Raw genomic sequence first — 114,200 nt, forward strand, 5'->3', positions numbered from 1 at the left:
CAATCTGAGCCAGGATCAAACTCTTCAGTTCAAACCTGTTACTGTTTTCGGGCTCTTTCGAACCCGGTCGCTCACTCAACGTACTGACGAAGTGTCTAACCATCTCTCGATGACCAAACCTTCCTTTCATTACTGTGTGAGACTTGATACTTTCGCTTTTCGCCAGACTCCGGAGTTAAACCCCGCAACCCGGCGCGCGTCGCGCATCAAGCGCCCACACTTATCGGCTGTTAGTTTTTAAAGATCATTCGCTCAGAAGCTCTGCTTTCTTCGCGTCCGTCATCAAACGGGAGGCGAATTATGCGATGCGGTCCGCACCCCGTCAACCCCTTCTCTGCAATTATTTTCGAAAAGTTCAGAAGTGCAAGAAAAAGCGGCAACAAGCCGCACTCTTCTCCGGTGAATAGAATAGTTAGTTATCCAATGAAAATATTTGTCACTGAATAGCTGCCTCGTCGTCGGCAGATCTTCTCGCCCTTCAGCCGATCAGTTCTTCCGGCGTCAGGTGCCGCGCGCCCCAGGCGGTAGCCAGTCTCTCGCAGCGGCCAAGCCGTATCGTGCCCTGCTCGAAGTCGACGAATACGATCTCGTCCGCGTGAGCAGGCCGTGCCGCCTCATCTGTTGTGCGTCCATCGGTGAGTATCCACACCCAGCGCTGCTGCGCGGGCTTGCGCCGCGCGCTGCGCTCGAGCAGTTGCGTGGCGCACTGAACGCCCGCTGCGAACGGCGTACCTCCACCACCGCCGACCGGCTCGAGCCATCGCTCGTTCCACCAGCGCGGCACGGCGGGACCGAAACGCAGATCCGCGCCCGCTCCACCGAAGCAGACCAGCGCAGCTTCCGCACGCATCGCGCTCGCGCGGTCGAACAGCGCAATCAGCAAACCCTTGGCAAGCGCGAGACGCTCTCCGGCCAGCATCGAGCCCGAACAGTCCAGCACGAAGCAATGCAGCACACCGCCGCGCGGTACATCACGCATGAAGCGCAGATCTTCGGCACTCAGCGCGCGCCGCCGTTGTTTCCCCATCGCGGCGAATGTCTGCGGCCATGCGATACGCCGGCTCGAATTACCACGCATCTCAAGACGCGCATCGCCACGCGAACGCAAGACCGCATCCGCCTTTTGCCGCCATCGAAAACCGCTGTCCAACTCAGCGGCGGCGCCCTTCCGATGGCTCAGCGTTTTTTTACGTTGAGCGGGATAACGCCTTTGACGTGCGTCGTCGCGGCCGGCTGCGGTGGCAGATAACCCCAATCGCCTTCGCCGCGAGCGGCGTCGTCTGGCGAAGGTGCAGACGAATACGAAGACGAAGACGAAGACGAAGACGAATGCGCAGTCGAGCCCCGCTGCGAATCACGCGAGGACTCCATTTCGCTATCCCGCGCACTACTCGCAGACGACGCTCCCCGCTCAAGCCGCCGATGCATCAGCACCGCATCCGCGACGCGCTCGACATGCTGCGGCGTCACCGCGTCCGCAAGCTCGAACGCCGCGAGCGCACGTGCCGCGCGAAGCATCACGAGATCGGCGCGCAAGCCATCCACGGCGGCGTCGATACACAACGCGCTGACCCGCGCGTGAACTGCATCGTCGAAAGAAAGCTGCGGCAGCGCCTCGCGCGCCGCATGAATCCGCTCGACGTACTGCGCCTGCTCTTGCGCATAAGCCGCACGAAAACCAGCAGCATCCAGATCGAACGCGAGCCGTGCCTTCACGATCTGCTCACGCACGCGCGGCTCGAAACAGTTTTGCAACTCCACCATCAGGCCAAAACGGTCGATCAATTGCGGCCGCAACTCGCCCTCTTCAGGATTCATCGTGCCGATCAGCACGAAGCTCGCCTCATGACTATGCGATACGCCATCGCGTTCGACAGTGTTCACGCCGCTCGCCGCCGCATCGAGCAACGCATCGACGAGCGCATCGGGCAGCAGGTTCACTTCGTCCACATACAGCACGCCGCGATGCGCTTTCGCGAGCAGCCCAGGCGAGAAGCGCACGGAGCCGTCGCGCAGCACCGTTTCGATATCGAGCGTGCCGATCAGACGATCCTCGCTTGCGCCGAGTGGCAGGTTCACGAGTTGCCCTTCCGGCAGCAACTCGGCGAGCGCACGCGCGGCCGTCGATTTCGCCGTGCCGCGCGGCCCGCTGACCAGCACGCCGCCGATGCCCGGATCGATCGCCGCGAGCAGCAATGCCTGCTGCAACGCGGGCTGTCCGATCAACGCGGCAAACGGAAACGCGGGCGTTTTCTGCGGCGCGCCGTCGCGTGCATCGTGCGTGGCTGCATTCATGATTGCATTCCTTCGATCTGCTGTTCGCTCGCGAGCAGATGCTGTTCGACCTGCGCGCGATAGTCGCCAGGCGTCTGCCACAAACCGCGCTGCATCGCTTCGAGCAGACGCTCGCAAATCGAATGCAGCGCATGCGGATTGTGCTGTTGCAAGAACTCGCGCGTGTCGCGATCGTTCAGATAAGCATCGGCGACGAGCGCATATTGATGATCCGCGACCACGCGCGCGGTCGCGTCATAGCCGTAGAGATAATCGACCGTGGCCGCGATTTCGGAAGCGCCCTTATAACCGTGGCGCTTCACACCGTCGATCCATTTAGGGTTGACCACGCGCGAGCGGATCACGCGCGCGATTTCCTCATGAAGCGTGCGAACGCGCGGCGCGGCCGGATTGCTGTGATCGGCGTGATAGACACTCGGCTGATTGCCCGCGAGATGCCGCACGGCCGCCACCATGCCGCCCTGAAACTGATAGTAGTCGTTGGAATCCAGCAGATCGTGTTCGCGGTTGTCCTGATTCTGCAAGACGACATCCATTGCAGCGAGGCGTGCGCCGAACGCATGACGCGCCTCTTCGCCCGCACTTTTCTGCGTGTACGCATAACCGCCCCACGCCTGATACGCGTTCGCGAGGTCCGCGTCGGTCTGCCATTGCTGCGAGTCGATCATGTCCTGCAAGCCCGCACCATACGCGCCGGGCCGCGCGCTGAACACGCGCCAGCCGGCGCGCTTGCGCGCTTCGGCGGCGTCCATGCCGCGCGCGATCAACGCATCGCGTTCACGCAGAACACGCGCGCGAATCGGATTGAGCTCCGCGGGTTCGTCGAGTTCGGCGACGGCCTGCACCGCCGCATCGAACAGGTGCATCACGTTGGCGAAAGCGTCGCGGAAAAAACCGGACACGCGCAACGTGACGTCGATACGCGGACGGTCGAACGCTTCGATCGGCATGATCTCGAAGTCGGTCACGCGATGGCTGCCCGGCGCCCACTTCGGCCGCACGCCGAGCAGCGCTAGCGCCTGCGCGATGTCGTCGCCGCCGGTACGCATGGTCGCGGTGCCCCATACGGAAAGACCGATCGCGCGCGGATAATCGCCGTGTTCCTGCAGATGCCGCTCGATCAATTGCTGAGCCGACTTGAGCCCGAGCGACCAGGCGGCTTGCGTGGGAACCGCGCGCGTGTCGACCGAATAGAAGTTGCGCCCTGTGGGAAGCACATCGGGCCGGCCACGCGATGGCGAACCGCTCGGCCCCGGCGGCACGAAACGCCCTTCGAGGCCGCGCTTCAGATGCAGCATTTCCTGGGGGCCGCATGCGTCGAGCCGCGGCAGCACGTCGTTGCGCAAACGTTCGAGTACGCGTGATGCTTGCGGCAGGCTGACTTCGGCGAAAGCGTTTGAAGCGTCGCCTTGCTCCTTGCACATTGCACGCAGCATGTCGGCTGCGAGCAGTTCGAGACGCTCGCGCGTATCGCCGCAATGCCGCCACGGCGCGTCGCTCACGCGTTGCAGAACATCGGGGCGCGGACCCGTCCATGCCGCCGACCAATCGACAGACAACGGATCGAAGAACCGATCGATGTTCAGATCGCGCGCCAACGCATCGATCAAACCTGCGTTGCGGCCTTGCCCATCACCGACGGGAAAGCGCCCCAGCGCGAGCAACGTATCGCGCCGTTGCACGCCGTGCGGCGATTGACCGAACGTGTGCAACCCATCGCGAATCTGCGCCTCTTTCAATTCGCAGAGCCACGCATCGACGCGGGTCAGCAGCACATCTTCATCGTCCTCGCCCTTCGGCGCCGACAGGCTCAGTTCTTCATGCAACCTGTGTTCTACGATGGTCGCGAGAATCGTGCGCCGCAACAGCTTCGAGCGGCGCGGATCGACCATCAATGCTTCATAGTATTCGTCGACCTGGCGCTCGAGATCCTGCAGCGGCCCATAGCTTTCCGCGCGCGTGAGCGGCGGCATCAGGTGATCGACGATCACCGCCTGCGCACGGCGTTTCGCCTGGCTGCCCTCGCCTGGATCGTTGACGATGAACGGATACAGATGCGGCATCGGCCCGAGAATCAGATCGGGCCAACAGGTATCGCTCAGCGCGACGCTCTTGCCCGGCAGCCATTCCAGGTTGCCATGCTTGCCGACATGCACGATTGCGTCGATGCCGAACTGATGACGCAGCCAGAAATAGAACGCCAGGTACGCATGCGGGGGCACCAGTTCGGCGTCGTGATAGCTCGCGTAATCGCCCTGATCACGTGAACGCGACGGCTGAATGCCGACGAACACATGACCGCAGCGCCAGCCCGAAATCATGAAACGGCCGCGCCGCACGGTCGGGTCCTGGTCCGGCGAGCCCCAGCGCGCATTCAGCGCATCGCGCGTCTGAGCAGGCAGCGCGTTGAAATACGCGAGGTAGTCGCCAAGCGCAAAGCTTTGCAAAGCGGGCCGCAGATCGCGCACGACGGGATCGTTCGTCACGCCTTCGGTCAGCTTCTTCAGCAGCGCGTCGCCGTTTTCTGGCACGTCGGCCACGCGATAACCTTCGTCGCGCAGCATCGACAGAATGCCGACCACCGACGCCGGCGTGTCGAGCCCGACGCCATTGCCGATGCGTCCCTCGCTCATCGGATAGTTAGCGAGAATCAGCGCGAGCTTCTTCTCGGCGTTATCGAGCGAACGCAGCCGGCACCAGCGGCGGCTCAGTTCAGCGAGAAAACGCACGCGTTCGAGATCCGGCTGATAGCGGACCACGTCGACTTCCGTATGCGGACAACGATAGGCGAGCCCCTTGAAACTGATCGCGCGCGTGATGATGCGGCCGTCCACTTCCGGCAGCGCGATATGCATCGCGATGTCGCGCGAATTGAGGCCCTGGTTGTCCTTCACCCAGTCGTCGCGATTGCCGCCGCTCAAAATCACTTGCAGCACCGGCGCATCGCCTGCGAGCGCGAGCGGTTCCGGATCGTCGATCGCAGACGCGGCGAACGCAGTGGTGTTGAGCACTAGCGCGGCATCATGTTGCGCGCACAACGACTGCACGACTTCCCGGCTCATCGCATCTTTCAGCGACGTGATCGCAATCGGCAGCGGGTTCATGCCTTCTGATTCGAGCGCGTCGATCAGCGCGTCGAACACCGCGGTATTGGCCGCCTGAAGATGCGCCTTGTAGAACAGAATCGCGGCAACGGGCGCGGCATGCTGCCAGCGCGCCTGCCAGTCGGCGATAGTCGGCGTATCGCATGCGGGATGGTAGAGCGACGCGGCAGGCAACGCGCGCGGCGGCGCCGGTTCGCGTCCCCATCGTAAAGCGCGATGCGCGATGCAGCGCAGGAACGCCTCGGCGTTCTGCGGCCCGCCTTCGCGCAGATAGCGCCACAGTTGATGGCAGAGATCGGCATCGGCGGTACTGCGTGCGAGCAGGTTCGGATCTTCCTGCAGATCGCCGGAGAACATCGCGAGCGTCTGCTGTTTGCGCTCCGCAAGCGCGACCACCTGCTCGATGCCGTATGGCCAGTACGCCTCGCCGCCAAGATGATCGACCACGACGACGCGCGCATGTTGCAACACGTCTTCGACGTAAAAGTCCACGGAGGCAGGCTGCCGCAGATACGTGACATTCGCGAGGCGCACGCTCGGGAAGCCGTCGCCGAGACGCGGAAACACGCTCGCGAGCAACGACAGCGTCGTATCCGCGGAACTCAGAATGACGATGTCCGCGGGCCGCTGATCAATGCGGATCACGCCTTGCGTATCGTCGACGAAACCGCCCGGCGTGGTGCGCAGCAGATGCATGTGTCTATACCTGCTTACGTCTGTTGCGCGGCGACAGCGGCTGCGACGCCGAGCGCCGCGTCGAACGCGCGTTGTAGCGCAGCCTGGTCGAGGTCTTCACCGATCAGCACGAAGCGGCTTTCGGCGCCTTCGCCTAGTTCTTCCAGTTCACCTTGCTGCCAGCGTCGATCGAAATAACTATCGAAGCGCCGGCCCACGCCTTGAACGACGAGCCGCATCGGCGCGCCCGGCAACGCCGCGAAACCCTTCACGCGATAAATCGTGTTGTTTTCCACGAGTCCTTGCAGCGCGGCGATCACCGCTTCACGCGACTGTGCCTTTGCATTCACGACCACCGAATCGAACTCATCGTGATGATGATTGGCGTCGTCGGCCGAACCGTGGTGATCGTGGCGCAAGTGAATGGTTTCCTCCGACGCCGCTTCAAGTCCGAACAACGCGTGCAGATCGAGTTCGCCTTTATGCGCGCGCACGATCTTCACCTGCGGCGGAATTTCGGCGCGAATCACGGCTTCGACCGCGTTCTGGCCTGCTTCGTCGAGCAGATCGGTCTTGTTCAGAATCACCAGATCCGCAGCCGACAACTGATCCTCGAACAATTCGTGCAGCGGCGACTCGTGGTCGAGATTCGGATCGGCCTTGCGTTGCGCGTCGACAGCAAGCGGGTTTTCGGCGAACTGACCGCTTGCCGCAGCGGGTCCATCGACCACCGTAATCACCGCATCCACAGTGAAACTGTTCTTGATCTGCGGCCAGTTGAACGCCTGCACAAGCGGCTTCGGCAACGCGAGCCCCGAGGTTTCGATCAGCACATGGTCGATCTGCTCGCGGCGCTCGACGAGCTTTTCCATCACTGGAAAGAACTCTTCCTGGACCGTGCAGCACAGGCAACCGTTCGCCAGTTCATACAATTGGCCTTCGGTCTCGACGCCGTTTTCATCGCAACCAATGCCGCAACCTTTGAGGATTTCGCCGTCTATGCCGAGCTCGCCGAACTCGTTGACGATCACCGCAATGCGCTTGCCGCCCGCATTCCGAAGAATGTGCCGCAGCAACGTCGTCTTGCCGCTGCCGAGAAAGCCCGTGACGATGGTGACGGGAATCTTGCGCATCTGAACTTGCATGGTGAGTCCATCCGTGAGAGTTGCATCTGCTGGCCGGCCGAATCACGCGCTTTGCGCATGACGTCGCATCGCAAAACGCGGGAACGCACGACGGCCTTGCCGCTACACCAGGGAAACGCAGAATACGGGTATGAGGTCATGAGCGCAGCGCCGCTTCCCCGCGGCGTTCGCCCTTCGTGTTCCGGCCGGTATCCGGGCTGGCGAAAGCGCCGCTTCCCCTTCCCGGACGAGTGATTTCTCGCCCAGTGGTGATATGCCGACGCGGCCTTGCGCGTGGACATCGAAGCCGGCTCCGCGGCGCCATGCAAACCGCCATGACGTCGCTTTTCGCTTACCGTTGCGGGGGCAGCACAGGTTGACCCGATCCATGCGAGGCGGGCGCCCTGTTTCCCGTTTAACTGCATGCGCACGAGCGCGCACACGAGCACCAGAAGTGCGTGCGAGTGTAGGCCGCGCGCCTTGCGCCGTCAAGAAAACGCAAGCCCGGCGCGCTTATCGGACGGGCTTGCCGTGTGCTATCGTATGCGCGCGTCTGGTGCCCGCACATGCGCTCGCGTGTGCAGTTAAACGGGAAACAGGCAGCGCGCTTGCGCTCAACCTGTGCTGTCCCCGCAACGGTAAGCGACCGGCGGCGCGATTATTTTTTGCGCCGCACATGCGTTTTCAGTGCCACTGTCCAGCACATTCGAACGAATGTGGGCGGGAAGGCAAAGCGCGTGAGGCCGCCAGCCCGGATACCGGCCAGACGCGGAGGCGGCCGTGCGTTCTCAACGTCACGCCGCCGGCCGCCGGAATCCGCGAGGGACGGATGTGAAGGCGCTCAAGCACGACTTAGGGAAGCGGTCTGCAATCCGCGTTTGCTGTCGTGCGCGAATGCACAGTTTCGAATGACTTCAATTTCCATCACATTGCGTGTATGTCGACGCTGCATGATTGCATGTGCGCCGACGCGGCGCATGCCGCGATGAAACGCGCATGGCTGATCGGCGCAGGCCCCGGCGACGTCGAACTGATGACGCTCAAGGCAACCCGCGCGCTCGCGCAAGCCGACGTGATACTCGTCGACGATCTGGTGAACCCCGACGTGCTGCAATTTGCGCGCGCCGATGCGTGCATCGTGTATGTCGGCAAGCGCGGCGGTCATCCGTCGACGCCGCAACACGGCATCGCCGAACAAATGCTCGCGCATCTGAACGAAGGGCGCAGCGTCGCGCGTTTGAAGGGCGGCGATCCCTTCGTGTTCGGCAGAGGCGGCGAAGAGCAACAGGCGCTGCATGCGGCGGGCGTCGACGTCGAAATCGTCAGCGGCATCACGGCCGGCATTGCGGCGCCGGCGGCCATCGGCATTCCGGTCACGCACCGCGATCATGCGCAAGGCGTCGTGTTCGTGACCGGCCACGGCGCAGGCACGAGCGAGCCGGATTGGGCCGCGCTCGCCGCCACGCGCATGACGCTCGTCATCTATATGGGCATGCGGCGGCTAAACGACATCGTCGGCGCGTTGCTGGCAGCGGGCATGTCGGCAGAGACGCCGTGTGCCGCGATCGAATCCGCAACGCGCCCCGAGCAGCGGCATGCGCTCGCGACACTCGGTGATTTCGCCGATGCCGTCGCGCGCGCGGGACTCGGCTCGCCCGCGATCGTGGTGATCGGCGGCGTGGCGTCGCTGGCGAAGGATGTCCGATGAAAACGCTTAGCGTGGGCATCGGTTGCCGCTTGCAGACGTCGGCGGAAGAAATCGAAAACGCTGTGCGCGCAGCGCTCGGCTCGCATTCATTCGAAGACATCGCGGCCGTCGCCTCGATCGAAACCAAAGCGCAAGAACCCGGCTTGCTCGCGTTCTGCTCGCGCCACGGGTTACCGCTGAAGCTGTTCACTCGCGAGCAGATTGCCGCGCTGCATGTCGCCGAGCCGTCGGCGGCGGCGCGCGAGCATCTCGGCGTCGACGGCGTCTGCGAACCGTGTGCGTTGCTCGGCGCGTCGATCCACGCTGCCACTCACACGCAGTATCTCGTCGCTCGCAAAACCGTTCACGCGGGCGTCACCGTGGCGATTGCATCGACCGAACACGCGCTGCCGCGCAGCGCCACCTTCACTGACCAGGACCTTCCATGAAGACCGATCCCGAATCGCATCAACGCATGACCGAACGCCGGCGCGAAGGCCACGAAAAGAAACAGGCCAACGCGACCGTCGAAAAGGGTCTGCTGATCGTCAACACCGGCACCGGCAAAGGCAAGACGACCGCTGCGTTCGGCATGGCCGTGCGCGTGCTCGGCCACGGCATGCGTCTTGGCGTCGTGCAGTTCATCAAGGGCGCGCTGCATACGTCGGAGCGCGACTTTCTCGGCGCCATCGCCAACTGCGATTTCGTCACGATGGGCGACGGCTACACCTGGAACACGCAGAACCGCGACGCCGACATCGCGACCGCGCGCAAGGGCTGGGACGAAGCGCGCCGGATGATCGAAAGCGGCGACTATCAGATGGTGATCCTCGACGAGCTGAACACCGTGCTCAAGTACGAGTACCTGCCGCTCGACGAAGTGCTGTCCGTGATCGCCGCGCGTCCAGAGATGCTGCATGTGGTCGTGACAGGCCGTCATGCGCCCGACGCGCTGATCGAAGCCGCCGACCTCGTCACCGAAATGCGCATCGTCAAGCATCCGTATCGCGAGCAAGGCGTGAAAGCGCAGCGCGGCGTGGAGTTCTGAACGTGTCCGCCTGCCCCGCGCTCTTCATCAGCGCGCCCGCGTCGGGCCAGGGCAAGACCACGATCACCGCGGGTCTTGCGCGCTACCATCGGCGGCTCGGGCGGCACGTGCGTGTCTTCAAGACCGGGCCCGACTTTCTCGATCCCATGATTCTCGCGCACTCGAGCGGCGCGCCGGTGTTGTCGCTCGATCTGTGGATGGTCGGTCAGGACGCGTGCCGCAGTCTGCTTGCCGAGGCGGCGGCCGAAGCCGATCTGATCCTGATCGAAGGCGTGATGGGTCTCTTCGACGGCACACCGAGCAGCGCCGATCTCGCGAGCGCTTTCGGCGTGCCCGTGCTCGCTGTCATTTCCGCGAAGGCGATGGCGCAGACCTTCGGCGCGGTCGCGTTCGGGCTTGCGAATTTCAGGCCGCACGTGCCGTTTCATGGCGTGCTCGCTAACCGCGTCGGCTCCGCGCGTCACGCGCAGATGCTGCAAGAAGCGTTGCCGTCGACGCTGCGCTGGTGCGGCCACCTCGCAGCAAGCGATGAAATCGAATTACCCGACCGTCACCTCGGCTTGCATCAAGCGGCCGAAATCGACGACCTCGACGCGCGCCTCGAACGCGCCGCCGATGCGCTCGCCGATACCGCGTTAGCCGATCTGCCGCCCGCCGTCGAATTCGGCGCGCCCACGCCGCCGGCGCTGCCGCCGCTTCTGCAAGGCAAGCAGATCGCCATTGCGCGCGACGCAGCGTTCTCGTTCATCTATCCGGCCAACGTCACGCTGCTGGAAGCACTCGGCGCGCGCGTGCAATACTTCTCGCCGCTCGCCGACGAGCCGTTGCCCGCGGGCACGGACGCTGTGTATCTGCCCGGCGGCTACCCCGAACTGCACGCGGCGGCGCTCGGCGGCAACACGCGCAGCGCCGCTGCGGTCCGCGCGCATGTGGCAAACGGCAAACCGCTCGTCGCCGAATGCGGCGGCATGCTGTATCTGCTCGATCGACTCACCGACGCGCAAGGCGTCAGCACGCCGATGCTCGGCCTGCTGCGCGGCCACGCGACGATGCAAACGCGCTTCACCGCGCTCGGCATGCAGCAGATCGACAGCGTGCATGGCGTGATGACCGGCCACACGTTTCACTACTCGAAGGTGAGCACGGCGTTAGTGCCGCTGCGCTCAGCCACGCGGCCTCAAGGCGATGCGCCCGGCGAGGCGCTGTATCGCGCCGGCTCCATCGTCGCGACTTATATGCATGCTTACTGGCCCTCCAACCCGGCTTTCGCGGCTGCTCTCTTCAATGGCCAAGCCTTTTAACGACGCCGACCGCGATGCGGTCTATCGCGCGATCCATGAGCGCCGCGACATGCGCCATTTCGTGCGCGATCCCGTCGATGCCGCTGTGTTGCAGCGTCTCCTCGACGCCGCGCATCACGCGCCGAGCGTGGGCTTCATGCAGCCGTGGCGGATCGCGCGCATCACCGATCCCGCGTTGCGCGCCGCGCTGCATGCAACCGTCGAAAGCGAACGGCTTGCCACCGCCGACGCGCTCGGCAAACGCCGCGAAGAGTTCATGAAGCTGAAAGTGGAAGGCATGCTGGAATGCGGCGAGCTGCTCGTGATGGCGCTGATGGACGGCCGCGAGCGGCACATTTTCGGCCGGCGCACGTTGCCGGAGATGGATCTCGCGTCAGTCGCGTGCGCGATCCAGAACATGTGGCTCGCCGCGCGCGCGGAAGGCCTCGGCATGGGCTGGGTGTCGCTCTTCGACGTCGATGCGGTACGCCGGCTTCTGCATATGCCCGAAGGCGCGCGGCCGGTCGCGATACTGTGTCTTGGGCACGTCGACCGGTTCTATAGCGAGCCGATGCTGCAGACCGAGCGTTGGGCGGATCGCATGCCGCTCGCCGATTGTGTGTTCGAAAACCGCTGGCCTGAGAACCTCTAAGCGCAGCAGCGGCGTTACTTTTTAAGCGGCTCGACGGACACGACATCCGGCACGCCGCGCGCTTTATCCATGCGCAATTGGACGCGCCAGTCGGACGGTGCGTCGAAGGGAAATTGAGCCAGCGCGCTCTTGATCAGCGACGGCGTCGCGCGCAGCGGATCGGCGTCGCGATCCGTGCTGGCCGCGCTCACTTTGTAGACCTCGCGTCCGCTCGCGCGCTCAAAAAAACGCAGCGTCAGCGTATGCCGATACGCACGTGCCCCGAATAGCGAGAACGGTGCGCCGCTGTGCCGGCCGCAATCGCCGGCCGTGCAGTCGCTGCGATCCACACCAATTTCGGCGGGACCCGTTTCGTATCCGACTGACAGCACGTAGTGCGCGGGACGGTCAGCGGTATCGGCAAAGCCCTGCTTCGCCAGTTCGTCTCGCAGTTGGGTTTCGATCTGCGCGTGGTCGCTCTGCGCACCCTGCGCGCCCTGCGTCGGCATGCGCGCGAAGCTATAGGTCCGCTCGCCTGGCAGTGCAGTTGCAGGCGTGGCGGTATGCACGTCGGCGTGCATGCCGGTGCAGCCGGCGAGAGTCGCCGCCGTGAGCAGCGCGCCGATAAGGATCGCATTCAGCCCTTTCACCGCTTTCACCGCTTTCACCGTTCTCTCCTCGCTTCGATATGTTGCGTGCTCACACGCCATGAAGAGGCCTTGCGGGCAACTCCGATTGTTCGTCGTCCAGTGCCGGCAGGCGGATCGTTACCGCCGTGCCGCGGCCAGGCGCGCTCACGACCTCGACATCGCCGCCGTGGCGGGTCACGACTGTCTTCACGAAGGCCATGCCGAGCCCCGCGCCGCCCACATCGGGCCGCTCGGTTTCATGGAATCGCCTGAAGCGCTCGAACAGACCGGCCTGCTGTTCCTCCGGAATGCCATAGCCCTCATCGCGGATCGTGCATGACACGCCGGCAGACTTCACATACGACAGCTCGCAGGCGATGCGCGTATCCGGCGGACTGTACTTGACCGCGTTGTTCAGGATGTTGACGAGCGCGCGCGTCATCAGCGAACGGTCCGCGCAGATCCAGTGGCCGTCGGCATCGTTGTCATGGTCACCGCCTGTCGCGCTGTCCGTTCCCGTATCGAGCGCGATGCGCTTCGCGTGCGCCTGCGGCCAGACTTCGTCGCTCGCGTCGATCATCAGCTCGGCGAGATTCACCGGCTCCAGCATGTAGGTTTGCGATTCGGCGCGCGCGAGTTGCACGAAGTCGTCGGCGAGTGTCAGCGCGCGTTGCGCATAACGTTCGATGCGCTCGAGCACGCCGCGCGCGAGCGCCGGCGTCTCGCGTGCGCGCTCCATTTCGACGAGCGCGAGAATCGATGCCTGCGGCGAACGCATGTCGTGCGACAGCAGCCGCAGCGCGTCTTCGCGTTGACGCTCGGCTGCGTGCAGCGCGGACACGTCGACGAGACCCGCGATCCAGCCGGTCGTCTCGCCCTGCGCGTTCGTGCAGTTTGCATAGCGCAGCAGATGATCGCGTTCGTCGGCGTCGCGCACCTCGACGCCCTGCGCCATCAGCGCGGCGAATTCGCTGCGCGCGGGATCGAGCAGCGCGGGCCAATGTGCGCGCGCGAAGAGCGTTTGGTCGGCGTCGGAGGCCGCGCCGCTGTCGATCGCTTTGACGAGCGTCAGCCCGCCGAGCACGGCCTGCATCGCGCGTCCTTCCGGCATGGGCGCGCCGAGCCGCGCGAAATGCGCCTTGGCGGCATGATTGGCGATCAGCACGATGCCGCGGACGTCGCTTACGAGGATCGGCTCGGGCACGCTGTTCAGGCTGTCCCACACGAAGCGCTTCATGTCCTGCACGCGTTGCGCGGCTTGCGCCATCAGCGCCATATGCTGTTCCAGCACGTCGCCGCCGAATTCGCGGCGGCGTTGCGGCGTCTGCGGAGTCTGCGGCAGCAAGTGCGGTTCGTCGGCGAGGCGCTGCAGTTCCGTGCGCAGATAGGCCATCGTCATTTCGAGGCGACGCCAGTTCCAGATCGGATAAACGACGACCACGCCGATGATCGCCGGCACCGGCGACAGCCACAGCCGCGCGCCGTATAGCAGCACGGCGCTGCCCGTCAGCGCGATTACGCACAGCGCGCCCGTGAGCAGCAACGAGCGGCGCGGCGACAACACGAGGAAACCGGCCAGCAACGCGGCAAGCGAGACCAGCGACACCGCGAACAGCAACCATCGCGCGGCCGGCAGGACCTGGCGACCGGTCAGCAGCGTATCCAGCACGTTCGCATGAATGTAGACGCCGGGCAGCGGCCCCAGCTCGCCGGACACCGGCGTCGCGAACCGGTCGTAGAGACCGGACGCGGTCACGCCGATTACGACGATGCGGCCACGTAGCTGATCCACGGGGACTTCACCCGCAAGCACGCTCGCGAAGCTCAGCTTCGTGTAGCGCTGCGCGTTGCGGCTGAATGGGATGAGGAAGCGGCCGTCGGTGGATGCGTCGGTGGATGCGTCTTGGTTTGCGTCGTTGCTTGCGTCGCCGCGCGCCGCGCTCGCCTGGTTCACCGGCTGCGGATTCAGCACAAACGCGCCCCGCTGCGCAGCCCTTGCGACCGTCACCATCAATTGCGGCCGGCGCGCGTCGGCGTCGCCTTCGAACTGGGCGACGCTGCGCACGATGCCGTCGCTGTCCACCTCGAGGTTGATATGCCCGAGGCCGGCCGCGGCGCGCGCAAGCGGCGCAACGGGCTCGACGACCACGCGCGGCGCGTCGCGCCCCGCATCTTCGAGCAGCACCGGCAGATAAGTCGGACTCAGCGCGATCGCGCGGGCAAGCGCGGCATCGTCGGCATTGGGTTCTGTGAAGAGCACGTCGTAGACGACGGCGGCCGGCTTCGCTCTCGCGATCTGCTCGAGCAGCTTTGCATGAACGCTGCGCGGCCACGGCCAGCGACCGAGTTGCGCGACACTTTCATTGTCGATTTCGAGGACGACGATATCGGGCCGCACCGGCTGCGCGCGCCAGCTCAGCAAGTGGTCGTACACCAGGTGATCGACGCTCGCGCTCATGCGTCCGAGCGAACAGAGCAGGATCACGATGAGGCCGAGACTGCCGATCGCCGCCCATTCGATCAGAAAACGCCGACCCGCGCGCCGTCCGAGACGGGCGCGCGGGTCGAGGCTCAGGCGCGTAGGTGTGTTCAGCAAGGCGTGCGCGTAGGATCTGTTGGGCGTGCGAGTCCGGGAGCGTATCGCATGCGGCTGCGTGAATCTACCAGCGAATCCGCCAACGTCAGCGCGCGAGCGTGAACGAGCGGACCGCGCTCGTCGTCTCGTAGAAGCGGCCGTTGTCGAACTGCTCGGCGACGATCGTCCAGTAATAGACGCCCGGCGGCAGATCGCTCACCACCAGTTGACCCTCCGTCAGATCGGCGCGATCGACGATCGGATGACGCAAGTCCGCTGTCGTCGCCATGATGAAGCGAAAGCGCGTTTCGCCCGACGCCGGCGCGCGGCTCACGAACCAGCGGAACTCGTACTCGTGACTGCCGGCGCGCGGCGCGGCGGACGCCGTCAGTCCGAACTGACGCCGCTCGAAGCCATACACCTGCGGCAAACCTTCGAGCCCGTTTGCGTCGATGGCGGCGATGCGCACGAAATACGTGCCGTCGGCGAGATCGCCAAAGTCCGCGTGCGGCGTGCTCACGCGCAGGTCGCGAATCAGGTCGAGCTGGTCGGCGTCGCGCGAAATCTGCACGCGATAGGCGGCGGCCTTGCGCGCCGTTTCAGCGGAGCCACCGGCGCCGGCCGGTATCAGATCGAACGCCACCGTCTTGCCGTCCTGCACGCGGGCCGGTTGGGCAAGCGCGGGCGCGGCGAGCAGTTCGACTGCTTCGCCTGGCGCGCCGCCGGCTCGCGTGACGCTGCCAAAGCGCGCCGCCAGCAGTTGCGCCGACGCCTGCAACGGCACGCCGGGTGCAGGCGCACGTGAGAGAGCCGAATCGGGATCGACGCCGACCGCGCCATCCAGCACTTCGACGGCGGTGGTTTGCGCGTCGCCGTCGTAAGCGACCCGGAAGTGGGTGCCGCGCACGCCCGCGACCACCGACGGCGAGCGGATCTGAAAGCGGTCGTCTTTCTTCGTCGCGTGCGTGACCTCGCTTTCGACACGCCCACGGCGCAGCTCGAGCTGCCGGTCGCCCGCGCCCGTCAGTGCGGTTCGCCGCAGCTTGCCGATGTCGAGCATGGCGTCGTCGGTCAACGTCACGTGCGAGCCGTCGGACAGTTCCAGCGTGACGAAGCCGTTGGTTCCGGTGCGGATGCGGTCGCCCTCGCCGAGCATCTCGCCCGCCGCAAGCGGCACATACGGCCCCTTGCCGAACGCATGTTCGGCGGGGCCGCTCGTCGCAATCACGCGCGCGGTTTCCGGGTGCTGTTTGAGTTTGTCGGCGGGCAGGCGCAGCGCGACGCCGGCGTGCATGCGACGCGGCGCGGGCACGTGGTTCAGGCGGCTTAACACCGCCCAGTCGCCGCCGTCGATCAGATAGCGGCTGGCGATTTCATAGAGCGTGTCGCCTTCGCGCGTCACATACGAAACATAGGCGGGCGGCGCGGCTTTTGCGCGCTGCCTGGGCGCGCGCGCAGACTGCGCGTGCGCGTCAGGCGGTGCGAAACAGGCAATCGCGAGCATGCCGGCTGCCGCGAGCCACGCGCTCGCGCGGCGGCTCGCCGACGCTGCACTGCCGCGCCCCGTCGCGGCAAGGTCGACGGCAAGATCGACGGCAAAGGTCACGCCTGCCCCGCTTCCCGACGGTCGGCCGCGGCCGGCGCGTCGCTCGCGGATTCGAGCCGTTCGAGCCGGTAGCCATAGCCGTAAATCGGCGTCAGACGGTAGCCGTGTTCGGGGCGCAGGCCGAGCTTGCTGCGCAGCATCGAGACGTGGGTGTCCATCGTGCGCGACGGGATGTCAGTCGCCTGTTTCCAGATGACGTCGAGAATATGCGCACGCGACAGCGGCCGGCTCAGATGCTGGAACAGCAGCAGCGCGAGCTCGAACTCCTTCTGCGTGACCGCGACCTTCGTACCGCGCACCACCACATGCTTCGCATGCAGGTCGAATTCGAACTCGCCGAACACTTCCTTCGCCGACGGCGGCTTCAGATGATAGGCGCGCCGCAGCAGCGAACCGACGCGCGCAAGCAGCACCGCGCCGGAGACCGGCTTGACGACGTAGTCGTCGGCGCCCGTATTCAGAATCGACGTGATGTCGCTTTCATGGCCGCGGCTCGTCATGAACAGAACGGGCAAGCGCTCCGACAGACTTTCCCGCACCCAGCGCAGGACATCTTCGCCGGACATGTCAGGCACGTTCCAGTCGAGCACCAGCAGATCGAAGGTCTGGCGCCGCAACTGCCGCACCAGTTCGCGACCCTGGCCATAGGCATGACAGACATGGCCCGCCGCCGACAGCGTTTGGCAAACTAGATCGGCCTGCGCCGAATCGTCATCCAGGACAGCAATTCTCATAAAACCCCGCAACGCGACTTACGTTTGTTCGTCATCTATAACTGGGGCCAGCGCACGAGCACCGTCAAATGGTGCCGCAAACCGGCGGATCGGCCGGGATGCCGGTGCTCGCTGGCACCGACGATCCGGCTTTCCACTCATTTCGAAGTTTCTTCCACTTTCTTTCAACTAATGGTCCTTCGCCTCGCGCCCCGTAAAGCTGTTGCCGCCCCGTCTCAAAATTTGTGCGCATTTTCTTTGATTTAGGAGCGGCGATTATCAAACCGGCGATAATCATAATCGAAAAAACGCGCGTTTATGCTCGCATCATTAAACGTCGCGGCAGCGGCGGCCTTTGCATTGCATCGCCCTTTCGAGCAACGCTTTGGCACCGCTTTGGTACCGTTTTGGGAGCCGCCTGCATGCCGCAAAATGCCGCCGAATGCCGCTCGGTGCGGGCTTGCGCGCCGCTCCGACGTTTTTTGTTTTTGCCTCTCAGGTGCTGCCGATTAGCGCTTCGCCCACTGGGCTCGCTATTGGATTAGTTGGTCTCTCTCGCGCGGTGCTGGCCCCGCCGCCTTGCTTTTCAAACCGCGGCCGGGAACAGAAAACAGCGCGGAAACAGCGATTTGACATTCGTGAGTCAGTATAGGAACTGTCTCAAAATAAATCGTTTAAGCTTTGTCAAATCCACCAGGCGTTGCGGGCGCCACCGCTTATGGCCGCTGTTGCACGCAATTAGCCCGCGTGCAACTCCACCACTCCGCGCGCCTCCCGGCTCAAACGACGCACCGCCTGAGGCGGCTGCCCGATCGTGCGCAGGAACGCGCGCCTCATTCGCTCGCGGTCCGTAAAGCCCACTTCGTCCGCGATCACATCCAGCGACAGGCGGCCCTTTTCCAGCATCAGCCGCGCCGCTTCGACGCGCAAATGCTCGACCGCTTTCGCAGGCGACTGCCCCGTCTCGGCGCTGAACGCGCGGCTGAACTGGCGCGGGCTGAGTCCCGCCACCTCGGCGAGTTCTTCGACGGTCAATGCGTTGCGCAGATTGGCGTTCGCGTGATCGATCGCCTTCTGGATCTTGTCGGACTTCGGGTCGAGGTCGAGCAAGGTCGAGAACTGCGACTGCCCGCCCGCGCGCCGGTGGTACACCACGAGCTTGCGCGCGACCGTGCGCGACACGTCCTGGCCGTGGTCCTTCTCGATCATCGCGAGCGCCATGTCGATGGTGGCCGTCATGCCCGCGGATGTCCAGATCGGCCCGTCGACGATAAAAATCTGATCTTCCTCGACGGCGATCTTCGGAAAGCGGCGCTGCAGATCGTTCGCGAACCGCCAATGCGTGGTGGCGCGCCGGCCGTCGAGCGCGCCCGCTTCGGCAAGCACGAACGCGCCTGTGCAGGGCGCTGCGATCCGCCGCGATGTTTCGAGCGAGCGTCTGACGAACGCGGTCAGCGCGGGCGACCGGAGGTCGATGTCGACGCCGGAGCCGAACATCACCGTATCGAACGTGGCGTCGCCGAAAGGCTGCGTCTCCACCCGAATCCCCGCCGACGACGGCACGAGCCCGCCCTTCTCCGACAAGAGCGTTATGTCGTACGCCGGCTCTTCAAGCACGCCGTTGGCCAGTTCGAACGCCGTGACGGCCGCAAACCCCATCAGATAGAAGTTCGGAAAAACCACAAAACCGATCGTGTGCATGCGCGGCTCCAGCCATGTCCTGAATTGATGGTATATACGACATTTGAGACGCGGTCAACGAAGGCTATGCTTGGCCTATGCATCGCGCCGGCCGTCCGGCGCAGACAGGACCGCATCGCCGCGCCAGGGCCGCGCGGCCGTGCATCGGAACGCAACAGGCTGGCTAAAAAGTAGAGAACCTTCACATGGACCGTCGATTACTGATACTCGCGCTCGGCATGTTCGCCATGGGCACCGACAACTTCGTGGTCGCCGGCATTCTCCCCGGCGTGGCGGCCTCGCTGCATACCTCGGTCGGCGCGGCCGGCCTGATGGTGACGTTTTATGCGCTGACCTACGCGATCGCCGCGCCGGTGATGGCGGCCGTCGCCGGCGCATGGCCGCGCAAGCCGCTGCTGGTCGGCGCGCTGAGCGTTTTCGTCGTCGGCAACGCGATCAGCGCGATGGCCACCGACCTGCACTGGGTGCTGTTCGCCCGCGCGCTCGCGGGCTTCGGCGCCGCGCTCTTTTCGCCTACTGCGTTGGGCGTCGCCTCCGCGCTCGCGTCGCCCGAAAAGCGCGGCCGCGCGCTCGCCACGGTGACGGCGGGCCTGACGGGCGCGACCGCGCTCGGTTCGCCCATCGGCACGTTTATCGGCGGATTCGGCACCTGGAGAACGACGCTGTGGTTCGTGACGCTGCTCGGTCTCGTCGCGATGATCGGCGTGTGGACGATGCTGCCCTCCGTCGCGCAGCCGCAGCCGATCAAATTGCGCGACCGGCTCGCGCCGGTCCGCGACACGCGCGTCGCGCTCACGCTGCTCACATCGCTGTTCGCGTTCGGCGGCTTCCTGATGGTCTACACCTACGCAGGCGTCGTGCTGAATCGCGTGACGCACGGCGACGAGCGCCTGCTCGCCGGCCTGTTCCTGGTGTGGGGCGTGGCGGCGACGGTGGGGAATCTGCTGGCCGGACGCCTCGTCGACAAGTTCGCGAGCCGCCACATTATCAACGCGATGCTGTGCATTGCCGCGATCAACTTCTGCGCGCTGCCGTGGACTTCGGCGCATGTCGCAAGCGCTGCCATCGCACTGATCGTCTGGGGTCTCTGCGGATGGGGGCTCATCGTTCCGCAGCAGCACCGGCTCGTGCAAGTCTCGCCGCAGGTCGCGCCGTTGCTGCTCGCGTTGAACAACACGGCCACGTATATCGGGCTCGCGTGTTCGGGCGTGCTCGGCGGCATCGTGCTGCAATCGACGGGCGGGCGTTATCTGAGCGTCGTGGCCGCCGCGCTGATTGCGCTCGCGTTGATCCTCGCCGAGGCGGCGTATCGGCGGATCGAACGGCCGCAAGCAGCGCATCGCGCGGCGCCCCGTCGCGAGACCGAGGCGGCGTGAGCCTGGCAACAGTGGTTCGTTTGCGTCGATAATCGCGATTTTCCGCTCATGCGGGATAGCCCGCGCGGATCGCTGCGCAATCGAATCGAGGAACGCATGGACCGCTTGACTGGCATGGCCGTGTTCGTCGCCGCCGTCGACGACGGCAGTTTCGCGGCGGCAGCGCGCCGCTTTGGCCTATCGGCTGCGATGGCCGGCAAGTACGTCAGCGCGATGGAAGCGCAATTGAACGCGCGGCTGCTTCAGCGCAGCACGCGCCGCTTGAGCCTGACGGATGTCGGCCACGCATATTACGAGCGATGCAAGCGGATTCTCGACGCTTATGACGAAGCCAACCGGGAAGCCAGCGACGCGCACGGCACCGCGCGCGGTGTGCTCAGAGTCGCCGCGCCGGTCACGTTCGGAGCGATGCACCTGGGCGAAGTGCTCGCGCGATACATGGAGCAATTCCCGCACGTCAACGTTGAAGTTGCGCTGTCGGACCGCTACGTCGATCTGCTGGAAAGCGGTGTCGACGTCGCCGTGCGGATCGGTCGCCTGCGTGACTCCGCGCTGATCGCGCGGCGGCTCGCGCCCTGCCGCATGGTGATCTGCGCGTCGCCGGACTATATCGCACGCAACGGCATGCCGCGCAGCCCCGACGACTTGCGGCAAGCGCCGCGGCTCACGTTCAGCGAAGCGGTGTCCGTCGGCGACTGGACGCTCTTCGACAGCGAACGACGCGCGCACGTAATCGACGGGCCCTGCCGGCTCGCCGCCAACAATACGCAGATGCTGCTTGCAGCCGCGCTCGCCGGTGCGGGCGTCGTCTACGGACCGACGTTCGTATTCGGCGAACAGATCGCATGCGGAAAGCTGGTCGAACTGCTGCCCGAGTATCAGGCGTCCGATCTCGCGATTCAGGCGGTCTATCCGAGCGCGCGCCATCTGCCGCTGAAGGTGCGCCACTTCCTCGACTACCTCGCGGCTGCTTTCGGCGACGAGCCGCCGTGGGATCGCTTCAGGCAAGCACGGGCGGCACGCGCGAATCCGCGCCGCTCGCTCGCTACGAAGCGCCCAGTTCGCCAACGAACTGCCGGATGATCGCCGCGAGCGCCGACGGCGCTTCGAGTGGCGACAGATGTCCGGTGCCCGCCAGCACTTGCAGACGCGAGCCGGCAATTCGCGGCAGCAACTCCGCGCGCAACGTGTCCACGCGATCGACCTGATCGAGTTCGCCGGCCACCACGAGCACGGGCACCTTGATCGAGCTGACCTCGTGCGTGATGTCCTCGAGCATCGCGGCGTTCGGCCAGGCTGCTCTCGCTTGCGGCGCACCACGCAGGCTGTCGGCAATCACCTGCTCGCGCAGCGCCGGCGTGAGTGGATTCGCGCTCAGCACGTTATCCAGCACCCATTCGATCGATTCACGCGAGTCGTACGCCGCCGCCATCACGGCGCGCTGCTCGTCGGGAAGCACCATCGGCGAAGGCGGCGACGGCGCGACGAGCACGACGCCCTGCAGTCCTTCGGGCCTGCGCGACGCGAGCAGTTGCGCGACCTTGCCGCCCATCGAGTGCCCGACGAGCACATAGCGCGAGAGCTTCAGTGCTTCGATGACATCGTTCGCATCGTTGGCCAGATCCGCGATCGTATAGCCTTGCTCCGGCGCCGCGGAATTGCCCCATCCGCGATGGTCGACGGCAATGCTCCTGTGCGCGCTCGACAGTTCGCCTGCAACCGCGTCCCACGTGCGCGACGATCCGCCCCAGTAGTGCAGAAACACGAGTGCCGGTTCGCCGCTGCCCCGCTCTCTGACATGAATCGTTGTTGCCCTCGTCCGGATATCCATAGCAATGCTTCTTGCCAATGCTCGTTGCGCGTAAGTGAACGGTGCGGGCTTGCCTGCAACCGTGGCCACATTGTGGATTTCGTCGAGCCATCCGATAAGCGCTGTTCTTCTTTATACGGTCGATCGCCGCGCGATCGGATCGGACGTGGAGCGAACGCCGGCGCAAGGCGTCGCGCGCAAAAAAACGGCATCGTCCCGCATGAGACGATGCCGCTCAAAAAACACCACACGCTCGCGGGGGCTACCACACGAGTGCTCAAAAAATAGCTGCTAAGAAAGTCTTCCTCAAGATGAAAGAAGTACTTTTGTAACGACGCAGGCGGTAGTTATTACGCACGCCGTAATAGCTGTGAGCCCGCAAGCAATGCTGCATGCGGCATCAAAAAACTTACGACCAAAGAGCCGCAAAACAGCGCGTTTTACACAAGCGATGATTTGTTACAGTCCGCTGTTGCGTATAACACCGCGGAAGACCGGCGGCCGTCACCCATACGTAAGCCCGCTGAAACCAACTGGCAGGCATGAGCGACGCGTCACATCAGACCGGCTGATCCATGCAGCGACGCGTGCCGTCGGCGCCGCGCACCGGCGCGATGTGTTCGAGCGTGACCTGTGCATGGCCCGCCGCGCGAACGCCGAGCGCTTCCGCGGCGGCATACGAAAGATCGATGATGCGACCGCGCGCGAACGGCCCGCGGTCGTTGATGCGCACCACCACCGAGCGCGGCCGGCCGTGCGCCGTCACACGCACGCAAGCGCCTAGCGGCAACGTGCGATGCGCCGCCGTCAACGCATGCATGTTGTAGCGTTCGCCGCTCGCGGTTCGGCGTCCGTCGAAGAGCTTGCCGTACCACGAAGCGAAGCCCGTTTGCTGAAAGCCCTTGCCGCAGGCGCAGGCCGGCACGATGGGCGAATCGTCGGCGCTGGACTGAGTGTCGGTGTCTGCATCGGCGTTCGCGTCTGCGTCCGCGTGCGGCTGCCGGTGCGCGTGCGGCTGCGGGGCCGACGCGAGCGGCACGCCGGCAGCGTCCGCACCGACGCCGTCGCTATGTTTCGAGCGCGATCCGCCCGCGCCTCGCAGCGTGTGAATGGCCGGGGCGTCGAAGCCCGACGGGCTTACGCCCGCGTCGGGTTGCGCGCAGCCAGCCAGCACGAGCGCGGCGCCTAACAATGCAAGCGCCGATGAAAGGCGGCCTGTCGAACAACTGCGGAAATCAGAGATCATGAGCGTTGTCGCGCGCGCCGCGCTGCGTGAACAGCGCCGCGCGTCGTGTGCGGTCTGGTGGGTTCGGGGAAACAAACGCCGGCTTAATGGCGCTTGGGAAGGTAGGCAAGCGGATCGACGGGTTTGCCGTCCTTGCGTACTTCGAAATGCACGGACGCATCGCCGGCGGCGTCCGCGGAAACTTCCGCAATGGCCTGCCCTTTCTTGACGGGTGCGCCTTCCTTGACGAGCAGCGCGCGGTTGTTGCCGTAAGCGGTCAACAAATGCGAGTCGTGCTTGACGATGATGAGCTGGCCATAACCGGCGATGCCGCCGCCCGCATAGACGACGCGGCCGCTCGCCGCGGCTTTGACCTGTTCGCCAGCGCGCGTGGCGATCGTCACGCCCTTGGTCTTGCCGGCCACGAACGGCTCGGTGACCGCGCCGCTAACGGGCCAGGCAAGCCGCGCTTTGGCGTCGGCGGCGGTGGTCAATGCGGCATCCGTGTGCTTGTCCGCTGTTGCGGCCGCGCGCTGATCCGTTGCGGCCGCAACGTTCTGCGTTGCCGCGGGCGGAGCGACGCGCAATATCTGCCCGGCGCGCAGCGAGCCATCCGCGGAAAGACGATTCCATTGCGCGATCGCCGACGCGTCGCGGCCGAAGTCGTGCGCAATGGCCGTCAGCGTATCGCCCGGATTCACGCGATAAAACCCCGCGGGCACGGTCGGCGGATTCAACGCGGCCGACGCATTGCCGGCCGTCCAGGCCGAGATCGGATCGTAGGACGAACTGACCGGCGCTTCGAGCAACGGCGTGCTCGGCGAAAGCAGCGAGCAGCCGCTCAGCGCGCCGGCCAATGACCATGCGAGCAGCTTCAGAACGCGCGGCGCTGCGCGTCGGGGCAAACAGATTTTCATTAACGGATGAGAAGAGATCGTGATCTTGCCGAGCGGCGTTTCAGCGCTCGCGTTTTTGTGTGTGCGCTAATGCAACCATGCAATCATGCAAATCGGCGTCGCGGCCGGATGGCGCTCTTCATGCCGATGTGAAGCGAATGCGGGCGAATGCGGCGATGCGGGCCGATGCGCTCGCTCCGGCCCGCTTCTTCGCAGACTCGCTAACCGACGGAAAAATTACGGCTTGGCAGGCGCTGCTTCGTCGGCTACGGGCGCGCTGTTGTCGTCGCCCTGTGCCGTCGATGCCGCATGCTTATGCGCGTGCTTGTGCGCGTGCTTGTGCTGCTTCTTCGCGTGATGATGCGCGGCTACCGGCTCGCCTTCGTGCGTTGCGGCCGAAGCTGCATGCATCGGAGCCGCTTGCGGCGCGGAAGCAGCTGCGGGCGCGGAGGCTTGCGCGAAAGCGGCGATCGAGAACAGACCAGCGACGGCGGCGGCGAGAAGTTGCTTGTTCATGACGGTGTTTTCCTTAACGTATGCGTTGACTGACCGATTAATGGTCGCGTGTTCAACGAGTGCGAAAAGAAACCGTTGACGGCATCAGGTCAAACTCAGCAATCCTTGACGATTTGTGACGCCTTTGAACAGTAGCGAGTCAGATGTGACGAGATTTGAATACGATGAAAACGCGGGCTTTAGAGCGGCACGGCGTTTTTGAAAGACGCGTGGTTGTGATCGACACGCACGGTCGTTGCGACCGCGCGCGTCACTTCGAGCCTTCCAGCTCGGGCATCGGCGCAAAGAGCGCGTCGAGGTCGTCGTCGGAGAATTTGGCGGCGCCCGCGGCGTCTTCGGAGAGAATGCTGTCGGCGAGGCCCGCCTTCTGCTCCTGTAATTCCACGATCTTTTCTTCGATGCTGCCTGCCGCGATCAGCTTGTAGACGAACACGGGCTTGTCCTGACCGAGCCGATGCGCGCGGTCGGTGGCCTGATTCTCGGCGGCCGGATTCCACCAGGGGTCGTAGTGAATCACCGTGTCGGCGGCGGTCAGATTCAGACCCACGCCGCCCGCCTTCAGGCTGATGAGGAACAACGGCACTTCGCCTTGCTGAAAACGCTGCACGGGCGTGACGCGGTCGGTCGTGTCGCCCGTCAGGATCACGTAGGGAATCGCGGCTTCGTCGAGCGCTTGCGCGATCAGCGACAACATGCCGGTGAACTGCGAGAACAGCAGAACGCGGCGGCCTTCGTCGATCAGTTCGGGCAGCATCGAGAGCAACAGATCGAGCTTGGCCGAACGCACCCCCTTCTCTGTTTTATCGGAAGCCCGTGCCGTATGAGCGCTCGAACCTTCGCTAACTTCGCCGACGTTCTGAGCAGTCCGCAGCGTGCGCACGAGACGCGGATCGCAACACACCTGCCGCAACTTCAGCAGCGCATCGAGCACGATGATGTGGCTGCGCGCGAGGCCCTGCGCGCTCACCGCGGCGCGCACCTTTTCCTGCATCGCCGTGCGCACGGTTTCGTAGAGATCGCGCTGCGCGCCTTCGAGATCGACGGAACATACAATCGTCGTCTTGGCCGGCAGTTCTTTCGCGACCTCGTCCTTGCGACGCCGCAGCATGAATGGCCGGATGCGGCGCGCGAGCAGCGAGCGGCGCACGCCGTCGTTATTCTTTTCGATCGGATTGCGCCAGCGGCGCGTGAAGTCCTTCTGGCTGCCGAGAAATCCGGGCAGCAGAAAATCGAACTGCGACCACAATTCGCCGAGGTGATTCTCGAGCGGCGTGCCGGTCAGACACAGACGATGGCGCGCGCTCAAACCACGGATCGCCTGCGCGGCCTTCGTCGTGGCGTTCTTCACGTACTGCGCTTCGTCGAGAATCAGCAGGTGATATTGATGTTCGGCGAGCACCTTCTGATCGCGCCACAACAACGCGTACGTCGTCAGAATCAGTTCGTGTTCGCTGATCTGCTCGAAGCGCTCCTTGCGCTGCGGGCCGTTGAGCACCAGCACTTTCAGCTCGGGTGCAAAGCGTCGCGCTTCCTCGCGCCAGTTGTGCACGAGTGTGGTCGGCACGACGATCAGCGCGGGCTTGTCGAGCCGTCCGGCCTCTTTCTCCGCGAGAATGTGCGCGAGCGTCTGCACGGTTTTGCCGAGGCCCATGTCGTCGGCGAGCACACCGGCAAGACCTTGCTCGCGCAGATACTGCATCCAGTTCAGGCCCTGCTGCTGATAAGCGCGCAATTGCGCGCGCAAGGCCGCGGGCACCGGCACCTCGCGCAAACGCGGACCGGCTTGCAGACGCTCGGCGAGCCGGCGGATCGAATCGTCGCCACGGAATTGCCAGCGGCCTGTGTCGCTCAACGCCTGCAGGCGGCCTGCGTCGACGGACGGCACGCGCAGCGGCGCACCATCGGCGAGCGACCCGCCGAGCGAATCGAACAGATCGACCAGCACACGCACCACCGGTTTGAGCCGGTCGGCGCGCAGCCGCAAGCGCTTATTCTCTTCGGTCTTGAGCTCGATCGGCTCGTCGTCGGCGATGGCTTCGAGCGCGCCGCCAAGCCAGCGCCGGTCGCGCCGGAACAGATCGGCGAGCAGCGGTTCGAGCCGCACGTTGCGCTCGCCGATGCGGATGCCCATTTCCAGATCGAACCACCCGTCGCCGGCCTGATGCGCGGTGCCGTCGATTGCATCGATCTCGATCACGTTGTAGCGGAACTCGGGCGCCATCGTCACACGCCAGCCCTTGCTGACGAGTTCGGGCACGGCGTCGTTGACGAACGCGGACCACGCTTCGGCATCGGGCAAGCCGAGCATCGTGTCGGGTAACAGACGCGACGCGAACACGCGGCTCGTGGGCACCTTCTGCAACCCGGTCTTGCGCAGTTCGAGCAGGCGCTTTTTCTCGGCGTCGTAGCGGCGGCGAATATGGATGACGTCGCCGCCCGGCATGGGCACGAGCGTGACGCTGCTGTCCACGTTGATGCTGACGCCGTCGTAGTCGAAGCTCACGCCGGCCAGTTCGACGGCCTGGCTTTTGGCGACGTTGCCCGCCTTGCCAGGCTTGCTGGTCTTTCCAGCGGACGGCAGCGCGTGGCTGTTCAGCGTAAGCACGGGCACGGGTTCGACATCGATCACGCGAATCGCCGATGTGTCGTGGGTAGGCGGCAACGGCAACTCGGGCGCGACTTCGCGCAGCACGGACGCGACGAGCGGCGCTTCGGCCAGCGAGATCGGCGGCATCGCGAGGTAGTCGGGCAATTGCTGGAACGGCAGCGACGAGCGCACGATGCCCGCCTCCCGCGCGTCGCCATCCACGTACCAGACGGGCTCGGTCGGCAGCACCATGCTCGCGCGCGGCTCGGTGCGCAGCACGGGACGCAGACGCTGGTCGGCGAGCGGTTCCCATTCGATGCGCCCCGGCCGGTCGGCGGCGCGCGCGAGCGGCGTCGGCGCGTCATCGCCGGGCGCGAGCTTGAAGTCGAAGAAGAGGCGCCCGGTGGCGATCAGCTTTTGCAGCATTTCCGCGCCGCTCGTGCCGCGCAGAATAAATTGCCCGAAGTCTTCGCGCGAACGGCCAAGCCACAGGCCGCGCAGAATCGACAGATCTTCGTCCGACACGAACCGGGGTTGCTTGAGCAGCGCCGACTCTACATTGCCCCACGTCTCGCCGACCTCGACGATGCGGCCATCCGCATCGCAGCGCGCGCGATACAGCACGACCTCGTGGCGCATGTGGAAGTCGGACCAGTTGAGCCGGTAGGCGAGCGTTTCGGTGCGGGCGGCAGCCGTTTTCTGAGCGGCGGCATCGGCGGCTTCGGCGCGCGCACGGAAGCGTTCGAGCCAGCTCACGAGCTCGGGGCGCACGCCCTGCGGCGGACCGAAGCGTTCCACCGACGCACGTTGCGTTACGAGCGGCGCGCTGTCGCTGCGCTCATCGTCGTCGACGCGAATGATGTGGTCCATCTCGTCGTGATACTCGAGCTCGGCAAGCAGCAGCGCGGCCACATGCTTGCAATTGCGGCCGACCGGACAACTGCAATCGCTCTGCGCCCACGGCGTGCCGCCGTCCGTGCGAAAGCGCACGCGGGTTCGGTAGGGCTCGGGCTGGCTGCCCTGCACGTCGCCCGTCAGTGTGGCTCCGTGCCATTGCATGTTGGTGACAGGGCCGACCGCGCGCGCCTTGGCGACGGTGTGATCACCGAGCCACTCTGCAATCCGTTCGCGATCAAAGAAAACTGACGACATCAGCGTGCATCCTCTTCAAGCCGGCGAAGGCAAGCGGCGCGATGGAATCGATTCGGCGGACGGTGCGTTGTCTACCGCCACGATTTTTCGAAGCGTTGCTTGCCAGTGATAACCGGCCATTTTACGCGTTGGCGGGATTCGGCTGTGCGAGGTGGCGCTCGTGGGGATGGGTTGTGGGTGGGGATTGTTAATGGCTCGCGATGCAAGCGGCAACGCGCGACGCGCACCAATTTGGACAGCGGCGCTTATTCGCCGAGTGGGTCGTCGCTGCCCAAGGCGCTGTCTATCTGGCGGCGCGCGTCGTCGAGCGCCGCGCCGATTGCGGCCGCGCCGCGAAAACGCGAGCGGCTCTGGCGCGGCGCGGTCCACTCGCCGTTGTCCGGTTGACCGCCGTCGTCACGTTGTATTCGCGTGGTCACCGTCGAGCCGCCTGCGGGATCGTCTTCCGCGAGAACGGTCACCGTGAAACCGCGATGAGTGTGCACTTCCTGCATCCGACTGCTCCTTCCGATCGGTGAGCTGAGCCAAGACTGGCCGCACTTCTCGAGCATTAAAGGTTGGACGGATTGCCCGGATCGACCTTGCCTTTCTCGATGTTGTCCGTCTGGTCGCCGAGCTCCTTGCGGTTATCGCCGGTCGTGATCTGCGCCTCGCCCTTCGCCTTGCGGCCCTCGTTTCCGGTGATCGAGCCAACGCCCTTGTTCACGAAGCCTTTGAGCTCTTCCTTGATTCCTTCACGCTGATCCTTGTTCATCTTCGTTCCTCCGGTAAAAAGTCCGCCTCTTAAAGCGGTTTGGGCCAGCGCGCAACCTGTGGAGGTTGTCTTGCGTTAGTCGCCATCGTTCGTCACCGGATGCGAGCAAACCCCGTACCCGCTTCCCGCAATGCGACACGGCAATCGGATCGATTGTGAAAATCTTTTGGAATAAGCACGCGGCGCCCGTGTTTGCCCCCATGTAGACCAAAGCCGAACCGATATCGACCGATAATCGAAATCACCCGAGCACCGATCCGGCTTGTCGTTATCACTGTCCCGCTGGCTAACTCATGGTCCAGCAAATTTTAATTTTATTTAGGAGTTCCTATCATGTCGAAACTGTTCGTTGCTCTTGCACTCGCCGCTGCCACGCTTGGCGCTCCCGTTCTCAGTTTTGCTCAGTCGAGCGCCCCGCTGACGCGCGCAGAAGTTCGGGCGGATCTTGTTCGCGTCGAGCAGGCGGGCTATAACCCGAGCCGAGGTGATGACGTCAACTACCCGGCTGATGTCCAGGCGGCAGAAGCCAGGATCGCCGCACAGAACGACGGGCAACTGACTACGCAAGCTGTCGGCGGTGTCGCGCAGCGTGGCACTTCCGCCGCGGGCACACGGCTTCAGACGGCGATGAGCTCCGGCTGCGTCGGCCCGGTTAGCTACTGCAATATCTACTCCGGCAGTTAAGTGGCCCTGCTCAGCGACTCCGTCGTGCATTGACACGCGATGTCGTTTAGCGTCGCCCGCTCTTCAAATCAAACCTTTTTCGTTGGAGTTTCAAAGTGAAGATTTTTCCTTTCGCAGTATCGACCTTGACCTTGGCCGCCAGTCTTTTGGGATCCGCTGGCGCAATGGCGCAAACCACGCAACCCGCTACGGCGCCGATCAAGAACATCGTTCTGGTTCATGGCGCGTGGGTCGACGGCTCGGGGTGGAAGCCGGTCTACGACATCCTCACCAAAGACGGTTATCACGTCACGATGGTGCAGGAGCCGCTGACGTCGCTCGACGACGACGTGGCCGCCGCGAAACGCGTCATCGATCTGCAGGATGGCCCCACCATTCTGGTCGCGCATAGCTACGGCGGCTCGGTTATCACCGAGGCGGGCGTCGATCCGAAAGTGGCCGGTCTGGTGTACGTTGCAGCGCATGCACCGGCAGTCGGCGAAGACGAAAGCGACCTCGGCAAGCAGATGCCCAGCTATACGTCGAAGCAGGCAGGCGCAATCAAAAAAACCGACGACGGCTACACCTATCTGAATCCCGCCGACTTCGCGAAGGATTTCGCGGCGGATCTGCCGCTGAAGGAAGCCGAGTTCGAATCACGCTCGCAGATCCTGACGGCCGCGAAAGTTTTCTCCGCGCCGATGAAAGTGGCCGCGTGGACCATGAAGCCGAGCTGGGGTATCGTCGCGGCCGACGACAAGATCATCAATCCGGATCTCGAACGCTTCTATTACCAGCGCGCGCATAGCCATACCACGGTGTTGGCGGGTGCAAGCCATTCGGTGTATGAGTCGCGCCCGAAGGAAGTGGCCGCGGTGATTGAAGACGCAGCAAAGCATGCGCAGCAGTAATGCATCTGGCGGCGCATGGATACGCTGCGCGTTATTCGACGCGCGCAGAAGTGGCTCGAACGCGATTCAGCTTTTGCATATGAATGGCACCTCGATGGTGCGGAGTCGACATCACAGCAAAAGCACGATCGCGTTCATCGCCAGAGAGGATAGACATGCCGCGCACCACGTTCGCATGACACGATGTTCTCTCTCGCGAAAGGGGCCACAGTCGCACCAAAATTCCGCATTGCTAAACGGTAGCGACTAACCTACGCTTCCTAACACTTCATGTAAGCGGAGGCTCGACGGCCATCCGTTTCTCTACTGAGGACCCGGCATGAACTGTGATCCAACCGATACGGCCGTGGTCTTCATCGACCCCCAGAACGACGTGTTGAGCCCGACGGGAAAGAATTGGGGTGCGGTGGGTGCGAGCGTCACGGAAAACAGAACCGTCGAAAACATGTTGAGGATCTTCAAGGCCGCAAAAGCCGCGAAGATCAATGTATTCATATCTCCGCATTACTTCTTTCCGACCGATCGCGCGTGGCAGTTCAACGGCCCGCTCGAAGCGGACGAATTCGCAACCGGTACGTTCGCGCGAGAAGGCGCTTTGAACCTCCAGGGATTCGAAGGCTCGGGCGCGGATTGGCTGGCTGAGTTCAAGCCTTACATTGATGACGGCCAGACCATCGTCGTGAGTCCGCACAAGGTCTTCGGTCCGCAAACTAATGACCTTGTACTGCAATTGCGCAAACGTCACATGAGCAAAGTCGTGCTCGGCGGCATGCTCGCCAACATGTGCGTGGAAGCGCATTTGCGCGACCTGCTCGAGCAGGGCTTTGAAGTGTCGGTCGTAGCCGATGCGACCGCGGGGCCACGTCATCCCGTCTGGGGTGATGGCTATAAAGCGGCCATGATCAACTATGCGTTTCTCGCGCACGCGGTGGTATCCACTGACGACGTCGTCGCCGCAATGACTTGATCCTGGTGTCGGCGTCCGAACTTCCTCGCTTCACATGCCTTTCTTGCAGCGTATTTCTGTAGCTCTCACACAGTGCTGAGCCGCGGCTCGACATCCTCGAGCAAAGAAGGTGATCGCGGACCGGCCATCCGAACAAGGAGCATCGCAATGGCCAGTCCAGCCTCGAGTACTTCGTCTGCTGCCGACCGCACCGGTCCTGCCGTTCCCGTCACCTATCATCGAATCGCGGTGGTGGATGGATTGAAGATCTTTTACCGACAGGCCGGACCGCTCGACGCTCCCGTTGTGCTGCTATTGCATGGTTTTCCAACCTCGTCGCATATGTTCAGGAACCTGATTCCTGCACTCGCCGACCGCTATCACGTGATTGCACCGGACTATCCCGGCTATGGTCAGAGCGACATGCCGGACCGTGCCGAATTCGCCTACACGTTCGACCGCTACGCTGAATTAGTGGACGGCCTGCTCGACCAACTCGGCGCGGATCGGTACACGATGTATGTCATGGACTATGGCGCGCCCGTCGGCTGGCGGCTTGCTCTGAAGCATCCGGATCGCGTGGCGGGTTTTATCGTCCAGAACGGAAACGCCTATGACGAGGGCCTCAAGGCATTCTGGGACCCCATCAAGGCGTATTGGGCCGACGGCTCGGACGCGAGCCGCAAAGCATTGCTGCCGCTGCTCACGCTCGAGACAACCATCTTTCAATATACCGATGGCGTGTCCGACCGCACGCGTGTTTCTCCGGACAACTGGGTCCATGACCAGGCGCTGCTCGATCGCCCCGGCAATAACGACATCCAGCTCGACCTGTTCTATGACTACCGGACCAATCTGCCTCTTTACCCGAAGGTGCAGGCGTATTTCCGTGAGTTCAAGCCGCCGATGCTGATCGTCTGGGGCAAGAACGACGCCATCTTTCCGGCGGACGGCGCGTATCCGTACAAAGAAGATTTGCCGCACGTCGAGACTCATCTGCTCGACACGGGTCATTTCGCGCTCGAAGACAAGGCTGACGAGATGGTGCCGCTGATACGCGACTTCCTCGCCCGAAAGATCGACTCAAGAACGTAATTGAGGCTTGCATGGCTCAACTGCTATCGGTGAATGTCGGGCTTCCGCGCGACATCGACTGGAATGGCCGCACTGTCCACACCGGGATCTGGAAGAACCCGGTGCCGGGTCGCTGTTGGGCCAGGCGGCTGAATCTCGATGGAGACGGCCAAGGCGATCTCGCTGGACACGGCGGTGAGCAGCGAGCCGTCTTCGTCTACCAGATCGAATCGTACCGTTACTGGCAGGAGCAGTTGAAACGATCCGATCTCGTCTACGGCCAGTTCGGCGAGAACTTCACGATCGAGGGAATGCCCGACTCAGCGGTGTGCATCGGCGACCGTTATCGGATCGGCAACGCACTGTTCGAAGTCAGTCAGCCTCGGGTCACCTGCTACCGCGTCGCGATTCGGATGAACGAGCCGCGGATGCCCGCTTTGCTGACATCCAGCGGACGGCCCGGCTTCTACTTGCGCGTCCTGCAAGAAGGCGAAGTCGGCGCAGGCGACGAGATCGTGAAGGTCGGAGAGGCAACGGAGCGGATGACAGTCGCAGAGGTCAACGCGCTCCTCTATTCGCCCGATCATCCGCGCGATCGGCTGGAGCGCGCATTGCGAATCGAGGCGCTTTCGCCGGGATGGCGCTCTTCGTTCGAGGCGTTACTGCAAAGCCGCATGAGCGGCGAGGCGAGCGGCAGCGCGGGCGGTAACGCGGGCCTCGCGCCCGCAGCGGCGACGCATCCGGCTCCGCCCGGGTTTCGACCGCTCACAGTGGCGGCCATCGAGCCGGAGTCCGCGGACGTCCTCTCTCTCACGTTGACGAGCGCGGACGGCCAGCCGCTCCGACCCGCTCTGCCCGGCCAGTATGTGGTGCTGCGTCTTCAAAGGACCGTCGACGGCCCGCCGCTTTTTCGCAGCTACTCGCTCTCGGGTGCTGCATCGACGGAACGCTATCGAATCAGCCCGAAGATCGAGCCGAATGGCGCGGCTGGAAACTATCTGAGGGAGCATGTGCGTGTTGGCGATGCGCTCGATGTCAGTTCGCCGCGCGGGAGCTTCACTCTGCAGGAAGGACTGCGGCCCGTTGTGCTCGTCAGCGCGGGAATCGGCGCGACGCCTCTTCTGGCAATGCTCCACGCGCTGTCGACGGCACGCTCGACGCGGCAGGTCTTGTGGATGCATGCCGCCCGCGACGCGCAGCACCATCCATTCGCCGCCGAAGCGCGCCGCCTGGTGCTGTCGCTGGCTCACGGCCGCAGTCACGTCCGTTACAGCAGGCCCGGCTTGGGCGACCGGATGGGCGAGGATTTCGACGCGACCGGTCGCCTGTCGCGAGCGGTCCTGGACGAGGTCGGCGTCCCGCGAGACGCGGACTTCTATCTCTGCGGACCGACTGTCTTCATGGCGGATATGAAAGAGGCACTCGCGGCCTTCGGCGTGCCGCCCGAATGGACTCACGTCGAAATCTTCAACGGCGGGGAGTCGATGACGCCTGGCATCGCCGGCGTACCCACGCGAGTTCCACATCTGCCTGAAGACGCTGTGAACACCGGTCCGCTGGTATCGTTCGCGCGCAGTGGCATCGCCGCGCACTGGAACGCGTCGGCCTATCAGAGCATTCTCGAACTCGCCGAGGCATGTGACGTGCCCGTCCGTTGGTCGTGCCGCAGCGGCGTCTGTCACAACTGCGAGAGCGGGTTGATCTCGGGGTCCGTCGCGTATGAGCCCAATCCGCTGGATTCACCTGCGGCAGGGAATGTGCTGATTTGCTGCGCGAGGCCGCATGGTGATGTGGTGATCGATATTTGAGTGGCGTGGGCGGTGGGTCGGCGCCGGGGGCGCCGTGTGGGCCAATCTGAGACGTTCGACATGGTGACCCGGATCGTCGACAATCCGCATGCTGGACGATCCAGAACGATTGAAAATAACGTATGAAAACCAACAAAAATTTCTTCTGTATGGCGCTATGCGTGTCTTTGCTTGCGGCCGCTACGTCTGCAGACGCCGGGTGGTATGAAATCAGAAACTATGTCGGCACGATTGGTAGCATACCGGTTCATATGTCGTTGCAGACCCACGATGACACAAACCAGAACGACTCTGCTCACTGGCGAGTCGATGGCAGTTATTACTACGATGCCCATCGCGTGCCCATTCCATTGCAAGGAAAACGCCAGTCGAACGGGCAGATGCAGTTATGCGAGGCAGTAGAGCCTGTTTCGTTTGGCGATTCGCCCAAGGTACCTTCCGCTTCCCCTACGCACCCTGCCCCTTGTCCCATTGCATTAAATATCAGCGATAGAGGAGCACAGGGAGAGTGGCGGGATGGTAAAAACGTTCTACCGATCACGCTCCAACAGGCTGGCACGCTTGACGACACCGGACTCGATAATCCCCGAGTAGTCGGCGTTGTCGAAATACCGATGTGGCATCACACGAAGGACCACCTGTTGCTGGGTGTGTATCAGTCGTCGACTGATTGTTCGTTGTCGATGGTTCGTTTGCGTCTCATCAATATCAAAAACGGGCAAATCGATAAAGACATGAAATTCGACTGCGGCGCGGGCATCGTCGCCACCTCAATCTATGCCAACGTCTATCGTGCAAAGAATCCCCATCACGCGACCGTCATATTTCAGGGCGGCTACCATGGAATGGGCGACGACCGGGATGTTGCGGTCGAGCCGTAAGCGTTTCGCAAACCAGTGATTGTCGCGCGTGCTGACGTTGCACTGCTAAGGTACCGTCGACGCGCCCACATAAATCCTCGACAATCAGGGCTCTCGTAGTCCCGATTGACATTGATTTATGAGGCTTAGTGTGCCCCTTCTTTCGACGGTGGGAAATCAGACAACGTCTTTGCGCAGCATCTGCTTGATACTCGTTTCGATGTTTTGCTTCGCCGTTGTTGACGCACTTGGCAAGTCCGTCGCGCTCCAGTATCCGGCGAATGAAGTGACATTCTTCCGGATGCTATTTGGGTTAGTCCCTGCTATCGCGGTGTGCTTGCGTGGTCGTCCCCTGACCGACAGACTGCGAAGCATGGACGTACGCGGACAGCTTGTCAGGTCGTTGACTTTGCTTGGCGCATCGGCGTGTTTCTTCGCTGCCTTGCCTTACGCTCCGTTGAGCGAGGCGGTCGCGATCGTCTATTCAGAAACATTATTGGTTATCGTGCTCGCTCCAATGTTGCTGCAGGAAAGATTGATGCGCCGGGACGCGCTTGCGGCACTAGTCGGGTTCGTGGGTGTTCTGTTCGTAGTTCGTCCCGATGGATCTCACTCAAGTTGGCTCGGGCCGGTGCTTCTTATCGTCTCTGCAATTTTCGGCGCGTTATCGATTATTCAGATCAAGCGAATCCGGCCGACCGACGACTCCGGGACGACTGTCCTGTTTTTCACGTTTGTCGGCACAGTTGTAATGGGCGCGTCACTGCCGTTTGCATGGCGTACGCCATCGATTGAAGCTTTGGGCTTGATGGCGTGGCTTGGCGCATTCGCCACAGCAGGCCAGCTCCTGATGACCATGGCATTCCGTCAGGCCGACGCCGCAGCCCTGGCTCCGTACAATTACACCAGCATCGTCTGGGCAGTGCTGTTCGGCTACGTCTTTTGGGGCGAGACCGTCAGCGCCGTCTCGCTGGCGGGAATCGCGATGATTGTCGGAAGTTCGATAGCCGTCGCGCTACGAGGGCGGCAGGCCGAGGGACCTTCTGTTTGACGGGGCATCAAGGAAGCAGCCCTACCCCTTATTGAACACGTTCACCACCCGCGACATGGATTTCGCTGCCAGCACGAGCAGAGCGCTGGTTGGACTGTAGTCGACGTTGTACATCAGGTCGATAAAGTAGAAGATGGATAGTGCGATGAGCGGGTGGTACATCGCGCGGCTTATCAGGCGTTTCATCGGCATCTCACGCTGTATCTTTTGCACCAACCGATAAGCCACTGTGCCTAAACCGATCTGCGCAAGTCTGGTGGCGCGCCAGGATTCCGGAACCGGTGGAAGGTTTGGCTGCGAACGACGGATGACCTTGAAATGTCACGTCCCATCCTGTGACGGACTTTGCCTCGCGCAGGCCGTTGCCGTCCTGCCCGTGCGTCGACATTTTTTGCCCGACCGTCCAGGTGTTGCCGACGCTTCGCCTGCCCGTTGCAGCGCGTCCAGGAAGATTGTCCGGTCCTACTGAAAAAGCGCGCCGTTTGTTGCACGCAGTTCATCCACAGGCGTCAGGCTGCGCTTGCCACGTTGCGGTGGATGTCCGTCAACGCCGTCCGTCAATCAAGGGGACCAGGATGCGCAAGCTGTTCTTCACGACAGGATCGCCTTTCGCTCGTGCCGTCCGTATCGTGCTTGTCGAGAAGGGACTCGATTTTGAGCGCGAGGAGACCTTCACGACACCCAGCGTCGAAGAGCGTGCGAAGGTCGCGCCGACGCTTCAGGTTCCTACGCTGGTCGACGGCAACCTGACGCTTTGGGATTCCGCTGTGATCATCGATTACCTCATGTCCACGTATCCAGGCGCGCCTGCGCCCCCAGGCATGGAGCCCCTGGCATCCGACTATGTGCGCGCGACGGAACGCTGGCACGACAAGCTCGTTCTCGCGACGTTACAGACGTTCGGCGTATCGACGACGATGGTGTCGCAGTTGCAGTGGTCCGGCGTCAGGCATGAAGAAAATGTTCACGCCGCGCGATGTGCGATGCGCAACCAGTATCTTCTCGACTGGTTCGAGACCCAGCTTGTCGGCGCTGACGGCGCTTTCGTCCCCGGTGTCATTTCGGCTCAGGACATCCTGCTCACCTGTGTTTGTCAGTTCATCGAAACGCGTCCGTTGCGATTGTCCTGGCGCTCCCCTGCCCGACCCAAGCTTGCGTCGTTGGTCGCTCGAATGGAAAGGCGACCTTCTGTGCGACAGGAAGCGGCACTCTGGTGGGAGCCGGGGGTGACATACGCGACTGCTGCCGAAGTGGAATGGGCAAAACATAAAACCATTCGTGACGGGCTGAGCTTCAGCGAATGGACGTCGCAGTCGGCAAGTTAAGGTTGCCGACAAACTGCCTGACGTCGTCCAGCACGGGTTGCTGGTCGCCCGCGAAGACCCAGTGATCCGCACCGTCGAGCCCGACGAAGCGCGCCTGCGCGATGTGGCTGGCGAGATGCCGGCCGGCGCCGATGCGAACTTGAGATCGTTCGCTATGAGAATCGGTCGCGACATCGGTTGGAGTTCGATCGGAATGGACTACGAAAAAGCAAACGGAAACCGTCGTCCGAATTCGTTGAACAGCCCTTGACCTCAAAACGAGTCGCGATCTAACCCATTCGAGATACCAGCACCGCCCTACGCTTCCTCGCGCGCCGGTACGCCCACAACCACCTCCACCCCCGCCGCCGCCAGCAATTGCCCAAGCGCCGACGCCGGCGCCTCATCAGTCACCAGCACGTCGACGCAATCCGCGCCGAACGCGTGCAGCAGCGCGCTATGGCCGAACTTCACGTGATCGGCGGCGACCACGCGGCGCTCGGCCTGCGCGAACGCCGCCAGCGAAAACGCGACGTCTGCCGGCAGTGCATCCATGAAATGCCCGCGCATGTCGATCGCCGTCACCGATACGATCGCGTAGCGCACGTGGAACTGGCGCAAGAAAGCCTGCACGCTGTCGCCGACCGCGGCGGCGTCGTCGGCCCGCACTTCGCCGCCCGCGATGAACACGCGGTTGCCGTTGTGCGGCGCGAGCAGCCGGGCCACTTCGATCGAGTTGGTGATGACCGTCAGCCGCGAACGCGCCCCTAAGGCCCGCGCGATGTGCACGCAGGTGCTGCCGCCGTCGAGAATCAGCGAATCGCCGTCGCTGACCAGTTCGGCGATGCGCGCGCCGATGGCCCGCTTGCCCGCGAGACTCGCCGCCATGCGCCGTTCGAACGGCGGCTCGTCGAGGCGCTCGGGCAGCATGATGCCGCCGTGAACCTTCAGCAGCAGACCCTGCTCGATCAACGGCTTGATATTGCGGCGGATGGTTTCGTCGGACACCTCGAATCGCGCGGCAAGTGCGGTGATCGTGCAGGTGCGCTGCTCGCGGACGAGCCGCAGGATTTCAGCCTGGCGTTGGGTCGAGAGCATGGAGTCGGGCGGATGAAGGGTGCGGTGAGTTTAGCAAAACGACGGGCTGATGTGGGATTTCCCACATATTTCCACATCGGGCGGCATAGCCCTTGGTCCACGGCGTGCGAGACGCCGGAGCGACGCCCGACGCCTACCGCAGCGTTCACAGCCGAATGTGCAAGCGGCTTCGCCGCAGCCTTCGCTGGATCTTTGCCAGCCCGCCGTCCCAACGCCCTTCCCAACGCCCTTCCCAGCCATGTTCCCAACCGACCTCGCAGCCGTCTTCGCTGCTGTCCCGTGCGGAAGATAACTCGCCCTCAGACTGATCCGAGCGCACGTCGATCGCTCACCTACCGCCAAAATACGTCCACCACATGACACCACCAACCACCACACAGCCTCACCTCTCACGTTGCATTCCGTGCACTTATACGGCAATCTACGCACACCAACGCCACCAATAACCACACATGTCCACACCCCTCCCCCAACAAACCCGCGTCGTCATCATCGGCGGCGGCATTATCGGCTGCTCGGTCGCCTACCACCTGACCAGGCTCGGCTGGACCGACGTCATCCTGCTCGAACAAGGCCAGCTCTCTTGCGGAACGACGTGGCACGCGGCCGGCCTCGTCGGCCAGTTGCGCGCGCAGGAAAGCATGACGAAGCTGATCCGCTATTCGACCGCGCTTTACGCCGAACTCGAAGCGGACACCGGTCTTGCCACCGGCTGGAAGCAATGCGGCTCGCTGTCGGTGGCCCGCACGGCCGAGCGGATGACGCAACTAAAGCGCACCGCCGCCGTGGCCCGCGCGTACGGCGTCGCCTGCGAGGTGGTCGGCGCGCGCGAAGCCGGCGACCTATGGCCGGTCATGCGCACCGACGACCTGCTCGGCGCCGTCTGGCTGCCGGGCGACGGCAAGGCCAACCCAACCGATCTCACGCAGGCGCTCGCCCGCGGCGCTCGCATGCGCGGCGCGCGCATCGTCGAAAACACCCGCGTCACGGCGATCCACACGCGCGACGCGCACGGCTCTCGCGAAGCAACCGGCGTCGCCTGGCGCAACAAGGACGGCCACGAAGGCTCGATTAGCGCGGACATCGTCGTGAATTGCGCGGGCCAGTGGGCCAAAGCCGTAGGCCGACTGTGCGGCGTCACCGTGCCGCTGCACTCGGCCGAGCACTACTACATCGTCACGGATCGCATCGAAGGCGTGCACCCGGATCTGCCGGTCATGCGCGATCCCGACGGCTTCATCTATTTCAAGGAGGAAGTGGGCGGCCTCGTGATGGGCGGTTTCGAGCCCGACGCCAAACCGTGGGGCATGAACGGCATTCCCGAGAACTTCGAATTCCAGCTTCTACCCGACGACTGGAATCAGTTCGAAATCCTGATGACTAACGCGCTGCAACGCGTGCCCGCGCTCGAAACCGCACAGGTCCGCCAGTTCTATAACGGACCCGAATCGTTCACGCCCGACAACAACTTCATGCTCGGCGAAGCACCTGAATTACGGCGCTTTTTCGTCGGCGCGGGCTTTAACTCGATGGGCATCGCTTCGGCGGGCGGCGCGGGCATGGCGTTGGCCGAATGGATCGTCGCGGGCGAGCCGACCATGGATTTGTGGCCCGTCGATATTCGCCGCTTCGCGCGCTTTAACGGCAACGACGCGTGGCTGCACGATCGCGTGAAGGAGACGCTCGGCCTGCACTACGCGATGCCGTGGCCGAATCGCGAACTGGACAGCGCGCGGCCGCTGCGCCGCTCGCCGCTGTACGCGCTGCTGCGCGAGGACGGCGCGTGCTTCGGCAGCAAGATGGGTTGGGAGCGCGCCAACTTTTTCGCGCCGACGCCCGGCGAAGCACGCGTCGACTACACCTTCGGCCAGCCGGACTGGCTGCGTGCGAGCGGCGCCGAACACCGCGCCTGCCGCGAAGGCGTGGCGCTTTTCGACATGACGTCGTTTTCGAAATTCCTGGTCAAAGGACGCGACGCGCAAAGCGTGCTGCAAAGCCTCGTCACGAACGACGTCGACGTACCGCCCGGCACGGCCGTCTATACCGGCATGCTCAACGAACGCGGCAATTACGAATCGGACTTCACGCTCACGCGCATCGCCGCGGACCAGTACCTGCTCGTCACCGGCACCGCGCAAACCACGCGCGACTTCGACATGATCGAGAGAGCGATTCCGCGCGACAAACATTGCGTGCTCGTCGACGTCACCAGCCAATATGCGGTGCTCGCCGTGATGGGCCCGCGCTCGCGCGAACTGCTGCAAAGCGTATCGAAAGCGGACTGGCGCAACGAAGCGTTCGCGTTCGGCCAAAGCCGCGAGGTCGACATCGGCTATGCGACGGTGCGCGCAACGCGCCTCACCTACGTCGGCGAACTGGGCTGGGAACTGTACGTGCCGGTCGAATTCGCCGTCGGCGTGTACGAGGCGTTGCGCGAAGCGGGCAAAGCGTTTGGCCTCGTGAATGCAGGCTACTACGCGATCGATTCGCTGCGGATCGAAAAAGGCTACCGCGCATGGGGCCGCGAACTCACGCCGGACACGAATCCGTTCGAAGCCGGCCTCGCGTTCGCGTGCAAGCTCGACAAGGACATTCCGTTCCGCGGCCGCGACGCCCTGCTGAAACTGCGCGACGAGCCGCTGCGCCGCCGCATGGTCGTGCTGAGCGCGGACGGCGCCGCGGATCGCATGCTATGGGGCGGCGAAGCGATTCTCCGCGACGGCAAGCCAGTCGGCTTCGTGAGCTCGGCGGCGTTCGGCCACACGCTCGGCTGCCCGGTGGCGATGGGCTACGTGAACAATCCCGATGGCGCAGCCGACGCCGCGTATCTGACGAGCGGCGCCTACGCAATCGACGTGGCCGGCGAATCGCTGCCGGCCACGCTTCACCTGAAGGCGCCGTACGACCCGCGCGGCGAACGCGTGCGCGCGTAGCCAGGCGTTTGTTCACGAGCCGCGCCGCTCCTCGGCGCGCGCCGCGGTTCAATTCATGCTGTCCGTCGACGCGCTTTCGCTTGCCATGCGGCTTGCCGCCGCTTCGGCGGCGAGCGCCAGCTTGTGCTGCTCGACCTGATGCGCGAACACGGGGCTGACATCCGGGTACGATGCGTCGGTCACGTAGTCGAGGCCGTTCTGTTGTGCCTCGATCAGTTCCTGGTAGACCTGGGCGCGCGTTTTTCCTTCCGCGAAAACATTCGACGATGCGGCAAGGACGACGACGGACAATGCGGCGAAAGCGATCTTCTTCATGATGAACTCCGGTGAGTTGTGTGCGGGTTTGCATCAGGGAGAACCACGCTTTGCCGGCTTTTATTCCTGGGCGCGGCGCAAGTAAAAAACATTTCCGCGCGACGGAATAAAGCGCGCCGCGAACCGGTTTGCCCGGGTCTGGACGACGCCTCGCTCACGCGGTAAAAGAACTTCTGAAAGACGCCGCGCGAGCGGAATAAACCGGCGTACAACCGTGTTTGCACCTCAACAGCCGAACCCCGGCCGGAGAACTTGCATCATGAAACCGACCGACGCCCCCGCCGATTCACCGCTTTCCGAAGCCGACGTTCAGGCCTACGCCGACGGCACGCTGTCGCCGGCGCGCGCCGCGTTTTTGCGCGACTATCTGGGCCGCGATCCGGCGGAAGCCCGCCGCGTCGCCTTTTACGGCTCGCTGAACGAGCAGATTCAGCGCTCGTTTCAGACCGCCGACGAACCCGCGTCCACGGCGTTCAAAGCCCGGCGCGGCGCGCGCGGCCGCTGGCGCAACGTTGCCGGCAAGCCGCGTGTGCGCAAGGCGGTCAGAGCGCTGGTCGCCGTCGTCATCGCGTGTGCGGCGGTGAGCGGCTGGTTTGCGGCGACTCAGGTGACGCAGCAGGCGCTCAACAATGCCGCCGTGATGGCGCTGGCGGAAACGGTGGCCGCTCCTTATCCGGCGGCATCGCCGACTCGCCGGGAGCCGTCCGCGCCCGACCTCGAGGCAATCGGGCTGCGGCTCGTCGATGAGCGCGTGCTGTCGCTCGGCCTGTTGCAGCGCGCCACCGCATTCGTCTACCTAAACGGCGACAACCAGCCGGTGATCCTGCTGTCGACGCTCGCCCTGCTCGCGCCTGCGCAGCCGCAGTGGTCCGCGCGCCGCATCGGCGATGTGCGTCTGTTGACGTGGACCGCGCAGCGGCAACGCTTCGTGGTCGCGGGCGACGCGCGCACGCACGGCCTGATGCGCGCCGCCGACGTCATGACGATGCCATGAGCGCCCACGCAGTCGTACACGCGCGATGACTCGCCGCATCGACGGGAATAGAATCCGCTCACGCGTGTTCGCCCTACAACTGCCCTACAACACGAGCGACGCTCCGACGCAGCGCCGCGCTTCCTGCCCACGAGAGGCCCCATGACCGGGATCAAGAATGGATGTCCGTGACGAGTTGATGGAACACGTGCCGCGCCTGCGGCGCTACGCGCGGGCGCTGATCAACAATCGCGACCTCGCGGACGATCTGGTGCAGGACACGCTGGAACGCGCGCTCGGCCGCACCGGCATGTTCCAGCCCGGCACCGACCTGCGTGCGTGGCTCTTCACGATCATGCACAACGTGTTCGCCAATCAGGCCCGCAAGGCATCGTCGCGCGCGGTCCATGTGGCGGTCGACGACGAAAGCGTCCACGAAGCCGAGTTCGCCGTGCCGGCGCCTCAGACGCGCTCGCTGGAAATGCGCGATCTCGACTACGCGTTGCAGCGTCTGCCGGTCGACCAGCGCGAAGTGGTGCTGCTCGTCGGCCTCGAGGAAATGAGCTATGCCGACGTCGCGCTCGCGCTTAACGTGCCCATCGGCACGGTCATGTCGCGGCTTTCGCGCGGACGCGAACGGCTTCGTGCATTGATGGCGGGCAGCCAGCCCGGTGCGAAATTACAGGTGGTGCGATGAGCGACCAACATACCCCGATCACTGAAGAAGAGCTGCATGCTTACGTGGACGGCACGCTGTCCGACGAACGGCGCGCCGACGTCGAGCGCGCGCTCGAACAGAATCCCGAACTGGCTGCGCGCATCAGCGATTATTTTTCGCTGAACAGCCTGTTCCACGATCGCTACGACCGCGTGTTGAACGAACCCGTGCCGAAGCGCTTGCAGCCGGCCGCGCCGCCGCATTCGCGCCGCTCGCGCATCGCCGCCAACTGGCCGCAATTCGCGGGGATGGCGGCGGCGCTGGTGATGGGCGTCGGCATCGGCGTCGGCACGCATATGGGGCAGGACGCGATGCAGTCGGTGGCGGGCTTCTCCGTGGGTTCGTCGACGGGTTCTTCCAATACGCGCCCGGTGAGCGCGGACCGAGCCGAGGTCTTCGCCCGCCAGGCCGCGGTTGCGCACGTCGTGTATATGCCGGAGGTCGACCGCCCTACCGACATGAGCGCCGATCACGAGCAGGATTTCGTGCAGTGGCTCGCGAACCGTCTCGGCACCAACGTCCATCCGCCGATGCTCGCGAAGCAAGGCTTCTCGCTCTCCGGCGGGCGCCTGCTGCCCGGCCCGGACGGCCAGATGGCCCAGTTCATGTATCGCGGACCGAAGGGCGAACGGGTGACGCTGTGCATCTCGCGCCGCCAGGTGAATGCGAACACCACGGCGTTCAAGCTGTACCAGGACGGACCCGTCAACGTGTTCTACTGGGTCGACGGCGACTTCGGCTATGCGGTGTCAGGCGGCATCGACCGCAAGCAGTTGCTGCAGCTCTCGCATGACGTGTACGCGCAATTGACCGGCGCGACGCAGACGGATTGATGCGCCTGCGCTGGTGAACCACCGCGCACGTCAGCGCGCGGCCGACTTCACCAGTTCGCGCGGCGTCACGCCGAGCAGCCGCCCAATCCAGTGCGCCATGTGGCTCTGGTGCGAGAAGCCGGCCTCCAGTGCAATCTGGCTCGCGGAGAGCCGGCCTTGCAGCAGCATCGTTCGCGCGCGTTCGACGCGCCGCTGCACCACGTACTGATGCACCGGCACGCCGAGCGTCGCGCGAAACAGCACCTTGAAATGCGGCACGCTCAGATCCGCCTGCGCCGCGAGTTCGCTCAGCGTGAGACGGCGGTCGAGATGCGCTTCGATGAAGTCCGTCACGCGCGCCGCTGTTCTCGGAGCGAGCGTGCGCTCCTTGCCGTCGAGCGACGGCGCCCCGCCGATCAGCCGCACCACCATCGCCGTGCACAGGCTTTCGGCGTATAGCGGATCGGACGCGTCGTCGGCTTCCAGTTCGGCGCGCAACGCCCACGCGAGATGCTGGAAGCGCGCATCGCGCATCTGGAATTGCGGGCGAATCTGCGCGTCGCTTGCCTTGACTGCCAGTTGCTCCGCTGTCTTGCGCGCGAACTCCTCGCCGATCCAGACGCTGAAAATCGTGCAGGCCGATTCGTCGCTCCATTGGCCGTCAAGTCCCGCGGGAATCACGTCGGCGTCGCCGTGCGCCTGAATGCGCGAGTGCGGCTTCTCGTTGCAAAGACAATGCGCTCTGACCGGCCCGCCCACATGCACGCCGACCCGATGATGCTTGAGCGCCGGTATCCGGTGCAAACCCGCCGACACGTTGACCAGCTCCGCGCCGAAGCCTTGCCAGCCGAGCGTTTTGCTCGAGCGCAGCGCGATGCGGGAGCCGCTGTGCGCGGGCGGAATCTGAGTCGGGACAGGTATGACGGCGTTCATCGTTTGTCTCGCGGATGGCAGTCGATCTGCGGGCATTGTGCCGGGTTTTTCGCGGCTTCGCTCGGTGTGCGGCTATCGTCAAACGACCATCCGAAGCTGTTCATTTGCATCCGCGCATGCGCGTTTTTTGCGGCACGCGTCCTTATGATCGGGCCATGACGATCCAATAAGGAGCCTTACGTGTTCGTGATTTTTGGAGCAGGCGGCAAGGTGGGCAACGCAAGCGCGGCTGCGTTGCGGCGCGCGGGCTGCGACGTGCGTGCCGTGGTCCACAACGCCGCGCAGGCCGCGCCGCTCATCGAGCTGGGTTGTGAGGTGGCGATCGCCGATCTGCACGATCCTGCGTCCGTGGCTCGCGCCATCGACGGCGCGCACGCGGTGCAGATGCTGTGTCCGGTGCCGCGCGATCACGACGATCCGGCGAGCGCGATGCACCGCATGATCGACGCCAGTGTCGACGCGTTGCGCGCGAATCCGCCGCAACATGTGCTCGCGCTTTCGGATTACGGCGCCGAGCACGCGAGCGGGACGGGCATCACCACGCTGTTCCACTACCTGGAGACGCGGCTCGGCACGCTCGACACTCGCCTGACGTTTCTGCGCGCCGCCGAACATATGCACAACTGGGCGCGCGTGCTGCCGGTCGCGTTGGCGAAGGGCGTGCTGCCGAGCCTGCATCATCCGCTGGACAAGCGCTTTCCTACCGTGGCCGCGCAGGATGTCGGCGCGCTGGCGGCTCAACTGCTGATGGACGGCAAGCCGCCACGGCATTCGCCGCGCGTGGTGAGCATCGAAAGCGAACAGCGGGTGAGCGTGATCGACGTCGCGCGCACGATTGCCGATGTGGCCGGCCGCGCAGTCACCGCCCACGCGGTGCCGCGCGAGCAATGGGCCGCGATGCTCGCCGGAGCCGGTCTCGGCGACGGACACGCGCGCCTGATCGTCGATCTCTACGACGCGCATAACGCCGGCCGCATCGACGTGCAAGTCGGCGTCGGCGAACGGCGTTTCGGTCCGACGACGCTGACGCAGGCGTTAGCGGCAATCGTGCCGCGCGACGCAGCGCTTAGCGCCTGACGGGAGGATCGATATGTCGACCTGTGTTCTACGGCATGCAACGAGCAAGCGACGCGTGAATACGAGCCGCCTGCTCGCCGTCGCGTTGGCGCTGGCGGGGCTGATCGGCTGGCGCGCGGTTCGCGATCTCCTTGCCGCGATTCCCGATAGCAACGACGACTTCGGCTTGTTTTAGCGCCGAAGCAATGACCTTAGCCCGCGAACGACTGTCCGCACCGCGCGGGCGCTTGCGCATTGCATCGCGCCGCGACACCACGCCCCACGTCTTAAAACTCGCGCAACCATCGGCACTGGATTAAACTTTGGCGGCTCGTTCGGCCGCCGCGCTCAAAGTTTGGTTCACCGAACGACTTATCGGCTAAATCTTTCTCCCCTATTGCCGTTAACGAGGTGAAAGGTTCTTAAGTTTGCGTCGGGTGCATGGAAGTCATAAATTCAAGACGGTGGGCGCCGCGGGGCCGGAACAGGTGGATCGCCGCAGCCGCGGCACTCGGTGCCGCCGCGATCATCAGAGCGATCCTGCATCCGCTGCTCGGGCCGTTCATGCCCGGCACTGCTTTTCTGATCGCCGCGGTGCTCGTCGAGTACTACTGCGGCCTCGCGCCCGCGTTATGCGTGATGCTGCTCGGGCTTTGCCTTGCCGATTATCTTTTCGTGCCGCCGTATGGCCACATCGACGTGATCGACGCGTCGGATCTGCATCTGCTGATCTCGTACCCTCTGCTCACGATTCTCATCATCAGCCTCGTTGAACGTTTGCGGCGCGCGCAGTATCGCGCCGAACTGCTTGCGGCCGTCGCGCAGTCGCGCTACGAAATGCTGCTGCGCCATGACAACGAGCGGCTGCTTGCCCGCCGGGCTACCGATGAAATGCACCGCATGCTGCGTCATATCGCGCAGTACAACCGCTCGCTGATTCTCATCAAGGCGCTCGATCCGGCCAACAGCTTGCCGCCTGGCAGCTTCGTGGCCGCGGCCGCCACGGCAACACCCAATGCCCTCGTCGACGACGCATCGTTGCACGCGGGCATCGCCTATTGCGCGAAGCATACGCAGGTGCACGAGGAGGATCTCGCACACGTGCGCGTCCATCTGACGCCGGGCCATCACCGTATGCGTTTTCTCTCCGGCGCCCGCGACGACTGGCGGCCGGTCGAATGCGTGTGCGATCGCTTCACCACGTCGTCCGGTGAATTCCTGGTTTTGCGCGCGGATGACTGACATGAACGCCACGCCATTTTCAGGCATCGACGGCAGCGATCACGCGGTCCTGCTGCTGCATGGTCTGTCGAGCTCGCCGCTCGAGTTGCGCTTTCTCGCCCGGCTGCTTGCCGACGAAGGCTTTGCCACGCATACGCCGGAATTGCCCGGCTACAGCGCAGGCACCGGACATCAGCCGATGGAGCAATGGATCAGCGCAGCCGTCGCGGAGTTCGACCGGCTCGCCGCACGGCATCGGCACGTCTCGATCTGCGGTCTTTCGATGGGCGCGACGCTCGCGGCCGCGGTTGCGCACGAGCGGCCCGCTGCCCGCGCGTTGCTGCTGCTGTCGATCACGCTCAACTACGACGGCTGGGCGATTCCCTGGTATCGCTTTTTGCTCGACTACGTGTATTACACGCCGCTGCGCTCGCGTTATCGCTATCGTGAGCAGGAACCCTACGGGCTGCGCAACGAGGCGTTGCGCTCGAAGATCGCGCGCGCGATGCAGAAGAACGACATCAGCGAAGTCGGACCGGCGTTCATCGGCTTGCCGGCGCTGCACGAGGCCGGCCGCCTGGCGGGCTCGGTAAAGAAGAAGCTCAAGGGCATCGGCACCGATTGCCTGATTATTCACGCCATCGACGACGAAACCTCGAGCCCGCATAACGCGCGATTCGTCGGGACCACCATCGGCGCGTCATTCTTGCGAACCATCTGGCTCGACGACTCCTATCACATGATCACGTCCGACAACGAACGCGAAGTCGTGGCGCGCGAATGCGCACTCTTCCTGCGCGAAAGCGTGGCCGCCACCGTGTCGAGCCATAACCCGGCGCCCGTGGTTTCTCGCGCGCTTGCACGCCGCCTGCGGCAACTGGCGACTGTGGCGAGGAAAGCATGAAGCGCACATTCGTGCTCAAGGCGGCAGTGTGCGGCTTTGCAGTGGCAACTTGTGCCGGCGCGGCTCACGCCGACGAACAGCAAGCAGCAAGCGACTGGAAAATATCGGTCGGGCCGGGCTTGTATGTGTTTCCAAAGTACCCAGGCTCTTCGCAGATCCAGGTGCTGCCGTTTCCCGTTCAGGACATTTCATGGAAGGACCGTGTGTTCTCCCAAGGTCCGGATGTGCTGGGCGTCAATGCGCTCGCGGGCGAGAACTATCATGCCGGGGCCTCGCTGAGTTTCGATTTCCAGTCGCGAAAGAGCTCCGACGATGCGCGGCTCAAAGGCTTGCCCGATGTGCACGTCGGACCGAAGCTGCGGCTTTTTGCAGACTATACGTGGTGGGCTTTCACGGGCTCGGCGGCGGTCTACAGGGACATCGCCGGAACCGGGCAAGGCCTGACCGCGATGGCGGACCTCTTCGTATCGGCGCCGCTCGGCAAACTGCTGCTGTCCGCAGGGCCTGGCGTGACATGGGCGAACGCGACATACACGCAGACCTTCTTCGGCGTGAATGCGCAGGAAAGCGCCGCGTCGGGCCTGCCTCAATATGCGACGCATTCGGGCTTGCGCGACGTGCACTTCAACGTCAACGCGCTTTATAAATTCGACGCGCACTGGTCGGCCAACGTCGCGGCTGTCGTCGGGCGTCTGCAAAAGTCGGCCGCCGGCAGTCCGATCACCGAGCGGCGTCTCGATCTGAACGGCATGGCTTCGGTGTTGTATCGGTTCTAGCGCACCGTTCGCTAGTGTTGTTCGACCTGCCAGCGCAGCACAGGATGCGTTGCGCCCGCAGGCATCGTCCACGCGCCGTTGCTGCCGAAGTCCCAACCGGCGAAGCTCGCCGGATCGCTCATCTGCGCGGTCGTCAGTCCGTTCGAGGGCGGCAGATTACCGCCGCTCGTCGCCACGCCCGTCGTCTCGGCGTTCCAGTACACGTTGCTGCCAAGCCCCGAGCAATAGGCGCAGACGCCGCCTACCTGGCGCAAGCTGTACGCCGAGACCTTGCCGGTTGCGAACGACTCCGTGACCGTGCCGCTGTTGATATTCACGAGTCCTCCGGACGAGCCGCGCGACTCGTTGGCCGACACATTGCCGGTCGCATACGACTGCGTGATGGTTCCTGTGTTGTTGAACACGAGGCCGCCGCCACCCGAATCGGCGACGACATCGGCACTGCTGCCCGAACGCGCGATGGTTCCCAAGTTATCGCCGACCAGTCCGCCGATCGACGCGCCTGCACCATTGGTCGGCGCCGAGATTCCGCCGGAGGTGAACGTATTGACGATCAGGCCGTGGTTACTGCCGGCCAGAATCCCGATGGACCTGAACGACGGCGCGTAGATATGCGAGTTCGCGTTGATGTTCACGTCGCGCACCACGGCGTTTGCGGCGATATCGCTGAACACCGCATCCGAGTCGGGCGAGATGTTCAACACCGTGTGCCACATGCCGTCGAACTGCCCGGAAAACGACGTATGGTCCGCGAAGCCGAGCGTCTTGAACGCATAGCCGTTTGCGTCGATGTCCTTGCCTAGCGCGTAGTTGCCGGCCATGTCGTTGGCTATGTTCTGCAGATCCTGCGCCGAATTGACGAGCTTATAGCCGGTGGCCTGCGTGAGCAGGCCGCTGTACTCGGGCGCGCGCCAGGCGCTATTGCTCAGCACGACGCCGGGCGTATAGCTGCCGGTCATGTCGTAAAGCGCGTTGACGGTGCCGGTACTCGAGGACCAGTCGATCATGCCGTTATTGGCGACGCTGCCGCCGTTGTCGATGCCGCCCGCGTCCGCACGCAGCGTGAGTGCGCCGCTGCCCTGGTTGCCGAGCGTCGCGCCCGAGGCGATCGAAACACTATGCGCCGCGTTGAGCGCGAGCGATGCGCCGCCGGTCCATTGAATGCTCTGCGCGACGTCGATATCGCCGCTCTGGCCCGCCGCGCCTGTCGTCGTCATGTTGATCGACGTGCCCGCGCTGAGGCTGCGGGCAAAGGCGCGCGACGCGCCGTCATCGAACGTGTATGCGGGCAGCGTAACGTTCCATTGCCCTGCGGTGACTTTCGCGAGATCGCCCCAGAAGGTCAGCAGTCCCGTCGTGGTATCGACGATGCCGCCGGTTCCGTCGGCGCGCTGCGCGCCGACGTTGCCCGCGAGAATCACCTGGCCCGCGGTGCCCGCCACCAGCCACACATGTCCGTCGCGCGTCGCGGTGCCGGTTGCGCGCACTGCATCGTTGTGGCCGGCGAGCGCATAGATGTTGCCGTCCACGGCTTGCAGGTTCACCTGCGCGGCTTCGATTGCGCCGGTATTGACGATCGCGCCGCCGCTTGCGGTCTGCACGAACATCTGCTGCCCGCTCGACGAATCCTGCAGCAGCACCTTGCTGCCCACAGCGATTTCAGCCGTGCCCTGCGGCGCGCTGATCGTGCCATAGTTGTCGACTTCCTTCGCGGCGATGAGCAGCACATCGCCGTTCGTCGAGCCGATGTGGCCGAGGTTGACCACACGCTGATCCGACTGCCCGGAGAACGTCAGCGCTCCGCCGTTCATGAACGACGCGTTGTCGGTGTCGAGTGTCGAAGCAACGAAGCGGCCGCCCGTCGTGACCACGCCTTGCGCCCCGACCACGACGCCTTGCGGATTGATCAGATAGACGCTGCCGGTCGCGTTGAGCTTGCCGAGAATCGACGATGGCGATCCGCCTGTCACACGGTTTAGCGTCGCACCGGAACCGTTGTTGAAGACGACCGTGTTGTTGCCGCCGATCGAAAAGCTGTTCCAGTTGACGACGCCTCGCGTCGAACCCGGTTGCGTGACGGTCAGCGTATTGCCGGCGCTGGCAATCGAACCGCTGCCGCTCACATAGGCTCCGCCTTGCGGCAAGGTGCCTTGCGCAAGCACCGGGGCCGCGCACGACATGCCGATGAACAACGCGAAGACAGAGACCGGGATAGAGATAGAGACGGGGACGGCGGGCAGGTTGCCCGAGGCGCGCGGCGGGCGCATGGAGAACATATCGCGTGACATACTTTCCCCTCTTTTATACAAGCGGAATGGCATGCCACTCTGCCGGGGCCTTTGCCTCTGTTTTCAGGGCGTGGCCAATGCAGCATAGGCCATAAATTGTGCTCTTAACTAACAGGAACTCTCAGCGTTTTGTGCCTTGATGCCTGCGTTTTGTGCCGACTCCGAATCCGTCGACCGCGTGCACACGCACCGCGGCCCCTGCACGGTTCGTTCGCTCACTGCACAACACACTCGAAAGAAGCAGCCTGATTCACGTCGCCGCCCTGATAACGCGGCCATTTCGGATAATCGCATAGCGGCCGCGTGCGACCGGGAACGCCGGCGGTGTCGGTAGTCACTTGCTCGACCGGAGCCTTGCCTCTTTCGACCCATTGCTGAAGCGCCGACAGCGAATCCCAAGTGGCGTTAAACGTACTGCTTGCCGCGTGGCCCATCCCCGGAATCTCATAGAAGCGCACGAACGACTCGACCTGGCGAACGCCGAATTGCGCTTGCAGCCGCCGATAATATTGCTCCGTTGCACGCGTGCTGACCAGTACATCGGATAATCCATGAACGAGCAGCAGCTTCCCGCCACGTTCCTTGAACGCAGCAATGTCGGTGCTTGCGTCGAGTTGCGAACTGAGTTCGCTGATACGGTTCGCCCATACGCCCGGTTGCTCCGGATCGACCGATAGCGAATTGAAGTTCGGGTCGCGCGTGACCGAGTACTTGATCCACTGATCGGTCAGCACGCTGATATACGGTGCCGTCAAAGGCATCGGATTGGCCGGCTGTGATGTACCGAACGCGAGGAACGTAACCACAGGCTCGACGGGAGAACTGCGCGTGACGATGCCGAGGTCGGCGCCCCATACGTTGTAGCCAGGATATTGAGTCTCGCCGCTCGCGAGCCGGAAGCGAAAGTGGGTGGACGTATTGATTGTTTTCAACGCTTCGATTTGTGCGTCCGACAGGCAATTGTCGCCGGTGTCCACGCCTTTCGCGCAGCGCAACGGAGCACCGTTGAGCGTGGCAATAGACGGATCGAATCGCGCGTTGCATTGCTGCTGATCGCTGATCAGGCCGTCGGCGACGCCGTCGAGCGCGTCGCATGCCTCAATCGCCGCGTCGTACAGTGCCTGCCGTTTGCCGACGGAAAGATAAGCGCCCGGTTTCGCCAGTGCGCGGTTCATGCGTTGACCGCCGAGTAGCGCCGCTGCGTCGTCCCATGCCGGATACCATGCAATCGCACCGTCCCAATCCGACGGCCAGCGCTGGATCGCCGTGACAGCTTCGCGCCCGCCCGTCGAGCCGCCTGCGAAATAGGCCTTGCGTGGCAAATGCGCATAGCGGGCCTTGATGATCGCGAGCGCTGCGTCGTGCGTTTTCTTTAATGCGTCGCCGCCGAAATTCCTGACCGCCTCGTCGTTCAGGCCAAAACGTCCATCTTGCGAGGCGAGCGCGTTCGCCTGATGGCCCGAGTCGCTTGCGAACGTCGCATAGCCGCGGCCAAGCGGTACGGTTTGGTCGACCGGGCCATTGGGCACGTTGCCCGCCACATTCGGAATCGTGCCGTCAAAACCACCGCCGCCGAACATCACGACTTTGTCGTTCCATTGCGCGGGCAACGCGACCTTGAATTGAATGTCGGGCGCGGATCGGTCGAGTGGCGAGATCTTGCCGGTGACCTCGCAGTATTCCGCTAGAGCGGTTGCTCCGCTTCCGCTCGCTGCGACTGGCTTTGCGGCGGTGACGGCCGCTCCCGAGGTCGGCAAGCCTATTTCCGAAGCCGGCACGATAAAGCCTTGCAATCGCTCGCACGCGGCCACGTGACCGGCGGGCAGAGTCGCAGCTATGCCGGATGCGGGAATCGCCGATGTAATCAAAAGCGCGGCAACGAGCGCGGCAGGGAGCGCGACGGCGCGCGCGACTTTCAAATTGCGAAGGTGAACTCGAATCATGATGTCTCCGTTATGACCGACTTTTTCGCAACGCAAATGCCGCGCGCTGCTTGCACGTTGTGCCGCTACAGCGTCATGCCGCCAGACGCTTCGATAACAGCGCCGTTGATATAACTCGCTTCGTCGCTCGCGAGAAAGGCGTAGATGTTGGCGATTTCTTCGGGCTTGCCCAGGCGCCGCAACGGGACCTGGTTTCTCATCTTCTCGAGTACTTCGCCGGGTACGGTCGCCAGAATCGGCGTGTCGATAAAGCCCGGCGCGACAGCGTTCACGCGGATGCCTTTAGGGCCGAGTTCACGGCTCCATGTTTTCGTGAATCCGATGACGCCGAACTTGGACGCCGCGTAGTTCGTCTGCCCGTAATTGCCGTAGATTCCGACGACCGAACTCGCATTGAGAATCACGCCGGCCTGCTGGCCGATCATGCAGTCGAGCACGGCTTGAGTGGCGTGAAAAACGCCGCGCAGGTTGACATCCATGACGTCTTCGAATTGCTCGACCGTCATGTTTTGCAGGCGCGCATCACGCGTAATACCCGCGTTATTCACCAGCACGTCGATGCGCTTGAAGCGCTCCTGCACGCTGGCCGCCATATCCCGAACGGCCTCACGATCGGCCACGTTGACGGTGAAGCCCACCGCTTGCGCGCCCGCCTCACGGCACGCGCCGACCACCGATGTCACCGCATTGGCATTCACGTCGCATACCGCGACGCTCGCGCCCTCGCGTGCGAATTTGAGTGCCGTCGCCGCGCCGATTCCCTGGCCCGCGCCTGTGACGATTGCAACCTTACCGTTGAGTCTCATTGGATCTGCGTCCCTGGGTAGTGAGTTGTTTTGATGTCGGTATGCCGTCAAAGATATTCGACGTTGCCATCCACGCTGATGGCTTGCCCGGTGATGTTGTAGCCCGCCGGCGATGCGAGGAATAGCGCCATCGCGGCAATGTCGTCGACGGTCACCATTCGGCGCAGTGAGATCTTTTTCAGGTACTGCTCTTTCATTTCGTCGAACGACACGCCCGTCGACTCGGCTCGCGCGGCGATCACCCTGTCCATTCGCTCGCCTTGCACGACGCCTGGCAAAATGGCGTTCACGCGAATGTTCTCGGGCCCAAGCTCGATTGCCAGCGACTTCACCAGTCCGACAATCGCCCATTTGGTCGCGGCGTATGGCGTGCGAAACGCGTACCCGAGCCGCCCCGCCACCGACGACATTGCAATGATCGCCGGGCAATCCGATGTCTCTTTCAGCAGCGGTACGGCCTTATGCAGGAAGTAGTACTGGCTGTTGAGATTCGTCGAAATGGTTCGTTCCCAGTCGTGCGGTTGAATGGATTCGACGTCGCCCGTCGGACCCGCGATGCCCGCATTGTTGATCAGAACGTCGAGTCCGCCGAGCCTCGCGCGCGCGTCGTCGATAATCTGGTCGACCTGCTCGCGATTTGCCACATCCGCGACGCCGGTGTAGAGCTTTGGGTTCCTCTCTTCGGCTTTTTCTACCGCCGACGCATCGACATCACAGATATAGACCTGTGCGTCTGCTTGAACAAATGCATCGGCAATGGCTGCTCCAATTCCCGCGGCTGCGCCGGAAATAAGTACGCGCAGACCGGGCCTCGGTTTGAGAAGCTCGAAAGTATTCATGTGTCGCACCGACAAAATAAAATCGAATAGGGAATAAAGCTGTTTCCGGGCTTATACGCTTTCATGGCGATGCCGGCATTCAGCTTTTGGATGTGTTGAGTTGCGCGCCATTGGCCGTCGCCGGGATCGGACGATCCGCAGCCCGGATGGCTTTCGCAAGGAGCGGCACGAGACACAGGCCGAGCACCGATGCGACCACCACGACGTTAAAGCCCGAGTCGCTTCTGCCGGTTATCGTCTCGGCGAGCCCGAAAAGATAAGGTCCGACAAAGCCGCCCAACAAGCCGATCGTATTGATGAAAGCAAGTCCGGCCGCAGCCTGCACGCCTTGCAATCGCTTCATCGCCACGGCCCAATACGAAGGCAGAATGCCGCCCGCGAAAAAGCCGGTGATGCCAAGCAGCGTGATTTGTGCCGCCTGATTTTTCGTCGCGATAAATGCGCACGCGGTGATAACCACGCCCGCAGTCAGCACACCCAGGAAGCCGCAGTCATTGCTTATCCGGCGGTGAATGCGCGGCAGTGTGAGCACGCCGAGCAGAAAGCCAATGCCGACACTACTCGACAGTAAGCCGACGAGAAGCGGCGACTTAACATGCATCTGTCCGACAATCGACGGAGTGAAAAAGTACAGGCCCACGAACGCTACCTGATTCAGAAAGTAAATCAGTGCAATGAGTACCGTGGTCGGACGCTTCAGTGCGGCGATCCAGTGCGCCGACGTCAGTTCGGCGTGACCGTGCGTGTCGATGACCGCGTTATCCTCGAGCGCCTGCGCTTCTTCTGGCGTTAGCCACTTCACCTCGCTGGGCCGGTTCGGCAGCTTGAAAAAGAGGATGATGCCGACCACGATGGTGGGCAGACCTTCCAGCAGAAACATCCACTGCCATCCGTGCAGACCGCCGATTCCGCCCAGTTGCATCAGCCCCGCACCGAGCGGATTGCCGATAATGAGCGCAATGGAAGGAGCGGTATAAATCCAGCCCACGGCGACCGCCCGGTCTTTAGGCGCGAACCACAGCGTCACCATGTACATCAAGGCCGGAAAAAGCCCTGCTTCCGCGACCCCAAGCAATACCCGCAGAACGTAGAAGGACAGCTCGCCTTGCACAAACATCATCGCCGTGGATAACGCTCCCCAGGTGACGGCAATACGCGCAATCCAGGCCCGCGGACCGACGCGGTGCGCCGCCAGATTACTGGGCACTTCGAGAAGCGCATAACCGATAAAGAAGATGCCGGCACCCAGCCCGTAGGCCGCCGCACTAATGCCGAGATCGGCCGCGAGTGCGCTCTTGGCCAGCGCAACATTCGTGCGGTCGATAAACGACATGAAGTAGATCGCGCACATTAACGGAAGGAGCCTCGCCATCGCCTTGCGAGTCGCTCGCCAGTGCGTGTCGCCGAGGCGGGGGTCAACAGTAGCTGCAGTCATGATGTCTCCGGAAATTGTCCTGCCTGTTTTTTCTTGTGTTGCGCGCCGGGCGATTGCCAACCGGCGCTGCAGGATAAAAAGTACTTCGGCTTGCGAGCCTTTTGCGCGCAATGCCATCTGCTTGATGCTCAATGCTTAATGCGAGACGCTTTCGCGCCCTTTCAATCCGAGCATCGCGCGGGCATCGGCCGGCGTCGCGATTTCGAAAGAAAGCTCTTCGAGAATTCTGCGAATCTTGCGGACCTGCTCGGCATTCGAATGTGCTTTCACGCCACGCGACAAGTAGACGCTGTCTTCGAGACCGACGCGAACGTTGCCGCCCATGATGGCGCCCATCGTCACGAGCGACATTTGATGACGGCCGGCGCCAAGAATAGAAAACTGATAGTTTTCACGTCCGAATAGACGGTCGGCAGTCGAACGCATCAATGCAAGGTTCTCTGGATCAGGACCGATGCCGCCGAGAATGCCGAACACGGATTGAATAAAGAACGGCGGCTTGATGAGCCCGATGTCGATGAAGTACGCGAGGTTATACAAGTGCCCGACGTCGTAGCATTCGAATTCGAAACGCGTGCCGTAGTCATGAAACTCGGTGAGGATGTTCCTGATATCGCGGAACGTGTTCCGGAAGATCATGTCCTCCATGCCTTCGACGTATTCCTTCTCCCAATCGAATCGCCAGGAAGATATTCTGGCCGCGACCGGATGCAGCGAGAAGTTCATCGAGCCCATGTTCAGCGAGCACATCTCGGGTTTGGCGACGCGTGCGTAGGCCAAACGCTCGTCGAGCGTCATGCGCGTGCTGCCGCCAGTGGAGATGTTGATGACCGCGTCGGTCTGCGCGGCAATCGCGGGCACGAACTGGCGGAACACTTCGGGCGCAGGCGTTGGCCGTCCGTCTTGCGGATTGCGTGCATGCAGATGAAGAATCGCCGCGCCGGCCTCGGCGGCCTCGAGTGCTTGAGTCTTGATGTCATCGGGCGTGAGCGGCAGATATTCCGACATCGACGGTACATGCGCCGAGCCTGTCACTGCGCACGTAATGATGACTTTACTGGTCGAATTTCCCATTTCAATACCTATCGTGTTGCGGCTGATGCAGAGTGCTCGGAAGCCGGGGCGAATGCGGCCTCTGACGCAATGACGCGCGTCAGGCCGATTGCCACGAGCGCCAAAGGCGCGAGATCACGGGGATGGTGGATTTGCATGCTTGTCTCCAACAGCTTTGCGAGTCGCACAACTGCAATGCGGACCCGTCTCTTGTCCCATTGATAGTAGTGAGATACGATTCAGTATGTAAGGTCAATTTCGGACAAGCTGATGTCCCACGAGGACATCCACGGGAGGCACGGTGTCGGCGAAATTTCCGCTGTTGAACGAGCGCATCTACGCGCCGTACAAGATCGCGGCGCTGGTGGAAGTACTCGCGGAGCAAGGCATTGCCCCCGAACAGAGCCTCAAGGGAAGCGGCGTCGAGCCCGACCAGATCTACGACGCGTCGGTCATGACCTCGGTGCGGCAATACGCGATGGTATGCAGAAATGCCGTCAGTCTTTCATCCGACCCAAGTACTCCTTTCAAAACGGGAGCACGTCTTCATCTCGCCGCCTATGGCATGTACGGCTATGCGCTGATGTCGTGCCTTTCGTTGCGCGACTACTTCCGGCTAGGCGTCAAGTACCATCGGCTCGCCACGCCGACTATCACGATCGAGTGGACCGAAAACCCCGATACTTCGGTGTGGACTTTTCCTGACGCCTTTTCTTCGAATTTGCCGCACGACGTCCAGCAGTTTCTTCTCGAACAGCAGTACACGCAGCACGTCACGCATCTTCAGGACGTCGCGGGAAGAAGCTGCCCGCCGGTACTTGCGCGCTTCTCTTATCCCGCGCCCGAGCATGCCGCGATATACCGCGAGTACCTGGGTTGCCCGTGCGAGTTCGACGCCGACGAATGCCAGTTGATCTACGACAGTGCCATACTCGAAGTTAAGCCGCACCTTGCACATCGTCATTCGGCAGCACTCTTGCAGGAGACCTGCGACAGACTGATCGGGCAAGCGAAAACATCATCGGGTGCATCCGGCGAGGTGTATCAGCTTTTAATGCGCAAGCCCGGTGTATTTCCCAGCATGGAAACCGTGGCCGAAGCACTCAAAATGACGAGCCGAACGTTGAGGCGCCGACTCGAATCGGAAGGCACGTCGTTCGTCGCGATTGTCGATGACGTCCGCGGCTCGCTCGCCACCGAGTACCTTAAAACGACCAAGCTCAGCACCGACGATGTCGCGATGCTGGTCGGCTTTAGCGACACGGCCAACTTCCGCAGAGCATTGAAGCGCTGGACCGGCAAGGGACCTGGCGAGATTCGCGACGAGTCATGAGTCGCCTGGTGGCTGTTTTTATAGTGGCTTTGTAGTTCTTTTCAAAGGTTTCATTCTGTCTTCTCTTCGACTTTCGGCTTCTGCGGCAATTGCACCGCCGATTCCCATCGCATCGAACGACATGCGGAGCACGGCTCGGTCGGCCGGTTCTCGGTATCGACGGTCGCGCCGCAGCTCCAGCACGCAAAGTAGCCGTCGGCGCCGATCGCATCGAGAAGCGAGCACTCCATGTCCGGCCGAACCGTCAAGCCGGGGCGTTCGTGCTTTCTCCACACGAGGCTAATAGAACCGGACGACTCCAGATAAACGCGGCGCAACTGTCCCAGATGCGCGACGTTTGCAGCACGAAGTTCCGACGCGAGCATTTCGCGGGACACCTCGCTGGTCTTGAGTTCGTCGAGAAGAATTCTGCCGTCCTTTACGAGCATGGTCACGTCGCCTTCCTGCGCTACCTGAAATTTGCGCCACCGCTGGCCGGCTCTCGAACTCATGCGCTGAAGCGCGACGACGGTAAACAGCACGATAGCCGCCGGCAAAATGCCTTGCGAAGAAACCTGAATAGGAACGCCAATCGCGGCGCCCAGCATGAGAATCACCGCGAGTTCAGTAATGCTCAACTGCGCGGCAACACGCTTGCCCATCATGCGCATTGCCACTAACAGCAGCACATAGACAATCGCCGCGCGAACCACCACTTCCAATAAGAACGCCCAAGGTCCGTCGCCAATCAGGATTCGCTGAACGAGCTGCATCAGACCTCCACTTCCCTGACTGCACATGTCCATTCAGTCGAGCCGCAGTTCTCGCATCGCGAATTGTCTGTGTGTTCCTTTTCAATCGTGTTGCCGCAATGACGACATGCCGACCAGCCTGGCAAGTGGCCTTCTTCCTGCAGTTCCTTGTCGATTGCCGGCAGCACGGAAAGGCCCGGCTTCGACGGTCTGGCGGGAATGAACGAGAAAGAACCGGAGGGCTCCATATAGAGCCGGCTAATCTGTCCAAGGTGTTGCCAGCCCTTGATCCGCATTGCTTCGAATACTTTTTCGCGCGGCATCGCGGCACGCGCCAACTCGTCCATTTCGAGCCGGCCTTCGCTGACGAGCAGCGTGACGTCGGTTGAAATAAGCGTTTCGAGCCGCCGGTGTGTGGTGCCGAGCCGGGCAATGAGACGCTGCAATACGATTGCGACGAGTGCAATCACCAGCGGCGGCAGCATCCCCCGGTTCGACGCCTGCAACGGCACGCCGATGGCCGCCGCGAGTGTGACCACAATCGAAATCTCGAACAATGTGTATTGAGCCGCCACGCGGCGCCCGAGCAGACGCATTGCGATGACGAGCAGTACATAGGTCACGCCGGTTCGCAGAAGTACTTCAAGCAGGAACAGCGATGAGGTGTTCCCGAAAAGGAAGCGGTGCCAATCCGTGAGGCTGAAGGGATGGTTTTCCACGACGGTATGCGCAGTAGTGGCCTGGTTGGACACGTAGCGCATGGCGCATGCCTGAAGACCGCGCTAGGCAATTCAGGCACTTTCCATCTGCGAGAGCGCCGCTTCGGCCACTCGTCGCCCATTGTTCCAGTGCTCGTCGATGGCGGTCTTGCCGAACTGCGAGTCCTTGAAATGCGCTTCACATTGCGAGCGCTCGTAATCCACCGGCACGATGCGTACATTGTCCGGCTGCGCAAGCGCCGCTGCATTGATCAGTTGCGGGTCGCTCTGCCGCTTTTCGCCGTCGATGCACTCGAGCGCGTACGCAAGCAAAGACTTCAAACGCTGTGATTCCTCACGCGTTTCGTTGAAGAACGCCGCTCTGCTTGCGTGCTGGATGTTCTTGAGGCGAATGTCCACATCGACGAGATTGTCCGCAAGCGGGCCGTCGCAACTCCATAAGTCGGCGCGCAAAATGGTGGTGCTCACACCAGGCGGTGCGATCGCCAGCAGATGGCGCACGGGCGCGCCGGTCACGAGCGAACCATCCCAGTACCAGGCGCCGTCTATTTCGACGGCTGGAAACCACGGCGGCAGCGCGCCCGACGCCATGATCATGGCGCCATTGAGTCCGTCGTCGTGATTGACGAAGTAGCGTGCCGCGCCCGTCGCCACGTTCGCAGCCACCACACTGACCTGGACGGGGCTGCGATTGAGCAGTTCGAAGTCGCATAGGTTCGACAGCGTGCGGACGAGTGGTCGTGTGTCGAATACGCTCGCATCGCCCGGATTGCCTGTGCCTGCGACCCACGGAATATCCACGCGCCGCACGAAGAACCCCGGCAACCCGAATTGCAGCGCGTACGTTTGGTCGGCTTCGGCGAGCATGCGTCTCACCGTTCGATGTTCGAGCGCGCCGCGCGGCGGCCATAGTTGCAACGCATGCTCGCGCAGCGCGGAGCCGGGCACCGACACGCTATCCCAGAAGGTTTTGAGCCGCTCTATCCTGCGCGACGGCTCGTTGCCGAAATACAGCGCCGCATTGATGGCGCCAATCGACGACCCGCTGCAGGCGTCGATTTCAACACCCGCATCGTGCAACGCTTCGAGCACGCCGGCCTGGAATGCGCCAAATGCGCCGCCGCCTTGCAATGCAAGTGCAATCCGGTGAGCAGGCTTTTTATGTGCAATCGTCGATGGCGGCATGCGGCTCCTCGTCTTCTCCGCACGCAAAGCGGATCAGGATAAAGAAAGCATGCAGCGCCGCAACGCGCGTTCCTGCCGCTCGCGCCGGACTGCGGCCGCAACAGTACCGCGCGCGCAAGATCGAGCCAAGCGCCGTTCAGTGCTGACCCGCGTTCAGCACCATCCAGATTTGCCGGGCCTCTGGCCCCGCAAGAATTCGCGCAAAGACCGCGCGACATCGGCTGCACGTGTAGTGCTCTTCGCGGCGCGCCTCTTCCACTGAACCGACGCCGTTGAGCGTCAGGTCCGGGTGCGGAGGCTCAGCCGCCGGTTTGCCGTACAGTTCCGCGCATTGCGCGCAAGGTTGAATCCAAAGGTCCATGTGTCGGTTGCCAGTACTTTTTCTATTCGAGGCAAGCGCTTAGTCCTCAAACGGATTGCCGCTGCTTTTCGCCTCAGTACTGAGATTGTATTCCGCACGCACCGCCTTGAGGACCGCTTCCACGTCGCGCTCGAACCCGACCGCATTGCCGAAGTGAGTCATGTTCCAGTTGCAGCCCGTCTTGTCGGGGTCCTGCAATTGCGGCCGCGGCACGCGAATCTTCACGCCGTCCTCGACGATTTCCTGCAACCGATGGATTCGCCGGCTGACCTCCTGCTGAAGCTGCGAGGCATTGAGCGTCTTGCGTATCATCCAGGTCCCCTTCCGTTTATTCGCGCCAGTCTAGCGCAACCGACGCGCGCCGCGACGTGGCGCCGGAATGGAAAGCTGGACCTGTTGAGTGTTGGTATCGGACGAGTAAAACGACGTGCCCTGTCGGGGCGGACCCAACATCGACTTGCCGTTACGCTCCCGCCCTTCCCATGGAATGCCCGCCCACTCTGGCTCGGCGGGCGGTGAGCATAAGCGCATCGTTGTCGGCACAGTAGTTGCAAATGTTAGCCGCATCACCAGGAGACAGTCATGATGCGGCTCTTTGCAAACTCGTTCCGAACGAACGCGGCCTATAAAAACGGAATCGTCGTGATCGGCGCATGCGCGGTCATCGCAATCTGCGTAACCGGACTTGCGGCACTTACGGGCATGCTGCCGGAATCGGAATCGGTCGCCGTCACCGTGACTGCCATGCCGTTGGTGGACCTGCAGACTGCGCTGTCGCGCGACATCGTCAGCCCATGACCTAACGCGCGGCCGTGACGCCGCCCGGCTCCGCGTAGTCTTCGGCGTCGATGTCGTAGCCCGACGGCTCCCAGCGGATCACCAGCAGCACGAGCAACGAAGTCAGCGGCGCGATGGCGATCAACCAGAAGACCTTCGTGCCAAACGCGGCAGCCAGCACCGGAAAAAGAAACAGCGAGACCGTCGACGCCGAACGCACCAGCGTCTGGTTAAAACCGACGCCGATTCCCCGCAGCGAGGTCGGATAGCTCAGCGATGCATAAGTCATCGAATGCGAGCCGGGTCCGAAACCTTGTCCGAACAGATAGCCGCCGAGCAGAAGAATCGCGACCACCACGAGCGCACCGCTGCCCGGTTTGCCGATCAGCGCGAGTCCGATCAGCGACGCGAATTGCAGCGCGTGCCCGAGCACAGTCATTTTCCACGCGCCGACGGTCGGTGCGGTGCGCACGCCGATCAGCCCGCCCACGAATGCAAATGCGAGATTCAGCGCGAGCGCCGCGACGATCGTCGTGAGCGGCCCCTGCTGGAAGAAACTCGTGATGATCACCGGCAAGCCGAAGATGATCGCGTTATAGCCGAATGACGAAGCACTGCCGATCACCGCGGCAAGAATCGTGCGGCGACGGTAAGTGGCGTTGAACAGAACCCCGTAGTTGCGCCACGATGCCGCGCGCGGCGCCTTCTGCGGCGTCGCGCTTCGTTCGACTACTGTGTCGATGCCGTAAGAGCGCTTCAGGATGCGCGCGGCCTCTTCGAGATCGCCCTGATTCGCGGTCCAAACAGGCGACTCGCTGATATAACGGCTACGCACGAGAATGATCGCGATGGCCGGCACCGCGCCGAATGCGAGCGTCAAACGCCATAGCCAGCCGAGTTGATGCTCCGGCAAAATCGCGTACAAGCCGAGAATCAGCAGATAGCAGGTGCTCGTGGCCGCGTACCATGCGGGGCACCACGCAGCGACGCTCGCCGCCTTGTTGCCCTTGCCCGCCACCCGCGAGAACTCGGCGAGAAACGCCATCGCCACCGGCAAATCGAGCCCCACGCCGAAGCCCATCAAAAAGCGCGCGCCGCCGAGCACCCACGCATTCGGCGCGAGGCCGGCCGCGATCGCCGCGACCACGAAGAACAGCATGTCGGCCATGAACACGCGATAACGGCCGATGCGATCGGTCAGATACCCGCCGAACAGCGCGCCGAGAATCGCGCCGAACGTGATGGCCGACGAGACGAATCCCACCTGAACCGGCGACAACGAAAACTGGCGCGCGATGTCCTTGATCCCGTAAGCGAGCGAGGTCAGATCGTAAGCATCGAGAAAGACACCGCCCAGTGCAATCGCAATCACGATCCGCGCATTACTGCCTTTCGCGGCGCCTGCGCTGACGATGCGTGACACGTCCTGCGCATTGCGAATGACGGTGGGACGCGCCGCGTTGCCGGCAGACGTTTGCGGATCGGCTTCGGTGGAGGGAAAAGCAACAGTGGACATGATCTAGCGTTCGCATGAATGGCTGAAGCGTCGCATGGTAGCCATGCAATCCATACGGGCAAAACGACGAATTTAACTATGCAAATCGGGAATTGCGTACTTGCATGCCGCGCGTGCGCATGACGGCATTCAGTCAGGCGATTCGAACTACTGCAGATTTTCTTATCAGCAATGATTGGTTGGATTCGACGGCACGCGAATCTAACGTGTAGTGCCAGGTCTCTGCCCGCCAGAGCATTCGCACTTCTTTTCCCTTCCATCGACCGGTATTGCCGCATGCGCTATTTCCGTCTGCTGAAATCTTTCTTCGCCGTGGCGACGTTGTCGCTCGCCGCGGTTCACGCCTATGCCGACAAGCCGGCGGTGATTCGCATCGGCGTCGCGCAACAGGGTAATGGCGATCCGCCTACGTTTGGTGGATCGCCCGCGGCCACCGTGCAATTGCAGCAGTCGCTCGAAAAAGAATTTGCCGCCGACGGCATCAAAGTCGAATGGCTGTTCTTCAAGGGAGCCGGCCCCGCCGTCAACGAAGCGATCGCCAACAACGCGCTCGACTTCGCCTATCAGGGCGATTTGCCCTCGGTACTCGGCCGCGCCAACGGTTTGAAGACGCGCCTGCTGCTCGCCTCGGGCGTCCGCGTCGGCATCAAGATCGCTGTGCCGACGGATTCGGACATTCGTTCGATCAAAGACCTGAAAGGCCGGCGCGTGTCGATCCTTCGCGGCACGAATCTGCAGCTCGTCGCGGACAACGCGCTCGCCGCCAATCAGCTCGATGAGCGCGATCTTCGCGTGATCAATCTCGATTCCGCGAGTTCGCTCGCGGCGCTGGCATCCAAGGGGATCGACGCGTCGGTCAACGATTACCACCTGTACAAGCTGCGCGACCAGGGCCTCGCGAAGATCGTCTACGAATCGCAGAACGATGGACCGCAATTCACGCGTCAGGCGCATCTGCTCGTGCTCGACGACTTCGATCGCGCGCATCCCGATGTCGTGCAACGGGTCGTCAACGTGCTCGTCAAAGGCGCGCAATGGTCGTCCGATGAAGCGAACCGCGATGCGCTCTTCAAGCTGTGGTCCAAGAGCGGCGTGCCGTATGCGTCATGGCAGGCGGAGTTCGCGAATCAAACACTCAAAGACCGCAACTCGCCGTTGATCGATCCGTTCATCGTCGCGCGCTACAAGGCCGTCGCGGCCGATGCGCTGAAACTCAAGCTGATCCGTCAGCCCGTCGAGGTCGATAACTGGTTCGAGACCAAGTATCTCGACAACGCATTGCGCACGCAGAAACTCGACCATTACTGGACGCGCTACGACGCCGCCGGCAAGCCGCTCGGCTAACACGGGAGCGATCACGATGAGCGAAACCGCACTTGATGCCGGCAACGAACGCTTCGGCAACGACGCAGCGGCGCGCGAGTTGCCCGCGGCGTCGCCACGTCGCAATGCGCGGCTGCGCGCGCTTGCCTGGCGCCTCGCGCCCTGGGTGTTGCCCGCCGTGCTGCTCGCCTTATGGGCGACGGGTTGCGAGCGCGGCTGGATCGCACCGCAGATCTTGCCGCCGCCCGAGCGCGTGTTCGACACCTTCGTCGAACTGGCGAGAAGCGGCGATCTCGCAAGCAATACGTTGATCAGTCTGCAACGTGTGCTGGTCGGCTTCGCTGCGGGCACGCTGCTCGGCTTCGCGCTCGGCGCGGCGCTCGGTCTGTCCCGCACTTTCGAAGCGTATGTGCTGCCGACCTTCAATGCGCTCGTGCAGATTCCGGTGCTCGGGTGGCTGCCGTTTCTGCTGCTGCTCGTCGGCGTCGGCGAGCCGCTCAAATACATTCTGATCGCGCATGCCGCGCTCGTTCCGGTGACGTTGAGCACGCTGCAAGGGTTTCGCCAGACGCCCGCATCGCTCGATGAAGTCGCGCGTGTCTTTGCGTACAAGCGCTGGCAACGGATCGTCTATCTGGTCGTGCCCGCCGCCGTGCCCACGCTCGCGACAGGCGTACGGCTCGCGTTCACCAAAGCCTGGCTCGCACTGGTGGTGGTCGAACTGGTCGCGTCTTCGGAAGGGCTCGGCTATCTGATCGTCTACGGCCGGCAACTGTTTCAACTCGATCTGGTGATGGCGTCGGTCGTCGTAGTCGGCGCTATCGGTTACGCAATGAATCGTTCGCTCGACGCACTCGAAGCGCGCTTGCGGCGCGGTCAGCCGTCGGCGTTTCGCGAGTAATGACGAGTAGTGACGACCCATTGCCGGGCCGCATCGCGTCGCATCGCCCATGAGGTATTCACGATGAGTCTTGCTGTCTTTAAACGGTCCGCCGAAGCATCGAAGCAGTCGACGAAGACGTTGTCGTGCGACTGCGGCGACAACGTGCCCGCCGCCTTCGCACGCGCCGCGCGACCACGCAAGCCACTGATCGCACGCGTCGACTGGCGCGGCGCCGTCTTGCCGATTGCAGCCATTGCAATCTGGTGGGCGATCTCCGAAGCGCACGTCGTCAAGAGCGGGTTGCTCGTCAGCCCCGCGCAGGTGCTGGCCACCGCCTGGCAGCAAATCGTCAGCGGCGCGCTGTTCAAGGCGCTTTCCGCGTCGCTCGCGCGTGAAGCAAGCGGCTTCGTGATCGGCACGCTAGGCGGCCTGCTGCTCGGCAGCGCGCTCGGCTTCTCGCGGCTCGCCACGCGCATGATCGGCCCGAGCTTCGACACGTTCAAGCAGATTTCGCTGTTCGCGTGGATTCCGTTGATTTCCGTGTGGTTCGGTCTCGGCGATGCAGCGAAGGTCGTATTCCTCTCGCTCGCTGCGTTGCTGCCCGTCGCCGCGCATACGTGTGACGGCATTCATGCGGTGCCGCGCGCGTACATCGAAGTCGCGCGCGCTTTTCGCTATTCGCGCTGGCAACTGATCCGCGCAGTCATTCTGCCGGCCGCGCTGCCGTCGATTTTCACGGGCCTCTATCTCGCGCTGATCTATTCGTGGCTCGCGACGCTGGGTGCGGAATATCTGCTGGTGGCAGGCAGCGGAATCGGCAATACGCTGATCGACGGCAGCGAGCAGTTCCGCATGGATCTGGTGCTGTTCGGCGTGGTCGTGGTCGGCGTGACCGGCTGGGCGCTGAACGCATTGGCGCGCGCGGTCGAACGGGCGATGTTTGCGCGCCGTTCGCAGGCGGCCGCCCGATGAACACGCCACACATTGCATTGCACACCGAGGTCCGCACATGACGTCTTCCACGCTGTCCGACAGCATCGACATTCTTCACGTCAGCAAGCGCTATGCGCGGCAAGACGGTACGCCGCTCGCGGTGCTCGACGACATCAGCCTGCGGGTACGCCCCGGCGAATTCGTCAGCGTGCTCGGATCGAGCGGTTGCGGTAAATCGACGTTGCTGCGGTTGATCGCGGGACTCGATACCGATTACAACGGCGAGATTGTCGTCGCCGGAGACAAGGTGCGCGACACGTCGCTCGAGCGCGGCATCGTGTTTCAGGATCATCGACTGTTTCCGTGGCTCACGGCGTCGCAAAACGTTCTGGCCGCGTTGCGCAATGCGCCGCTATCGGCGAAACAGAAGCGCGATGCGGTCGCGCAGCACATCGCGCTCGTCGGCCTGAACGGTTTCGAGCATGCGTATCCGCATCAGTTGTCGGGCGGCATGGCGCAGCGTGTGGCGATCGCGCGCGGCCTCGTGAACCGGCCACGCGTGCTTCTGCTCGACGAACCGTTCAGTGCGCTCGACGCGCTCACGCGCGGCCGTTTGCAAGACGAGTTGCAACGCATCTGGGAACACGAAGGCATCACGATGATTCTCGTCACGCACGACGTGGACGAAGCGCTTTATCTCGGCGATCGGGTCGTCACGATGGCGCCGCGGCCGGGCCGGATCAAACGGATCGTGGATGTCGCGCTGCCTCGTCCGCGCGATCGCAACGATCCCCGCTTCATTCGTTTGCGCGAGGAAGTGCTGGCCGATTTCGCCGGGCACGAGGACGATACGCCGCACGGCGGCACGCGCATTCCCGTAGCCAATCCGCCGATCACCGAATGGCGGCTCGCGTGGTGACACTCGCGGCATTCCCACACCTGGATCATTCACGGAGATCACGATGAGCGGTGAAAATCGCCACAAGCGGCAAATCAAACTGGGCGCTTTCCTGATGGAGACGGGCCACCATATCGCCGCATGGCGGCATCCGGATGCGCACGCGGGCGGCGGCCTCGACTTCGCGCACTATGCGGAACTCGCACGGATCGCCGAGCGCGCGAAATTCGACGCGGTGTTTTTCGCCGACAGCGTGAGCGTGCGCGACACGAATCTGCCCTCGCTATCGCGCACCGCGCGCGCCGATCATTTCGAACCGTTGACGTTGCTCTCCGCGCTTTCGGTCGTGACGAAAAACATCGGCCTGATCGCCACGGTCTCCACCACGTTTAACGAGCCGTATAACGTCGCCCGCAAATTCGCGTCGCTCGATCATCTGAGCGGCGGGCGCTCGGGCTGGAACCTCGTCACATCGAGCACCGAATCGGAGGCGCTCAATTTCAGTTTCGAGCGCCATCCGGACCACGCGGTCCGCTATGAGCGCGCGCGCGAGTTCTACGACGTGGTGGCCGCCCTGTGGGATAGCTGGGAAGACGACGCGTTTACCCGCGACAAGGACAGCGGCGTCTATTTCGACCCCGACAAACTGCACGTGCTCGGTCACACAGGCAAGCACTTCAAGGTGCGTGGACCGTTGAACGTCGCGCGTTCGCCACAAGGATGGCCGGTCGTCGTGCAGGCCGGCGCATCGGAAGCCGGGCGCGAGCTCGCCGCGCAAACCGCCGAGGTGATCTTCGTCGCGCATCAGACGCTCGAGGAAGCGCAGTCGTTCTATCGCGACATCAAAGGCCGCCTCGCGAAGTATGGCCGCGCGCCGGATCATCTGAAGATCATGCCGGGCATTTTTCCGATCGTCGGCCGCACGCAGGAAGAGGCCGACGCGAAATTTGCCGCGCTGCAAGACCTGATTCATCCGACCGTCGGGCTATCGCTGTTGTCGAACATGTCGGGCGGCGTGGACCTGTCGCAGTATCCCGTCGACGGCCCCCTGCCCGAGCTGCCCGAAACGAACGGCGGCAAGAGCCGTCAACGACTGCTGTTCGATCTAGCGCGGCGCGAGAATCTGACGATCCGCGATCTCTATCTGCGCATTGCCGGCGCACGCGGACACCAGCAGGTGGTCGGCACGCCGCAAAGCATCGCGGATCAGTTGCAGCAGTGGTTCGAGGAAGAAGGCGCCGACGGCTTCAACATCATGTCGCCGTGGTTGCCGGGCGGCCTGACGGAGTTCGCCGAACACGTCGTGCCGGAACTGCAACGGCGTGGACTTTTCCGCACCGAATACGAGGGGCGCACGCTGCGCGAGAACCTCGGACTGCCGCGGCCTGCAAACCGCTATACCAACCTCACAAAACAGGTGCCCGCGGTCGCGGGATATTGACGCAACCCTGTTCTCTTTTCCAGGAGCCTCGCATGAGCGCAGCCGCATTGCAGGACACGCAGTCGATTCAGGTGAACCCGCTTTCCGCGCACATCGGCGCGGAAATTCATGGTGTCGATCTCACGCAAAAACTCGATGCGCGGCAAGTCGCGGAGATTCGCGCGGCGCTTCTTAGATGGCGCGTCGTGTTCTTTCGCGAGCAGTTTCTAACGCACGAGCAGCACATCGCTTTCTCGGCGCAGTTCGGCGAGCTGACGGTGGGGCATCCCGTGTTCGGCCACGTCGACGGTCATGCGGAAATCTACTCGATCTCGAAGTATCGCCAGGCAACGCGTTTCGAAGGACAAACGCTGCTGCGTCCGTGGACTGGCTGGCATACGGATGTGACGGCCGCCGTCAATCCGCCGTGGGCGTCGATCCTGCGCGGCGTGACGATTCCGCCGTATGGCGGCGACACGCAGTGGACCAATCTGGTCGCCGCCTATCAGAAGCTCTCCGCGCCGTTGCGCGCGTTCGTCGACGGTCTGCGCGGCCTTCACCGCTTTGCGCCGCCCGCCGGCGCAAGCGGAACGGAAGCATTCGTCAAAGCCGTCGAGCAACGCATTCTCGTGACCGAGCATCCGCTCGTCAGAGTGCATCCGGAAACCGGCGAGCGTGCGCTCTATGTGAGCCCGAGCTTCCTGAAGTCGATCGTCGGCGTGACGCCGCGCGAGAGCCAGGCGCTGCTCGAACTGCTCTGGGAACATGTGACGCGGCCGGAGTTCACCGTGCGCTTCAAATGGGAAGCAGGCAGCGTCGCCTTCTGGGACAACCGCGCGACGGCTCACCTCGCGCCCACCGATATTTTCGATCTCGAGTTCGACCGGCAGTTGTACCGCACGACGCTGGTCGGCGACGTGCCGGTCGGGCCGGACGGTACGCCTTCGGTGGCGATTGAAGGCTCGCCGGTGAGCGCTGCGGCCGCGGTCGCGTTGAACTGAGTGCGATGCAAGGCGACGCGAGTCGCTCAGAGGTCGCGCGTGCGCGGAATCACAACCGCCTGGCCGTGCAGTTTGCCTTGCTCATCGAGCAGTTGCCACAGCGTGGCTTCCTCGATCATGAAGCGCCGGCCTGACTGCGTCACGCGCACGCCCTTGTAGCCCGCTTCATAACCGAGCCGCTCCACGCGTGCAAGGAACTGCTGCCGCTCCTCGCGATTCGGGGCTTCTGCCGAGAGCCGGGACGGCAGCCGGGTGATTTCGTCCCAGCTATATTCGAAGCGGCGCTGCGCCGCCTTGTTGCCATAGATAAACACCGGGTCGGGATCGGTGTTGTGCGCAAGCACGGCGAACGGTGCGTGCTCGTAAAGCCATTCGGCGGCGTCGGCGGCAGACATGGGCTGCGGCACCAGCGGGACGCCGAGCAAGCGGGTGTAACTATCGCTGAGAAGCTGGTAGAAAGCGGGATCGCGGTGGAGTGGAGTCATCCAGGGCATCTTTACGGAGATCGGGGTCTCTGGGCAATGAAAGGCGTCTACGATACAGCATGCCCGTCACGTGCGTCATGCCGGCGAGCGCCCCGCTCGGCAATTGAAACTCGTCATCAAGCCCACACCATCAGTGCACGCATGCGGTGCGATTCCGGCATGCGCCGGTGCGCGCAATCACCGGAACGGGGCGAAAACGCACTGTGACATCGCCAGATACGGCGATTTCCGCGTGGCACGCTTCTCGCTCTTAAAGGCTCGCAAGGAGCCGGCGCCTCATCCGGTTCAACACAATCTGGAAATGGACGGCTAGGGTTCCGGCCTGCTTCATGCAGGCGCTGGTCCGAGAGCTGTCGACCTCAGGCGAGGTTACACGGCGGGACAAAAGCCCGGGAGAGAACGCGATGTTTTGCGCTGCTCCCTGCCGTCGCTAACCGTCCCTTTCGAGGTCAACCTCATGCGCAAGCTCGTACGCTTTCTCGGCATCGCCGCCGTCTCCCTCGCCGCTTTCGCTTCCACCTCCGCCTCCGCCGCGGGCCGCACCGACTTCAAGGTTTGCTGGACCATCTACGCCGGCTGGATGCCGTGGGGCCAGGCGAAGACTCAGGGCATCGTCTCCAAATGGGCCAAGAAGTACGGCATCAATGTCGATGTCGTGCAACTGAACGACTACGTCGAATCCATCAACCAGTACACCGCCGGCAAGTTCGACGGCTGCGCGATGACCAACATGGACGCGCTGACCATTCCGGCCTCGGGCGGCGTGGACTCGACGGCGCTGATCGTCAGCGACTACTCGAACGGCAACGATGGCGTGCTCATCAAGGGCAAGGGCAAGCAGATCGCCGACCTGAAGGGCAAGCAGATCAACCTCGTGCAGTTCTCCGTCTCGCACTACCTGCTGGCGCGCGCACTCGAAAGCGCGCATATGAGCGAGCGCGACCTCAAGGTGGTGAACACGTCCGACGCCGACATCTCCGGCGCATTCGCAACGCCTGCCGTGCAGAACACGGTGACGTGGAACCCGATGCTCGCGGACCTGAAGGCGCAGCCGAACGTCACCGAAGTCTTCGACTCGAGCAAGATCCCCGGCGAAATCATGGACATGATGGTCGTCAACACGAAGACGCTGCACGACAACCCCGCACTCGGCAAAGCGCTGACAGGCGCATGGTTTGAAATGGTCGCGCTGATGCACGCGAACAACGCCGACAGCAGCGCCGCGCTCACCGCAATGGCCAAGGCATCGGGCACCGACCTCGCGGGCTTCAAGGGTCAACTGTCCACCACCGCCCTCTTCTACACGCCGAAAGCCGCACTCGATTTTGTCACCAGCCCCGAGATGCCGAAGATCATGACGCGCGTCGCCAGATTTTCGTTCGATCATGGCCTGCTCGGCCAGGATGCGAAAAGCGCGGACGTGGTCGGCATGGCGTTCGATAAAGGCGTCGTGATCGGCAACAAGAGCAACGTGAAGCTGCGCTTCGATCCGACCTACGTCGAAATGGCCGCGGCCGGCAAGCTGTAAGCGAGACATTCACGCATTCGACAAGGCGGCCATTCATGCGACTCATCAATCGACATCCCAGCCGAAGCGGCGGCCTCATGCTGCTGGTGATGCCGTTCATCGTGCTGATTGCGGTGTATTTCACGGGGTCGTCGATGCGGCTTGCAGTCAATCCCGACGACAAGCTGCTGCCGGCCGCGACGCAGATGAGCGAAGCCATCAAGCAAGCCGCTTTCACCGAAGACAAACGCACGGGCGAGTACCTGCTGTGGGCCGACACGGTTTCGAGCTTGCGGCGGCTCGGTATCGGCCTCCTGGTGAGTGCCGCGATTGCGCTGGCAGCCGCCATCGCGACCGGCTCGTTTCCGCTCGTCAGCGCGACGTTTTCGCCGTTCATCACGGTCGTTTCGATGATCCCGCCGCTCGCCGTGCTGCCGATTCTCTTCATCGTGTTCGGGCTCGACGAGTTGTCGAAGGTGGTGCTGATCGTGATCGGCATTACGCCGATGATCATTCGCGATCTGCATTCGCGCGCCCGCGAAATTCCGGCCGAATTGTGGGTCAAGGCGCAGACGCTGGGCGCCAATAGCTGGACGTTGATTCTGCGTCTCGTGCTGCCGCAGTTGCTGCCGCGTCTGCTGGTGGCGATCCGTCTGTCGCTCGGCGCCGCGTGGCTCTTTCTGATCGCGGCGGAAGCGATCGCGTCGACCGACGGCCTCGGCTACCGCATTTTCCTCGTGCGCCGCTACCTCGCGATGGACCTGATCCTGCCTTACGTCGCGTGGATCACGCTGCTCGCGTGGCTGATCGACGAGTGCCTGCGCCGCGTGACGCAGTGGTCGTTTCCCTGGTTCGGAGGCGCACGATGATCGAAGTCCGCAACGTGTGGAAGGAATACGGCGATCAGGTCGTGCTCGAACGCTTGAACCTGCGTATCGAAGCGGGCGAGTTCTGTTCGCTGGTCGGCGCTTCGGGCTGCGGCAAGTCGACGTTTCTGCGGCTTCTGCTCGGCCAGGAGCGCGCGACGCGCGGCGACATTCTGCTCGACGGTCAACCGTTGCCCGCAGAGCCCGACGCGCATCGCGGCGTGGTATTTCAGCGCTATTCGGTATTCGATCACCTCACGGTGCTTCGCAACGTGATGCTTGGGCTCGAGCTGCCGCGCGCGACATTCACCGGCCGGCTGTTCGGCGCGCAACGGCGTGCCGCGCGTGACGAGGCCGCGACAATGCTCGACCGCGTCGGCCTCGGCGCGGCGTTGGACAAGTATCCGCAGCAACTGTCGGGCGGCATGCAGCAGCGCCTCGCGATTGCGCAGGCGCTGATGATGAAGCCGCGCGTGTTGCTGCTCGATGAACCGTTCGGCGCGCTCGATCCCGGCATCCGCAAGGACATGCACGACTTGCTGCTGAGCCTGTGGCGCGAATCGAAGCTAACGGTCTTCATGGTCACGCACGACCTGAAGGAAGGCTTCACGCTCGGCAGCCGCGTGCTGGTATTCGACAAGGTTCGCGTCGATCCTCAGGCGCCCGGCGCCTATGGCGCGCGCATCACCTACAACATTCCGCTCGACCACAGCCGCGATTCGGCCTCGTCCCTCCATATGGCTCAGGCCGTGGTGGAAGGCGCATCGCGTGTCGAAGCGGTCTCAGCCTGACAGGAATCTCAACACATGGATCTGCTACTCGAAGAAACCGTCCCCGGCGGCGGGCATGCATCGCTGATCGTCAAGCGCGGCCAGTCGTTGCGCGTGACCGATCTGCGCGGCGGCGCGAACGTCAGCGTGCTCATGTTCAATGCAACGGAGAAGAGCGAACGGCTCAACCTGCCCGATACGCTGAAGTGCCAGCACACGGCGAAGCTCACGGCCGGCCATTGCCTGTACTCCGATATGGGCCGCGTGCTCGCCGCCATCGTGGCGGATACGTGCGGCTGGCACGACAGCATCGGCGGCGTATCGAATGCGGACGAAGTGCAGGAACGCTACGGTGTGGGCCGCTATCAGGAACGACGCAATGTGTTCTATCGAAACGGCGCCGACAACCTGCTCGTCGAAATGGGCAAGTGGGGACTCGGCATTCAGGACCTGCTGATGACGCTCAATCTGTTCAGCCGCGTCGACGTGACGGATGCGGGCGCGCTCGACTTCGTAGCGGGCAATTCGAAGGCCGGCGACTACGTCGATCTTTACGCGCCGATGAACACGCTCGTCGTGCTCACCGCGATCCAGCATCCGCTCGACCCGAATCCGGAATACGCGCCGAAGCCGGTCAAGCTCGAGTTGAGCCGCGCCGAGCCAGGCGTTGCCGAAATCTGCCGAACCGCCTGCGAGGAAAACGTGCGCGGCTTCATCAATACCGATCGTTTCTTTCTTTGAGCGGAGCGCGACACCATGACAACGACGCTGACCGTCAGCGATAAACGCCCCGAACACGCGGTCTTTCGCGAGACGCTCGCGGCCGGCGAGCCGTGGCTTCACGAACTCAAAGCCGGGCAGACGCTGCGCATTCTCGATCTGGAAGGCAATCAGGCCGTCGATACGCTGTTCTACAGCCTCGCCGATCCGCGCGAGCGCTTCGATCCGCAACGCACGCTGCGTCGTCAGAAAAGCCTTTATCTGACGACCGGCACCGTGCTGTATTCGAACCTCGGCAATCCGCTGCTGACGATCGTCGCCGATACGTGCGGCCGTCACGACACGCTCGGCGGAGCGTGCGCACAGGAAAGCAACACCGTGCGTTACGCGCTCGAAAAGCGCTACATGCATAGCTGCCGCGATAACTACCTGCGCGCGTGCGCGCACGACGGACGTTTGTCGAAGCAGGACATCGGCGCGAACATCAACTTCTTCATGAACGTTCCGGTGACGTCCGAAGGCGGCCTCACATTCGAGGACGGCATTTCGGCGCCAGGCAAGTACGTCGAATTGCGCGCGGAAATGGACGTGATCGTGCTGATCTCCAACTGCCCGCAGTTGAACAATCCGTGCAACGCCTACAACCCGACTCCCGCGGAGCTGCTGATATGGAACTGACGCGTGTTCGCCACTGGCTTTACTACGTCATGCTGGTTCGCTCGGGACGATGCTGTCGCTGCACGCGCGAGCAACTGACTCGAGCGGATCGATAAAGCCTCTTTGAAGCCGGTCTCTGCCGCGGACGACCGCGGCATGCATTCCCACGTGGCGGGACGGCCCGCCCACGAATCAAGCTCCCTTCATGTTCGAGAAAATCCTGATCGCGAATCGCGGCGCGATTGCGTGCCGCATCCTTAGAACGCTGCGCGAACTTCAAGTAACGGGTGTCGCGGTTTATGCCGAAGCGGATCGCGCGAGCCGTCATGTGAGCGAGGCGCCTATTGCGCATGGTCTCGGCGACGGACCAGCAGCGGCGACCTACCTCGATGTGCAAAAGATTCTCGAGATCGCTCGCCGCGAGAACGTTCAGGCGATTCATCCGGGCTATGGTTTCCTGTCGGAGAACGCGAGCTTCGGCGAAGCGTGCGAAGCGGCGGGCATTGCGTTTATCGGACCGACGCCCGCGCAATTGCGGGCATTCGGTCTCAAGCACACGGCTCGCGCGATCGCGGCGGAACAAGGCGTGCCGATGCTCGAAGGCACGGGCCTGCTCGACGATCTTCCGGCGGCGCTCGATGCAGCGGCATCGATCGGCTATCCGGTGATGCTGAAAAGCACGGCGGGCGGCGGCGGTATCGGCATGCGGGTGTGCTGGAACGTCGACGAACTGAGCGCGCATTTCGACGTGGTCAAACGGCTCGGCCAGAACAATTTCAGCGACGCCGGCGTGTTCCTCGAAAAGTATATCGAGCGGGCGCGGCATCTCGAAGTGCAGGTCTTCGGCGACGGGCACGGCGATGCGATTGCGCTCGGCGTGCGCGATTGCTCGGTGCAGCGGCGCAACCAGAAAGTACTCGAGGAAACGCCTGCACCGTGTTTGCCGGAGGGCATGCCGGCCGCACTCTGCGATGCCGCCGTGAAGCTCGCTAAAGCGGTGAGTTATCGCTCGGCCGGCACCGTCGAATTCGTCTACGACAGCTCCGCGCAGCGCTTCTACTTTCTCGAAGTAAACACGCGCCTGCAAGTCGAGCATGGCGTGACCGAACAGGTCTGGGGCGTCGATCTCGTACGCTGGATGATCGAACTCGCTGCGGGCACGCTCGCGCCGCTGCAAGAACTCGCAGCGGGATTGAAGCCGCAAGGACACGCTATTCAGGCGCGTCTTTATGCGGAGGACCCAGGCCGCGATTTCAAGCCGAGCCCCGGCTTATTGACCGACGTCGCGTTTCCAACCGCCGACGGTCACGCGCTGCGTATCGACACATGGATAGAAGCGGGTTGCGAAGTACCACCCTACTTCGATCCGATGCTGGCGAAGCTGATCGCGTGGTCGCCGACGCGCGACGAGGCACGACGCGCGCTCGGTCAGGCATTGCAGAACACGCGCATCTATGGCGTCGAAACGAATCGCGACTATCTCCGGCAGATTCTCGACGATCAGCCGTTTGCGTCGGGCGAACCTTGGACGCGCTGCCTCGAAGGCCTTCACTATCGCGCGACCACCGTCGAGGTGGTGAGCGGCGGCACGCAGACGACTGTGCAGGATCATCCGGGACGTCTTGGCTATTGGGCAGTCGGCATTCCGCCTTCGGGTCCGATGGATGACCGCGCGCTGCGGCTCGGCAACCGGCTGCTCGGCAATGCGGCCGACGCAGCCGCGCTCGAAATCACCATGAGCGGCCCGACGTTGCGTTTCAACACGGATGCCGTCGTGGCGGTGACGGGCGCGCATCTGTCCGTATCGCTCGACGACATCGAGCAGCCGTTGAACACGACGCTGTTTGTTCGCGCCGGTTCGACGCTCGCGCTCGGCACGATCCGCGGCGCCGGCGCGCGTGCGTATCTGTGCGTGCGTGGCGGCTTCGATGTCGCGATGTATCTCGGCAGCCGCAGCACGTTCACGCTCGGCCAGTTCGGCGGACATGGCGGGCGAGCGTTGCGGGCGGGCGACGTGCTGCATCTTCACGCGTTGCGCGACGACAGTGCGGGCGTCGCGCTTGCCAACGTTCCGAAGCTGGAAACCGTGCGGACGCTGCGCGTGATTTATGGTCCGCATGGCGCGCCGGAGTATTTCACGCCGCGTTATATGGAACGGTTCTTCGACACCGAATGGGAAATTCATTTCAATTCGAGCCGTACCGGCGTGCGTCTGATCGGACCGAAGCCCGAGTGGGCGCGCGAGGACGGCGGCGAGGCCGGGCTGCATCCGTCGAACATTCACGATAATCCGTATGCGGTGGGCGCCGTCGATTTCACCGGCGACATGCCCGTGATTCTCGGGCCCGATGGTCCGAGTCTGGGCGGCTTCGTTTGTCCGGTGACGATCATCGAGGCGGACTTGTGGCAAATCGGCCAGTTGAAAGCCGGTGACAAAGTGCGCTTCGTACCCGTTCGAATCGATGAAGCGCGCGAGGCGGCACAACAACGTCTGCGCGAATTGCAAACGCTCGAATTCGATGCGAAGCCGGTTGCTATCGCGAACGCAGCACCGCTCGTATCGCCGGTCGTTCTCGATACCGGCGCGGATCGCGAACGGCTTGTCGCGCGAGTGTCCGGCGACACGCATCTGCTGCTCGAAATCGGTCCGGCGGAACTCGACCTCGTATTGCGCTTTCGCGGTCACGCGTTGATGCAGTCACTCGAAGCGATGGCATTGCCCGGCGTGATCGATCTGACGCCCGGCATCCGCTCAATGCAGATTCACTATCAGCCTGAACGCTTGCCGTTGCAGCAGTTGCTCGCGATCGTCGAGCGTGCATGGCAGCATGTTCTGTTGCAGAAGGACTTGCGCGCGCCGTCACGCATCGTGCATCTTCCGCTGTCCTGGGACGATCCCGCATGCCGGCTTGCCATCGACAAATACATGACGACGGTGCGCAAGGACGCGCCCTGGTGTCCGAGCAATCTGGAGTTTATCCGCCGCATCAACGACCTGGATTCGATCGACGCCGTGAAGCAGATCGTGTTCGACGCGAGCTATCTTGTGATGGGACTCGGCGATGTCTATCTCGGCGCGCCGGTCGCGACGCCGCTCGATCCGCGTCATCGGCTGGTGACGACGAAGTACAACCCGGCGCGTACGTGGACGGCCGAGAACTCGGTGGGCATCGGCGGCGCTTATCTGTGCGTCTATGGCATGGAAGGGCCTGGCGGCTATCAGTTCGTCGGCCGCACGTTGCAGATGTGGAATCGCTATCGCGACGTTGCCGATTTCGCGGGGCGCCCGTATCTGCTGCGCTTTTTCGATCAGATCCGTTTCTACGAAGTCACTGCCGACGAATTGCAGCGTATCCGCGCGGACTTTCCGCTGGGGCGTTATCCGCTGAAGATCGAAGAGACTGAACTGTCGCTGGCGGATTATCAAACGTTTCTCACGCGCGAATCGGCCGGCATCGAGCAATTCCGCGTGCGTCAGCAAGCGGCGTTTCAGGCCGAGCGCGAGCGGTGGCGCGAAGCGGGATCGGCGGAGGAAAGTTTCGAGCCGCCTGTCGCTGACGACGCGGAACTCGCGCCGCTCAAAGACGGCGACATCGCCGTGGACAGCGAGATCGCGGGCAGTCTCTGGCAAGTGCGCGTGAATTCCGGCGATACGGTTGAGGCCGGCGACGTGCTGCTCGTCATCGAGTCGATGAAGATGGAGATCTCCGTGTGCGCGCCGTGTGCGGGCACTGTCGGCGAGATTTATGTGGCGCCTGGCTCCGCGGTGCGGGCGGGGCAACGCGTCGCGGTGATCGAACGCCTTTGAACCTTCCTGGGAAATCATCCATGACTTCATTCGATTTGCGCCTCTCCACGCTGCGCGCCGCTTACCTTAACGGGACGATGACGCCGCGCAAGCTGATCGGCGAACTGCTGGCGAAAGCGGCTGCACTGAATCCCGAGTTTCATTTGTTCATCCACCTTCTGAGCGAGGCGGAAATTGCGCCGTATCTGGAATGGCTCGACACTCAGGATGTCGAATCATTGCCGCTCTACGGCATTCCGTTCGCGATCAAGGACAACATCGACCTGGCCGGTATTCCGACTACCGCAGCGTGCCCTGCTTTCTCCTATACGCCCGCCGAGTCGGCGACGCTCGTCGCGCAGTTGATCGCGCTCGGCGCCGTGCCGCTCGGCAAGACCAATCTCGACCAGTTCGCTACCGGCCTGAACGGCACGCGTTCGCCGTACGGCAAGTGCCGCAACAGCGTGCATCCCGAGTATCCGTCGGGTGGATCGAGCGCGGGGTCGGCGCTGGCCGTCGCGCTCGGCGTCGCGAGCTTCGCGCTCGGCACCGATACCGCCGGCTCGGGCCGCGTGCCGGCGGGCCTGAACAATCTCGTCGGACTCAAGGCGACCAAGGGTCTGCTATCGACAGCCGGCGTCGTGCCGGCTTGCCGCACGCTCGATTGCGTGACCTACTTCACGGCGACCGCGCGCGAAGCCAGCGAACTGCTCGCGCTCACCGCGCACGCCGATCCTCGCGACGCATACAGCCGCAGAAATCCGCAATGGAACGACGCGCGCGCGTTCGGCAAACTGACCACGTTCCGCTTCGGCGTGCCGTCGAAGCTCGAATTCGCGGGCTGCGCCGAAAGCCCGGCGTTGTTCGCGAAGGCCCGCGCGATGCTCGAAGCGGCTGGTGGCGAAGCCGTCGAAATCGACTTCGCGCCGTTCGTCGAAGCAGCGAATCTGCTGTATCAAGGGCCGTGGGTCGCCGAGCGCTACACCGTCGCGGGAGAATTGATCGAAGCCAATGAAGACGCCGTGTTGCCTGTGATTCGCGACGTACTCGCGAAAGCGCCCGGTGCCACCGCGGTCGAGCTTTTTCGCGCGCAATATCGTCTGCAAGCGCTGAAGGTCACGTGCGACGCCGCGCTTGAATCCGTGGACTTCGTTCTCACGCCGACCTATCCGCGTCCCGTTACGTTAGCGGAACTGGAGCGCGACCCGATCGGACCGAACTCGCTGCTCGGCTACTACACGAACTTCATGAATCTGCTCGACTATGCAGCGGTGGCGACGCCGACCGCATTCATGAAAAATGGCTTGCCGTGGGGCGTGACCGTGTTCGGTCGGGCGTTCACGGATCAGTATCTGTTGAGCGTGGCGGACACGTTGCAGCGAATGAGCGGAGTCGAATGCGTGGGAGGCAATGCGCCCGACGCCAGCAACGGGCGAGCAGCAGCCAACGACCGCATACGCGTCGCGGTATGCGGCGCTCACATGCAGGGCCTGCCGCTCAATCGCGATCTGCTTCGTCGTGGCGCGCGCCTGGTGGAAGCGACGCAAACCGCTCCGCACTACCGCTTATCCGCACTGGCCGCCACGCCGGACGGCACGAGGCGGCCCGGCATGTGGCGAGTGCCCGATGGAGGCGCCGCGATCGCCGTCGAAGTATGGGAGATGCAGAGCCTGGAACTGGGCTCGTTCATCGCAACCATCCCGTCGCCGCTTGGGCTCGGCAAAGTCGAACTCGCGGACGGCACATGGGTGACAGGCTTTGTGTGCGAGCCTTATGGCGTGGAGTCCGCGGTCGACATCAGCGAGTTCGGCGGCTGGCGAGCGTGGCTTGCCAGCGAGCGCAAATGATGCGCTTAAAGCACGCCCCGCGACGCCAGATTGCGATACAGCGCGCGCACCCCGAAAGTCCACGGCGCGACCTCGGTACTCAGGCGCACGGTGTTGATTAGCGCACCGAGTTCCGGCGTCGAGATGGTCACCTTGTCGCCAAGGTGATGCGTGAAGCCGCCGCCTTTCGTGTCGCGGTCCTTGATAGGCGAAAACATCGTGCCGAGGAACAGCATGAAACCATCGGGATACTGGTGATGGCGTCCCCACGTCTGCGCGACGAGATCCTCGGGGTCGCGACTGATCTCGCTCATGTGGCTCACGCCCTCGAGGACAAAGCCATCGTCCGACCCTTCCACGCGCAGCGCAACGCTTGTCGCGCGGATCGAGTCGAGATCGAACGATTCGTCGAACAGACGCACGAAAGGACCGATCGAACAGGACGCGTTGTTGTCCTTGCATTTGCCCAGCAGCAGCGCCGAGCGGCCTTCAATGTCGCGCAGATTGACGTCGTTGCCTAAGGTCGCGCCGACAATTTCTCCGCGGCTGTTGACCGCAAGAACGATCTCCGGCTCCGGGTTGTTCCAGTTCGACGCAGCCAGCAATCCGACGTCTGCGCCGAAACCTACTGCGGACATCGGCTGCGATTTCGAAAATACTTCGGCATCCGGACCAATTCCGACTTCCATGTACTGGGACCATGCGCCGCGTCGTTCGAGTTCCGCCTTGAGCTTCATCGCTGCTTCCGAACCCGGCTTGATTTTCGACAAGTCGGTTCCGATGGTCGCGGCGATGGTTTGCCGCACTTCTTGCGCTTTGCTGGCGTCTCCGCCCGCCTGCTCTTCAATCACGCGCTCGATGAGGCTCACCGCGAACGTGACGCCGCATGCCTTGATGGCCTGCACGTCATTGGGCGCAAGCAGTCGCGGTGCGTGTTCCTGCACAGCGCCCAGGTTTGCTTCCACCAGCGTCTGAACAGAGCCGAGCGCTTCGCCCGCAACTGTCCGCGCAAACTGAACGACGTCTTCACGGTCGAACAGATCGGCCGTGGTCGGCGCGCTCGCGGTTATATCCAGCACTTCGCCGTTGCGGACCACGACGACCGACGGCCCTTCATACGTCGCGGTTTTGCGCCAGACGCGGCCGACAAGCAGCGCCCGCTCGACATCGTGCGGCAGATAGTTAGTAGCGAATCGTGAAGTCATGGTAGCGATTGTCTCCGTGTATGTTGGCAGATCATGTCGGCGCAACGTATCGCCGATTGAAGTCAGTGCCGATAGTTTAGTGGGAGTGCCGCGGGTTGCCGCGCTCTTCGATGACTTTCAGATAGAGCGTCGCGGGCTCAAGGCATCCGCCCGTGGACAACTGGCCGACGGTTTGCCGATATAGCTCTTGCCACGGGGTCTGCGCCGGCGGAATCGAGATGCTGACTGTCTCGCGGCGGCGTGCAAGCTCTTCGTCATCGACCAGCACGTTCACCGAACGCGCGTTCAGGTCGACACGCACGCGGTCGCCTGTTTGCAGCAGAGAGAGTCCGCCGCCCACGGCCGCCTCGGGCGACATGTTGAGGATCGAAGGACTTGCCGAGGTTCCGCTTTGCCGGCCGTCGCCCATCGTCGGAAGAGAGGTTATGCCCTGGCGCACGAGCGCAGCGGGAGGCGCCATGTTGACGACCTCGGCGCTGCCCGGATAACCCACGGTGCCCGCGCCGCGGATAACGAGAATGCAGTGCTGGTCGATCTCGAGCGACGGGTCGTTGATGCGCGCGTGGTAATCCTCGGGTCCCTCGAACACGATTGCCCTTGCTTCGAAGGCGTTTTCCGCACCGGGCTCGCTCAGATAGGTATTGCGGAAAGCATCGCCGACGACCGACATCTTCATGATCGCGCTGTCGAAGAAGTTGCCCGACAGCACGATAAAACCAGCGCCATGCTTGAGCGGCTCGTCCGTGCTCTTGATGACCTCGCGGTCCGGTTCGGCTGCACGGTCGGCGATAGCACCAACGAACTCGCCCGACACGGTCAAGCACTCACGATGCACGAGGCCAGCGCGGTCCAACTCGCGAAGCACTGCCGGAACGCCGCCCGCGCGATGGAAGCTCTCGCCGAGATACTCGCCCGCGGGCATGCAATTGACGATGAGCGGCACGTTTTCGCCGACGCGCTGCCAGTCGTCCAGACTCAGTTCGATACCCATATGACGGGCAATCGCGATCAGGTGCGGCGGACAATTACTCGACGCGCCCAGCGCCGACGCCACGACAATCGCGTTCTCGAATGCGGCCTTCGTCATGATCTTCGACGGCCGTACGTCCTCCCGCACGAGGTCGACGATACGCTTGCCGGTCGCATACGCCATCTGCCCTCGCTCCCTGTACGCTGCCGGGATGCTCGCGCAGCCAGGCAGCGACATGCCGAGCGCCTCGGCGAGACTGTTCATCGACAACGCCGTGCCCATCGTATTGCAATGACCAATGGACGGCGACGAGGCGGTGGTCAGTTCCATGAAGCCTTCGTAGTCGATCTCGCCCGCCGCGAGCAGATTGCGCGCGTGCCAGATGACCGTTCCCGACCCGACCCGTTTGCCGTGATGCCAGCCGTCGAGCATCGGGCCGCCCGACAACACGATGGCCGGCATATCGACCGTTGCGGCCGCCATCAGGCAAGCCGGCGTGGTCTTGTCGCAGCCCGTCGTCAGCACGACGCCATCCAGCGGGAAGCCGTGCAGGATTTCCACCAGACCGAGGTACGCGAGATTGCGGTCGAGCGCCGCCGTGGGACGGCGGCTCTGTTCCGCGAGCGGGTGAACCGGAAACTCCATCGGAATGCCGCCGGCGTCCCGAATGCCCGCCTTCGTGCGCGCCGCGAGTTCGATGTGGTGACGATTGCACGGCGCGAGATCGCTGCCTGTCTGCGCAATACCGATGATCGGCCGGCCCGACTGCAACTCCTCGCGCGTGAGGCCATAGTTCATGAAGCGCTCAACGTAAAGCGCGGTCATGTCCGCATTGGCGGGGTCGTCGAACCATTCCTGGCTGCGCAACCGCCTTGAATTGAGTTGAGTCATCGCTTGTACTCCTCGTTCGATGTCTTGACGATATGGTAGCCACTATCGCCGTGATTGCCGCTTGCCTCTAGCTTCGTCGCGATATTTTTCGCAGGCGTTGTTATCGGTAACATTTTTGGATGTTATCACGCTGCGCGGACGTCGTGCAGCAGAAAAGGCTACGCGCTTTCGCGTGCAATGACGGTGTAATCGATGGTTAATTTGCGGCGCTGCGGCACCGCTTGTGCGGTGACCGAACCGAGCGACGACAGCAGTAGCTTGCCGGTGCGTGAGCCGATGCCATAGGCGTCGACGGAGACCGTGGTAATGGTCGGATGACAGCAGACGGCAACTTCGAAATTGCCGAAGCCCGCCACGGCAATGTCCGTGGGAACGCTGAGGCCGCGGCGGTGGCATTGCATGATGGCGCCGAACGCCGACATGTCGCTCACGCACATGACGGCGTCGGTGTCGGGCCACTGTTCGAGAAGCGCGTCGAGCGCCGGACCGCCGTGGCTCATCGTGATAGGCGATTCGCCGAAGCGGATCACGCGAGGCTCGCCGAGACCTTGCGCTTTCATCTCCTGCTGATAGCCCTTCAGGCGCTCGAGACCGCGTCGATCGAGGTCGCTGGCGCCGGCCAGAAAACCTATCTTCCGGTAACCACGCTCCTTCAGATATCGGACCATCTCGCGCGCTGCGCGGGCGTTCGAAAAGCCCACTGCCATATCGATCGGATTGGCCGGCAAGTCCCACATTTCGACGACGGGTATGCGCGAGCGCTCGAGCAGTTGCCGTGTGCCTTCAGTGTGCTGCGAACCCGTCAGCGCGATGCAGCGAGGCTGGTATCGGAGCATCGAGCGAACCAGCCGCTCTTCGCGAACGAGGTCGTAGTCGGTGTCGCCTATCAGGAGTTGCAAGCCGTGTGGTTCGAGTGTGGCCGATAGTCCGCGCACCGTATCCGAGAAGTTGGAACTCGCCAGAGACGGCACCAGTACCGCGACAAACTCCGACCTGCCGGACGATAGCGCGCCTGCCGCGGCGTCGGCCACGTAGCCGAGTTTGTCGATTGCCTGCTGCACGCGCTCGCGGGTTGCCGGCGCGACGCTGTGCCCGGCGAGTACGCGCGACACCGTCATCTTCGAAACGCCCGCGATGCGCGCAACGTCGGACATGCGAGGCGGACTCGCTTGCGGGTCGCTGACGACACGGTCGTTGATGCGGGTAGTGCCCATCGGTCTCGGGGTTGAGTTGCCTGAATGTTGTTCGAATGTTGCCTGAATGCGCGAGTCGGCGGAATACGGCAGCACCGGCTGGCAGCGACTGAGCATGATACGACACTCGGTACAGGGCGCCTAAGTAGATTCCCCTGGCTTGCCGTTTTGGGCCGCATCGTGCTACCTTCGTTACCGATAACATTTTCGCCGCCGGCAACGTTTTGCCCCGATATGTTATCGGTAACATAAATTGCCACATGCGGCGAGCATGCATGAGCGGCACGACGTATCGGTGCATGACAACGAGATGCCGAAAGCGGTCTCCGCTTTAACGGGACCGTTCGAGACACACCAAAAAGGAGACAGTCCCATGCCAACCCTCACTCAGGCGGCAGCCGCGCCGGCGGTAGCCAACGAGGTCGAAGAACAGTTGTATCGCAAGGTCTTGAAGCGCATCCTGCCGTTGCTGCTTCTATGCTATGTCGTCGCGTATCTGGACCGTGTCAATGTCGGATTCGCGAAGCTGCAGATGCTCGACTCGCTCGGCTTCAGCGACGGCGTGTATGCCGTGGGCGCCAGCATTTTCTTCTGGGGCTATTTCTTCTTTGAAATGCCCAGCAATCTTCTTCTGCATCGCTACGGCGCGCGTTTCTGGATTGCACGCATCATGGTGACATGGGGCATCGTCTCCTCGTCACTCGCATTCATCTCCCCGCTTTCGCACTTTTTCCATGTCGAGACTTCGACGATGTTTTACACGCTCCGGTTTCTGCTCGGAGTATGCGAGGCCGGGTTCTTTCCCGGCATCATCCTGTATATGAATTACTGGTTTCCCGCCAGGCGCCAAAGCGTGGCGATGTCTGGGTTCCTGATTGCCATTCCGGTCAGCCTGACGCTCGGCGGCATCGTCTCCGGCTGGTTGATGGAAAACACGCACGGTCTGCTCGGCATGGGAGGCTGGCAATGGATGCTTCTGCTCGAAGGCATTCCTTCTATTCTGGTCGCGTTCGTCGTGCTTTTCCGTATGGGCGACGGAATTCAATCGGCGACCTGGCTGACACAGTCCGAGAAGGCTTTGCTTCAAAGAAATCTCGAACAGGAAAGTGCTAAAAAGACCCACAGCGTTGGCGCTGCGCTGAAAAGCCCGCGCGTCTGGTTGCTGACGTTCATTCTTCTCACGTTCAATACCGGCTTTTACGGGTTGGCCTTCTGGCTGCCTTCTATCATCAAGGCTTCCGGTGTAAAGAGTACTTTGAACATTGGCCTGCTGACCGCCATTCCCTACCTTAGCGCCGTCGTGGCAATGCTTTGGAACGCATCGCACTCGCGCAAGACCGGGGAGCGCAGATTGCATGCGGCTATTCCTGCGTTCATCGGTGGCGTCGGTCTGATTTTGAGTGCGCTGTTTGCGAACAATGTTCCGGTGTCGATTGTGTTTCTGACGATTTCGACCTGCGCGATTCTCGGCCTGATGCCGATTTACTGGACCTTCCCAGGACAGATTCTTTCGGGCACCGCCGCTGCTGCGGGCATTGCGCTCATCAATTCGGTCGGCAACCTGTCCGGATTCACGGGCTCGATGATTACGAGCATCGCTAAAGATCTGACCGGCAATATCAACAATGGTACGTACGCGCTTGGTGCATGCCTGCTTGTCAGCTGCGTGCTTATTTTGTCGATTCCGAAGAGCATGCTGAACAAGGACCCGGTTCAAGACGCATGAGCGAATCGTCGCTGGCGCGATCGGGAGTCACATCTTGGTCACACCTATCTCAGACCGGAGTGAAGACGATCGCGCCATCGTTCTCGACTTGCGTGAAGGTGCGCAGGAATCGATAAGGTTGCCCGCCAATCAGCAGGTCGTTCCGGCCAGACTGCGTCGCTTCCAGTATCGAGCTCACCGCGGCGTTGCTGATTGAGCCGGAACGGGTCCATTCGTCGGCGGGCGCGCTCGCGTCGCCGATGTATAAGGCGCTCGAGTCGGAGCCCCGTCGCACGACGATGAAGCTGACGCCTTTGCTCAGCGCGAGTTCGAGGTATTCGCCAAGCGCCGCGAGCGCCTCAGGGCTCGATGATGGGGTCTCCGACTGATACGTGGTCATAATGCCGCCCGAGTTAGTTCGACTCAATGTCCCATGCTACCAGCAGCAGAGTGACAGATGGAATCAACCGCTTGCGAACCGCGTCGGGCGCGAGAGGATCGCACTTGATTTGATGCTATCTCGACGGGCGTCCCACGCGTCCTTTGAGTGATTTTGCCGCAGCACGCGCGTGTCGCTCGACGTCCACGTCCCACGGCGCCGGCGACGGAAAAACTTCTTGCAAGAAAGCGATAAACGCCTTCACCGCGGGATTGCTCCGGCGACTCTCGGGCCATATCGCGTGAAGCTGAAACCGGTCGTAAGCGTACTCGAACAGCACGGGAACGAGTTCGCCACGTCTGACGTACGGGGCCGCGATATAGGTGGCCGAAATGCCGATGCCGGCACCGGCTGCGAGCGCCGTGGCGATGGCATCGCTCAAGTCCATCGTCAGCCCTGACGGCGGCGACAACTCCAATAGCTTGTCTCCCATCCAGAACGGCCAGACGGCTGGCTGCCCCGTCGATTGATAGCGGAAGTTCACGCAATCGTGGCTCTGCAGGTCGCTCGGGTGCCGGGGTGTGCCGCGCGCCTTCAAATAATCCGGCGACGCAAACGCGCATATCCGATGCGGCGCGAGCCGACGTGCAATCAGTCTCGTGTCGCCCGGATCGCCGACGCGAACCGCAACATCGATCCCCTCCTCGATCAGATCGACAATCCGGTCGCTCAGTCGAACGTCGACGTTCACCTTCGGAAAGCGCTTGCGAAATTGCGGCAACGCGGCAGCAAGAATGTGCACGCCAACGGGAAGCGACGTCGCCACCTTGAGCGTGCCGGCCGGCTCGGCGCGAGCCGCGGCCACAGCCTGCTCGATGTCTTCCGCTTCGCGCAGCAGGCGTTGCGTCCTTTCGAGCAGATCGCGGCCCTCAGGCGTCAGCGTCAACGAGCGCGTTGTCCGGCTGAACAGCTTGAGCCCGAAGTGCTGCTCGAGCCGTTGCACGCTTTTGCTGATCGCGGACGGCGAAACCGCGAGCGAACGTGCGGCAGCCGTATAGCTGCCGAGCGACGCGGCGCGCGCGAACGCCATGAGCCCGGTGAGTCGTTCGATTTGTTCCATGGTGGCACTATTAAAGCGATGTCCGGCCCAATTATCAAGCTGCACGTCGTCAATTAACCTTCTTTCCAACGACGCCAACGGGCGTTCATCCCTGGAGAAGAAAATGACTAACGCAGTGCAGGCAGGCAACGCGGCGCAACTCGCGGACAAGACGGTGCTGGTTTTCGGCGGCACTTCGGGTATCGGGCTCGAGGCCGCGATTCAGGCCAAGCAGGCAGGCGCGCAGGTCATCGTTGTGGGCCGCAACGCGGTTGCCGCCGAACAGGCGGCGAAAGACCACGGTTTCGCGGGATGGCGCGCTGCGGATGTCACCGACGCCGATTCGCTCCAACGCGCCGTGAAGGACATACCTCGCGTCGACCATCTGGTGCTGCTGGCCGGCACATTCGTCGCGGGCAAGGTGCGCGACGCCGAGGTGGCCTATCTGCGTCAGGCGTTCGAGGAGCGTATCTGGGCCGCGGTTCATGTGATTCGCGCATTGGGCGATCGCCTGAGCAAGGACGGCTCGATCACGCTGATCTCCGGCAGCCTCGCGGATCGTCCGAACGCTTATGGGACTGCGGTACTCGGCGCGGCGTCGGCGGCAATGGAGGCGCTCGCTCGCGGTCTTGCCCTCGAGTTGGCGCCGGTTCGCGTCAATGCGCTGTCACCGGGACCGATCGACACACCCATCTTTCACAAGGCGCTGGGCGAGGCCCGCGACGGCTTTGTGGAAGGACTCAAGCAGACTCTGCCGCTGCACCGCTTGGGCACTGCCGCCGAGGCGGGTGCAGGCGTGGTGTTCCTGATGACCAATGGCTTCATGAACGGCGTCACGCTGAATCTGGATGGCGGCGCCCGGCTGGTTTGAATCAAGAAAGCCTGCGGAGCGGTGGCTCGCGCGCTATAAGGAACCCGGGAGCATGAGCGCAACGCATCACGCGCCCGCTCGCAACCTCGCCCGCCCGCGCGGCGCGGCATTGCGCGACGGCGGCACGACTTCCGCCAGCAATTCGTCGTGCAAGCCGCGCAACACCTCGACGAACGCCGACGCGAGCCGCTCCCGCGGCCGATGCGGCGGAAACAGCAAATAGGTCTGAAAACGCGTAGCCGGCACAAACGGCCGGATCGCAATATCAGGTCCGGCATAGTCCCGCGCGACGATAGGATGCGCGAGCGTCACGCCCATGCCATGACGGACCATCTCGCAGCACATCGCGGTGTACTGCGCCTCGATGGCGAGCACGCGCTGCACGCCCGCGCGCAGAAACACCTCGTCCATCAAGGCTCGCGTGCCGTCGCCGTGGCACAGCGATATGAACGACTCGCCCTCCAGGTCCTCCGGCTTGATGCTGCGCTTCGCAGCGAGCCGATGCGCCGCCGGCATCACGCAGACGGCCGCCACGTCCGATAGCTGCTCGACCTCGCAGTCCGACGCCTCGCTTACATAGACCGCCACGCCGAGATCGCAGAACTGCGATGCCGTCCAATGATTGACCGTCGCCGACGTATTGACGTGGAGCGACACCGTCACATCGGGAAACAGCTCGACGAAACGTTTGATCGCATGCGGCACGAGCGTCATGCCCGCCGACGGCATCGCCGCGATCCGCAAACGCCCGCTGCCGAGATTGCGAATCTGCGCGGCCGCATTCGCCAGTCCCTGCAAGCCCACGAAAGCGCGTTCGACCTCGCGGAAAAAAGCCTCGCCCTCGCTAGTGGGAATCAGGCGCACGCCGCTGCGCTGAAATAGCTGCAGGCCCGTATCGCGCTCCAGTTGCGCAATCAGACGGCTCACGTTCGGTTGCGACGTGAAGAGCGCCTTGGCTGCGGCGGTCATCGACCCCGACACCATCACCGCGCGAAACGCCTCGATGTGCTTGAGATTCATGCGTATTTCCCCCAGGAGACGGTCTGCCTATCCATATCATCCATGTATGGATAGGTATTTTATTCGTATTGGACGACATAGCCAGCCGGCGCGACACTGCATTTCAGCGACGGGCAGCGAAGCCCGCCCCACACATACCGGAACTGGAGATCGTCGTCATGAAAAGAGCGTTGCATCGCCGTCTGTCCGCCCCCGCCCTTGCGGCCGTTTCGCTCGCCGTCAGCCTCGCCGCGCCGCTCATCGCGCAGGCCGAGACCACGCTGTATGTCGCCAACGTCGGCGGGTCGAACGAACAGCTCTATCGGCAGAAAATCATTCCGCCGTTCGAGAAGGCGCACAACGTGAAGATTGTGTACGTCGCGGGCAATTCCAGCGACACGCTCGCGAAGCTCCAGGCGCAGAAGGGTCATCAGCAGATCAACGTCGCCGTGATGGACGACGGCCCGATGTACCAGGCGATGCAGCTCAACCTGTGCGCGAAGCTCGACGACGCGCCCGTGATGAAGGACGTCTACCCGCTCGCGAAGCTGGGGCCGTCGGCGATCGGCGTCGGCATGGTGGCGACGGGCATCGGCTATAACGAGGAAGCCTTCAAGAAGGCCGGCTTGCCGCCGCCCGACTCGTGGAAGTCGCTTACCGACAGCCACATCAAGGGCAAGCTCGGCGTGCCGCCGATCACCAACACGTACGGCCTGCACACGCTCGTGATGCTCGCGCGCCTCTCGGGCGGCGGCGAGAAAAATATCGACCCCGGCTTCACCGCGATGACGAAGCAGGTCGCGCCCAACGTGCTGTCCTGGGCGCCGACGCCTGGCGAGATGGACGGCCAGATGCAATCCGGCGACGTGATCCTCGCGCCGTACGGCAGCGGCCGCGCGGTCGCGTTGCAGAACACCGGCTTTCCGCTGAAATTCATCTACCCGAAAGAAGGCGCGGTCGCGTTGCAGGTGGCCGCGTGCGTGGTCGCTGAAAACGCGCAGCCGCAGTTGTCGCAGCAATTCGTGCAGTACCTGTTGACGCCGGAAGTGCAGGTGTTGCAGGCGCAAGGCATCGGACTCGGCCCGGTCAACAAGACCGTGAAGCTGACGCCCGAGATTGCTGCACGCGTGCCCTACGGTCCCGATCAGATCTCGAAGCTGACCGCGATGGACTGGACCACGATCAACCAGCATCGCACGGAATGGACGGAGCGCTGGAACCGTTCGGTCGAGCGCTGAACATCTTCGGCACTGGCAGATTCCTCGCGCGGCGCGCGATCTGATGAAGGAGCGAGGCGCATGGCCTTTCTGACTCTGCAAGGCATTTCGAAACGCTACGGCGATTTCACGGCGATCGAGCACATCGATCTGGACGTCGAACGCGGCGAGCTGCTTGCGCTGCTCGGCCCGTCCGGCTGCGGCAAGACGACGACGCTGCAGATGGTCGCCGGTTTCGTCTCGCCGACCACAGGCCGCATTCTGCTCGATGGCCGCGACATCACGAACGAGCGCCCGGAGAAGCGCGGCATCGGCGTAGTGTTTCAAAGCTACGCGCTGTTTCCGCATATGACGGTGGCGGGCAACGTCGGCTTCGGGCTCGAGATGCGCAAGGTCAGGCGCAAGGAACGCGAAGAGCGCGTTGCCGAAGCGCTGTCTCTCGTGCGGCTGAAAGGTCTTGGGCATCGCTATCCGAAGGAACTGTCGGGCGGCCAGCGTCAGCGCGTGGCGATTGCGCGCGCCATCGCGATGGAACCCGAACTGCTGCTGCTCGATGAGCCGATGTCGAACCTCGACGCCAAGCTGCGCGAGGAGATGCACATCGAACTGCGCGCGATCCAGAAGCGTCTCGGCATCACGACGATTCTCGTCACGCACGATCAGGTCGAGGCGATGACGATGAGCGATCGCATCGCGATGATGCATCGCGGTGTGATCGCGCAACTGAGCACGCCGTACGACGCGTATGAGCGCCCCGCTACGCCGTTCACATCGACGTTTCTCGGCCGCACCAACGCATTGGCCGGCGAAGTGTTGCGGCGCAATCCGCGTTGCGCCGAAGTGGATGTCGCGGGCACGACGCTGCATGTTCCGCACGAAGGCCGGCACGTCGACGGCGCCGTGCATGTCTATATCCGCCCCGAAAAAGTCCATCTCGCCAACGGCGATGCACGCGTGCGCGGCCGTATCGCGACGCGTGTTTTCGTCGGCAATCAATGGCTGCTCGAAGTCGAGACGGAGCTCGGCAAGCTGCGCGTCGCGCAACCGAATCACGGCGCGCCGCCGCCCGAGGAAGGCGACGAAGTCGGCCTCGCATGGACCGACGACGACCTGCGCGTACTGACGCAAGACCGGCCGGAGGGCGCTCATGGCCACGCTTGACGACGACCGCCCAGGCGCCGCGCCGTGGCTGCTGTCGGGGCCGGCGCTGCTGCTTTTCATCGGTCTCTTACTGGTGCCGCTGCTGCTCACGCTGATGTTGTCGTTCCGCGTGTTCAGCGACACGGCCGGCGTCACGTCCGCTTATACGCTCACGAATTACTGGGAGGTCGTCAGCGATCCGTACTACGGCACGATCTTCCTGCGCACCGCCGGTCTCGCCTTCGCCGTCACGCTTCTTTCGATCGTGCTCGGCGTGCCGGAAACCATCGTGCTCGCGCGGATGAAGCGTCCGTGGCAATCGCTGTGTCTGCTGGTCGTGCTCGGGCCTCTGCTTATTTCGGTGGTGGTGCGCACGCTCGGCTGGCAGATTCTGCTTGGCAACAACGGTGTGCTCAACAACGCGTTGCAGTCGCTGCATATCACCGACGAACCTATCCGCCTCGTCTTCACGATGACCGGCATGATCATCGCACTCACGCATGTACTGGTGCCGTTCATGGTGATGTCCGTGTGGGCGACGATGCAAAAGCTCGACCCGCAAATCGAATGGGCCGGACGTTCGCTCGGCGGCTCGCCGTTCGCGGTGTTTCGCCGCGTGGTGCTGCCGCAGATCATGCCGGGCGTGCTGTCGGGTTCGATCATCGTGTTCGCGCTGTCGGCGTCGGCGTTCGCCACGCCCGCGCTGATCGGCGGGCGGCGCCTCAAAGTGGTCGCGACCGCCGCCTACGACGAGTTCCTCGGCACGCTGAACTGGCCGCTCGGCGCGAGTATCGCCGTGTTGCTGCTGATTGCCAACGTGGCGATCGTGATGGGCTGCAGCCGCCTCGCCGAGCGCCGCTTCCGGCATATCTTCGACTGAGCGAAGGAGAGCGATCATGAAACAGAACGGCATTCTCGGGCTCGTCTACAACGCGTTCTTCCTCACCTTCATTCTCGCGCCGCTCGTCGTCGTGATGCTCGTCGCGTTCACCGACAAGGGCTTTATTTCGATGCCCTTCGATGGCGCGTCGCTGCGCTGGTTCCGCGCGATCATCGAGAACGGCGACATCGTCTCGGCGTTCTGGCTGTCGGTGCGGCTCGCGTTTGCCGCGGCGACCATCGGCGTGCTGCTCGCGGTGCCCGCGGCGCTCGCCATCGCGCGTTATCGCTTTACGGGCCGCGCCGCGCTGACCAGCTTCTTCCTCTCGCCGATGATGATTCCGGCCGTCGTGCTCGGCATCGCGTTCCTGCGTTTTCTGTCGCTGCTGCATCTGTCGGGCTCGTTCTGGTCTCTCGTTTGTGCGCACGTGGTCATCGTGCTGCCGTATGCGCTGCGTCTCGCGCTGTCGTCGGCGGTCGGGCTCGATCGCGATGCGCAACGCGCCGCGCTGTCGTGTGGCGCGAGCCGCTTCACCGCATTTCGCCGCGTCGTGCTGCCGATGATCCGCACGGGCGTCGCGGGCGGCTGGGTGCTGTCGTTCATCCAAAGCTTCGACGAACTGACGATGACCATCTTCGTCGCGACGCCCGGCACGACCACGCTGCCCGTCGCCATGTACAACCAGATCGCGCAGACGATCGATCCGCTCGTCGCTTCGGTGTCGGCGGTGCTGATTGTCGGCACGGTCCTGCTGATGGTCCTGCTCGACCGCATGGTCGGACTCGACCGCATTCTGATCGGAGAAGCTCGATGACATTGACAAGCACCGCCGCGAGTGCCGATAAGCTCGCGGACGTGGTAGTCGTAGGCGGCGGCCTCGTCGGTTCGGCCGTCGCTTACGGGCTCGCCCGCGAAGGCGCGCGCGTCACCGTGCTCGACGAGGACGACGGCGGCTTTCGCGCGTCGCGCGGCAATTTCGGCCTCGTCTGGATTCAGGGCAAGGGTTACGGCCTGTCGCCCTACGCACGCTGGTCGCGCAGTTCAGCGACGCGCTGGCCGCAACTCGCGCAAGCGCTGCAACAGGAGAGCGGCATCGACGTCGCGTTGAAGCAGCCAGGCGGCTTTCACTTCTGCTTTAACGACGACGAACTCGCCGAGCGCGAAAAACGTCTGTCGACGCTGCGAGCCGAGCTAGGCGATTACCCATATCAGATGCTCGATGCCGCCGAAGTCCGCGCGCGCATTCCGCAAGTCGGGCCCGCGGTGATCGGCGCAAGCTACACGCCGATGGACGGCCACGTGAACCCGCTCAAGCTGCTGCGCGCGCTGCACACGGCGATGCAGGCGCGCGGCGTGAAGCTCGTCTCGGGCGAGCGCGCGGCGCGCATCGAAGCTCAAGGACACGGCTTTGTCGTGCATGGAAAACGCGGCACGTATCGCGCTGCTAAGGTCGTGCTCGCCGCAGGACTCGGCAATCGCACGCTCGCGCCGTTCGTGGGACTTCATGCACCGGTTGCGCCGAATCGCGGGCAAGTGCTGGTGAGCGAGCGCGTCGCGCCGTTTCTCCACTATCCGACGCTCAACGTGCGCCAGACCGACGAAGGCAGCGTGCAGTTCGGCGATTCGATGGAAGAAGTCGGCTTCGACGATTTCACCACGACGCATGTGCTGGCCGACATCGCCCGGCGCGGCGTGCGCGCTTTTCCGATGCTGCAACACGTGCGGCTCGTGCGCATGTGGGCGGCGCTGCGCGTCTATAGCCCTGACGGCTTTCCGATCTACGACCAGTCCGAAGCGCATCCGGGCGCGTTCGTCGTTACGTGCCATAGCGGCGTGACGCTCGCGGCCGCGCATGCGTTGCGCGTCGCGCCGTGGATCATGGGCGCGGCCATGCCCGACGAGTTGCCCACCTTCTCCGCGCAACGCTTCGAGCACGCGAGAGAACTGATTTCCGCACACTGAATCCGACATGACTACTCAATCGACTCACACACCGCCTCACACGCTCTTCAAGGTGCTGCCCGGCGCTGAAGGCGCGGCCGTCACCAACGTCGCCATCTGGTTCAACGATCAGCCGCTTACCGTGCCCGGTGGTCGTTCAGTGGCCGCGGCCCTGCTCGCGGCGGGCGTATCGCGTTTTCGCGCGACGCCGGTTTCGGGCGCACCGCGCGCGCCGTTCTGCATGATGGGCGCGTGCTTCGATTGCCTCGTCGAGATCGACGGCGTGCCGAGCCGCCAGGCCTGCATGGTCGAAGTCAAGGCGGGCATGCGTATCCGCTCGCAGGAAGGCGCGCGCGATCTGCCGCCCGTGAGCTTCGCCGACGCACCGATGGAGAACGCACATGGCCGCTGATTTCGCTTCCGAGTTCGCTTCCGAGTTCGCTTCCGAAGCCGTCGACGTCGTCGTGGTCGGCGCCGGTCCTGCCGGCATGAGCGCGGCCACGCGCGCGGCGCGCGCCGGGCTCAAGACTGTGTTGATCGACGAGCAGGACGCCGTAGGCGGCCAGATTTATCGCGCGATCGGCCGCGCCGATGCGCGCCGCAAGGAGATTCTCGGCCCCGACTACGCAGCGGGCGCGGCGCTTGCCGAGGCCTTCGCCGCCTCCGGCGCGCGTCATCTGACCAATGCGACCGTGTGGCAGGTCACGCGCGAGCGCGGCGTCAATTATCTGAAGGACGGCAAGATCGGCAGCTTCGACGCGCAGCGCGTGATTCTCGCGAGCGGCGCATTGGAACGGCCCTTCCCGATTCCCGGCTGGACGCTGCCCGGCGTGCTGACGGCGGGCGCGGCGCAGATTCTGTTGAAGAGCGCGGGCGAAGTGCCTGCCGCGCCGCCGGTGTTGGCCGGCTGCGGACCGCTGCTGTATCTGCTCGGCTGGCAGTATGTGCGTGCGGGCGTGCCGATCCGCGCGCTCGTCGATACCACGCGTCATGAAGACCGTTGGCGCGCGAAACGTCACATGTTCGCCGCGCTGCGCGCATGGCCGTTTCTCAGCAAGGGCCTGCAATTGATTCGCACGTTGCGCGACGCGAGCGTGCCGATCTTCGAGGCCGCCGACGATCTGCGCGTCGAGGGGCGCATCGGCAGCGATCAGGTCGAGCGCGCCGCCGCGCTGCACTTCACGAGCCACGGTAAAGCGCATCGTATCGAAGCCGATGTGATCCTGTTGCATCAGGGCGTGGTGCCGAACACGCAGTTCACGCAGGCGCTGCGCGCGGCGCATCGCTGGGACAACGCTCAACTGTGCTTCACGCCGAAGGTCGACGCATGGGGCGAGCTGGACGTGCCGGGCATCTTCATCGCGGGCGATGGCGCGGGCATCGGCGGCGCGCAGGCGGCCGCATTGCAGGGCACGCTCGCGGGCCTCGCGGTGGCCGCGCAACTCGGCGCGCTGACCGCGGCGACACGCGACGCCGAAGCCGTCGAACATCGCCGCGCGCTCGCCGGTGTGATGCGCATTCGGCCGTTTCTCGACAGCCTGTACCGTCCGCGCGACATCAACCGCATTCCGCGCGACGAGACCGTCGTGTGCCGGTGCGAAGAAGTGACTGCGGGGGAATTGCGCCAGTTCGTCGAACTCGGCTGCGTCGGACCGAATCAGGCGAAGTCGTTCGGACGCTGCGGCATGGGACCGTGCCAGGGACGCATGTGCGGTCTTACGGTGACCGAAGTAATCGCCGATGCGCGCCGCGTCTCGCCCGCCGAAGTCGGCTATTACCGCATCCGTCCGCCGATCAAGCCGCTCACGCTCGGAGAACTCGCCGGTGAATGACACGACCGTCACGCAGGAAGCCGATGTGCTTGTGGTGGGCGGCGGGCTGCACGGCACGAGCAGCGCGTTTCACCTGGCGCGTCGCGGCGCGAAGGTGATCGTGCTGGAAGCCGATTACGTCGCGCGTCATTCGTCGGGGGTCAACGCGGGCGGCGTGCGGACGTTAGGCCGTCCGCTGCCGGAGATTCCGCTTGCGCTGATGTCGCGTGAAATCTGGCACGGCATGACCGATCTGCTCGGCGAAGACGGCGGCTTCGTTGCATCCGGCCAGTTGAAGATCGCCGAAACCGACGACGAACTTCAGGTATGCCGCGAGCGAGTCGCGCTACTCGAATCGCGGGGCTTCACGCATGAAAAGGTCATTGACCGCGAGACCGTGCTCGAACTCGAACCGGCGCTTGCGCGGCATGTGACCGGCGGTATCTGGGTGGAGCGCGACGGCTACGCGTTGCCGTATCGGACCACGACGGCTTTCCGGCTCGCCGCACAGCGCCTTGGCGCGCGTTTTCTCGAAGGCACCGCCGTGCGCCGCATCGAACAACGCGGCACGCGCTGGCTCGCGCACACGCCGCGCGGCACGTTCAGCGCGGAGAAACTGCTCGTCACCGCAGGCGCGTGGTCCGGCGAACTGGCCAGGCAGGTCGGCGAGCCAGTCCCCGTTCATCCCGAAGGTCTGATGCTGATGGTCACGCATCGCGTCGCGCCCTTTTGCCGCGCAACGCTCGGCGCAACCGGCAGGCCGCTGTCGTTCAAGCAGTTCGACAACGGGACGGTCGTGATCGGCGGAAAACTGATCGGCATTGCCGATCTGGCGAATCGTCACGGCGAGGTCGATTTCGTGCGGCTCGTGCGCAGTGCCCGGACCGTGACCGACCTCTTTCCGCATCTGCGTGATCTGGGCGTGAACCGCGCATGGGCCGGCGTCGAAGCGTTCACCGAAGACGAACTACCGGTGATTTCCGCGAGCCGCGAGGCGTCGAATCTGTATTACTCGTTCGGCTATTGCGGCAGTGGTTTTCAGTTGGGACCGGGTTGCGGCAAGCTGGTGTCCGAACTGATGCTCGACGGCACACCGAGCCTTTCGCTCGACGCGTTCGCGATCGATCGTTTCGAGCGCAACGCGGCGCCCTCTCACGCCGGCGCCGCGCAACTCGCGACGCATTAAGCGGTTTTGTTTTTTGTTCCGTCGTGCGCGCTTCGCGAGCATGCGCGGCGGCTTCGTTCGACCTCAACCTGAGAAATTGTCATGACCGATATTGTTCGTATCGAAACCAATCAACGTATGAGCCGCGTCGTGAAGGCTGCCGGCCTCGTGTTTATCGGCGGCCAGACTTCCGCGGATCATGCGCCCGACGTGAAGATTCAGACCGCCAAAGTGCTGGAGAAAATCGACGGCTTTCTGGAGAAGGCCGGCATCGACAAGACGCGGCTCGTTTCCGCGCAAGTCTGGCTCGCGGATATTTCGCGCGACTTCGCCGGCATGAACGAGGTCTGGGACGCGTGGGTTCCGCAAGGCTGCGCGCCGACCCGCGCGACGGTGCAGGCCAAACTTGCCGCGCCTGAGCTGCTGGTCGAAATTGCTGTTGTGGCGCTTGGCTGAGCGAACGCGGTAGGAAACGTGGGAGCGGCTGTGGTGTCGGGCAAGCGCTGAGATAGGAGCTGTGCGGATCACGGCCACGCGTTTAGCAATGCAATGCGCGTGGCCGCTGCGACTTTCCCGCGACCCGCCGCTATTTGAACTTGACGAGATCCTTGAAGATCAGTTCGGCCCACGTATTACCCTTGGCCTGCACGAGCGAGCCGCCATTCTTGAGCGGTCCGAGCGCGATCGGCGCGAAGCCGAGTTGTTCGGCCAGAGCCGCGACCGGTGCCACCGCCTTTTCGTCATCGCTCGACAGAAACACGACGCGGCTGCCGCCGTTCACGTTCGGATCAGACGCAAGAACTCCAGCGGGCAGATGGTTAAAGCCCTTTACGAACCGGGCGCCGGTGAACGCTTTGGCGATAACCGCGGACGACGGCTGACCGTCCAGTTCCTCAACGGGAACACCGAAAGCATTGGTGGCGTCGATGATCGTCTTGGCCTGCCAGTTCGGGATCAGCTTCGCGACTTCCCGATGTTCCCAGAACGGAATGGCCAGGAAGATGATGTCGGACGCGATGGCGTCTTGCAGCGTCTTCGGGACAACGGTGGGGCCGATCGCTCTTGCCTGCTGCGTCAGGCTCTCGGGCGGGCGCCGGCCGGCGACGGTCACTTCGATGTTCTTTCTTGCAAACGCTCGGGCGAGCGCCTGGCCTACCGCGCCAAAGCCAATAATCGAATAGCTCATGCGAATACTCCATTCAATATGATAAGGAATCCGGATTTATGGAAGTACTTGGACCACCTTCATCAAGTCGATAGCCACTTCTACACGCTTATCGGCGCGATCTCAGATAGCCGACGTGCCGCCGTCGACATACAACTCCACACCATTCACGAAGCTCGAATCGTCTGAAGCGAGAAACAGCGCAACCGTCGCGATTTCCTCGGGACGACCCATCTTTCCGCGCGGCACCAGCGATTCGAACTGCCGCTTCGTCTCTTCGTCGAAGACTTGTTCCTGAATCGGCGTGGCGATCTGCCCCGGGCTCAGCACGTTCACGCGGATATTCCTGCCCTTCAGTTCGTTGAGCCAGCCGCGTGCGAACGCGAGCAGCGCCGCCTTGCTCGCCGCATACACGCTGAAACCAGGGAAGCCTTTGATCGACGCAATCGATCCGGTCATGAAGATCGATCCGCCGTCGTTGAAGAGCGGCAACGCCTTTTGAACCGTGAACAGCGTGCCGCGCGCATTCAGGTCGAAGGCCGCATCGAAGTGCTGCTCGGTAATCTGACCCAGCGGCAGCGCTTCGCCCGTGCCGGCGCTTGCGTACAGGATGTCGATCTTGCCCTTCTCCCGCTTGACTGTATCGAACAGGCGGTCGAGGTCGTCGAGATTGGCCGCGTCGCCGCGCACGCCGGTCACGTTGCGGCCAATCTGCTTGACGGCCTCGTCGAGCGCCTCCTGCCTGCGGCCCGTGATGAACACATACGCGCCTTCTTCAACGAACCGCTTCGCGCTCGCCAGCGCCATGCCGCTCGAACCGCCCGTGATGACTGCAACCTTACCGTCTAGCTTTCCCATGACTTCTCCTTTCGTGGTGTCGGGCAGCGCCGCTATTCCCATTTGAACAAAAGCGCTGTATCTTATGGATCACTGATCCACATCCTGAGTCAAATATATGGATCACTGATCCACTTGTCAAGAAAATCATGCGAGCCGACGCCAGAAAGAACTACAGCCATCTACTTGAAGTCGCGCGCGACGTCATCAGCGAACATGGCGCCGATGCGTCCATGCGAGATATCGCGCGCCGCGCCGACGTCGGACTGGCAACCGTGCTGCGCCATTTCCCGACGCGAGAAGCGTTGTTCGAGGCGTTGCTGCGCGAGCATCTGGACGCGCTGACGCAAAAGGCGGCGGAACTGGAAGCGTCGAGTCCACCTGACGAAGCGCTCGTGTCCTGGTTTCGCGAAGGCGTCGCATTCGTCCATAGCTATAACGGCGTTGTCGCGTTGATGGCGAGCGCCCACGCGGACCCTGAGTCCGCGCTTTACGCTTCCTGCGCAGCGGTGCACTCGGCGGGCGAGCGACTATTGCTCCGCGCTCAGGCCGAGGGAACCGCGCGCGCCGACATGAACGGTGTCGACCTGTTCGCGCTGATGTCGGCACTCGGCTGGGTCGTCGACCAGCCGTCGTTCGCGCCACGCGCCGATTATCTCTTCGACTTTATCGCGGGCGCGATGCTGACAAACCCGTCGAGCAAGGATGTGAAGAAGGGAATGTGAGATTCGTCGCAAGCTTCTTAGAGGTACGTGCGTTGACGCGCTGCAAATGCCAATACGGCAATTGCATATCGATAGAAATTGGAACGGCGCACGCGTGCGGCCTTTAACATAGGCATCCTTCCTGTTCCGTCCTCGGGGTTACTCGCGCAATGTCCCAACCTCTCCGCTTCGGCGTCTGGGCGCTCGTACATGGCAGCCGTGCGGCGCTGCAGGACCCCGCGGAACCCTACGACGCTTCATGGGCGCGCAACAAGGCTCTCGTGCTGGAAGCCGAGCGTCTCGGCTACGATTCGGTGCTCGTCGCGCAGCACACCATCAATCCGCACGATCCTTCGCTCGACCAGCTCGAGGCGTGGACAGCATCGGCTGCATTGGCGGCGCTGACGTCGCGCATCGAGATCATCGCCGCGATCAAGCCGTATCTGTACCATCCGGCCGTGCTCGCGAAGATGGCGCAGCAAATCGAGCACATCAGCGGCGGACGCTTCGCAATCAATCTCGTGAACGCATGGAATCGCCCCGAACTCGAACGCGCCGGCATCGGCTTTGCGGAACATGACGAACGCTACGCGTACGGCCGCGAATGGATCACCGTCGTCGATGCGTTGCTGCGCGGTGAAGCGCTCACGCATCGCGGCGACAACTTCCGTATCGACGACTATCAGTTGCGTCCGGCCGATCCGTTCCGCGCGCGGCCGCGCATCTATGTCGGCGGAGAGTCGGAGCCTGCGCGTTCGCTGGTGGCCGCGCACGGCGATGTGTGGTTCATCAACGGACAGCCGCATGACGACGTGGCGGCTCTTATCGCCGATGTCTCCGCCCGCCCCCGTCCGGCCGGCCACGATGCGTTGCGCTTCGGCCTGTCGGCGTTCGTGATTGCACGCGAGACGCAGTCCGAGGCCGACGCTCATCTCGAGCACCTGTTCGCGCTGGCCGAACTCGACAAGCCGCTACGGGAACGGCAAAAAGCCAACATCGATCCCAACGCGGTGATGCATCAGACGTTCGCGCGCTCGGCGCGCGTCGGATCGAACGGCGGCACGGCTGCGGGCCTTGTCGGCGATTACGATACGGTCGCGCGGCGCATTGCGGAGTTCCATCGCGCGGGCATCGAACTGTTCATGCTGCAGTTCCAGCCTTTCGAAGCCGACATGGCCCGCTTCGCCGAGGAAGTCATGCCGCGCGTTCGCCGCCTGCTGGACTGAACACAACGCCACCGCCGAAAGTCAAACGCCCGCCCGTCATGTCACATCGTGGCACGCGCGCGGGCGCTTTCATGCACGCCTAGAAAAACGCACCGGTAGGCGGCAACTGACCGGTCAGCAAATTCTGTCCAAGCAAACGCTCCTTATAGAGCCGCGGATTGTGCGAGGCGATGACCTTGATATTGCGCCAGTGCCGGTCGAGCGCGCCGACACGCGAGACGACCGAGCCCGAGCCGAGATCGATCAGCCAGCTTGCGATCTGCGGCGCGAGGTCGTCGATCACGACCTTGGCCTCGGACGCTGCAAAGGTGGCAGCGAGCGTGGCCTCGTATTCGCCGTCCGTGCCGTAAGCGTCCCAGGCGCGCTGCAAGGCAGCCACAGCGCGATCGGCGGTGGCTTCGACGCTCGCCGCATACGCGCGGATTCGGCCGAGTTGCGACTGAAGCACGGGTTCGTCGGCGGGATGCTCGGCTTCGCCGTGATAGAAGTTGCGGCCGCGCGTGCGCAGCACGTCGACGGCGTCCAGCGCAACGCGGCGCACGATACCCGCAATGCAATTGGTCAGATAGACCTGATGGAACGTGAATCCCCACGGCGCGGCGTGTTCGGACGCCGGCGGATCGAGCGGATAAAGATGCGCCGCCGGCACGGTGACGTCGCGAAAGCGGGCCGTGCCCGAGCCGGTCAGCCGCTGGCCGAAACCTTGCCAGTCGTCGTCGTTGTTGACGCCTGCGCTTCGCTCAAGCACATATTGCACGGTTCGCCCCGCGCGGCTCTCCACCGCGAGGCCGACGAACGCGTCGTTGTACAGATTGCCCGTCGCGTACACCTTCTCTCCCGAGCCGACGTACAGGTCGCGCGAAGCGTCCCATTCGAGCCGGCTCAACACTTGAGTCGGACGCGCGCCGGCCGCCTTCACATCGCTTTCGGTAAAGCTCAGGCCGACGGTTTTTTTCTGCGCGCTCAATGCGAGGACGTGTGCATGGAACGGATGATCGCGCTTCCTGAGCGCCGTTTCCACTTGCCACAGATGATTGCGGAATGCATGCGCGATATTCGAATCTGCGGCGGCCACGTCGCGGGCTACGACCAACAATTCGCTGAGCGACACGCCATGCCCTCCTCTATCGGACGGCAGACGCAACGCGCCGAAGCCGATCGCTTTGAGTCTCGCGATCTCGTCGTGCGGCAGACGATGTTCCCGTTCGCGCGCCGCGGCTGTCGCGGCGATGTCGGCAATAATCTCCGCGAAGCCGAGCTTCACGCTCAGCGGCGAAATCCACTGCGTGGACCCCGCTTCCTTGATGTTGCTGGTGTCAGTCATGCGCTCGCCCGTGTTCAAACTCTGATGCTGTAGTCCGCGACCTTGATGCGCGAGTTGATGATCTTGCGCTCCGCGAGCCAGTCGGCGGCGCGCTGAAACTGCGCGATGAAGGCGGCGTCGTCTGCCTCGTGGAACTGGTTCACGCGCTTGAGGCCGGCGAGATAGTCGCGCACCTGATCCGGATACTTGCCCTCGCGCTGCACGAGCTGCTCCGCTTCGACGGAGTGCGACGACTGCCATGTGCCTTCAACGTAATACGCATCGATGACCGCGCGGATCAGCTCGGAGTTCTCTTCGGTGAACTTGCGGCGCGTGACCAGCGAGCTATAGTCGATCAGGAAATCCAGGTCGCGGCCTTCGTTAAATATGTCCTTCGCGTCGTTCGAGAAACGCGCGATGTCCACGCCCGGCGACCACATCGACCAGGCGTCGACCCGGCCTTGCGCGAAAGCCGGTGCGGCGTCGGGCGGATTCAGATAGACGAACTGCACCTTGTCCCGGTCGATGCGATGTTTCTCCAGCGCGGCGATAAGCAGAAATTCGCCGAGTCCGGAGCGGTTGACGGCGACCTTGCGGCCCGCAAGATCCGCAATCGAGTTGATGCCGCTCGACTTCTTCGCGATGATGGAAGTGGAGCGCGGCGAATAGATATCGAACGCATTGAAGACGATCGGCGAGCCGGCCAGCATTGCGGCGAGCGCGGGCGTCGTCGATCCCCAGAAACCGAAGTCCGCGCTGCCGCCGACCACGGCCTGAATCGACGGCGCGTGGTTCGGGAACGGCCCGATCCATTCGACCTTGATGCCTTCGGCCGCGAGCGTCTTTTCGAACACGCCGCGCTGTTTGGCGATGTCGGGCAGGCTGCCGTAGCCCCAGCCGATTCGTACGGTGTCCGTATTACGTGTGAGCTTGCGCGGTTCGGCTGCCTGCGCCGGAACGAGGCCGCCCACGGCAGCGCCGGCCAGCAGGCCGCCCGCCGCGCGCAGCAACTGGCGGCGGCTCAGCAATGAATCATTCATCCTTTGAGATCCTTCGGTTTGACGGGAAACGGGTCAATGAGACTGAACGCCCAGCTCTTCGAGCAGAATGGACCGCAGCGTGCCGGCGTGGTCTTTGGGGCGGAACGAGGCCGCGATGCGGCCTGCGCGCATGACGATGATCCTGTCTGCAAGCGTCAGCGCTTCGTCGACATCGTGAGTGACGATCAGCACGCCTGGCTGGTGGAGCGCGACAAGCTCTTTGACGAGTCCGTGCATCTTGATGCGGGTCAGCGCGTCGAGCGCTGCGAACGGTTCATCGAGCAGCAGCAGCGCCGGATCGGGAACAAGCGCGCGTGCCAGCGCCACGCGCTGAGCCTGGCCGCCCGAGAGGTTGCGCGGCCAGTCGTCCTCACGGCCGGCGAGTCCGACTTCGGCGAGAGCGCGCGCCGCGCCGTCGCGGCCAATCGTCCTTTCGTGACCGAGCGCGACGTTCTCCCACAGCGGCGCCCACGGCAAAAGGCGAGGTTCCTGGAACACGACGGACGGACGTTCCGGCGCGCGAATCGTCCCCGCGTCCGGCTGATCGAGTCCGGCCAACGCGCGCAGCAGCGTCGTCTTGCCGCAACCGCTTTCACCCAGCAGCGCGACGAATTCGCCCTTCTGGATGTCGAGGTCGAGCGAGTCGATCACGACGCGGCTGCCATAGCGTCGCTTTAGTCCACGCACTGAAACGGCCAATGCTTGAGTACCGATGCGTTCGCGTTCGTGTGAAGGCGCTGCCGCAGCGCGATCGCGAGATGGAGCGGTAGGCTGATTCACTTGCGCGCTCCTTTCGTGTAGTTCGCGTGCCACGAGAGGAAGCGGCCTTCGAGCAGACGCACCAGCGCGTCCGCGACGACGCCAATGATCGCGTAAATGATCATCGTGAGGATGATGACGTTCGTATTGAGGAATTCGCGGGCATCCATCGCGAGGAAGCCAATGCCCTTCGTCGTTGCGAGCGTTTCGGCGATGACCAGCGCGAGCCACGCATGCGCGAGCGCGTAGCGCACGCCCGTGAGAATGGACGGCATCGCGCCCGGAAGAATGATTCGCCGCACGATCGCGGCCCGCTCGAGTCCGACCACGCGGCCAAGCTCCATGAGCTTCGGATCGATCTGGCGAATGCCGAGCATCGTGTTGATATAGATCGGAAAGAGTACCGCCAGCGCAACCAGGAAAATCTTCGCGACTTCGCCGACGCCGAACCAGACGATCACGAGCGGCAGCATGGCGAGGAACGGAACCGCACGCACCATCTGAACGGAGCGGTCGAGAAGCGCCTGTGCAAGCGGCGAAAAGCCGACGATGACACCAAGCGCGAGACCGAGCGTTCCGCCGATTACGAACCCGCCCGCGGCGCGCAGCAGCGACACACCGAGATGAACGAAAAGATCGCCGTTACGGGCCAGGTTGACGGCGGTTTCAAGCACGCTGCTCGGAGCAGGCAGCACTTGCGGCGCAATGAATCCGACGCGCGCCGCGGTTTCCCACAGCAGCACGACGACCGCGGGAATTATCCACGAGAGCCAGATGTACAGCGTCGCTTGAGAAACGCCTACGCGGGACGGTTGCGCGGCGACATAGCTGTTGCGGATGGAAGTCAGGTCGGCCATGCGGCGGGAGACGTCATGAGTCATCGGGAAGGATGTGTGGAGATACATCCCGCAGCCTAAGTAAAAACTTTGCTGTTCTCCAACGAATCAATCCTTCTAACGATATGCGCTGCGTATGCAATGTGCACCGGCATGCCGTTATAACGACGAATTCCGTCCGTATTGCGTCACCCTCCCATGCGATGTTGTGTACTTTGAAAACATAACGACGTGTTTAGCACTGCGCCGCCATAGCAAAGCATCGAATATTGTTAGTCGTTTTCTCCTCTTCAGAAGCCGGCGGGCTACAGACGCCTGCGTAACCATCTCGCCACGCTGAGACCGCCCAGCATCATCCCAGCCGTAAGCGGCGGCGCTGCGCGAACCACGCTTGCCTCAGGCCATTCGGAAATCATCGGCTCGCCATCACGCGCTACCAGTCTCGAGATCCACTTGCGCGCGCTGAGCGGCAACGGAGGCGCGACTTGCCCAAACACGTTATGCAACTGATCGCTCGCATGCGGAAACGAGCCTAGCGCGATGGCCTCTTTACGTGACGGCGAGCCTATCACCTGGCTCGTCACGACGGCCGCCCCGCGCGCCAAGCCGTCCATACAATCCAGTATGTCGATTTCAGCCGCCGTCAGGACGGCCAGCACATCATCGACATAAGCGTTGATGACATCCTGTTGGATTTTCAAACCCCATTCCAGCGCCTGCGGATTGTCGCGAGTGAGAAGCTTTGGAAAGACAGAGCCGTCGTCCGCCCGCGTGTATCCGGTCGTCGTGCCATGATCCGCCGCGCACAAGGCTTCGAAAATGGGCGCGCGAATCAGCGGTCTGATAGGCTCTCCCACGGACTCGCTGAGATAGTCATCGAGGCTGCCGCAGTTTTCCGGGCGATGATAGAGGCCAAAGTAAAAGCCCGAGAGGCGTCGGTCGAAGCCTGCTTCCCGGCTGCACGCAACCTTTGCCAGCGAGCGCTGCAAATTTGCGCGCCATCCAATATCGACGACACCGACGTTACCGTCCGCGAAGAATGCGTGCTGCTCCAGATAGTCGAGCAGTAGCCGTCGCGCAGAAGAAGCGGACGCGTTGATCAGATCGCGAACCTGATCGTCGGTCTGGATGTACCGGATCAACTGCTCTACTTCAGCGCGACTCATCGCGGCATGCGGGGAGCGAATACCAAGACGTTCCTGCAAACCGGCGATGGCCGTGTGATTGATATCCAGATCGAATTTTCTGAATACGTCCGCGAGCGAATTGCCTGCCTTGAAACCGAAATGGCTCAGGTCGCCTTCCGATATGTCCAGAACAGCAGGCAAGTGAAGCGATTGCCGCGACACGTGCAGATATCGCAGATCGATCGGCAAGCCGTATGCGCTTACTATCTTTTTCGCAATCGATAAAAGTATCTGGCCGTCACGCGCGAGGAAAAACAATCGATCGACTTTCCTGCGTCTCGCCTCTATGAGAATCCACACGACAAACGCGAGCAGCAACGGACCCACGAAGCCAGCCGATACCTCTGCGAGCGTCTCGTCGTGGTCGCTGATGGGCTTGACGCGCAACCGCGCCGTGCGCGCGCTTCCCGACAGAGCAGACCCAAGCAGCGGCGGCTCGATCGCCGCCTTGTCCAGTTCGCGTTCGAGCCGCCCGGGCGCAGTCTTGAAGAACGGCGCGGCACGACCGCCTACGCGCCATACCTGGAATACATCGGAGAATACGTTGTCTCCGACGTGCAGGTGTTTGACTCCACTGCCTTTCGCATCCGAAAAGAGAGTCCCACTCCTCTTGGTACGACGGTTCTCGCATGAAATGAACAACTGCCCCGGCTGCACGCGCACGCCGCAACCGCTGAGCATGCTTTCCAGATCCGATCGTGAAAAGTAGATATCCGAAATAATTGCCGTTCTTCCCAATGCCGACAAGCGATTGAATATCTCGACCATGCCGGTTATGGGACGTAACAAGCGCTTTTCGAGCGCGACTTCGATGGCCTGCGCCGCACACAGGAATTCGCGTGGCAAATCCACCGACTCTGCGATCTCCGCATAAATGTTGTCGAGCGTCACTTCACGCTCGACACGGGCCTTGCGTGCCCTCCACTCCGCCGATTGCCTGATCGCCATCCATTCGCCCGGCTCGACGACAGAACCAAATTCGCGTTGCAGCCGATATCCCGCCACGAGGAACAGATCGGAGGGTCGCCGCAAGGGCCTTGTTATTAAAGTGTCGAACGCATCGAAAGAGACGAGGCCATCGCCGGTCCAGATTCGCTGTGCATCCAGGTCGTGTAGTGGATTCATCCCCGCAAAAAGTTGCTGGATGCCAGCCGATACAAATCGTTGGTTGATGACGCGTTCGAGAAGGAGGTTCGTCGCATTCATCGGTGCCTTCCGCCTTAAAAGAGAGGGACTACTTTCGACCGCGCCGAGCTTGTCTGCTCGCTCGCCCGGCATGGGTCTTCCGCACGCCGGTTCAACACTAACGATCTAAAAAACGCGCGCCGTCAGCCATGACTCATCAACCATGACTCATCGTCAACGCAAGCGGTTAAAGCTACCCGGTCGCAGATCACGACGATCTCCGCGCCATATGACGGCTCGATCACCAGCAGATTCCAATCCCCACTGGCGATGCTCGTCTCATACCTCGTCATGGAAGGCGAACCAAGCCGGACCTCGGTGCCATCGAGTGAATTCGCCCAGTTGACTTTCGCTGCCAGTTCACCCTCCGCGAATCGATGCCACGAAGATAGCAATACCCTCGACACCACGTTGTGACGAATGATGTCTGCCGCCCTCAGCGCATGTATTCCTTCGCAGGTTATTGCTCGCACGTTGTCGCCCCTCAGCGCGAACGTCGTGCGTAATTCGGACCTGGCGCGATCATGTGTCACGGACAGTAGCTCCGCGTCATGAAAGCTGCGCGCCACGTCTTTCGTCAGTAATTCGTCTTTCATAGCGATCCTCAAAGCCTTGAGGTGTTCACGGTATAAAGCACGGCCGGGTTCTGTGACGCACCTCGCTCCTATAAGTGCGTCGCTCGTGCTTCGCTAACAACGCGAACTCCTTTTTTAGCGGTGTGATTGCGAGCTAACGGGTTGCAAATATAACGGACTGCGTAATCAGCAATAGGTGAATATGGAACGAGACAAAGACTGGAAAGCGCGAGCGTCCCGAGCTTTTTCTTCAGGCTCCAGAATGGATTTGCCACGATCGCATGGAGATAAGCATGCGAATGTTTTAACATCCAGCGCCAGCGGGCCGTCAGCGGCGCGTTGTAGACGCTCGCGCAGAAATACGCCCTTTCAAGCGCGAAATCGTGAAAGTCCCGTGGCAACTGCATGCCCAGGCGGCGCGATGCTATTTCGCGCAGAGTCGCCCACCGCGACGTGAATGCTTTAGGCGCCCTGTCGGTCTGCTCCGAATTAGCAAACGTAGCGCCTCGCGCTCCGCAATACACGCGGTAACCGCCGAGCGACTTTGGAATGCTCAATACTGTTCCAACCAGAGCCGCCCCGTAAATCGCGTAGAAATCCGCGCCATACCGGCTCTTGGCCGTCTCTGGTACGGGGAAGATTTTTCGCAACGCACTGACGCTATACGCGTTGCCGGACGCAGGCGGTGACGGGTACAGCCATCCGTCGAGCAGAGGTTTCAAACAGTCGCCGTCGGCTAACGAGTGAGGTACATAAACTCCCGTACATTTGCTGGTGCAGTCGATCACATCCAGCCGGAACTGCACCTTTGCCACGTTTTCTCTCTCGAAGCTCTGCATCACTTCGGTCACTGCGCCGGGATAGAGTACGTCGTCCGAATCGAGAAACAGAACATAGCCCGTCTTGAGCCGCTGAAGCGCCAGGTTGTAGGCAGAGACCTGCCCGCCGTTGTCCTTGAAAATAGTCGTTATGCGCGTGGCGTAGGCTTGCATGATGGCGCGCGATCCATCCGTCGATCCGTCGTCGATGACGATGACGTGTGTATTCATGTAGTCCTGCGCGAGCGCGGAATCTATTGCCTGTGCCAGATACTCTTCATAGTTGTAGTTGCAGATCACAACGTTCATTTCTTTCATGGTGACTTCCCGGCAAGAGCTCAAGGCGATCTGACCGACCGGATACGTTCAAACGAATCGGCGCCGGATGAGCGATCTTGCAATGTTCATGGGGGCGAGCAACGTGACGATGCTCCATCCCGCAATCAGGCAACGAAACGCGGCTCGCTCGAAGTTCGGGCGAAAGGGAATGGACAATGCGTCGCGCAGGGCGCGCAATCGGCTGTCGCCGGGCAGCGGATGTTTTTCCGGTGTCAGCCGCAAAGAAGCAACTCGCAATTGAAGCAAATGCGGTGCGCAGAACAGCGTGCTAATCGGCGGTGGCGGCCTGCCGGTCATGGCGCAGGCTTTGCACGCGGCATGGTGTCGCTTGAGCGCGCGCGCAATCTCGCGGCCGAAGTTATTCGTGTTCGCGCTCATCGCGCTATCGTTCTCGCCATGCATGCGATAGAGCACCAAAGGCGCGGGAATCGTCTCGACGTCGCCCATATAGGGAGCCATCGCGATGCATGTCGAATCCGTGAACGAATCGCAACTCGCGTCCAGTGGAAAGATCTTTCTGAGGAAGCTGCGCGCCCACGCATTTCCCGAACCGGGCGGCGTGGGATACTCCGACGTCCTGTATGCCCACTGACGGATCGCCTCCGGCGAGAGTCCCGGCGGGACCTTTGGAATCACGTTTCGAATCTTCGGAATGGCGTTGTCATTGTGTATGGGACGCCCGTGTGCGTCGACTCGCTCCATCAATACCTGCACTTTGGTGAGGCCGGTGCGCCACACCGAGGCGATCGAGCGCAGTGCGCCGGGCACCAGAACGTCGTCCGCATCGAGGAAGATCACCACGTCGCCCGAACTCTTCGCGAAACCCACGTTGTTCGCTTCACGCTGACCACCGTTCTCCTTGAAGATGGCCGTAATCACTTCGCCAAACGAGCCAATGACTTCCGCGGAGTTATCGGTCGAGCCGTCGTCGACGACGATGACTTCGACGTGCGGCCAATCCTGCGTCAGCGCGCTTTCCACCGCTTGCCGGAGAAAGCGACCGTAGTTGTAGTTGGCGATCACGACCGAGAAGAACAGCTCGGAATGGTTCGCTGGACATTCGCTGTATCGAACTCTCATCGACTACCTCCAGCCCGCCTGGATGAATACATCCTGAACACATCCGTTTTGCGAAGCCGCTCACGGTACGCTTTTCGTTGATTCAGCCGCCGGCCCGGACGGTAGGTTGCGTTACTTCGCCCGAGCCGGATTCGCGCACCCTGCCCTCGCGCAGCAACAGAGTGCCTGGCGATATTCAAGTTATGCGTTCATATAATCAGTGCAGTCGGCGCGGCCTAAAGTCGAGTAGTAATGTCGCGAATCGCTGAATCGTCGATAATATCGTCGTACGAAATAATCGTATTTAGTCGTCCGTAGATGCGCTTATTCGCACTGCGCTACTCTTCGCACAATCGCTTCGCAGAATGGGAACAGGTTATGCAGACTGCTCTCTGCACTGCGCGAAAGGCGGCGGCTGTTTCGTCGATTGCAGGATGCACGCTGTAAAAAGCCGAGCTGATCGAAGACGTGCCGTTGCCGCCGTAATCGGCCAGTCGTTTATGAATCGAGCGATACGCGTTTCGCGTACATTGGGACGGCGCGGCTAAATTCGCGCTTCGAGAATAACGGCTAGAAACGTTACGGCTGCGCCACCTTTCGGACCGCGCTGGTCGCTGCATTAAGCAAGCGGCCATCGTCGTGCCTCAATGTCTGCTTCTTGATTACGCGTCCCGTCTTGCGGTCCACCAGTACAGAGTGCTTCTCCCCCGGAGCAAACAGATTGGCCTCGCCCCATTGACGCAACATCACAATGACAGGGAAAAGCGCTTCGCCCTTCTTTGTCAGGACGTATTCCTGGTGTCCGGAACCATCCGACGCCGGCACGACCTCGAACACCCCGCTTTCAACGAGCATCTTGAGGCGGTCGGCCAGAATATTGCGGGCGATGCCCAGGCTGGAAACGAACTCACCGAACCGGCTAACGCCGTCGAAGGCGTCTCTAACTATCAGCAGTGCCCACCTGTCTCCCACGATGTCAATCGCCCGGCCAACGGGGCACGATAAATCAACAAGACTTCTCTGTCTGGCCATCTGGCGCTCCTCGATCCCAATGCGAACGTCCGAGCCCGACCGACATTACCGACGGTCGCACGTAAGCTCAATCGTAAGTTGCATTTTAAAACAACTGTCCCTACACTCTTCGTAGTTGCAATTTGAAACTACACAAACCGACTTTTCCATGAGCACGTCCTGTACCCCCGAAGTGCAGCATGATCCGCCCACTGACTCGATAGAGCGCAAAGAAATGCCCACGGGCCTCGTCGCCCTGATGTCGGTGTGTTGTGCGGTGAGCGTTGCCAACGTCTACTACGCCCAGCCGTTGCTCGACGCCATCTCCCACGACTTCCATATTTCTCATTCCGATGTGGGTGGCGTGATAACAGCGACCCAGGTGGGCTGCGCGCTTTCGCTGATGTTTGTCGTGCCGCTCGGCGACCTGATCAACCGCAAGCGGCTTATCGTCTGCCAGCTGGTTTTGCTCGCCATCGCGTGCGTAGCCGTGGCTCTATCAGGATCGCAGCATGCCTTGCTCGCTGGAATGATTGGCGTCGGATTGCTCGGCACGGCAATGACGCAGGTTCTGATCGCATGCGCAGCCGCGCTTGCCAACGAAAGCGAGCGCGGCAGAGTAGTCGGTACGGCACAGGGCGGTGTTGTCGTTGGCTTGCTGATGGCTCGATCGCTCGCCGGCGTCGTGGCAGATGTGGCTGGCTGGCGAGCCGTCTACCTCGTGTCTGCAATTTTCGCTGTCGGCATGCTGATTGTGCTTCTTCTCTTTCTACCGACTCCGCGGCCGTCCCGAGTGCAATTGAGCTACGCCGGCCTGCTGCGTTCGATGATCGAACTCCTGCTGCGTGAGCGCGTACTGCAGGTACGAGGTTTCCTTGGTCTTCTCAT

103 protein-coding genes and 3 riboswitches (1 of these 106 running past the window's edge) are annotated in these 114,200 nt (G+C 62.9%); of the genes, 53 read left to right on the forward strand and 50 right to left on the reverse strand.

What is annotated here, in order from left to right; translation table 11 throughout:
• Positions 1-478 precede the first annotated feature (478 nt).
• The 4 genes from C8K18_RS14095 to cobW all read right to left on the reverse strand — a co-directional run bounded on the left by C8K18_RS14095 (position 479) and on the right by cobW (position 7,219).
• The gene (locus C8K18_RS14095; protein ID WP_107708123.1) at positions 479-1,078 is read right to left on the reverse strand and encodes a VWA domain-containing protein; all 600 of its coding nucleotides are present in this window, start codon (positions 1,076-1,078) and stop codon (positions 479-481) included.
• Positions 1,079-1,176: 98 nt separating this feature from the next.
• The gene (locus C8K18_RS14100; protein WP_107707827.1) at positions 1,177-2,295 is read right to left on the reverse strand and encodes an ATP-binding protein; all 1,119 of its coding nucleotides are present in this window, start codon (positions 2,293-2,295) and stop codon (positions 1,177-1,179) included.
• Positions 2,292-6,095 carry a cobaltochelatase subunit CobN gene (cobN, locus tag C8K18_RS14105; protein ID WP_107707828.1) on the reverse strand — a complete coding sequence of 1,268 codons (3,804 nt, stop codon included), beginning with the start codon at positions 6,093-6,095 and terminating at the stop codon, positions 2,292-2,294. The genes C8K18_RS14100 and cobN overlap by 4 nt, the downstream gene beginning before the upstream one ends.
• Before the next feature lie 14 nt (positions 6,096-6,109).
• Positions 6,110-7,219, reverse strand: coding sequence for a cobalamin biosynthesis protein CobW (cobW, locus tag C8K18_RS14110; RefSeq protein WP_107707829.1), 1,110 nt, complete (start codon positions 7,217-7,219; stop codon positions 6,110-6,112).
• A 165-nt stretch (positions 7,220-7,384) separates the two neighbouring features.
• A riboswitch (cobalamin riboswitch) is annotated at positions 7,385-7,666 on the reverse strand.
• 69 nt (positions 7,667-7,735) lie between these two features.
• Positions 7,736-7,980: riboswitch (cobalamin riboswitch) on the forward strand.
• 203 nt (positions 7,981-8,183) lie between these two features.
• On the opposite strand from cobW, the gene cobA reads away from it, so the two are divergent.
• From cobA to bluB, 5 genes are read left to right on the forward strand one after another with little or no spacing between them, the layout of a single operon-like run.
• Positions 8,184-8,906 carry a uroporphyrinogen-III C-methyltransferase gene (cobA, locus tag C8K18_RS14115; RefSeq protein WP_107708125.1) on the forward strand — a complete coding sequence of 241 codons (723 nt, stop codon included), beginning with the start codon at positions 8,184-8,186 and terminating at the stop codon, positions 8,904-8,906.
• Positions 8,903-9,334: a cobalamin biosynthesis protein gene (locus tag C8K18_RS14120; RefSeq protein ID WP_107707830.1), complete on the forward strand. Its 432-nt coding sequence runs from the start codon at positions 8,903-8,905 to the stop codon at positions 9,332-9,334. Before cobA ends, C8K18_RS14120 begins: the two co-directional genes overlap by 4 nt.
• Positions 9,331-9,933 carry a cob(I)yrinic acid a,c-diamide adenosyltransferase gene (cobO, locus tag C8K18_RS14125; protein WP_029969054.1) on the forward strand — a complete coding sequence of 201 codons (603 nt, stop codon included), beginning with the start codon at positions 9,331-9,333 and terminating at the stop codon, positions 9,931-9,933. The genes C8K18_RS14120 and cobO overlap by 4 nt, the downstream gene beginning before the upstream one ends.
• Positions 9,934-9,935: 2 nt before the next feature.
• Entirely contained in the window at positions 9,936-11,234 is a 1,299-nt protein-coding gene (locus tag C8K18_RS14130) for a cobyrinate a,c-diamide synthase (protein WP_107707831.1), read from the forward strand.
• The gene (bluB, locus tag C8K18_RS14135) at positions 11,218-11,865 is read left to right on the forward strand and encodes a 5,6-dimethylbenzimidazole synthase (protein WP_029969052.1); all 648 of its coding nucleotides are present in this window, start codon (positions 11,218-11,220) and stop codon (positions 11,863-11,865) included. The genes C8K18_RS14130 and bluB overlap by 17 nt, the downstream gene beginning before the upstream one ends.
• Before the next feature lie 14 nt (positions 11,866-11,879).
• On the opposite strand, the gene C8K18_RS14140 is transcribed toward bluB, so the two are convergent.
• From C8K18_RS14140 to C8K18_RS14160, 5 genes are all read right to left on the reverse strand, one after another.
• The gene (locus C8K18_RS14140) at positions 11,880-12,554 is read right to left on the reverse strand and encodes a DUF4136 domain-containing protein (RefSeq protein ID WP_107707832.1); all 675 of its coding nucleotides are present in this window, start codon (positions 12,552-12,554) and stop codon (positions 11,880-11,882) included.
• Positions 12,544-15,069 (reverse strand): CHASE2 domain-containing protein, encoded by a 2,526-nt coding sequence (locus C8K18_RS14145; protein WP_107707833.1) that lies wholly within the window; start codon positions 15,067-15,069, stop codon positions 12,544-12,546. Before C8K18_RS14145 ends, C8K18_RS14140 begins: the two co-directional genes overlap by 11 nt.
• An 85-nt stretch (positions 15,070-15,154) precedes the next feature.
• Positions 15,155-16,552, reverse strand: coding sequence for a FecR domain-containing protein (locus C8K18_RS14150; protein ID WP_375135813.1), 1,398 nt, complete (start codon positions 16,550-16,552; stop codon positions 15,155-15,157).
• A 98-nt stretch (positions 16,553-16,650) separates the two neighbouring features.
• Positions 16,651-17,388, reverse strand: a complete 738-nt coding sequence (locus C8K18_RS14155; protein WP_006050296.1) for a response regulator transcription factor — start codon at positions 17,386-17,388, stop codon at positions 16,651-16,653.
• A gap of 717 nt (positions 17,389-18,105) precedes the next feature.
• The gene (locus C8K18_RS14160) at positions 18,106-19,068 is read right to left on the reverse strand and encodes a GlxA family transcriptional regulator (RefSeq protein WP_107707835.1); all 963 of its coding nucleotides are present in this window, start codon (positions 19,066-19,068) and stop codon (positions 18,106-18,108) included.
• A 185-nt stretch (positions 19,069-19,253) separates the two neighbouring features.
• Between C8K18_RS14160 and C8K18_RS14165 the strand changes: the two genes are divergently transcribed.
• Both C8K18_RS14165 and C8K18_RS14170 read left to right on the forward strand, forming a co-directional pair.
• Positions 19,254-20,444, forward strand: coding sequence for an MFS transporter (locus C8K18_RS14165; protein ID WP_107707836.1), 1,191 nt, complete (start codon positions 19,254-19,256; stop codon positions 20,442-20,444).
• A 96-nt stretch (positions 20,445-20,540) separates the two neighbouring features.
• Entirely contained in the window at positions 20,541-21,527 is a 987-nt protein-coding gene (locus tag C8K18_RS14170; protein ID WP_107707837.1) for a LysR family transcriptional regulator, read from the forward strand.
• On the opposite strand, the gene C8K18_RS14175 is transcribed toward C8K18_RS14170, so the two are convergent.
• From C8K18_RS14175 to C8K18_RS14205, 7 genes are all read right to left on the reverse strand, one after another.
• Positions 21,490-22,275: an alpha/beta fold hydrolase gene (locus C8K18_RS14175; RefSeq protein WP_107707838.1), complete on the reverse strand. Its 786-nt coding sequence runs from the start codon at positions 22,273-22,275 to the stop codon at positions 21,490-21,492. The genes C8K18_RS14170 and C8K18_RS14175 overlap by 38 nt on opposite strands.
• Before the next feature lie 538 nt (positions 22,276-22,813).
• Positions 22,814-23,500, reverse strand: coding sequence for a septal ring lytic transglycosylase RlpA family protein (locus C8K18_RS14180; protein WP_107707839.1), 687 nt, complete (start codon positions 23,498-23,500; stop codon positions 22,814-22,816).
• Positions 23,501-23,583: 83 nt separating this feature from the next.
• Positions 23,584-24,396 carry a peptidoglycan DD-metalloendopeptidase family protein gene (locus C8K18_RS14185; RefSeq protein WP_107707840.1) on the reverse strand — a complete coding sequence of 271 codons (813 nt, stop codon included), beginning with the start codon at positions 24,394-24,396 and terminating at the stop codon, positions 23,584-23,586.
• A gap of 216 nt (positions 24,397-24,612) precedes the next feature.
• Positions 24,613-24,891, reverse strand: coding sequence for a hypothetical protein (locus tag C8K18_RS14190; RefSeq protein WP_107707841.1), 279 nt, complete (start codon positions 24,889-24,891; stop codon positions 24,613-24,615).
• A gap of 250 nt (positions 24,892-25,141) precedes the next feature.
• Positions 25,142-28,630, reverse strand: coding sequence for a DEAD/DEAH box helicase (locus tag C8K18_RS14195; RefSeq protein ID WP_107707842.1), 3,489 nt, complete (start codon positions 28,628-28,630; stop codon positions 25,142-25,144).
• A 245-nt stretch (positions 28,631-28,875) separates the two neighbouring features.
• Positions 28,876-29,124: a hypothetical protein gene (locus C8K18_RS14200; protein ID WP_107707843.1), complete on the reverse strand. Its 249-nt coding sequence runs from the start codon at positions 29,122-29,124 to the stop codon at positions 28,876-28,878.
• A gap of 56 nt (positions 29,125-29,180) precedes the next feature.
• Positions 29,181-29,384, reverse strand: coding sequence for a CsbD family protein (locus C8K18_RS14205; protein WP_006050307.1), 204 nt, complete (start codon positions 29,382-29,384; stop codon positions 29,181-29,183).
• 333 nt (positions 29,385-29,717) lie between these two features.
• Here C8K18_RS14205 and C8K18_RS14210 point away from each other — a divergent pair, with 333 nt between their 5' ends.
• The 7 genes from C8K18_RS14210 (at position 29,718) to C8K18_RS14245 (ending at position 36,697) form a co-directional block, all read left to right on the forward strand.
• Complete coding sequence (locus C8K18_RS14210) at positions 29,718-30,068, forward strand: DUF4148 domain-containing protein (protein WP_053860580.1); 351 nt, start codon at positions 29,718-29,720, stop codon at positions 30,066-30,068.
• A 164-nt stretch (positions 30,069-30,232) separates the two neighbouring features.
• The gene (locus tag C8K18_RS14215; RefSeq protein ID WP_232292293.1) at positions 30,233-30,958 is read left to right on the forward strand and encodes an alpha/beta fold hydrolase; all 726 of its coding nucleotides are present in this window, start codon (positions 30,233-30,235) and stop codon (positions 30,956-30,958) included.
• Positions 30,959-31,277: 319 nt separating this feature from the next.
• The gene (locus C8K18_RS14225; RefSeq protein WP_107707845.1) at positions 31,278-31,925 is read left to right on the forward strand and encodes an isochorismatase family protein; all 648 of its coding nucleotides are present in this window, start codon (positions 31,278-31,280) and stop codon (positions 31,923-31,925) included.
• A 147-nt stretch (positions 31,926-32,072) separates the two neighbouring features.
• Positions 32,073-32,999 carry an alpha/beta fold hydrolase gene (locus C8K18_RS14230; protein ID WP_107707846.1) on the forward strand — a complete coding sequence of 309 codons (927 nt, stop codon included), beginning with the start codon at positions 32,073-32,075 and terminating at the stop codon, positions 32,997-32,999.
• Between the two features lie 11 nt (positions 33,000-33,010).
• Positions 33,011-34,786, forward strand: a complete 1,776-nt coding sequence (locus tag C8K18_RS14235) for an MOSC and FAD-binding oxidoreductase domain-containing protein (protein WP_107707847.1) — start codon at positions 33,011-33,013, stop codon at positions 34,784-34,786.
• Positions 34,787-34,908: 122 nt separating this feature from the next.
• Positions 34,909-35,667, forward strand: coding sequence for a hypothetical protein (locus C8K18_RS14240; protein ID WP_107707848.1), 759 nt, complete (start codon positions 34,909-34,911; stop codon positions 35,665-35,667).
• 118 nt (positions 35,668-35,785) lie between these two features.
• A complete protein-coding gene (locus tag C8K18_RS14245; protein WP_044021346.1) occupies positions 35,786-36,697 on the forward strand; it encodes a DMT family transporter in 912 nt (303 codons plus the stop codon).
• A 21-nt stretch (positions 36,698-36,718) separates the two neighbouring features.
• Here C8K18_RS14245 and C8K18_RS14250 read toward each other — a convergent pair whose 3' ends face one another.
• The gene (locus C8K18_RS14250) at positions 36,719-36,883 is read right to left on the reverse strand and encodes a hypothetical protein (RefSeq protein ID WP_165919853.1); all 165 of its coding nucleotides are present in this window, start codon (positions 36,881-36,883) and stop codon (positions 36,719-36,721) included.
• 389 nt (positions 36,884-37,272) lie between these two features.
• Here C8K18_RS14250 and C8K18_RS14255 point away from each other — a divergent pair, with 389 nt between their 5' ends.
• Positions 37,273-38,022, forward strand: a complete 750-nt coding sequence (locus tag C8K18_RS14255) for a glutathione S-transferase family protein (protein ID WP_107707850.1) — start codon at positions 37,273-37,275, stop codon at positions 38,020-38,022.
• Positions 38,023-38,083: 61 nt separating this feature from the next.
• Entirely contained in the window at positions 38,084-38,272 is a 189-nt protein-coding gene (locus C8K18_RS33305) for a hypothetical protein (RefSeq protein WP_165919854.1), read from the forward strand.
• A 47-nt stretch (positions 38,273-38,319) separates the two neighbouring features.
• Here the strand turns inward: C8K18_RS33305 and C8K18_RS14265 are convergent, their stop codons facing one another.
• Positions 38,320-39,099, reverse strand: coding sequence for a DeoR/GlpR family DNA-binding transcription regulator (locus C8K18_RS14265; protein ID WP_107707852.1), 780 nt, complete (start codon positions 39,097-39,099; stop codon positions 38,320-38,322).
• A gap of 452 nt (positions 39,100-39,551) precedes the next feature.
• On the opposite strand from C8K18_RS14265, the gene C8K18_RS14270 reads away from it, so the two are divergent.
• Positions 39,552-42,032, forward strand: coding sequence for an FAD-dependent oxidoreductase (locus C8K18_RS14270; RefSeq protein WP_107707853.1), 2,481 nt, complete (start codon positions 39,552-39,554; stop codon positions 42,030-42,032).
• A 48-nt stretch (positions 42,033-42,080) separates the two neighbouring features.
• Here the strand turns inward: C8K18_RS14270 and C8K18_RS14275 are convergent, their stop codons facing one another.
• Positions 42,081-42,347 (reverse strand): DUF4148 domain-containing protein, encoded by a 267-nt coding sequence (locus tag C8K18_RS14275; RefSeq protein ID WP_006050319.1) that lies wholly within the window; start codon positions 42,345-42,347, stop codon positions 42,081-42,083.
• Between the two features lie 259 nt (positions 42,348-42,606).
• On the opposite strand from C8K18_RS14275, the gene C8K18_RS14280 reads away from it, so the two are divergent.
• From C8K18_RS14280 to C8K18_RS14290, 3 genes are all read left to right on the forward strand, one after another.
• Positions 42,607-43,341 (forward strand): anti-sigma factor, encoded by a 735-nt coding sequence (locus tag C8K18_RS14280; protein ID WP_029969024.1) that lies wholly within the window; start codon positions 42,607-42,609, stop codon positions 43,339-43,341.
• Between the two features lie 157 nt (positions 43,342-43,498).
• Positions 43,499-44,017, forward strand: coding sequence for a sigma-70 family RNA polymerase sigma factor (locus C8K18_RS14285; protein WP_006050321.1), 519 nt, complete (start codon positions 43,499-43,501; stop codon positions 44,015-44,017).
• Positions 44,014-44,871, forward strand: a complete 858-nt coding sequence (locus C8K18_RS14290) for an anti-sigma factor (protein ID WP_006050322.1) — start codon at positions 44,014-44,016, stop codon at positions 44,869-44,871. The genes C8K18_RS14285 and C8K18_RS14290 overlap by 4 nt, the downstream gene beginning before the upstream one ends.
• Positions 44,872-44,901: 30 nt before the next feature.
• On the opposite strand, the gene C8K18_RS14295 is transcribed toward C8K18_RS14290, so the two are convergent.
• Positions 44,902-45,783 (reverse strand): AraC family transcriptional regulator, encoded by an 882-nt coding sequence (locus C8K18_RS14295; protein ID WP_006050323.1) that lies wholly within the window; start codon positions 45,781-45,783, stop codon positions 44,902-44,904.
• A 180-nt stretch (positions 45,784-45,963) separates the two neighbouring features.
• Here C8K18_RS14295 and C8K18_RS14300 point away from each other — a divergent pair, with 180 nt between their 5' ends.
• From C8K18_RS14300 to C8K18_RS14315, 4 genes are all read left to right on the forward strand, one after another.
• Positions 45,964-46,860, forward strand: a complete 897-nt coding sequence (locus tag C8K18_RS14300; RefSeq protein ID WP_107707854.1) for an NAD(P)H-binding protein — start codon at positions 45,964-45,966, stop codon at positions 46,858-46,860.
• 420 nt (positions 46,861-47,280) lie between these two features.
• Positions 47,281-48,081 carry a DUF4118 domain-containing protein gene (locus tag C8K18_RS14305; protein WP_107707855.1) on the forward strand — a complete coding sequence of 267 codons (801 nt, stop codon included), beginning with the start codon at positions 47,281-47,283 and terminating at the stop codon, positions 48,079-48,081.
• A gap of 1 nt (position 48,082) precedes the next feature.
• Positions 48,083-48,964, forward strand: coding sequence for a carboxylesterase (locus C8K18_RS14310; protein ID WP_107707856.1), 882 nt, complete (start codon positions 48,083-48,085; stop codon positions 48,962-48,964).
• Positions 48,961-49,740 carry a MipA/OmpV family protein gene (locus tag C8K18_RS14315; RefSeq protein ID WP_107707857.1) on the forward strand — a complete coding sequence of 260 codons (780 nt, stop codon included), beginning with the start codon at positions 48,961-48,963 and terminating at the stop codon, positions 49,738-49,740. Before C8K18_RS14310 ends, C8K18_RS14315 begins: the two co-directional genes overlap by 4 nt.
• 11 nt (positions 49,741-49,751) lie before the next feature.
• Here C8K18_RS14315 and C8K18_RS14320 read toward each other — a convergent pair whose 3' ends face one another.
• The 6 genes from C8K18_RS14320 to C8K18_RS14345 form a co-directional block, all read right to left on the reverse strand.
• Entirely contained in the window at positions 49,752-52,028 is a 2,277-nt protein-coding gene (locus C8K18_RS14320; protein ID WP_107707858.1) for a filamentous hemagglutinin N-terminal domain-containing protein, read from the reverse strand.
• Between the two features lie 215 nt (positions 52,029-52,243).
• Positions 52,244-53,971 (reverse strand): tannase/feruloyl esterase family alpha/beta hydrolase, encoded by a 1,728-nt coding sequence (locus tag C8K18_RS14325; RefSeq protein WP_107707859.1) that lies wholly within the window; start codon positions 53,969-53,971, stop codon positions 52,244-52,246.
• Positions 53,972-54,036: 65 nt separating this feature from the next.
• Positions 54,037-54,777 (reverse strand): beta-ketoacyl-ACP reductase, encoded by a 741-nt coding sequence (locus C8K18_RS14330; RefSeq protein WP_107707860.1) that lies wholly within the window; start codon positions 54,775-54,777, stop codon positions 54,037-54,039.
• 47 nt (positions 54,778-54,824) lie between these two features.
• On the reverse strand, positions 54,825-55,616 hold the full coding sequence (locus C8K18_RS14335) for an SDR family oxidoreductase (protein WP_107707861.1): 792 nt from the start codon (positions 55,614-55,616) through the stop codon (positions 54,825-54,827).
• A 79-nt stretch (positions 55,617-55,695) separates the two neighbouring features.
• The gene (locus C8K18_RS14340; protein ID WP_107707862.1) at positions 55,696-57,051 is read right to left on the reverse strand and encodes an MFS transporter; all 1,356 of its coding nucleotides are present in this window, start codon (positions 57,049-57,051) and stop codon (positions 55,696-55,698) included.
• Between the two features lie 135 nt (positions 57,052-57,186).
• Entirely contained in the window at positions 57,187-58,125 is a 939-nt protein-coding gene (locus C8K18_RS14345; protein WP_107707863.1) for a 3-keto-5-aminohexanoate cleavage protein, read from the reverse strand.
• A 280-nt stretch (positions 58,126-58,405) separates the two neighbouring features.
• Between C8K18_RS14345 and C8K18_RS14350 the strand changes: the two genes are divergently transcribed.
• A complete protein-coding gene (locus tag C8K18_RS14350) occupies positions 58,406-59,437 on the forward strand; it encodes an AraC family transcriptional regulator (protein WP_107707864.1) in 1,032 nt (343 codons plus the stop codon).
• Between the two features lie 50 nt (positions 59,438-59,487).
• Here C8K18_RS14350 and C8K18_RS14355 read toward each other — a convergent pair whose 3' ends face one another.
• From C8K18_RS14355 to C8K18_RS14375, 5 genes are all read right to left on the reverse strand, one after another.
• On the reverse strand, positions 59,488-60,189 hold the full coding sequence (locus tag C8K18_RS14355; protein ID WP_165919856.1) for a DUF421 domain-containing protein: 702 nt from the start codon (positions 60,187-60,189) through the stop codon (positions 59,488-59,490).
• Positions 60,189-60,929 (reverse strand): YetF domain-containing protein, encoded by a 741-nt coding sequence (locus tag C8K18_RS14360; RefSeq protein ID WP_107707866.1) that lies wholly within the window; start codon positions 60,927-60,929, stop codon positions 60,189-60,191. The genes C8K18_RS14355 and C8K18_RS14360 overlap by 1 nt, the downstream gene beginning before the upstream one ends.
• A 30-nt stretch (positions 60,930-60,959) precedes the next feature.
• Positions 60,960-62,072, reverse strand: coding sequence for a patatin-like phospholipase family protein (locus tag C8K18_RS14365; RefSeq protein WP_107707867.1), 1,113 nt, complete (start codon positions 62,070-62,072; stop codon positions 60,960-60,962).
• A gap of 136 nt (positions 62,073-62,208) precedes the next feature.
• A complete protein-coding gene (locus C8K18_RS14370) occupies positions 62,209-62,433 on the reverse strand; it encodes a hypothetical protein (protein ID WP_107707868.1) in 225 nt (74 codons plus the stop codon).
• 39 nt (positions 62,434-62,472) lie between these two features.
• Positions 62,473-62,745, reverse strand: a complete 273-nt coding sequence (locus tag C8K18_RS14375; protein ID WP_029968999.1) for a hypothetical protein — start codon at positions 62,743-62,745, stop codon at positions 62,473-62,475.
• Between the two features lie 270 nt (positions 62,746-63,015).
• On the opposite strand from C8K18_RS14375, the gene C8K18_RS14380 reads away from it, so the two are divergent.
• Positions 63,016-63,231 carry a hypothetical protein gene (locus C8K18_RS14380; RefSeq protein WP_107707869.1) on the forward strand — a complete coding sequence of 72 codons (216 nt, stop codon included), beginning with the start codon at positions 63,016-63,018 and terminating at the stop codon, positions 63,229-63,231.
• 1 nt (position 63,232) lies between these two features.
• Here the strand turns inward: C8K18_RS14380 and C8K18_RS14385 are convergent, their stop codons facing one another.
• A complete protein-coding gene (locus C8K18_RS14385) occupies positions 63,233-64,726 on the reverse strand; it encodes an MFS transporter (protein WP_107707870.1) in 1,494 nt (497 codons plus the stop codon).
• Between the two features lie 276 nt (positions 64,727-65,002).
• On the opposite strand from C8K18_RS14385, the gene C8K18_RS14390 reads away from it, so the two are divergent.
• The 6 genes from C8K18_RS14390 (at position 65,003) to C8K18_RS14415 (ending at position 71,184) form a co-directional block, all read left to right on the forward strand.
• Positions 65,003-66,070, forward strand: coding sequence for an ABC transporter substrate-binding protein (locus tag C8K18_RS14390; RefSeq protein WP_107707871.1), 1,068 nt, complete (start codon positions 65,003-65,005; stop codon positions 66,068-66,070).
• Between the two features lie 16 nt (positions 66,071-66,086).
• Positions 66,087-66,950, forward strand: a complete 864-nt coding sequence (locus C8K18_RS14395; protein WP_258196118.1) for an ABC transporter permease — start codon at positions 66,087-66,089, stop codon at positions 66,948-66,950.
• Positions 66,951-67,013: 63 nt separating this feature from the next.
• The gene (locus C8K18_RS14400; RefSeq protein ID WP_107707872.1) at positions 67,014-67,904 is read left to right on the forward strand and encodes an ABC transporter permease; all 891 of its coding nucleotides are present in this window, start codon (positions 67,014-67,016) and stop codon (positions 67,902-67,904) included.
• Positions 67,905-67,941: 37 nt separating this feature from the next.
• Entirely contained in the window at positions 67,942-68,784 is an 843-nt protein-coding gene (locus C8K18_RS14405; RefSeq protein WP_029968991.1) for an ABC transporter ATP-binding protein, read from the forward strand.
• A 43-nt stretch (positions 68,785-68,827) separates the two neighbouring features.
• Entirely contained in the window at positions 68,828-70,204 is a 1,377-nt protein-coding gene (locus C8K18_RS14410; protein WP_107707873.1) for an LLM class flavin-dependent oxidoreductase, read from the forward strand.
• 32 nt (positions 70,205-70,236) lie between these two features.
• Positions 70,237-71,184, forward strand: coding sequence for a TauD/TfdA family dioxygenase (locus tag C8K18_RS14415; protein ID WP_107707874.1), 948 nt, complete (start codon positions 70,237-70,239; stop codon positions 71,182-71,184).
• A 26-nt stretch (positions 71,185-71,210) separates the two neighbouring features.
• Here C8K18_RS14415 and C8K18_RS14420 read toward each other — a convergent pair whose 3' ends face one another.
• Positions 71,211-71,669: an MEKHLA domain-containing protein gene (locus C8K18_RS14420; protein ID WP_044021358.1), complete on the reverse strand. Its 459-nt coding sequence runs from the start codon at positions 71,667-71,669 to the stop codon at positions 71,211-71,213.
• A 298-nt stretch (positions 71,670-71,967) separates the two neighbouring features.
• Positions 71,968-72,067, forward strand: a riboswitch (guanidine-I (ykkC/yxkD leader).
• 59 nt (positions 72,068-72,126) lie between these two features.
• Here C8K18_RS14420 and C8K18_RS14425 point away from each other — a divergent pair.
• The 7 genes from C8K18_RS14425 (at position 72,127) to atzF (ending at position 81,823) form a co-directional block, all read left to right on the forward strand.
• Entirely contained in the window at positions 72,127-73,197 is a 1,071-nt protein-coding gene (locus C8K18_RS14425; protein ID WP_006050349.1) for a putative urea ABC transporter substrate-binding protein, read from the forward strand.
• A gap of 35 nt (positions 73,198-73,232) precedes the next feature.
• A complete protein-coding gene (locus C8K18_RS14430) occupies positions 73,233-74,045 on the forward strand; it encodes an ABC transporter permease (protein ID WP_107707875.1) in 813 nt (270 codons plus the stop codon).
• Entirely contained in the window at positions 74,042-74,833 is a 792-nt protein-coding gene (locus C8K18_RS14435; protein WP_107707876.1) for an ABC transporter ATP-binding protein, read from the forward strand. The genes C8K18_RS14430 and C8K18_RS14435 overlap by 4 nt, the downstream gene beginning before the upstream one ends.
• A 15-nt stretch (positions 74,834-74,848) precedes the next feature.
• Positions 74,849-75,553, forward strand: coding sequence for an urea amidolyase associated protein UAAP1 (locus C8K18_RS14440; RefSeq protein ID WP_107707877.1), 705 nt, complete (start codon positions 74,849-74,851; stop codon positions 75,551-75,553).
• Positions 75,554-75,568: 15 nt separating this feature from the next.
• The gene (locus tag C8K18_RS14445) at positions 75,569-76,210 is read left to right on the forward strand and encodes an urea amidolyase associated protein UAAP2 (protein WP_006050353.1); all 642 of its coding nucleotides are present in this window, start codon (positions 75,569-75,571) and stop codon (positions 76,208-76,210) included.
• A 184-nt stretch (positions 76,211-76,394) separates the two neighbouring features.
• Positions 76,395-79,997, forward strand: coding sequence for an urea carboxylase (uca, locus tag C8K18_RS14450; RefSeq protein ID WP_107707878.1), 3,603 nt, complete (start codon positions 76,395-76,397; stop codon positions 79,995-79,997).
• Positions 79,998-80,017: 20 nt separating this feature from the next.
• The gene (atzF, locus tag C8K18_RS14455; RefSeq protein ID WP_107707879.1) at positions 80,018-81,823 is read left to right on the forward strand and encodes an allophanate hydrolase; all 1,806 of its coding nucleotides are present in this window, start codon (positions 80,018-80,020) and stop codon (positions 81,821-81,823) included.
• Between the two features lie 5 nt (positions 81,824-81,828).
• On the opposite strand, the gene C8K18_RS14460 is transcribed toward atzF, so the two are convergent.
• From C8K18_RS14460 to C8K18_RS14470, 3 genes are all read right to left on the reverse strand, one after another.
• Positions 81,829-83,007: a fumarylacetoacetate hydrolase family protein gene (locus C8K18_RS14460; protein WP_107707880.1), complete on the reverse strand. Its 1,179-nt coding sequence runs from the start codon at positions 83,005-83,007 to the stop codon at positions 81,829-81,831.
• A 76-nt stretch (positions 83,008-83,083) separates the two neighbouring features.
• Positions 83,084-84,868: an IlvD/Edd family dehydratase gene (locus C8K18_RS14465; RefSeq protein ID WP_107707881.1), complete on the reverse strand. Its 1,785-nt coding sequence runs from the start codon at positions 84,866-84,868 to the stop codon at positions 83,084-83,086.
• Between the two features lie 158 nt (positions 84,869-85,026).
• On the reverse strand, positions 85,027-86,082 hold the full coding sequence (locus C8K18_RS14470; RefSeq protein WP_181324902.1) for a LacI family DNA-binding transcriptional regulator: 1,056 nt from the start codon (positions 86,080-86,082) through the stop codon (positions 85,027-85,029).
• A gap of 352 nt (positions 86,083-86,434) precedes the next feature.
• Between C8K18_RS14470 and C8K18_RS14475 the strand changes: the two genes are divergently transcribed.
• Positions 86,435-87,787, forward strand: a complete 1,353-nt coding sequence (locus C8K18_RS14475; protein ID WP_107707882.1) for an MFS transporter — start codon at positions 86,435-86,437, stop codon at positions 87,785-87,787.
• A gap of 49 nt (positions 87,788-87,836) precedes the next feature.
• Here C8K18_RS14475 and C8K18_RS14480 read toward each other — a convergent pair whose 3' ends face one another.
• Positions 87,837-88,193 (reverse strand): hypothetical protein, encoded by a 357-nt coding sequence (locus tag C8K18_RS14480; RefSeq protein ID WP_258196119.1) that lies wholly within the window; start codon positions 88,191-88,193, stop codon positions 87,837-87,839.
• 88 nt (positions 88,194-88,281) lie between these two features.
• Complete coding sequence (locus C8K18_RS14485) at positions 88,282-89,265, reverse strand: LysR family transcriptional regulator (protein WP_107707883.1); 984 nt, start codon at positions 89,263-89,265, stop codon at positions 88,282-88,284.
• 103 nt (positions 89,266-89,368) lie between these two features.
• Between C8K18_RS14485 and C8K18_RS14490 the strand changes: the two genes are divergently transcribed.
• A complete protein-coding gene (locus tag C8K18_RS14490) occupies positions 89,369-90,115 on the forward strand; it encodes an SDR family oxidoreductase (protein ID WP_107707884.1) in 747 nt (248 codons plus the stop codon).
• A 66-nt stretch (positions 90,116-90,181) separates the two neighbouring features.
• Here C8K18_RS14490 and C8K18_RS14495 read toward each other — a convergent pair whose 3' ends face one another.
• On the reverse strand, positions 90,182-91,135 hold the full coding sequence (locus C8K18_RS14495; protein ID WP_107707885.1) for a LysR substrate-binding domain-containing protein: 954 nt from the start codon (positions 91,133-91,135) through the stop codon (positions 90,182-90,184).
• Between the two features lie 158 nt (positions 91,136-91,293).
• On the opposite strand from C8K18_RS14495, the gene C8K18_RS14500 reads away from it, so the two are divergent.
• The 9 genes from C8K18_RS14500 to C8K18_RS14540 all read left to right on the forward strand — a co-directional run bounded on the left by C8K18_RS14500 (position 91,294) and on the right by C8K18_RS14540 (position 99,724).
• A complete protein-coding gene (locus C8K18_RS14500; RefSeq protein ID WP_029968964.1) occupies positions 91,294-92,352 on the forward strand; it encodes an ABC transporter substrate-binding protein in 1,059 nt (352 codons plus the stop codon).
• A gap of 60 nt (positions 92,353-92,412) precedes the next feature.
• Complete coding sequence (locus C8K18_RS14505; protein ID WP_006050364.1) at positions 92,413-93,492, forward strand: ABC transporter ATP-binding protein; 1,080 nt, start codon at positions 92,413-92,415, stop codon at positions 93,490-93,492.
• Positions 93,479-94,351, forward strand: coding sequence for an ABC transporter permease (locus tag C8K18_RS14510; protein WP_107707886.1), 873 nt, complete (start codon positions 93,479-93,481; stop codon positions 94,349-94,351). The genes C8K18_RS14505 and C8K18_RS14510 overlap by 14 nt, the downstream gene beginning before the upstream one ends.
• 16 nt (positions 94,352-94,367) lie before the next feature.
• Positions 94,368-95,165, forward strand: a complete 798-nt coding sequence (locus C8K18_RS14515) for an ABC transporter permease (RefSeq protein ID WP_107707887.1) — start codon at positions 94,368-94,370, stop codon at positions 95,163-95,165.
• Complete coding sequence (locus tag C8K18_RS14520) at positions 95,162-96,313, forward strand: FAD-binding oxidoreductase (protein ID WP_006050367.1); 1,152 nt, start codon at positions 95,162-95,164, stop codon at positions 96,311-96,313. The genes C8K18_RS14515 and C8K18_RS14520 overlap by 4 nt, the downstream gene beginning before the upstream one ends.
• 7 nt (positions 96,314-96,320) lie before the next feature.
• Positions 96,321-96,704, forward strand: coding sequence for a (2Fe-2S)-binding protein (locus C8K18_RS14525; RefSeq protein WP_107707888.1), 384 nt, complete (start codon positions 96,321-96,323; stop codon positions 96,702-96,704).
• A complete protein-coding gene (locus C8K18_RS14530; RefSeq protein WP_107707889.1) occupies positions 96,694-98,124 on the forward strand; it encodes an NAD(P)/FAD-dependent oxidoreductase in 1,431 nt (476 codons plus the stop codon). Before C8K18_RS14525 ends, C8K18_RS14530 begins: the two co-directional genes overlap by 11 nt.
• Positions 98,117-99,289 carry an FAD-binding oxidoreductase gene (locus C8K18_RS14535; RefSeq protein ID WP_107707890.1) on the forward strand — a complete coding sequence of 391 codons (1,173 nt, stop codon included), beginning with the start codon at positions 98,117-98,119 and terminating at the stop codon, positions 99,287-99,289. The genes C8K18_RS14530 and C8K18_RS14535 overlap by 8 nt, the downstream gene beginning before the upstream one ends.
• A gap of 81 nt (positions 99,290-99,370) precedes the next feature.
• Entirely contained in the window at positions 99,371-99,724 is a 354-nt protein-coding gene (locus C8K18_RS14540) for a RidA family protein (protein WP_006050371.1), read from the forward strand.
• Positions 99,725-99,854: 130 nt separating this feature from the next.
• Here C8K18_RS14540 and C8K18_RS14545 read toward each other — a convergent pair whose 3' ends face one another.
• Positions 99,855-100,454, reverse strand: coding sequence for an NADPH-dependent F420 reductase (locus C8K18_RS14545; RefSeq protein WP_107707891.1), 600 nt, complete (start codon positions 100,452-100,454; stop codon positions 99,855-99,857).
• A gap of 102 nt (positions 100,455-100,556) precedes the next feature.
• Positions 100,557-101,291, reverse strand: coding sequence for an SDR family NAD(P)-dependent oxidoreductase (locus C8K18_RS14550; RefSeq protein WP_006050373.1), 735 nt, complete (start codon positions 101,289-101,291; stop codon positions 100,557-100,559).
• A 128-nt stretch (positions 101,292-101,419) separates the two neighbouring features.
• On the opposite strand from C8K18_RS14550, the gene C8K18_RS14555 reads away from it, so the two are divergent.
• Together C8K18_RS14555 and C8K18_RS14560 are read left to right on the forward strand one after the other, a co-directional pair.
• Complete coding sequence (locus C8K18_RS14555; protein WP_029968954.1) at positions 101,420-101,995, forward strand: TetR/AcrR family transcriptional regulator; 576 nt, start codon at positions 101,420-101,422, stop codon at positions 101,993-101,995.
• Positions 101,996-102,144: 149 nt separating this feature from the next.
• A complete protein-coding gene (locus tag C8K18_RS14560) occupies positions 102,145-103,200 on the forward strand; it encodes an LLM class flavin-dependent oxidoreductase (protein ID WP_006050375.1) in 1,056 nt (351 codons plus the stop codon).
• A 79-nt stretch (positions 103,201-103,279) separates the two neighbouring features.
• On the opposite strand, the gene C8K18_RS14565 is transcribed toward C8K18_RS14560, so the two are convergent.
• The 9 genes from C8K18_RS14565 to C8K18_RS14605 form a co-directional block, all read right to left on the reverse strand.
• Positions 103,280-104,524: an acyl-CoA dehydrogenase family protein gene (locus C8K18_RS14565; protein ID WP_107708130.1), complete on the reverse strand. Its 1,245-nt coding sequence runs from the start codon at positions 104,522-104,524 to the stop codon at positions 103,280-103,282.
• 14 nt (positions 104,525-104,538) lie between these two features.
• Positions 104,539-105,543, reverse strand: a complete 1,005-nt coding sequence (locus tag C8K18_RS14570) for an NrtA/SsuA/CpmA family ABC transporter substrate-binding protein (protein ID WP_107707892.1) — start codon at positions 105,541-105,543, stop codon at positions 104,539-104,541.
• 33 nt (positions 105,544-105,576) lie between these two features.
• Entirely contained in the window at positions 105,577-106,257 is a 681-nt protein-coding gene (locus C8K18_RS14575) for an ABC transporter ATP-binding protein (RefSeq protein WP_051153974.1), read from the reverse strand.
• Positions 106,258-106,319: 62 nt separating this feature from the next.
• Positions 106,320-107,159, reverse strand: coding sequence for an ABC transporter permease subunit (locus C8K18_RS14580; RefSeq protein ID WP_044021365.1), 840 nt, complete (start codon positions 107,157-107,159; stop codon positions 106,320-106,322).
• Positions 107,160-107,443: 284 nt separating this feature from the next.
• Entirely contained in the window at positions 107,444-109,531 is a 2,088-nt protein-coding gene (locus C8K18_RS14585) for a haloacid dehalogenase (protein ID WP_107707894.1), read from the reverse strand.
• A 122-nt stretch (positions 109,532-109,653) separates the two neighbouring features.
• Positions 109,654-110,106 (reverse strand): hypothetical protein, encoded by a 453-nt coding sequence (locus tag C8K18_RS14590; RefSeq protein WP_006050381.1) that lies wholly within the window; start codon positions 110,104-110,106, stop codon positions 109,654-109,656.
• A gap of 68 nt (positions 110,107-110,174) precedes the next feature.
• The gene (locus C8K18_RS14595) at positions 110,175-111,221 is read right to left on the reverse strand and encodes a glycosyltransferase family A protein (protein ID WP_006050382.1); all 1,047 of its coding nucleotides are present in this window, start codon (positions 111,219-111,221) and stop codon (positions 110,175-110,177) included.
• A 48-nt stretch (positions 111,222-111,269) separates the two neighbouring features.
• Positions 111,270-112,322, reverse strand: coding sequence for a glycosyltransferase family 2 protein (locus C8K18_RS14600; RefSeq protein WP_107707895.1), 1,053 nt, complete (start codon positions 112,320-112,322; stop codon positions 111,270-111,272).
• Positions 112,323-112,880: 558 nt separating this feature from the next.
• Positions 112,881-113,333 (reverse strand): helix-turn-helix domain-containing protein, encoded by a 453-nt coding sequence (locus C8K18_RS14605; protein WP_029968936.1) that lies wholly within the window; start codon positions 113,331-113,333, stop codon positions 112,881-112,883.
• 148 nt (positions 113,334-113,481) lie between these two features.
• Between C8K18_RS14605 and C8K18_RS14610 the strand changes: the two genes are divergently transcribed.
• Positions 113,482-114,200: the 5' portion of an MFS transporter gene (locus tag C8K18_RS14610; protein ID WP_107707896.1), read on the forward strand. The gene runs 511 nt beyond the window's last position; the window shows 719 of its 1,230 coding nt (coding positions 1-719); the start codon lies at positions 113,482-113,484; the stop codon falls past the right edge of the window.

Origin of the sequence: Paraburkholderia sp. GV068, from assembly GCF_003058125.1 — a bacterium.
Taxonomy (GTDB): Bacteria; Pseudomonadota; Gammaproteobacteria; order Burkholderiales; family Burkholderiaceae; genus Paraburkholderia; species Paraburkholderia graminis.

Excerpts from the sequence above, each read along its gene's own strand:
- C8K18_RS14180 (WP_107707839.1), bottom strand. The coding sequence starts at position 23,500 with ATGATCTCTGATTTCCGCAGTTGTTCGACAGGCCGCCTTTCATCGGCG.
- C8K18_RS14415 (WP_107707874.1), top strand. The coding sequence starts at position 70,237 with ATGAGCGCAGCCGCATTGCAGGACACGCAGTCGATTCAGGTGAACCCG.
- C8K18_RS14355 (WP_165919856.1), bottom strand. The coding sequence starts at position 60,189 with ATGCAGCTCGTTCAGCGAATCCTGATTGGCGACGGACCTTGGGCGTTC.
- cobN (WP_107707828.1), bottom strand. The coding sequence starts at position 6,095 with ATGCATCTGCTGCGCACCACGCCGGGCGGTTTCGTCGACGATACGCAA.
- C8K18_RS14330 (WP_107707860.1), bottom strand. The coding sequence starts at position 54,777 with ATGAGACTCAACGGTAAGGTTGCAATCGTCACAGGCGCGGGCCAGGGA.
- C8K18_RS14315 (WP_107707857.1), top strand. The coding sequence starts at position 48,961 with ATGAAGCGCACATTCGTGCTCAAGGCGGCAGTGTGCGGCTTTGCAGTG.
- C8K18_RS14175 (WP_107707838.1), bottom strand. The coding sequence starts at position 22,275 with ATGGATATCCGGACGAGGGCAACAACGATTCATGTCAGAGAGCGGGGC.
- C8K18_RS14460 (WP_107707880.1), bottom strand. The coding sequence starts at position 83,007 with ATGACTTCACGATTCGCTACTAACTATCTGCCGCACGATGTCGAGCGG.
- C8K18_RS14605 (WP_029968936.1), bottom strand. The coding sequence starts at position 113,333 with ATGGCCAGACAGAGAAGTCTTGTTGATTTATCGTGCCCCGTTGGCCGG.
- C8K18_RS14500 (WP_029968964.1), top strand. The coding sequence starts at position 91,294 with ATGAAAAGAGCGTTGCATCGCCGTCTGTCCGCCCCCGCCCTTGCGGCC.
- C8K18_RS14420 (WP_044021358.1), bottom strand. The coding sequence starts at position 71,669 with ATGACTCCACTCCACCGCGATCCCGCTTTCTACCAGCTTCTCAGCGAT.
- uca (WP_107707878.1), top strand. The coding sequence starts at position 76,395 with ATGTTCGAGAAAATCCTGATCGCGAATCGCGGCGCGATTGCGTGCCGC.
- C8K18_RS14240 (WP_107707848.1), top strand. The coding sequence starts at position 34,909 with ATGAAAACCAACAAAAATTTCTTCTGTATGGCGCTATGCGTGTCTTTG.
- C8K18_RS14585 (WP_107707894.1), bottom strand. The coding sequence starts at position 109,531 with ATGAATGCGACGAACCTCCTTCTCGAACGCGTCATCAACCAACGATTT.
- C8K18_RS14490 (WP_107707884.1), top strand. The coding sequence starts at position 89,369 with ATGACTAACGCAGTGCAGGCAGGCAACGCGGCGCAACTCGCGGACAAG.
- C8K18_RS14515 (WP_107707887.1), top strand. The coding sequence starts at position 94,368 with ATGAAACAGAACGGCATTCTCGGGCTCGTCTACAACGCGTTCTTCCTC.
- C8K18_RS14215 (WP_232292293.1), top strand. The coding sequence starts at position 30,233 with ATGGCGCAAACCACGCAACCCGCTACGGCGCCGATCAAGAACATCGTT.
- C8K18_RS14440 (WP_107707877.1), top strand. The coding sequence starts at position 74,849 with ATGGATCTGCTACTCGAAGAAACCGTCCCCGGCGGCGGGCATGCATCG.
- C8K18_RS14600 (WP_107707895.1), bottom strand. The coding sequence starts at position 112,322 with ATGAGAGTTCGATACAGCGAATGTCCAGCGAACCATTCCGAGCTGTTC.
- C8K18_RS14510 (WP_107707886.1), top strand. The coding sequence starts at position 93,479 with ATGGCCACGCTTGACGACGACCGCCCAGGCGCCGCGCCGTGGCTGCTG.
- C8K18_RS14375 (WP_029968999.1), bottom strand. The coding sequence starts at position 62,745 with ATGATACGCAAGACGCTCAATGCCTCGCAGCTTCAGCAGGAGGTCAGC.
- C8K18_RS14430 (WP_107707875.1), top strand. The coding sequence starts at position 73,233 with ATGCGACTCATCAATCGACATCCCAGCCGAAGCGGCGGCCTCATGCTG.
- C8K18_RS14530 (WP_107707889.1), top strand. The coding sequence starts at position 96,694 with ATGGCCGCTGATTTCGCTTCCGAGTTCGCTTCCGAGTTCGCTTCCGAA.
- C8K18_RS14190 (WP_107707841.1), bottom strand. The coding sequence starts at position 24,891 with ATGAACAAGCAACTTCTCGCCGCCGCCGTCGCTGGTCTGTTCTCGATC.
- C8K18_RS14185 (WP_107707840.1), bottom strand. The coding sequence starts at position 24,396 with ATGAAAATCTGTTTGCCCCGACGCGCAGCGCCGCGCGTTCTGAAGCTG.
- C8K18_RS14395 (WP_258196118.1), top strand. The coding sequence starts at position 66,087 with ATGAGCGAAACCGCACTTGATGCCGGCAACGAACGCTTCGGCAACGAC.
- C8K18_RS14505 (WP_006050364.1), top strand. The coding sequence starts at position 92,413 with ATGGCCTTTCTGACTCTGCAAGGCATTTCGAAACGCTACGGCGATTTC.
- C8K18_RS14595 (WP_006050382.1), bottom strand. The coding sequence starts at position 111,221 with ATGAAAGAAATGAACGTTGTGATCTGCAACTACAACTATGAAGAGTAT.
- C8K18_RS14160 (WP_107707835.1), bottom strand. The coding sequence starts at position 19,068 with ATGCACACGATCGGTTTTGTGGTTTTTCCGAACTTCTATCTGATGGGG.
- C8K18_RS14165 (WP_107707836.1), top strand. The coding sequence starts at position 19,254 with ATGGACCGTCGATTACTGATACTCGCGCTCGGCATGTTCGCCATGGGC.
- C8K18_RS14340 (WP_107707862.1), bottom strand. The coding sequence starts at position 57,051 with ATGACTGCAGCTACTGTTGACCCCCGCCTCGGCGACACGCACTGGCGA.
- C8K18_RS14205 (WP_006050307.1), bottom strand. The coding sequence starts at position 29,384 with ATGAACAAGGATCAGCGTGAAGGAATCAAGGAAGAGCTCAAAGGCTTC.
- C8K18_RS14565 (WP_107708130.1), bottom strand. The coding sequence starts at position 104,524 with ATGACTGACACCAGCAACATCAAGGAAGCGGGGTCCACGCAGTGGATT.
- C8K18_RS14225 (WP_107707845.1), top strand. The coding sequence starts at position 31,278 with ATGAACTGTGATCCAACCGATACGGCCGTGGTCTTCATCGACCCCCAG.
- C8K18_RS14280 (WP_029969024.1), top strand. The coding sequence starts at position 42,607 with ATGAAACCGACCGACGCCCCCGCCGATTCACCGCTTTCCGAAGCCGAC.
- C8K18_RS14335 (WP_107707861.1), bottom strand. The coding sequence starts at position 55,616 with ATGAATACTTTCGAGCTTCTCAAACCGAGGCCCGGTCTGCGCGTACTT.
- cobW (WP_107707829.1), bottom strand. The coding sequence starts at position 7,219 with ATGCAAGTTCAGATGCGCAAGATTCCCGTCACCATCGTCACGGGCTTT.
- C8K18_RS14365 (WP_107707867.1), bottom strand. The coding sequence starts at position 62,072 with ATGCCGCCATCGACGATTGCACATAAAAAGCCTGCTCACCGGATTGCA.
- C8K18_RS14550 (WP_006050373.1), bottom strand. The coding sequence starts at position 101,291 with ATGGGAAAGCTAGACGGTAAGGTTGCAGTCATCACGGGCGGTTCGAGC.
- C8K18_RS14580 (WP_044021365.1), bottom strand. The coding sequence starts at position 107,159 with ATGGCCGACCTGACTTCCATCCGCAACAGCTATGTCGCCGCGCAACCG.
- C8K18_RS14150 (WP_375135813.1), bottom strand. The coding sequence starts at position 16,552 with ATGCTCGCGATTGCCTGTTTCGCACCGCCTGACGCGCACGCGCAGTCT.
- C8K18_RS14485 (WP_107707883.1), bottom strand. The coding sequence starts at position 89,265 with ATGGAACAAATCGAACGACTCACCGGGCTCATGGCGTTCGCGCGCGCC.
- C8K18_RS14560 (WP_006050375.1), top strand. The coding sequence starts at position 102,145 with ATGTCCCAACCTCTCCGCTTCGGCGTCTGGGCGCTCGTACATGGCAGC.
- C8K18_RS14140 (WP_107707832.1), bottom strand. The coding sequence starts at position 12,554 with ATGGCGTGTGAGCACGCAACATATCGAAGCGAGGAGAGAACGGTGAAA.
- C8K18_RS14475 (WP_107707882.1), top strand. The coding sequence starts at position 86,435 with ATGCCAACCCTCACTCAGGCGGCAGCCGCGCCGGCGGTAGCCAACGAG.
- C8K18_RS14345 (WP_107707863.1), bottom strand. The coding sequence starts at position 58,125 with ATGGGAAATTCGACCAGTAAAGTCATCATTACGTGCGCAGTGACAGGC.
- C8K18_RS14520 (WP_006050367.1), top strand. The coding sequence starts at position 95,162 with ATGACATTGACAAGCACCGCCGCGAGTGCCGATAAGCTCGCGGACGTG.
- C8K18_RS14325 (WP_107707859.1), bottom strand. The coding sequence starts at position 53,971 with ATGATTCGAGTTCACCTTCGCAATTTGAAAGTCGCGCGCGCCGTCGCG.
- C8K18_RS14170 (WP_107707837.1), top strand. The coding sequence starts at position 20,541 with ATGGACCGCTTGACTGGCATGGCCGTGTTCGTCGCCGCCGTCGACGAC.
- C8K18_RS14360 (WP_107707866.1), bottom strand. The coding sequence starts at position 60,929 with ATGCGCTACGTGTCCAACCAGGCCACTACTGCGCATACCGTCGTGGAA.
- C8K18_RS14155 (WP_006050296.1), bottom strand. The coding sequence starts at position 17,388 with ATGAGAATTGCTGTCCTGGATGACGATTCGGCGCAGGCCGATCTAGTT.
- C8K18_RS14410 (WP_107707873.1), top strand. The coding sequence starts at position 68,828 with ATGAGCGGTGAAAATCGCCACAAGCGGCAAATCAAACTGGGCGCTTTC.
- C8K18_RS14195 (WP_107707842.1), bottom strand. The coding sequence starts at position 28,630 with ATGTCGTCAGTTTTCTTTGATCGCGAACGGATTGCAGAGTGGCTCGGT.
- C8K18_RS14245 (WP_044021346.1), top strand. The coding sequence starts at position 35,786 with ATGAGGCTTAGTGTGCCCCTTCTTTCGACGGTGGGAAATCAGACAACG.
- cobO (WP_029969054.1), top strand. The coding sequence starts at position 9,331 with ATGAAGACCGATCCCGAATCGCATCAACGCATGACCGAACGCCGGCGC.
- C8K18_RS14255 (WP_107707850.1), top strand. The coding sequence starts at position 37,273 with ATGCGCAAGCTGTTCTTCACGACAGGATCGCCTTTCGCTCGTGCCGTC.
- C8K18_RS14390 (WP_107707871.1), top strand. The coding sequence starts at position 65,003 with ATGCGCTATTTCCGTCTGCTGAAATCTTTCTTCGCCGTGGCGACGTTG.
- C8K18_RS14525 (WP_107707888.1), top strand. The coding sequence starts at position 96,321 with ATGACTACTCAATCGACTCACACACCGCCTCACACGCTCTTCAAGGTG.
- C8K18_RS14100 (WP_107707827.1), bottom strand. The coding sequence starts at position 2,295 with ATGAATGCAGCCACGCACGATGCACGCGACGGCGCGCCGCAGAAAACG.
- cobA (WP_107708125.1), top strand. The coding sequence starts at position 8,184 with ATGAAACGCGCATGGCTGATCGGCGCAGGCCCCGGCGACGTCGAACTG.
- C8K18_RS14270 (WP_107707853.1), top strand. The coding sequence starts at position 39,552 with ATGTCCACACCCCTCCCCCAACAAACCCGCGTCGTCATCATCGGCGGC.
- C8K18_RS14555 (WP_029968954.1), top strand. The coding sequence starts at position 101,420 with ATGCGAGCCGACGCCAGAAAGAACTACAGCCATCTACTTGAAGTCGCG.
- C8K18_RS14305 (WP_107707855.1), top strand. The coding sequence starts at position 47,281 with ATGGAAGTCATAAATTCAAGACGGTGGGCGCCGCGGGGCCGGAACAGG.
- C8K18_RS14470 (WP_181324902.1), bottom strand. The coding sequence starts at position 86,082 with ATGGGCACTACCCGCATCAACGACCGTGTCGTCAGCGACCCGCAAGCG.
- bluB (WP_029969052.1), top strand. The coding sequence starts at position 11,218 with ATGGCCAAGCCTTTTAACGACGCCGACCGCGATGCGGTCTATCGCGCG.
- C8K18_RS14545 (WP_107707891.1), bottom strand. The coding sequence starts at position 100,454 with ATGAGCTATTCGATTATTGGCTTTGGCGCGGTAGGCCAGGCGCTCGCC.
- C8K18_RS14445 (WP_006050353.1), top strand. The coding sequence starts at position 75,569 with ATGACAACGACGCTGACCGTCAGCGATAAACGCCCCGAACACGCGGTC.
- C8K18_RS14210 (WP_053860580.1), top strand. The coding sequence starts at position 29,718 with ATGTCGAAACTGTTCGTTGCTCTTGCACTCGCCGCTGCCACGCTTGGC.
- C8K18_RS14275 (WP_006050319.1), bottom strand. The coding sequence starts at position 42,347 with ATGAAGAAGATCGCTTTCGCCGCATTGTCCGTCGTCGTCCTTGCCGCA.
- C8K18_RS14095 (WP_107708123.1), bottom strand. The coding sequence starts at position 1,078 with ATGCGTGGTAATTCGAGCCGGCGTATCGCATGGCCGCAGACATTCGCC.
- C8K18_RS14370 (WP_107707868.1), bottom strand. The coding sequence starts at position 62,433 with ATGGACCTTTGGATTCAACCTTGCGCGCAATGCGCGGAACTGTACGGC.
- atzF (WP_107707879.1), top strand. The coding sequence starts at position 80,018 with ATGACTTCATTCGATTTGCGCCTCTCCACGCTGCGCGCCGCTTACCTT.
- C8K18_RS14285 (WP_006050321.1), top strand. The coding sequence starts at position 43,499 with ATGGATGTCCGTGACGAGTTGATGGAACACGTGCCGCGCCTGCGGCGC.
- C8K18_RS14250 (WP_165919853.1), bottom strand. The coding sequence starts at position 36,883 with ATGAAACGCCTGATAAGCCGCGCGATGTACCACCCGCTCATCGCACTA.
- C8K18_RS14540 (WP_006050371.1), top strand. The coding sequence starts at position 99,371 with ATGACCGATATTGTTCGTATCGAAACCAATCAACGTATGAGCCGCGTC.
- C8K18_RS14320 (WP_107707858.1), bottom strand. The coding sequence starts at position 52,028 with ATGTCACGCGATATGTTCTCCATGCGCCCGCCGCGCGCCTCGGGCAAC.
- C8K18_RS14380 (WP_107707869.1), top strand. The coding sequence starts at position 63,016 with ATGATGCGGCTCTTTGCAAACTCGTTCCGAACGAACGCGGCCTATAAA.
- C8K18_RS14120 (WP_107707830.1), top strand. The coding sequence starts at position 8,903 with ATGAAAACGCTTAGCGTGGGCATCGGTTGCCGCTTGCAGACGTCGGCG.
- C8K18_RS14400 (WP_107707872.1), top strand. The coding sequence starts at position 67,014 with ATGAGTCTTGCTGTCTTTAAACGGTCCGCCGAAGCATCGAAGCAGTCG.
- C8K18_RS14290 (WP_006050322.1), top strand. The coding sequence starts at position 44,014 with ATGAGCGACCAACATACCCCGATCACTGAAGAAGAGCTGCATGCTTAC.
- C8K18_RS14405 (WP_029968991.1), top strand. The coding sequence starts at position 67,942 with ATGACGTCTTCCACGCTGTCCGACAGCATCGACATTCTTCACGTCAGC.
- C8K18_RS14570 (WP_107707892.1), bottom strand. The coding sequence starts at position 105,543 with ATGAATGATTCATTGCTGAGCCGCCGCCAGTTGCTGCGCGCGGCGGGC.
- C8K18_RS14295 (WP_006050323.1), bottom strand. The coding sequence starts at position 45,783 with ATGAACGCCGTCATACCTGTCCCGACTCAGATTCCGCCCGCGCACAGC.
- C8K18_RS14495 (WP_107707885.1), bottom strand. The coding sequence starts at position 91,135 with ATGAATCTCAAGCACATCGAGGCGTTTCGCGCGGTGATGGTGTCGGGG.
- C8K18_RS14590 (WP_006050381.1), bottom strand. The coding sequence starts at position 110,106 with ATGAAAGACGAATTACTGACGAAAGACGTGGCGCGCAGCTTTCATGAC.
- C8K18_RS14310 (WP_107707856.1), top strand. The coding sequence starts at position 48,083 with ATGAACGCCACGCCATTTTCAGGCATCGACGGCAGCGATCACGCGGTC.
- C8K18_RS14235 (WP_107707847.1), top strand. The coding sequence starts at position 33,011 with ATGGCTCAACTGCTATCGGTGAATGTCGGGCTTCCGCGCGACATCGAC.
- C8K18_RS14465 (WP_107707881.1), bottom strand. The coding sequence starts at position 84,868 with ATGACTCAACTCAATTCAAGGCGGTTGCGCAGCCAGGAATGGTTCGAC.
- C8K18_RS14200 (WP_107707843.1), bottom strand. The coding sequence starts at position 29,124 with ATGCAGGAAGTGCACACTCATCGCGGTTTCACGGTGACCGTTCTCGCG.
- C8K18_RS14385 (WP_107707870.1), bottom strand. The coding sequence starts at position 64,726 with ATGTCCACTGTTGCTTTTCCCTCCACCGAAGCCGATCCGCAAACGTCT.
- C8K18_RS14425 (WP_006050349.1), top strand. The coding sequence starts at position 72,127 with ATGCGCAAGCTCGTACGCTTTCTCGGCATCGCCGCCGTCTCCCTCGCC.
- C8K18_RS14435 (WP_107707876.1), top strand. The coding sequence starts at position 74,042 with ATGATCGAAGTCCGCAACGTGTGGAAGGAATACGGCGATCAGGTCGTG.
- C8K18_RS14265 (WP_107707852.1), bottom strand. The coding sequence starts at position 39,099 with ATGCTCTCGACCCAACGCCAGGCTGAAATCCTGCGGCTCGTCCGCGAG.
- C8K18_RS14230 (WP_107707846.1), top strand. The coding sequence starts at position 32,073 with ATGGCCAGTCCAGCCTCGAGTACTTCGTCTGCTGCCGACCGCACCGGT.